Here is a 115,343-nt window from a genome sequence, read left to right as displayed (position 1 = left end):
CGGCTCCGCAACACGGCTCCTCCGGGCGACGGCGGCGAGAACCACCCTTCTGTGCCGGTTTCTCCCGGCCTCCTCCCCCCACGCTGCAACAAGCTGACGGTGGTGCAGCGCGTACGTGACGGTGCATCCTTGATCCCGCTTGCCCCCGGGTGCTCCCCACTCGGGGGAGAGCGCGGCCGACCCGGCCGGACCACGGGGGAGTCCGGCCGGGCAGCAGGCCTGCCTGCCTTGCCCGCCGCGAGGAGCACCCGCGTCGACGGGCCCGCGGACACGGTCCATGGTGCCCGCGAAGAGGGGCGTCGGTCCCGGCGCACGCGTCACGCCCGCCCCGACCGGCCGGAAATCACCGGCGCGCCGCGCATTTCGCCTCCGGCGCGCCGCGTACCCGGTCCCGGCCCGTCGTGCGGGCCGGGCCGGCTCGCAGGAGCTTGCTCAGAGGAGCTTGAGGGCCTGGCAGGCGGCCTTGAACTTGGGCGTGCAGATGTCGGAGACCTTGTAGATGCCGTCGGCGATGACGGTCGACTTGATGTTGTCCTTCGTCAGCGCGACCACGGGCACCAGCTTGGCCGGGATGTTCTTGTCCGTCGGGCTGTCGACCTTGTCACGGGTCAGCGCGTCGAACTGGATGTCACGGCCCTGCACCTTGGCGACGGCGGCCTCGGCGGCGGCCTCGGCCTCACCCGGGTACGGCTTGTAGACGCTCATGAACTGCTCGCCGCTGATGATGCGCTGCACGGCCGCCAGCTCCGCGTCCTGCCCGGTGATCGGGGGCAGCTCGGAGTCGTTGACACCCGCGGCCTTCAGGGCCTTGATGATGCCGCCGGCCATGGCGTCGTTCGCGGAGTAGACACCGGCGATGTTGGACACGCCCAGCGCCTCTATCGCCTTCGACATCTCGGCCTGGGCGACGTCCGGGCTCCACTTGTCGGTGTCGTACGACTTCGCCACCGTGACCCGGCCGTTGAGCTCGGAGAGCGCGCCCGCCTTGAACTGCGCCGCGTTCGGGTCGGTGGGCGAGCCGTTCACCATGACGATCTTGTCGCTGGCCTGGACGTTGGTGATGGCCTCCACCAGGGTGCGGCCCTGCACCTCGCCGACCAGCTCGTTGTCGAAGGAGACGTACCCGTCGATCGGGCCCTGGGCCAGGCGGTCGTACGCGATGACGGGGATGTTGGCGTCCTTGGCCTTCTGCACCATCGCCGCGATCTCCTTCGAGTCGACGGCGTCCAGCAGGATGACGTCGACCTTGTCGTCGATCATCTTCTGCATCTGGGTGTTCTGCGTCTTGGCTTCCCCGCCGGCGTTCGCGTAGTCGGTCGTGCCCTTGTTCTCGGTGAGCTCGGCGACCTTCTTCTTGATGATGGGGTAGTCGAACTCCGCGTACCGGGTGTTGGTCTCCTCCGGCATCAGGACGCCCACCGTGATGTCGTTGCTCCGGGTCGGTGTCGCACTGCTGCTGTTCTCCGAGGCCCCCAGCATCCCGCATCCGGCGAGCGAGAGGGACATCGTGGAGGCGACCACAGCTATGGCGATACGACGCATTCGGGGGCTCACTTCAGGTGCGTTTAGGTGCGATCCGGACATGGGTGCGGCATGTTGGACCCAGGTGTCTGAAAAAGACAACGCGGCGGCGCCCATCGGCGTCAAGCCGTACTACTTAACGAAGTAGCAACATCACCCTCCGCTTAACACGTGAAGACACATGGAGACCGGGCGGAGAGCTTGCGAAGAACCGACGCCCACCCGGCGACGGAACCCGTCCCGGGCGGGCCCGCGGTGAGATGCGAGCGGGCGGAGCGCGGACCGGCGACAGCCGGGTCCGCGGCCGGCTCATGGCCGGGTTCACGGTCGTGTCCCGCCCGGCTCGCGGCCGGGCTCGCGGCCGGGTCGCGGTCGTGGTGTGGTGCTCGGCGATCGGGCTCCGACCAGCGGAATCACCACTTCCGGCGCTGTTGCGAAGTGGTGACGAACCGACGGTTGATCACCTGTGGGAGCCGGGTGAGGATGAGGGCGACGCGAGGCGCCGGGGGAACAGACAGAACCGGCGGCACCGCGTCCTTCTCGCACCTTCGGCGTACCTCCGGCTCGGCCCGGCTCCGCCGCCTCGGCTCACTTCGTCTCACCTCACCGCCGGACGTCCCAGCGGCACTCCGGCCGGGCTGCGCACATCCCGATTCTTCGTACGTCCTTGTCGATTCCTTGGGGGGAACTCACCATGTCCGCTCGTTCCGTCGCCGCCCGCCGTCTGCGTGCCGTGGCCGCGACCTCCGTCGTCACCGCGGTGGCCGGCGCCGCCTTCGTCCCGGCCGCCACCGCCGCCACCGCCGCCGTTGCCGCCGACGAGGCGGGCGGGCACGCGCTGCGAATGACCCTCGGCGCGCCCACCCCCACCGGCCCGCTCGAGCGTGGCGGGGCGACGGAGTCGATGCTGCTGACGGTCGCCAACTCCTCCGACGAGGCACAGGACTTCTCGGCCTGGCTGCCCGGCACACCGGACGGTCCGAGCCCGGTGCTGAAGGACTCCATCGTCTTCGACGTGACCGCGGTCGACGCACCGGCGACCAAGTCGGCCGTCGGGCGCCAGGACGGCTCCTTCCAGGGGCTGTTCTTCCCGGCCACCGGGAACGCGGCCTCCACCTTCTCCATCCCCGCGAAGACCGCGTACACCTGGAAGGTCACCCTCGGCCTCGGCGCCTCCTACCCCACCAACGACGGTGACTTCACCCTCACCGCCGGCCGGCTGATCGGCGACACCGACGACGACCCGTCCCGCAACACCCAGGTCTTCAAGATCGACCCGGCGATCACGCCCGGCAAGCTGAACGTGGCGTGGGAGCAGAAGACGGGCGCCGTCGCCCGCCCGGGTCAGCGAGCCGAGCTGGTGCTGAACGCCACGGCCACCGGCCCCGGCGAGTTCCCCGCCGAGCTCCGGCGCACCGTGTCGGCCCAGCAGTTCCGGGACGGCGCCGGCCACCCCGACTTCGTCCTGGAGGCCGAGGTCGACGGCAAGGTCGTCAAGCTGACGGAGTCCAACGACAGCGAGTGGGAGCTGCCCGCCGTCCCCAAGGGCTTCGGCGCCGCCTCGGGCACCAGGAGCATCAAGCTGTACCTCTCCCTGGGGGCGAAGAGCGACATCCGCAGGGACACCGTCGTCCCGCTGGAGGCCGTGTTCTCCATGGCCGACTCCTGGGGGTTCAACGGCGCCGGCACCCAGGTGAAGGCCGGCCCGGCCCCGGCCACCGGTTCCCCGTCCGCGTCCCCTTCGGCGCCCGCGTCGCCCTCGCCCTCCGGCTCCGCCCCGGTGACCCCGTCGGCGTCCGCGTCCGGCACGGCCGCCACCACGGGCGGTACGACCGGCGGCACGGACGGCGGCACGGTCGCCGGCACCACGGACGGCACGAACGTCACCGGCTCGCTCGCCGCCACCGGTTCGGGCGGCGGCCTCTACGGCGCCCTGGCGGCCGTCCTGCTGGCCGTCGGCGGCGCCGCGACATGGTTCGCGACCCGCCGCCGCCGCACGACGGGCGTCTGACCCCACGGCACCAGGGGCGGGGGCCCGGGGCCGCGGCTCCCGGCCCCCACGGCACGACGAGGGGCCCGGGGGTCGATCCCCCGGGCCCTCGTCGTGTGCCGACCGCGGCCACGGCCGTCAGCGCGCCCCGGGGTCGTACTTCTTCAGCGAGGCCTGGACCTCGGCGGCGTACCCGCCCTCCCACCACGGGACCGTCTCGACCAGGACCGGCTTGGTGCCGGAGGCGAGGACCAGGGCCCGGCCCGGCGGCATCGCGCCGAGATCGGAGACGTGCAGGACGCGTTCACGGCGCGTGGACTCGCTGATCGAGCGGGCGCCGGACCAGCCGCCGAACTCCGACTCACGGCTCGTCTGGTACTCGCGCAGCTCGAAGTCGCCGGCCAGCTCGCTCAGGTCGCCCAGGAAGCGGGTGTCGGACACGCCACCGCCGTAGACGCGGACGTTCGCGGCGGACCACAGCTTCTCCATGCCGCGCTCGCCCCACACCTCGATCCCCTGGGCCCAGGACTGGAGGATCGTCATGAGGATGATGCCGCGCGAGCCGTAGTGCGAGTACAGGTCGGGCAGGGACCGCCAGCGGCACACGTTGGCCGCCTCGTCGAGGACACCGACGAGGGGCAGCGGCAGCCGGCCGCCGCGCTGGGTGGTGGCGTACTCCTCGGCGGCCTCGACGACGGCCACGGTCAGCGCGGTCACGAGCGGCCCCGCGGAGTCGCGGCCCTCCCGGCTCAGCGAGTACAGGGTCCCGCCGCCGCGGACGAACGCGTGCGGGTCGAACTCGCCGGCGTACTCGTCGGCCGGGGGCGTGACCCACCGGTTGACCTCGGGGTTGACCAGGCAGGACGCCATCTGCTGGGCGACGCCGTAGATGCCGCTGCGCTGCTTGTCGGGAGCGTTGATGACACCGGCGAGGCCGTCCGCGGACATCGCGTGCCCGGCGCCGCGCAGGATCCGCTCCGGGGCGTCGTCCTTGGGGTTGGACAGCCAGGTGTAGATCTGGGTGATCGGCGCCTTGGCGCAGGCGGCGGCGAGCAGCAGGTTGGCGAGCAGGTCCTGGCCCGCCGGGTCGAAGAAGGCGTCGGTGGAGGCGCCTGCGTCCCGCGAGCCGCTGGCGAAGTGGTCGGCCATCTTGCGGGCCCGCGCCACGTCGGTGACGTACGACAGCGGGTTCCACCACCAGCTCGGCTCCTCCTGCGCCACCTGCTGCGGGTCGAACACCCAGACCGGTCCGCGCGCGGTCCGCGGGCCCCGGGTGGCGTCGACGATGTCCCGCTTGTTGGAGGTGACGAGGACGGCGCCCGGCCCGTCGAGGATGGCGGGGATGGCCCGCCGGGTCGTCTTGCCGGTCCGCGGACCCCAGATGTCGACGTGCATGTCCTCGTAGGACCCGTACAGCGGCTGGCGCCCCTTGACGGACCGTCCGATGAACACGCCGGGCGTGCGGGCCTGCACGCCGAGCCGCTCGGCGATGGCCGCCGCGCCCTTCATGGTCAGCTTGCCGAGCTCCTCGCCCTTCGCGAGGTGCTGGGCGGCCCCGTCCACCCTGGGCTTCTTCTTGAACCGCTCCCGCACCCGGTAGGCGGCGAGGGCGAGGATCCCGACCACCACCGCCTCCCCGGCCGCGACGGCGCTGGCCGCGGAACCCGGCCAGCCGTAGTCGCCCTTGAGCACGTCGACGAGGAACGTCAGCGGGTTGCCGGCCGGCGCGGGCGCGTCGGAGTACCCGGCCCCGATCTTCGCGGCCAGCCAGGCACCGGCCCCGACGAGCAGCACGACGGCGACCGCGATGACGATCTCGAAGGTCCAGTCGTCCTCGGCGCGGGGCTTCTTCTTCTGTTCTGCGGTCACCCGCGGGTCCGTCCTTTCTGGACGTCGCCGGTCCTGCCCGGCCTCATCTGTGCGTTCATGCCTTCGTTCCGCTGTCCTTGCCGTTGCCCTCGACCGCGTTCGTGCCCGCGGGAATGGGGACCCGGTAGACGCCGGTGATCTTGTCCTGGTAGTCCCACTTGCTGAACTCGACCGACTTGCCCGGACGCGGGGCGTGGAGGATCTTGTGGCCCTTGGGGTCCCAGACCAGGGCCACGTGGCCCGAGTGACCGGCTTCCGGCCGGAAGAAGATCACGTCACCGGGCTGGGCCTCGGACAGCGACACCTCGTACTTCTTGAGGTAGGGCTCCTGCGTGTAGGTCGTCGTACCGATGTTGATCTTCCCGCCGCTGGCCATGTAGTAGGCCCACTGCGTGAAGCTGGAGCAGTCGAAACTGGTCGGGTTCTGCCCCTGGAGACGCGGGGCGCCGAACACGTACGGGACGCCGATCCCGCGCTGCGCCCAGCCCAGGACGGCGCGGATGACCGGGTCGTCGGCGTCCGGGAGGACACCGGAGGCGCCCGCGCCGTCCGGCGCCACCGCGGCGCCGCCGTTCTCCTCGGCGCAGTCGGCGTACTGCGCGTCCCGGCTGCTCTCGTCGGATCCGGGGACGGTGCCGTAGTCGGGGTTGGCGGTGACCTTGCCCTTCATCCACTCGTCGGGGTCGACCATGCCCGGGCCCTGGTCCTGGCCGCCCACGAACGGGTTGTCCACACCCGGAACGAGGACTTCCCAGTGCAGGTGCGGCCCCGTGACGTTGCCCGTCGCGCCGACCGTACCGATCTGCTGACCACGCTTGACGGACTGCCCGACGGACACCTTGATCGAGGTCTGGTGGCCGTAGAGCGTGATGACGCCGCCCGCGTGCTCGATCTTCGTCATGTTGCCGTAGGAGCCGCCGGGGCCTGCGTGGACGACCTTTCCGTCGGCCGGGGCGTAGATCGGGGTACCGCTGGAGGCCACCAGGTCAAGACCTGTGTGGTAACCGAGGCTCCACATGCGGCCGTTCTGGTGGTACGGGGTGCCGATCGTGTAGGTGCCCTGCTTCATCGGCCACTGCCAGTCCTTGCCGGTCGTGGGTTGCTTGGCAAGGGGGAAGGACACGGTCGTCGCGTAGCCGGCGTCGCCGCCGCTGAAGTCGGTGCTGTACGCGGCGAGGGACATCGCGGTGGTGCTGCCGCCACCGGCGTCGTCCAGTGCCGGGGTCGACCAGGAGCGGGCCGGGGTCGCCTTGATACTGAGTGCGGAGCCGGGCTGGGCGTTGTTGCCGACCGGCTCCGGGATGTCCGACTGCTTCCCCAGGGTGGGAAAGCCGGGGTTCTTCTCGATGGTCTCCTTCAGGTGCGCGTACCAGCGCTTGATGAGCGCCTGGTCCCCGGTGAGCGCCCCGCGGTACCGGGCGGCCTGGGTGAGGACGACCCGTGGATAGATCGTGTTGGCGGCCGTGGAGCCGGAGTAGACCTGGAGAGCCTTGAAAGGAGCGGTCTCGGCCTTCTTGGCGTGCAGGAAGTTGGCGGCGGCCCAGGCCGCGTCGTCGATGTTGTACAGGTCCTTCGTGCCGTCGGCGTTGCCGTCGGCGCCGTAGTCCTTCCAAGCCGGCTTGCCGAACTGGAGGATGCCCATGTAGCCGAGGGAGTTCGCGCCGCCGGGCGCGGCCGAGGGGTCCTGGCCGTACTTGGTCTCCTGGTACATCTGCCCGGCGATGAGCGTCCAGTCGAGCCCGTCGTAGCGGGCGGCGGCACGCATCGCGGCGAGGATCATCTTCGGCGGTATCTCGTTGCGCGCCGTCTCGCTCGGCATGTACATCTTGCCGGCCGGCATGACCGGGTTGGTGGCCGCGGCGTCACCGGTGTTGCCGGCGTTGGCGTTGTCGGCGTAGTCACCGCAGGACGCCGCCGCGGCACCCGCTCCCACCCCGCCGATCATGCTTCCGACCAGGATCATGATGAGCGTGCCGACGCCGGCGATGGGCAGGCAGCCGATGCCGCCGACCATCCACATCCACTTGTTGTTCTTGTTGCCGCCGCCCTTGTCGCCGCCGCCCTGGGCAGCCGCCTTCGCCGCCTTCGCGGCCTTGGCGACCTTCGCCGCTTTGCTGGCGGCGGCCAGTACCGCTGGTGCAACCATGCCGGCTCACACCCCCGAGTCGTCGGACGCGCCCACGTCACCGAGGCCGAAGACGTCGAATCCGGAGACGAGCCAGTCGCCCCCGTCCTCCTTGACCGTCACCAGCCACTGGTTGGTCTCGGTCGTGGTCTGCCCGCCCGCCGTATAGGTGGAGGTCACCTCGACCAGGGTGGAGATCGAGCGGCCGCTGTCACGCACCAGGTCGTCCGAGACCAGGGCGTCACGCACCACGACGGCCACCCCCTTGGAGGAGCACTCCTCGGCCTGGCAGGTCGCCCACTCCTTGCCGGTCGGCAGTGAGGTCGCGGCCTTCATCCGGTCGTCGTCCGTGGTGAGCCGGGCCAGCGGGGCACTCCAGGTCGCGGCACTGCTCGAGTGGTCGTACGTGGTGAGCCCGGCCATGTACTGGACCATCACGGCGTGCGCCTTCAGGGCTTCGGAGGCCGAGACGATCGGGGCGACCGCGGTGTTCTGCGTCGCGCCGCCGCCCGTTCCCTCCCCGGCCGAGCCGGTGTCGCTGCCGCCCGAGGTGGCGGTGGGCGTCGCGGAGCCGCCCTTGGCGTCACCGTCGCCCCCGTCGTCTCCGTTGAAGACGGTGAAGGCGGTGAGCACGGCGATCAGGAGAAGCCCGAGCACCCCCAGGGCCAAGAGCCCCGTGCGCTTGTTCTCCGCAGGCAAGTCCACGTTCCCGCGCCTCCCTTGTGCTGAGCCGGTACGGCGGGTGACCGGGACACGGTAGGGGGAGGCGCAAGCGGGGAGTCGGGGGAATTCCCGGCGGGGAAAGCGGCGCGTCGGCGACGGGAAAGCGGGGAACGACGCCGTGCGGGTCTCCTCACCGCGGCGTCGTTCACCGAACGCGTGCCCGGCCGCCCGCCACGGCGGTCACTCCGGACGCGGGTCCACCGGCAGCGGGTCGAACGGGTACGCCGTATGCCCGTCCTTGGGCGAGCAGGCCGCGAACGGGCCCGAGTCGGCGTCCATCAGCACCCGCAGATGCGGATCGGCGTGGTGCAGCCACCACGTGGACATGCCCAGCGCCGGGTCCTGGCGCAGATGCTCCCAGGCCAGCCAGAGCGCCGACAGACGGGCACCGGCCTCGGGGTGCTCCCACCACCTGGGGCACCAGGTCGCCGAACTGCCGTTGACCCGGCGGCGGATCATCTGCGCGAGATAGTCGGAGACGAAGACGAAGACGTCCGCGAAGTAGAACTCCGGCTCCTCGGAGCCCTCTGCGGTGCCGGACATCAAGGCCCCTCATCCGTCGGTCGGTTCGGTCGGTTCGCGGGCGTCGCGTCACCGAGTGGCACCCGGCCGCGCCCGCGCCATCAGGTCAGGACGATACCGAGCAGCAGCAGGACGACCACCACCGCGCCCATCACGATGCGCGCCGTGGGGTCCTCGCGTTCCCACAGGTCGTGGACGACGGCCCAGCCCGTCAGACGCGCGGCCCGGCCGTTGTGGATGTCGGATCCGGACGCCTGCTGCTCCTCCTCCAGGGCCTCCTCGTCCGGTGACGACAGCTCGGGTTCCTCGTCGAACCCGACCGGCATCCCCTGCTGCTCCTGCGCCACCAGGACCATCTGCTCGAGGAGTTCGGGGATCGTGTTCGGCGTGAGGGGATAGGCGAAGGTCCCGTAGGGCGTCTTCACGCACAGGCTGGCCTGCCAGGGGTTACCGGGCTCGTAGCCGTCGATCCAGGCGTGCTCGGCCTGGAAGACCTGCGGGGCCTGGGCCGGCTGCGGTGCCGGTACGGCGGTGGGCGGCGGGGCAGCGGCGGGCGCAGGAGCGGGGACCTGCTGGACCGGTGGAGCCTGGTGGACCTGCGAGGCCTGCGGGGGGATCTCCCAGGGGCGGGGGCCGGGTTGCTCCGGAGGTTGCGGCTGCTGCGGGTACTGCGGCTGCTGCGGGTGCCCGTTGTGGTCGGTCAACTCTCGTCCTTCGCCGGGTCCGTCGGGTCCAGGGGGGTGGTGCCGGGACAGAGGTACCCGGCGACCTCGGGCACACGCGCCCAGCGCATTGTGGGCCCAGGGCGGGTCGGTACGGCACGGCACCTTCCCGCCGTGTCCCTGACAGTTTTCCCGGCCGGTTTCCTCATGGCCACGGCATCGGGAATTCCCGGCGTCCCGGCGAGGAAAACGAGACCGGTCCGGTGACAGGTCTTTGTCACACTGCCAAGCGCACCTGGCCGGGCCAGGGCCCGTCGTGCGGTGCGGTCGTGAACCCGCCCAGGCGGACGGGGAACCGACTCGCTGGAGTAACCGACTCGATGACAGACCACAACAGCCCTGCTGGCGCGGTCGGCGAAGGCCAGCCCTCGGGGCAGCCCGGGCCCTTCGGTCCTTCCCAGCAGCCACCGCAGCACGCGTGGCAGGGGCAGGGGAACCAGGCTCCCGCCCCGCAGCAGCCTTCCGCCCCGCAGCAGCCGCAGCCACTGCCCTCCGACGCGGCCCGCGCCCAGGTCGCCGCCGCATGGGTGCGCAGCACGCCCCGTGCGGGGCAGGCCGCCGTGCCGTCGCTGCCGCCGCGCGAGACGCGGCCCCAGGGCGAGTCGAAGAAGGAGAAGCGCGAGCGCGAGCGGGCTGCGCGCAAGGCGGCGTACGAGCAGAAGAAGGCGGAGAAGGAGCAGCGCAAGCGCGGCGGTGCGGCCAGGCCCGCCGCGGCCACCGCGCCGAGCCCTTCGTCCGCTCCCACCGCCCAGCACGCTCCGGTCTCCCAGCACACTCCCGTCCACGGACACCAGGCCGCCGCACCGGCCCCGTCCGCCGCGTCGCCGGCCCCCGCGCCGGGCGCGGGCTCCACCGCCCCGGCCGGCGGCGGACTCCACCCCGGCCACCCCGGCCACTCCGTCCCGAAGCCCCTCCCCGCGCGCGACTTCGACGTGCCCAAGCCGGGTGGCCGTATCTCCGGAGGCGGACGGCGTACGCACGTCGCCCTCCGTGCCACCCTGCTGATCACGACCTGTGTCTTCGCGCTGGGCTCGTGCGGCGTGATGGGACTGGTGATCGGCAAGTCGTCCGGCACCACCACCGCCGGCCTGGACGCATCGGACGCCAACCGGTACCGCCTCACCGAGTTCCCCACCGAGCAGGCGGCGGCCTTCGCGGAGCAGTACGCGCAGCTCTGCATGACGTTCTCCCCGGACACCTCGTCCGCCCGCCGCACCGACCTGGCCCGCTATGCCTCCGCCGGTGTCGATCCCGACTGCGGCTGGAGCGGCGAGGGCACCAGCAAGGCCGTCTCCGTCACCTGGGACGGCACCGCCGAGAAGCTTCCCGAGTACGGCGACCACGGCCGCTACCTCGGGGTCCAGGTGCGTACCGAGGACGGCACGCTCACCACGCTGACCGTCCCTGTGTACGTACAGAACCTCGCGACGGGCGAGGGCATGCGCGTCTCCGGCGACGTGGGCCAGATGCCGCTGCCGGCCGCCGCGGACGTGCCCGAGGTCGACCAGGGCGACGAGGTCGTGGACGACACCTTGTCCACGCAGCTCCAGAAGGAGGTGCTGCCGGGCTACTTCGAGGCCTGGGGCGCCTCGAACGCCACGGCCATGGCCCGCTTCCTCACTCCGGACGCGACCCTGACGGCCACCACCGGCCTCGCCGGGCGCCTGACGGCCCCGCAGATCGGCACCGTCGTCGCGCTCGTCCCGGCGAGCGCCCAGAACAGCAAGCCGTACACCTACGACTCGGGGCAGGCCGTCCAGGTGCGCGTGGCCGTCGACTGGACCGACTCCAAGGGCGTCGCCGTCCGCCGGGCCTACCGGATGACGATCGTCAACACGGCGCAGGGCTGGTTCGTCAAGGACGTCCGGGGCGGGGTGCTCGACGCCGAAGGCGGCCGGGCCGACAGCGACAGCGACAGCGCGACAGGAACGGCGTCGCCCTCGGCCGGCTCCTCGGGGGCGCCCTCGCCCTCGGCACCGGCCTCGGCACCCGTCCCGTCGTCCCCGGCCAAGCCCGGCAAGTCCTGACCGGCGCGGGCCGTCCCGCCCCGTACCACTCACCGCCGTACCACCACCCGAGAGGAACCACCATGTACCAGGCCGCCGGTACGACCCTGAACGACATGTTCGGGCAGATCGAGGACATCCTGCGCAACGCGGGCACCATGGTCGCCGTCATCGCCCTGCTCATCCTCGGCATCCGCATGCTCCTGTCGATGAAGCGCGGCGACGGCATGCGCGAGGCCTTCCAGGGGTTCGGCATGATCGCGCTGGCCGCCCTGATCATCGGTGGCGCCGGTGGTCTCGCGGGCGTCCTGATCGGCCTCGGCAGCCAGATCGGCGGCGGCAACTGACGGACCGCGCGGGGCCATGCCCCTCGTACCGTCAGCCGCCGTCCCTATAGGGGGAGTTCGCAGTCATGAGCCAGGAGGCACCACCCGAGCCGCTGGTCGCGTACGACCACACCGACCTGGTCAACCGCCCCAAGCGGATCTGGAACTGGGGCAACATCCCGCTGCCGGGCCTGCTGCTGCCCGCGCTGGGCGCCGCCTTCGGCTTCGGACTGGTCTGGCTCGTCACCCTGTTCACCGTGTCGGCGTTCCTGCCCTTCCTCGGCATGTCGATGTGGACGTCGATCCTCTACTTCGGACCGCCGTTCGCCGTCTACTTCGTCTGGGGAAGGCCCCTGCCCTCCGCGCTCACGCTGAGCCAGCAGATCGTGGTGTGGACCGACTGGTGGTTCCAGCCCAAGCGCCTGCAAGGCCTCTCCGCCGACCAGGAGCCGGAACATCTGCACTGGCAGGTCATCCTCTTCACCCCCGGCTCGCCTCGCTGGCAGGCCCGCTACGACGCCGCGCGCCGGGTCGCCGCCGAGCGCGGCAGCGCGTTCGCCGCCGCCAGGCGCTGACCCCGCGCTCACCCCACTTTCCGATGACTACCGCAGGATGAGTCCTCCATGTTCATGTTGATCCTCTTGGGCGGGGCGGCCGCCTTCTTCGTGGTCGCCATGATCATGGCCGCCTCGTCGAGCAAGAAGAACGGCCAGGGCGGTCAGGGCGGCTCGAGGCAGTCGTCCTCCTCCCGGTCCAGGCCGTCCGGCTCGTCGGCCGCCGCCCGCCGCGAGGACCTCCGCCTCCCCTACCGCTACGCCGACGACATGATCTTCGTCCACGGCGACTCGGTGTGGACGGGCCTGGTCCTGCCCAACGCCATCGACGAGTACCTGAACGCCGGCGAGCTCCAGGCGATGGCCGAGGGCCCGGCCCGCGGTCTGCTCAACCTCGCCCGCGGCGACCGCAACGTCGAGTGCCACTACCGCAAGGTCTACCAGCCGATCACGGCCATGACCTGGGCGGAGGAGCTCAACGCGATCGCCTGGGAGCCGACCGAGAACTACAAGGCGTACAACCTGCGCAAGGCCGAGTACCAGGAGCGCATCGGCGCCAAGCGGGAGCGCAACATCCTGCTGGTGAAGCTGGGTTCACTGAAGCGCACCAGCGGCGGCAGCGGTGTGCTCGCCCAGGACGACGAGCCGTACGACGAGCCCGGGCTGCTGCGCGGTGTGCGCGGCGCCGCCGACCAGGCCGCCGCCACCGCGACCGGCGTCACCGACGAGTACCTCTCCCCGCACGTCCTCGCCGAGTGGACGCAGACGGCCGTCGAGGTCCACGAGAGCCTGGAGGGCCTCAAGGGCACCCCGCTCAGCCGCGAGGAGCTCGTCTGGCTGATCCGCAAGCCGCTCCACGGTGACCTCCCGGTCCCGCCGGAGCCGGTGCTCGGCTCGCGCGCGTGGGGCCCGAACCAGTTCGACCTGGTCGTCGACTTCTCCGGCGAGAACCGCAAGACGCACATCGTGCTGAACCAGTACGACGAGGAGACGGGCGAGCAGCAGACCAGCTACACGACCACCCTCGTCGCCGCCAACTGGCCGGCCGAGACCCGCTTCCGCCAGTCGACCGCGTGGGCGCGCTACGCCGCCCAGCACGTGGACTTCCCCGTCGAGATCGACATGCGGTTCACGCTCATCCCGTACCTGAAGTTCAAGGACCGCGCCGACAAGATCCGCGGCAACCTGGTCGACGAGATGAACGACATGGCCAACTCCGGCCGCAGCCCCGACACGAAGCTCGGCACCCAGGTGACCCGCGCCCAGGAGCTCGTCGACGACATCGAAGAGCACAAGATGCCGGGCATGGAGGCGCAGATCCGCTTCACGATCTCGGCGCACGACGTGAAGGAGCTGGAACGCCGCCGCCGTGTCCTGGAGATGCAGTTCAAGCAGGACCTGAAGGTCACGCTGCTGCGTCCGACGCGTCAGCAGTGGCGTCTGCTCCAGTCTCAACTGCCGGGTGACGCACCCAAGTTGCCGATCGCTCCCTATCTGCGGCTCCAGGAGGTGGAGCAGCTCGGCGCCGGACTGCCCACCGCCGGCACGGAGCTGGGCGACAACCCCGAGCAGCGGTCGGGCAAGCGGCTCGGCTGGGTCGGCAACCTGGTCGGCTGGGCGGGCAAGATGCCGGTCCACTACTCGCTGCACGTCGGCCCGGCGCGCAACGACGGCGGCGGACTGGCCATCGTCGGCGCCTCCGGCGGTGGCAAGTCGTCCCTCGCCCTTCAGAAGTTCTACGAGGAGTCGGAGGCCGGCGTCCGCTGCCTCGTCATCGACCCGAAGACCGACTTCGCCCAGATGTGCTACTACCTGGCCTTCGGGGCCCAGGTGAACGACCCCGACTTCGCGGCCGACGCGGAGGGGGGCCTGCTGGGCACCCCGGCCAGCAAGTTCCAGCCGGTCAACACGGAGTTCTGGGCCGAGACCGAGGTCGTCGACCTCCTCAAGGGCCAGGCGGGCGTCCTGGACCCGTGGGTGATCGCCCGGGACGTCCCGGCCGGCCGCCTCCTCGCGGAGTCCATGCTCCGCGGCTTCCTCGGCGACGAGGACTACCAGCGCGTACGGCTCCCCGTCATCGAGGGCATGGCGACCGTCATCGGCCGCTACAACTCCGCGATCCGGCAGGCCGTCGAGCAGGGCCTGTCGGCCCGCGACGCCGAACTGGCCGTCCCGCGGCCCACGTTGTGGCAGGTCGTCGACGAGGTCGTGGCGGCGTACGACCTCGCGGTGGCCAGCGGCGACCGCGAGGCCATCAAGGACCTCAAGCTCGCGCAGATGCTCCTCACCGAGCTGCGCACGCTCCCCTACGCCCGGCTCTCCTTCGCGGAGCGCCCGCAGCCGCTGTCCAGCATGCGCAAGCGCCGCACGGTCATCACCCTGCGCGGCTTCCAGTCGCCCGCGGCCTCCGACCCGCGCAGCTGGAACCCGGCGGAGCGCCTCGCGGCGACCGCGCTGATGGCGGTCGTGGAACTGGGCAGCCAGATGCTCGACGTCGGCTACGAGAAGAACCCGGTGACCGGCGAGATCGGTCTGCGCCCCAAGGCGCTCTTCGTCGACGAGGCGTACGTCGTCACGGCGACCGAGTCCGGTCGCGACCTGATGCGCCGCGCCCTGAAGCAGGGCCGCTCCTACCTGGCGGTCACCGTCCTGATCACCCAGCAGGCCATCGACCTGGTGCAGATCGAGGACTCCGAGGCCCGCAGCGGCGGCGCCAACCAGATCCACACGGTCTTCGCCTTCAAGCAGAAGTCGGCGCAGGAGGCGTCCCTGGTCGCCCCGCTGCTGGGCCGCCCGGAGAACGACCCGAAGGTCATCGCGGCCCTCCAGGAGCTCCGCACGGGTGTCTGCCTCCAGCGCGACGTCGACAAGCGCGTCGGCACGGTCGCCGTCGACCTGGTCTTCAAGGAGATCCTCGCCGCGACGGACACCAACGGCACCACCCGCCCCGCCCGCCAGGGCGTCAACCCACCCCTGAACGTCTGGGACTGGACCTTCCTCCAGGAGGCCGAGGAGGACCCGGCACGGCATGCGAGCCCTGCGCAGGAGACCACGACGGCGACGGTGACGGCATGACACGCCGCACCGGCACCACCGACCCGCACACCCACCGAGGAGTCCGTTCCACCGTGCGCCTGTCCACAAGCCTCGCGACCGGGGCCGCGGCCCTCACTCTGCTCGTCACGCTGAGCGGGTGCGGATCGGACTCGGATTCGGGGTCGGGGGCCAAGACCGGCGCGGACTCCGTCTTCGGCTCGGACGGCAGCGCCGACGGCGGCTCGGTGACCGGTGGGGGCGACTCCAGCGGACAGTCCACGGCCGACGGCCTGCCCAGGGCGTCGGATGCGGCCTCCGTCGCCGAGTACCTGAACCGGTACACCCCCTGCCAGGACGTGGCGACGGGCGACGACTACGACGCTCAGGACGACGGCGAGGCCTGGGGAACGGACGAGGCTGAGGACCCGGCCTGGGGCATCGAGGAGCGCGCCGTGTGCACGGACGGGTCGGGCGGGCCCATCGCGCTGCTCATAGCCCCCGACATGAAGAAGTTCCAGACCGCCGCCAAGTCGAGCGGCGACAAGTTCCTGGTCGGGGAGGACTTCGCGGTCGTTCCGGTCGGTGACGAGGCGATCCGCAGCCTCCAGCCGTCCGGCCTGCGGTTCCTGACCTGTGAGGCGGACCTCGCGGTGCCGAGCGGCTTCGAGAAGGAGCCGGCCCTCGTGGACGGCTGTGTCCTGACCAACTACGTCCCCGAGTAAGGCGAGTACCACCATGCGACTCAGGCGAGCGATCACCGTCGGCGCCCTTCTCCTCATGTCGGCGTCGATGACGGCCTGCGGCGGCGATGACGACAAGGGCAGCGGAAACAGCGACGGCGACGGCAGGACCGGCGCGAGCGCGAGCGGCGGCAAGGGCGGCAGCGGCGGAGCGGCAGGCACGAAGCTGCCCGAGGCCTCGGACATGGCGTCGATCGCGTACTACCTCAACCAGTACGGGTCCTGCCTGGATCTGACACCGGGCGCCGAGTACGACGACTCCTCCCTGGCCGACCACGACCCCGCCTGGGGCGACGAGAACATGACCCGCGACGCCGCCTGGGGCATCAAAGAACGGGCCGTCTGCCGCGACAACTATGACGACTCCAGCACGCTGCTCCTGCTGTCGGACATGAAGAAGTTCCAGACCTCGATGCACGCCAAGAACTACGGATCCATCCTGATCGGCAAGGACTTCGCGGTGGCGCCGGGCGGCACCGAGACGAGCGAGGACCTGAAGGCCTCGGGCCTCGTGGTCCTGTCGTGCGACGCGGAACGCAAGATCCCCAGCGGCTACAAGCAGGAGCCCGCGCAGGTGGACGGATGCGTCCTCACGAACTACTACGCCAACTGATCCCTCCGAAGGGCATCTCATGCTGACCCGCATCCGGCCGCGCTCCGGCCGTCCGGCACGGACCCGGACGAGGCGCTCCCTGCGCGAGAAAGTCATCAGCACCGGCGTCGCCGCGCGGGCCGTGCTGTTCCTGGTGCTGGGGGTGATCGCGCTCTCGTTCTCCGCTCCGCAGCAGGCGCAGGCCCTCTTCGACACCTGCGACTGGGCGCAGCAGAGCATCAACCAGAAGGCCGACATGCCCGGGCCCGCCGCGGAGAACATCTTCCCCTCGGTGAAGCAATGGGACGGCAAGCGCGAACTCGTGGCCGGGGCGACGAAGCTGGAAGGCCCCGCGTCGAACTACACGCTGTACGAACTCAGCGCCATGCGTGGCCTCAACTGGGCCGCGACCCAGCAGAGCCAGCACGACGCGAAGCAGGGCGACCGCGGACAGGCCGCCGATGACGACGAGTGCAGCCTCCAGAACGAGATCTACAACAGCATCGCCCAGGCCATCTTCGACCTGAGCAAGATCATGAGCCGGGCCGCGATCAGCATCAAGGAGATCTCCTCCAACCCCAGCCCGCTGGCCGCCCTCTACGACGGCACGGTCTCGGGCGACGACAGCGTCGTCGACCGGCTGAACAACGGCGTCTTCAAGCTCGCCGTGCCCACCATGATCCTGCTCACCGGCCTCTGGGTGTTCGGCAAATGGCGCAAGGGCGACATGCGTGAGGTCTGGTCGGGTGTCGGCTGGGCCGCGTTCGTCGTCATCGCCGTGTCGGCGTTCCTCGTCAACGGGAACTACGTGGCCGTGGTCGAGACGGCCGACTCGGGAATCGCGCAGGGGAACGCCGCCCTGACCGAGGCCGTGCTGGACGGCGCGATCGACGGCGTCGACCCGCCCTGCGACCTGCCCGACAACGCACCGCAGCGCGGCATGCGCATCTCCAGCTGCGCCATGTACGACACCCTCGCGTTCCGCCCGTGGGCCATCGGCCAGTTCGGTGACCCCGGCAAGGCGCGCATGGAGTACAAGAGCGACCAGAAGTGCGACTTCGGTACGGAGAAGCGCTGCGGCGACCTACGGGTCAAGCAGGTCATCGTCCAGTCGGTGACGAACATCGAGTACTACCAGCACCCCTCACCGGTCGAGATCGAGGAGAACGAAAAGGGCGACATCATCAAGGCGAAGGAGAACCAGTACGGCGAGCTGCGCCACTGGATCGCCGAGCACGAGGATGCCCGCGTCTATGAGCAGTGGTCCGGCGACAAGCCCTCCAACCGCATCAGCATCGGCGTCTACGCACTGGTCGCCTCCCTGATCGTCGGCCTGATGGTGGTCGTGCTCAGCGCTCTGACGCTGCTGTGGCACGCGGTCACGCTCATCATGGTGATCCTGCTGCCCCTGGTCGCGATCATCTCGATCCACCCGACCCAGCAGAAGCTGCTGCGGGGCTGGTGGCAGACCTTCGTGCACAGCTTCGTGCTGCGCGCCGGGTTCGGCGTGATCCTCACGATCCTGCTGCTCTTCTACCAGCTGATCCTGCCGCTCCAGATCCCGCTGGGCATGCAGCTGCTGATGCTGCTGCTCGTCACGATCGCCGTGATCATGCTGCTCAAGAACCTGCTGTCCGGGAAGTTCAGCCCGCAGGTCCAGGGGGCGGACGACGCTCTCGGTGTCGGAGACATGGCCGGCAAGGTGACCGCGATGGCGCCGGGGCTCGCCGCGTCCACTGCCCGTACCAGCGGCCGCGTCGCGAGCACCACGGCCAAGGGCACGGCTCGCACGATCGGCGGCGCGGCGCGAGTGGGGGACAAGGTCGCTTTCGGCGGCAAGTACCGGGACAGGTTGCAGCAGAAGGGCTGGATCGGTCAGTCCAAGCGTGAGCAGCGCCAGACGTCCCACCAGAGCGCGAAGATGACCAAGAAGAACTACGCGGAGAACTTTCCCGAGCCCGAGCCCAAGGAGTCACCGGCTCCGGAGCAGCCCCGCACCCGGGGCCGCCGCGTCAGCGGCTCCAGCAGTGCGCCGGCTCCGCAGTCCACGACGCCGACCGAGTCCCGTCCGGCACCGGCACCCGCACCGGCGCCCGCACCCGCGGCCGCACCGCAGGCGCCGGCCCCGCGCCCCCGGCCCGCCGACCCGCCGGTGGCCCCCGCTCCGGCGCCCCTGCCGCCCCCGAGGGACCCGCGCGGCCCCAGCGGCCGCGTCTAGTCCCGTCCCGCCGTCCTTCCCCCACCGAGGAGCCACCCGATGCCCGCCCTGACCGCCGACCGAACCCCCGACCAACTGGTCGCGGAACTGGAGCGGCTCATCGGCATCGACTGGCCCACGGTGTGGGCGGGGGTCCCGGAGGACACGGAGAAGCGGACGAGATGGTGCGAGGCCTTCGACTGGCGCCCCATGTGGTTCGAGGGCGGCATGCACGTCCGAACCGTAGAGGGCGGACGCCTGTACCTTGCCACGCTCGCTCCCGGCCGACCGGTGACCCGGATAGAGCACACCGGATGGTCCGCCCGTGCCCGAGACACGGACGAGAACCCCCGGGTCGTTGCCCTGGCGGAGGCCCGCTGGACGGCCTACAGCGCCGCGCTGCTCCGCTTCATGGGTACGCCCCGCTGGGAGGGCATGTGGGACACACCGGACATGCCCGACCTGCCCGGACGTTCGTGGGCCGGGAGGGAAGAACGACTGGAGCAACGGGACCCGTATCGAGTAGCGGTGTGGCGATTCCGCACGCCGGAGGCACCCGTCATCGAGATGAAGCTGGCTTTGGGACTGGGCTCACCGAGAGGTCCGGCTCCGGCCGATGCGAGGATCAGCCTCGCCTGCCACGGTCCCTCCGACCCGGAGGACCGCGGTCCGTCCTGGCTCGGATGACCGGAACCAGCAGGAAGACGAGGAGAGCGACGCGCGATGACGACTCTGAAGACCCAGCGATCTCCCGAGCAGTTCACCGACGAACTGAGGGGACTGGAACATGTGGACTGGCCGTCGGTCTGGTCGGGACCGCCTGGCTACGGTCAAGCGCTCGACGACTGGTGCACCCTCATGGGCTGGAAGGCCGTACCGAGCGAGCGGACGCTGAGCATCGAGACCGTCACCGGCCAGCACATGGCGCTGTACCCGGTCATCGGCGGGGGCTGGGCTCCGGTGGCAAGCCTCTCCTGGACAACCTGGCATCTGCGTGCGGACGACCCTGCCGAGAACGAGACCGTACTGGAACGCTCCGCCGACATGTGGACCGCGTACGAGGCGGCTGCACGCTCGGTGCTCGGTGAGCCCCGGTTCTCCGGGGCCTGGGACGACCCGGCATTTCCCGAGCCGCCGTCCGAGGGCCACTGGCTCATGCCTCGTGAGCTGCGGCTGGAGAACCAGAGTCCCTACCGCCTGGCCATCTGGCCGGCGTCCGGCCCGGAGGGGCGCACGACCGTGCTCTGGGTCAATCTCGGCCTCGCTCCGCTGGCTGGGGAGAAGCGAGGCGCCCTGGTCAAAATCGACTGCTATCCGCCGGAGGCCATGTGAACCAGGAGGCGCTGCCCAACGAGGTCATCGACGCCGCGCGGAAGCTTCGGAACGAAGGGGCCCGGCCGCTGAAGCCCGCGGAGGGCCTGGCGATCGCCCAGAGGCTCAGGGCCGGAGCCATGTCCGCCAACAAGGGGCTCACGGAATACCTCGTCGACTTCGTGCACGAAGAACTCGGCCCTCACGTCACGACGCCCGACCCCGACGTCAAGTCCGCCTTCTGGTCTCACGTCGTCGAGAACCATCCCCACCTGGAGGAGAACGAGACACTCAGCAACGAGTACATCGCCGGCGCCTACACCGCGGCCCAGCCGGAGGGAAGCACTCGTTTCCTTGAGGGCACCCGGGGCGGCAGGGAGCTGGCCGCACTCCGCCTCTGGGACAAGGCGGTTCAAGACGGGCTCAGCCTGGACGAGGAAGAGGGCAGGGCCCTCGCCTCAGCGGCTTGGTCCGCCCTCTCCCAGGAGTACGCCATTGCCACCCAGAGCGAGGCCGCCATCTTCGCGGGGAGCCTCGCTCCCTGGTCGGTGGCTTACCAGACGGAGCTGCCCGAACTCCGCACGGGCACCGGCCTCGACAACATCCACTTCATGTACCCCGTCCCGGAAAGGGATCTCGAAGGCCTCCTGCCGGAGACACAGGCCCTGCTGTCCGAGGACCGCGTCCGCGCCCAGATCCACCACATGCGGTACGAGGACCCGGACGCGAAGCGTGCCAGGACTGCGGAGGCCGGCTATGTGGACCTCACGATGCTCAGGTCCCTGACCACCCCCGAGGCCCAGCGCGCCGCCGTCCTCGATGCGTGCGCACGCGTCGCCCAGCTGGACGGACGCACCGCGGACGTCGAACGGCTCACCGCGGAAGTCCTGTCCCTACGTATTGAGCAGGCACGAGAGACCCCGGCGGCGGAGGACGAGGTAGAACGGGAAGCCCCGCCGGCGGAGGAGCAGACGCCGAAGGCCTCCGCCCCCGCCGTCAGCACCCACGGCCAGTACCTCCCCGGCGTCACGGTCAACGCCAGGACCGGCCCCGCCCCGCTCGAATCGCTCACCCTCCCCACGCCGGAGAAGGCCGCCGTGAGCGCCCACGCCTTCCTGCCCGGTGTCGTCCCGCAGGTGAAGCCGATCGCCGCCCCGGCCGTGAACAGCACCCCCACGGCGGCGCCTCCGGCCCCCGAGCAGTCACGTGACGCAGGGATGGGGGTGTGACCCCGCGCATGGCCGATCCCAAACGCACCCGCCCCGCGCGGTCCGGCACCGTCCGTCCGGACACGGCCGGGTCAACCACTCCTTCGCGTCCCCTCCTCCGCCGTTTCCTCCACCAGGAGAAGAACGACACCTGGGCCGTCCGCCTCCTGCCCCGTATCGTCTTCGGCGTCGCCGCGCTCTACACGGTGATCACCCTCGCCTCGCAGAGCGGCTCCAGCTTCGTCGCCGTCGTCACCGTGCTGCTCCTCGGCCTCGCGCTCTGGGTCCTCCGCCACCGCACCCAGCTGCTCCTCGCGCTCGGGATGAGCATCCTCGCCATCGCCTTCACCGGCTACTTCTCCGCGGTCGGCGACGCGGCCCGCACGAGCGAGGACGCGAACGCCACCGTCACCGGCACGGCCGCCTTCGGCTACTGGGCCCTCGCCGGAATGGCGCTCCTCGGCGCCTGGATGGTGAAGGACCACCCGGGCCGGCGAGGCGTCACCGTCGTGCTCGCGGATGTGATCCTCGTCATCGCGTCCGTCGTCGGGATGTTCCTTCCGGAAGCAGGTGTACCGCTCGGTTTCCTGGGCGTGCTCGGGGTACTGGCGGTACGCGGAAGCCGCGCGAAAGCGGTTGCGGGCCGGGCGGGCCGGGTGTTCGGCCGCCTGCGGACACGCAAAGCCAGTGATCCGACGGACAGTTGAGGCCCGTGTGAACGTTTCGTCTCGTCACTGTGCCAAGTCGGCACACGCTTTGCAGATGCGTTGCACCGGGTTGACGGAACGATTTAGGCTCCCCCCCGATCACGTATCACCACGGGGGACTACACACATGCCTATGGCCAGCCATACGGCGCTGCCCGCGCGTCCCGCGCGCGGGCCGGTACGGGGAACGGGGGCGGGAGCGGGGATCCACACTCCCGACGCCGCCCTCCCCTGCCAGCGCCGACCGGACGTCTTCCAGCACCCGCTGCTGGAGGCACCCGCGGACATTCCGTACACCTCGCCCGAACAGCGCCACCAGCACCTGGTCCTGCTCCGCACCGCCCGTGACCTGTGCGCTTCCTGCCCGTTGTGGGCGGAATGCCTCCAGGACGCCGTCGCCCACGCCGAGCCGTACGGCTACGCGGCGGCGACCACGTTCGACGACCGGCGCTGGATCCGCCGCGCCCTGGGCGTCGGCGACGCCGAGGGCGACCTGCCGACCCACCCGGTGGAGAACGCCGGCGCGGGCCCCGGCGCCGCTTCCGCCGAGACGTCCCGCCGGCTGCTGCGGCTGCGCTCGCGCACCACCGACCCGGCGGCCCGGCACGCCGCCGAGCGCGGCCTTCCGCCACTGGAGCGCATCCTCGACGCGTTCGACGCCCGCCAGGACCAACTGGCCAGGTCACGGCGCGAGTTGCCCGCCATGCCGCGGCAGTTGCACGAGCACACCGCCACACAGCGGGCCCACAGCAACGGCCGCGGCGACGGCTCCGACCACGGCCTCGGCGGCGACGGTCACGACCCCGGCCAGGTCCCCGGACCATCCCACCCCCACGCACACCCGCAGAGCAGGAGCGAGGACATGGCAGCGGCCGAGTCCGGGCAGCGGATCGCCTTCTCGTACGAGGATCCCGCCCAGGCCGTACGACAGGCCCTGCTGGCCCCCCTGATCCGCTCGGCGCTGCCCACCCTCGACGGCCTCGAGCAGCTGGTCGCGATGCTGGCCAGCGTGCCCGGCGGCGAGATCGCGCCGGAGCTGCCGGACACCCTGCGCGGCGCGCGCAAGGCCGTCGAGGCGCTGGCTCCCGAAGCGGACCGGGGCGCCGACGGCTCCGCCGAGACCGTGCGGGACAGCACCGCCCCCCTGCGCGCCCTCACCGGTTCGGTCTCCGTCGAACTCGCCACCACCGACCCGGTGGCGGCGCTGCGCCGCGACTTCCTCGAACCGCTGATGCGCGAACTGGCCGCCTCCCTCGCCAACATGGAGAAGGTCGCGACCATGCTGGCCGCGTCCGGCGCCCCGGACGGCGACGGGATCCCGCTGGAGCCGATACGCACCGCGCTCCAGGGCATCCGCGCCTGCCTTCCGCATCCGGCACTCCCGGTCGCCCCGACGGGCCGGACGTCCGCAGGCACGGGCCGGGCCGCGCCCCTCACCGCGTCCGGCGCCCCCAGCATCCGGGCGGCCGTCGAGACGGCCGTGTCGGGCTTCCCCGGCCCCTTCTCCGCCCGTGACGTCCTGCGCGCGCTCCCGCCCGGCGTCTACGGCGACCCGTCGAAGACGATCAGCAACGTGCTGTCCACCCTGGTCAAGTCGGGCCGCCTGCGGCGCCTGGCCCGCGGCACGTACGCTCGCGCCGTCGACGTCACCGCGGACGTCACCACCGACGGCGCCGCGGACGTCCCCGAGCAGGACGAGGCGCAGAGCGCCTGAGCCGGAACTGATCCGGACCGAGCCGGAAGGAACCCAGAGCCCCGATGACCGAACCGACGCCGCCACCCCCCGCCACGGCGGACGCCCAGGTGCACGTCTTCTCCCCCAACGCCGGCCTGATCGACGGCGTCCCGGTCACCGCCCCGCCCTACGGCGACATCCAGGACGTCGTCCTGTCGATCCTCCAGCAGCGCGCGCAGCAACTGGGCGCCCCCACACCGGCGACCATCACCGACAACCGGTACGGCGGCGCCATCCGCCTCCTGATCCACCCGGACGGCACGACGGAACAACTGGGCTGAGCCCGCCCCGGCGCGCTCCCTCAGCCCCGGGAGCCGGTGTCCCCGGGGGGAGGACTGACGGTGTCGATGTCGGTGAGGATCTGCCGCGTGAGACGGAGTTCGATCTCCAGGATGTCGCGGCGGAACTTCCCCGGATCCTTCTCGTAGCGGGCCCTGCCCGCCTCGGAGGTGAACGCCGATGCGGGAACCGCGTCCTGACCGGCGGGAATGAACTTCAGCACCTCCTCGACGGCGGCCACCGCGTAGGCCACCGCGCCGCGCTGCCTGTGGTGCTCGGCTTCCGGCGAGTTGAGCAGCTTGAGTCCGGCGCGGGCGGAGACGTCCGCCGCCACCGCGGCGAACTCACCGGGGTCGATGATCTCGGACGGCGCCGCGCCTCCGAAGGCGGGCGGAGGCGGGGGAATCTCGTCCGCCATCAAGAAGGCGAAATTCCGGTTGCGTCCGCATTCCCGGCAGGCGCCCTCGTAGACGGCGACGATGTCCTCACCGCGCTGTTCGAGCCGGTGCCGGCGGTCGAAGTCCGTGCTCCCGCACTCGCACGGGTGCAGGTCCATGTACAGGTGGGCTTCCAACGAGGAGCGGGCTCTCAACATGACATGATCCTAGGGCTGTTGTGCGAAGCGAACAGGGAGCGGGCCCGGGGAGGGGCATCACATGGACGGTTGGACCGATCCCCGGGCGGCGATGGGCACACTGCCGCAGTACCCACACGCGCACCAGGACGAACTCGTGTCGGCCGCGGGACGCGGAATGGCCCCGGTGGCCGCCGCGGTCCTCGGGGACGGACTGGTCTCCGTCGACGCGGATCGCACCGACGGACGTCAGTTCTTCGTCCTGACCGACAGCCGGGGAGGCACCGCGACCGTCTGGGTCGACGCCGTCCCCCTGGTGAGGGGGACACTCGCCGACACGGCGACGAACACCACGTCGCAGCACTATGTGATCCGGGTCTCCGACCGGCTGCCGACCCGGATGCTTCACCGGGTGCTGGCGCGCGAACTCGGCGAGCTCATGGCCGTGCGCGAGCGTGCCGCCGAGGGACTGGCGCCCGTGCGGGAGGACTCGCTCCGCGAGGGCACCGAACTCCCCTCGGAACAGGCGCTGTCGGTGGCCGACAGGGGGCGGGTGGGCGAGCTCAACTGGCTCGCGGCGCGCAGCTCGGCTCCCGATGTCTCCCCCGAGCAGCAGGCGCAGGCCCGTGCGGAGTTCTCCGCGCTGCTCGATCCGTACGGCATGCGACCGACCGCGGCCATGAGCGACGAGGAGGCGTTCCGTGCCCAGGAGCGGGCGGCACGTGCGCGGTACAGGGTGGCCTTCGGTTCCCTCTCCACGGAAGCCGTCGGTCTTCTCGACACCCTCGCCCACCCCATCGAAGCCCTCCCTCCCGCGGACGCCACCGCGCTCCGGGCGGCGCGGGACGCCGCTGTCCGGGCCGAGCGGCAGGTCGAGGCGTTCATCGGGCGGCGTGAGATCACCATGCCCATGCCCGGCTACGACCAGAACGGCCTCCCTCTCCCCCGTGACCAGCTGGAACCCGCCGCCGAGCGGTGGGCGCAGTACAGGGAGCAGGTCAGCGAACGGACCGTGGGCGCGCTGGAGGGGCAGCTCGCCGCGGGGCAGTTCCCGCTGCGCAAGGTCGTCATCGGCGGCGGTGCGAGTCTCACCGGGCGGGACCCGGAGGCGCTGCTCGTGGACGCCGCCGGCCGTTGGCACCTGGACCCCGGCAACGGGATCGTGCAGTCGGCGGACCAGGACCGTGACCTCGCGCAGTGGATGGGTGTGGACCCGTACGCGGCGGTCGAGGACCCCCGGCACCGGGTGTCGATCCACGCGGTGCGGGTCTGGGAGGACCAGCTCGCCACCCAGGGCGACGTGGTGAACGGCCGGGCCCGGCTGCGCCTGGGCCTCGGCGGCGAACTCCTCGCCGAGATACGGCCCTCGGGACCGGACGGCCAGGAGAGCGACACCCCGCTGTGGGTGGCGTGCGACGGCACACCGAGCATCGCGACCGGCCTCACCCCGGACGCCGTCCCGGGCATGCCCCGCGGCGCGACCGGCGTGGAGAGCCGCAGTGAGGCCGTTCGGCTGATCGGCGACCGGCTGCGGGAGCTGGAGGGACAGGCCGTGCCGGGCGCGCGCGAGCTGCGGGCCTGGCTGACCCTCGCCGAGCGGGGCGGCGCGGACGCCCGGACGGTGCTCGGCGCCCTGGAGTCGTCGGCGCTGAAGGACGCCCTCATGGACGGTCTGGACGAGGAAACCGGCGCCCGCATGGACAACTGCTTCACCGCCCTCGACTCGACGGGGAAGTGGGAGACGGCACGGGAGGCCGCGCCGGGGCGGGCACTGCTGGGCGACGAGGTCGCCGAGAACCGTTTCGACCCGCGTGCCGCTCAGCACTGGATCATCGCCGGGTCCGGCGGCACCGGCGTCGCCAACGCCGAGATCATCCTGCGGGAGAACCCCGACGCGTACGTCACCATCATCGGCAACGCTCCGCCCGACGCGCTCCGGCACCAGGTCCAGTACCCGGAGATGCTGGAGCGCTACACCACGGGCGAGAACCCCCGGCTGACGATCGGCCGGACCGAGGTGGGCGCGGTCGAGACGTATCAGCACGAGAACGGCGAGACGTGGTTCCAGGCGGACTACGTGATCGAGGCCACCGGTGAGCGGAGAACGGCCCGGGCCGCCGGGTACGTGTGCAGTCTCGGCCGCACCAACCCTCTTCCGCCCGCCCTCCAGGTCCTCGCCGACGAGGTGCGCGACCGGGGCGGCGAGATCTCCGGGGACCTCCAGTTCGACCGGGACGACCAGTACATCGGCTACGGGCTCACGTTCGCCGTCGACGGCAGGGAACACCGCGTCGACGTGGACGGCGCCGCCTCCTGGCAGTTGCCGCGCGAGATCTTCGCCCCGAAGACGGGGGTCCAGGCGGCGCTGAACGAGATGGGTCAGCGCGGTCTGCCGTCCGAGACCGGCAACGCGGCCCCCGGCTTCTCCCCGATCGCCCGCCAGAGCGCCCTGCGCGCACGGGCCGTCGCGGAGGCGGCCGCGGGCGACCCGGACGCCGTACGCCGACTGCCCACCGTCCCGGAACGCTGGCAACGCCCGGACCTGACCCGCCCGTCCACGGTCACGTCCACTGCCCCCGCCCCGGCCCCGGCCCCGGTAGCCATGGCAGCCACGGCGCCCACGGCGGTGACCCCGGCAGTGGAGACAGAGACGGAGACGGAGACAGCAGCGGCGCCGGGGACGCAGGCAGACACCCCTGCCGAACCGACCGCTCAGCCCACGGCGCAACCCACGTCGGAGCCGACCGCACAGCCCGCGCCGGAGGCGTCCGCTCAGCACGCGCCGGAGGCGTCCGCGGGCCGTGGTGCCCCCGCCGCCCCCGCCCCGGGCATCTCCGGCTCGCATCTGTGGCAGATGGGCGTGCACAGGGGCGGTGCCGGCCGTCCGAACGCCCCGGACCGGCAGGAACAGCAGCCCCCGCCGCCCGGCCACGAGCCGCCCGAACCGGGCGTCGGCCTGGACGACTGACCGGCGGGCGCACACCACGCGGAAACGGAGCAGCGGGGCAGCGGGCAGCGGAGCAGGCACGCGGAAACGGCGAGGGGCCCGGAGTCGAAGACTCCGGGCCCCTTGTCCTGCTTGCTTCGCCGCCGCGCTCGACCGGCTTCTCAGTCGGCCGACTGCTGCCGCTTGGGCCGCCAGACCACCAACGCGCTGGTCTGCTGCACCTCCTGGTACGGCACCAGGTCGCGCCGGTAGGAGGCGTGCACGGCGGCCTCCCGCTGCTGCATCGCCGCGGCCGCGCCGTCCAGCGCGGCCTCCAGCTCCGCGGCCCTGGCCTGGAGCGCGGCGACCTGGTTCTCCAGTTCGATGATCCGCTTGATGCCGGCCAGGTTGATGCCCTCGTCCTGGGAGAGGGCCTGCACCGTGCGCAGCAGCTCGATGTCGCGGGCCGAGTAGCGACGGCCCCGGCCGGCGGTGCGGTCGGGCGACACCAGGCCCAGACGGTCGTACTGACGCAGGGTCTGCGGGTGCAGGCCGGAGAGCTGGGCCGCCACCGAGATGACGTAGACCGGAGTCTCCTGAGTCAGTTCATACGGGTTACGCCGACGGCCGTCCATCACTCTCAAGCTCCCTTCGCGGCCTCGAACAGCTCCGCCCGCGGGTCCTCGCCCGCGGTCGCCTCGCGATACGCCTCCAGTGCGTCACGAGCCTTCCCCGACAGGTCCTTCGGGACACTCACCTCGACGGTGACCAACAGGTCGCCGCGGGTGCCGTCCTTGCGGACCGCGCCCTTGCCCCGCGCCCGCATGGTACGGCCGTTGGGGGTGCCGGGGGGGAGCTTCAGCGTCAGGGACGGTCCCCCGAGCGTCGGCACCCGGACCTCGCCGCCGAGCGCGGCCTCCGTGAACGTCACGGGGACGGTCACCGTCAGGTTGTCGTCCTTGCGGCCGAACACCGGGTGGGCGCCGACGTGGACGACGACGTACAGGTCGCCCGACGGGCCGCCCCGCTCGCCCGGGGCGCCCTTGCCGCGCAGCCGGATGCGCTGGCCGTCCGTCACCCCGGCGGGGATGCGGACCTGCATGGTCCTGGACGACTTCGCGCGCCCGCTGCCCTTGCAGTCCAGACAGGGGTGTTCGGCGATCAGGCCCCGGCCCTTGCAGTCCGGGCAGGGGTCGGTCAGCGAGAAACCGCCGCCCGAGCCCCGCGCCACCTGGCCGGTGCCCACGCACGTGGGGCAGACCCGCGGGGTGCCGTTCTTGTCGCCGGTCCCCGAACACGCCTTGCAGGGAGCCTGCGAGGACATGCGCAGCGGGACCGTCGCGCCCTCGATGGCCTCCGTGAAGCTCAGGGTGACCTCGGTGTCGATGTCCTGGCCGCGCCGGGGCTGGGTACGGGTCGGGCCGGCGCCGCCGCGGTTGAACAGGCCGCCGAAGACGTCCCCGATACCGCCGCCGAAGCCGCCCTGGGCACCTCCGCCCTGGGCACCGCCTCCGAAGAGGTCTCCCAGGTCGAAGTTGAAGGAGCCGCCCGCGCCCGGGCCCGGGCGGAAGCCGCCGTTGCCGAAGAGGGCGCGCGCGTCGTCGTACTCCTTGCGCTTCTTGGGGTCGCCGAGGACGTCGTTCGCCTCGGAGATCTCCTTGAAGCGCTCCTCCGCCTTGGTGTTGCCCTTGTTGGCGTCCGGGTGGAACTCGCGGGCGAGCTTCCGGTACGCCTTCTTGATCTCGGCCTCGGTGGCGTCCTTGGGGACGCCGAGGACCTTGTAGAAGTCCTTCTCGACGAAGTCCTTGGTGCTCATCCTCGACGTCCCTCCTTCCACCCGCTCATCCGCTCGAGCTCAGCCCTCGTCCGGGCCACCGCTCTCCTTGTCGTCACCCGCCGCCTCGGCCTCGTCGGCCTTCACCGCCTGCGCGCCGGGCTGCGGTTCGGCCACGGCCACCCGCGCGGGGCGGATGGTGCGCTCGCCGATGCGATACCCGGGCTGGAGGATCGCCACGCACGTCGTCTCGGTGACGTCGGGCGCGTAGCTGTGCATCAGGGCTTCGTGGATCGTCGGGTCGAAGGGCTCGCCCTCCTTGCCGAACTGCTGGAGGCCCATCTTCGCCGCGACGGTCTCCAGCGATTCGCCCACCGACTTGAAGCCGCCGACGAACTCGCCGTGTTCCCGCGCGCGGCCGATGTCGTCGAGCACGGGCAGGAGCTCGGTCAGGAGGTTCGCGACGGCGATCTCCTTGACCGCGATCCGGTCGCGCTCGACCCGGCGGCGGTAGTTCTGGTACTCGGCCTGGAGGCGCTGGAGGTCGGCGGTGCGCTCGCCGAGAGCGGTACGCACCTGGTCCAGCTGGGCCACCAGACCTGCGGTCTGGTTCGCGTCCCCTGCCGGGGCCGCCCCCGCCGCCGAGGCGGAGGAGGGGGCGGTCTTCGGCTCGGCGTCTTCAGGGGTGGCGCCGGAGGGGACGTCGGGCTTCTCCTCGAAGCCCGGGGTCTCCTCCGTCACGCGGCACCGTCCTTGCGCTCGTCGTCCACGATCTCGGCGTCCACGACGTCGTCGTCGGCCTTGGGCGCGTCACCCTGGGGGGCGTCGGCGGCCTGACCGGCCTGGGCGTCGGCGTACATGGCCTGGCCGACCTTCTGCGAGACGGCGGCGACCTTCTCGGTGGCCGTGCGGATCTCGGCGGTGTCCTCGCCCTTGAGCGCGGCCTTCAGCTCCTCGACGGCGGCCTCGACCTCGGTCTTGACCTCGCCCGGGACCTTGTCCTCGTTGTCCTTGAGGAACTTCTCCGTCTGGTAGACGAGCTGCTCGCCCTGGTTGCGGGCCTCGGCGGCCTCGCGGCGGCGGTGGTCCTCGTCCGCGTACTGCTCGGCCTCCTGGCGCATGCGGTCGACCTCGTCCTTCGGCAGCGAGGAGCCGCCGGTGACGGTCATCTTCTGCTCCTTGCCCGTGCCCAGGTCCTTCGCGGTCACGTGCATGATGCCGTTGGCGTCGATGTCGAAGGCGACCTCGATCTGCGGGACGCCACGCGGCGCCGGCGGCAGACCGGTCAGCTCGAACATGCCGAGCTTCTTGTTGTAGGCCGCGATCTCGCGCTCACCCTGGTAGACCTGGATCTGCACCGACGGCTGGTTGTCCTCGGCCGTCGTGAAGATCTCCGAACGCTTCGTCGGGATCGTGGTGTTGCGCTCGATGAGCTTGGTCATGATGCCGCCCTTGGTCTCGATGCCGAGGGACAGCGGGGTCACGTCGAGGAGCAGGACGTCCTTGACCTCACCCTTGAGGACACCGGCCTGGAGCGCGGCGCCGATGGCGACGACCTCGTCCGGGTTGACGCCCTTGTTGGCGTCCTGACCGCCGGTCAGCTCCCTGACGAGCTCGGCGACGGCGGGCATCCGGGTCGAACCACCGACGAGAACGACGTGGTCGATCTCGGAGAGGTTGATGCCGGCGTCCTTGATGACGTTGTGGAACGGCGTCTTGCACCGCTCCAGCAGGTCGGCCGTCAGCTGCTGGAACTGGGCGCGCGTGAGCTTTTCGTCCAGGTGCAGCGGGCCCTCGGCGGACGCCGTGATGTAGGGCAGGTTGATCGAGGTCTCGGTGGACGAGGACAGCTCGATCTTCGCCTTCTCGGCGGCCTCGCGCAGACGCTGGAGCGCCATCTTGTCCTTGGCGAGGTCCACGCCGTGGCCGGCCTTGAACTGCTGCACCAGGTAGTCGACGACACGCTGGTCCCAGTCGTCACCACCGAGGTGGTTGTCGCCGTTGGTGGCCTTCACCTCGACGACGCCGTCGCCGATCTCCAGGAGGGACACGTCGAAGGTGCCGCCACCGAGGTCGAAGACGAGGATCGTCTGGTCGTCCTTGTCGAGGCCGTACGCGAGCGCGGCCGCGGTGGGCTCGTTGACGATGCGAAGGACGTTCAGACCGGCGATCTCGCCGGCTTCCTTCGTCGCCTGGCGCTCGGAGTCGTTGAAGTAGGCCGGGACGGTGATGACCGCGTCGGCCACCTTCTCGCCCAGGTAGGCCTCCGCGTCGCGCTTGAGCTTCTGCAGGATGAACGCGCTCATCTGCTGCGGGTTGAAGTTCTTCCCGTCGAGCTCGATCGACCAGTCCGTGCCCATGTGACGCTTCACCGAGCGGATGGTCCGGTCCACGTTCGTGACTGCCTGGCGCTTCGCCACCTCGCCGACGAGCACTTCACCGTTCTTGGCGAAGGCGACGACGGACGGCGTGGTCCTGGCACCCTCGGCGTTGGTGATGACGGTGGGCTCGCCGCCCTCCAGAACGCTTACGACGGAGTTGGTTGTGCCCAGGTCGATGCCGACCGCACGTGCCATGGTGATCTTCCTCCAGCTGACTTGAGTGGAACGGACTCAAGTGTGCACGAGCCGGGCCGTGCGGTCAACAGACCTGAGTCGCACCCACTCAAGTCTTATCCGTTCCTTACGCGCAAGGACGCTTTGACCTGCGAAGATACAGATCTCCCGGCCCGCCGCCCCCCGGGATCAGAGTGATGTGCAGCGTCCTCGGATTGACGTCGCGGCGCATAGACGGGCGCCGGCCCCGCCCCGGGGCGCACCGCCGGGCGGGCCTCATGGGAGCCGTCCGCCACCCGGACCCCGCGGCGGGCACCACGCGCGCGTGACGGGCGCCCGGCCTGCGCGGCACGACGGCCACGCGCGCGTGGCGGCCCGTACACCGCCACCCGCAGCAGACCGAACACCACGACGAGTGCCCCGCCGGCCACCCACCACACCGCCCGCGCGTCCGCCCGTCCCGCGTGCACCAGCACCCCGGCGAGCACCGCCGAGAAGGCGGCCGCGGCGATCAGGACGGTCGCCCCCTGCGCCGTGATCCCGAGCCGCCGCAACCGGTGCGCGAGATGGTCGGGGCCGCCGCGCAGCAGGGGCCGGCCGGCCAGCCGCCGGGACAGCACGACCAGCGCGACATCGGCGCCGGCGACCGCGGTCAGCGCGAAGAGCACCGCCGTCCCGGTGACCGGATCGTGCCCCGCGCGGGTGATCACCGCGGCCGCCGCGAGCAGGAAGCCCGCGAAGAGCGAGCCGCACGCGCCGAGGGCCACGCGCGCGGGAGGCCAGTTGTGCATCAGGAACCCGGTCAGCGCGGCGGCGAACACGCTCAGCAGCACCGCCAGCCCGTCCATCACCTCGACGGCGGCGCAGGCGGCCACCCCGAAGGCCGTGACCACCCCCACGGTTCCGGCCACTCCGTCGGCGTGGTCGAGCGACCGGAAGGCGAGGGCGACGAAGGTGATCCAGCCGACGCCCGCCGCTCCCGCCACCGGGCCCGTGTCCTCGTACGGCACCACGAAGGCGGCCGCGACGGCCGTGCCGACCACCAGGAAGCGCGCGTTCAGTCGCCACACGTCCGCCACCAGTCCCAGCGCGGCGACGGCGCCGCCCGCGACGAGCAGCACCTCGATGCCGTCGCCGAGCGGCGCGATGCCCGTCCAGTCGCCCGCGACGGCGACCAGACAGGTGGCGAGCACCACGGCGGCGCCCCCGAACAGCGGCACACGCCGCTGCCGCTGCCGTCTGTCGTGCAGCCCCAGGCGCAGGGCGGGTCCGCGCAGCAGCGCGGTCAGGACGGCGGCGAGGAACAGGGCGGTGATGGCGGCGACGATCCCGTAGAGCACGGCTATAAATTAGTCATAAATGTACCAATTTGGTACGAATGACTCGACCGATTTTACGGCCGGGCGTCCACCCCTCATCGACCCGCACGCAACTCGAATCGGCCGGATCCTGAGGCAACCCTCAGCGACTGAGATCACTCCACGTCCCGCTACAGTGCGAAGCGGAATACGGGGTACTCTCAGACGGACTGCATAAGTTACCGCTTAGTAATTTCCCTCGCAGGCCCGAGGAGCCCCCGAATGCAACTCGCCGCGATCATCGTGTCGCTGCTTCTGACCGCGGTCGGCGTCGCGCTGATCGCGCGTGCCATCGGCCAGTTCGTCCGGTATTTCAAGCTGGGCCAGCCGCTGCCGGCAGGAGCCCGGACGGACAACCCCTACGCGCGCAGCGTGACCCTGGTGCGGGAGTTCCTCGGCCATACGCGCATGAACCGCTGGGGGATCGTGGGCTTCGCCCACTGGTTCGTGGCGATCGGCTTCCTGACACTGCCACCGACCCTCGCCCAGGCCTTCGGCCAGCTCTTCCAGGCCGACTGGGTGCTGCCGGTCATCGGCGACTTCCTGCCGTTCGAGCTCTACATCGAGTTCATCGGTGTGATGACGATCCTGGGCATCGTCGTCCTGATGGCGATCCGGCTGCTGAACCTGCCCTCGCGCGCGGGCCGCAAGTCGCGCTTCGCCGGCTCCAAGGCCAACCAGGCCTACTTCGTCGAGTACGTCATCCTCACCATCGGCCTCGCCATCTACGTCCTGCGGGGCCTGGAGGGCGCGCTGCACCACGTGGAGCACTACGAGGCCGGCTACTTCGCCTCGTACCCGCTCGTGCTGGCCTTCAAGGGACTGAGCGTCACCACGCTCCAGAACCTGGTCTACCTGGTCGCGATGATCAAGATCGGGACGTCGTTCATCTGGATGATCGTGGTCTCGCTGAACACGAACATGGGCGTGGCCTGGCACCGATTCCTGGCGTTCCCGAACATCTGGTTCAAGCGCAACGCCGACGGTGCGACCGCGCTGGGCGCGCTGGCGCCGATGACGTCGGGCGGCAGGCCGATCGATTTCACCGATCCCGGTGACGACGACGTCTTCGGTGTCTCGCAGGTCGAGCAGTTCTCCTGGAAGGGCCTGCTGGACTTCTCCACCTGCACCGAGTGCGGACGCTGCCAGTCGCAGTGCCCCGCCTGGAACACCGGCAAGCCGCTCTCGCCGAAGCTGCTGATCATGTCGCTGCGCGACCACGCCCACGCCAAGGCCCCCTACCTCCTGGCCGGCGGCGGCAAGACCATGGAGGGCGAGGAGAAGGCCTCCGCCGAACAGCTCGCCTCCGTGCCCGCCGCCGCACTCGCCGAGGCCGCACGCCCCCTGATCGGCACCGCCGAAGAACACGGGGTCATCGACCCGGACGTGCTGTGGTCGTGCACCACCTGCGGCGCCTGCGTCGAGCAGTGCCCCGTCGACATCGAGCACGTCGACCACATCGTCGACATGCGCCGCTACCAGGTCATGATCGAGTCGGCGTTCCCCTCCGAGGCCGGCACGATGCTCAAGAACCTGGAGAAGAAGGGCAACCCCTGGGGCCTGGCCAAGAAGCAGCGCCTGGAATGGCTCAAGGAGGTCGACTTCGACATCCCCGTCGTCGGCCGTGACATCGAGGACCTCACCGAGGTCGAGTACCTGTACTGGGTGGGCTGCGCCGGCTCCCTGGAGGACCGCGCCAAGAAGACCACCAAGGCCTTCGCCGAACTCCTGCACATCGCGGGCGTCCCGTTCGCGATCATGGGCGGCGACGAGAAGTGCACCGGCGACTCCGCCCGCCGCCTGGGCAACGAGCCCCTCTTCCAGGAACTCGGCATGGACAACGTCGCCGCGCTGAACACGGCGTTCGGCGAGGAACTCGACGAGGACGGCAAGGTGACCCCCGAGTCCGCCAGGCCGAAGTCGGCGAAGAAGATCGTCGCGACCTGCCCGCACTGCCTCAACACCCTCGCCAACGAATACCCCCAGCTCGGCGGCGACTACGAGGTCATCCACCACACCCAGCTGCTCCAGCACCTCATCGACGAAGGCAAACTCCTGCCCGTCACCCCGGTCGAGGGCCTCATCACCTACCACGACCCCTGCTACCTCGGCCGCCACAACAAGGTCTACACCCCGCCGCGCGAGATCATCGCCAGCGTCCCCGGCCTGCGCAACGAGGAGATGCACCGCCACAAGGAACGCGGCTTCTGCTGCGGCGCCGGCGGCGCCCGCATGTGGATGGAAGAACGCATCGGCAAGCGCATCAACAACGAACGCGTCGACGAAGCCCTCTCCCTCAACCCCGACATCGTCTCCACCGCCTGCCCGTTCTGCCTGGTCATGCTCACCGACTCCGTCAACGGCAAGAAGAACGACGGCACAGCCAAGGAGTCCATCCAGGTCGTCGACGTCTCCCAGCTCCTGCTGGAATCCGTCAAGACACCCGCCGACGACGAACCCCCCGCCGGCACCACCCAGACCGAGAACGAGCCCGAACCCCAGCCCGTGAAGTAACCCGAACGGCCGTACCCCGTCGTACGGACCCGGACTCCTCGTACGGACCCCGGAGCCCCCGTGTCCCACCGGACACGGGGGCTCCGGCGTGTCCGCCTCCGTCCCCGACGGGACACCCCTGACGAACCATCGGGTCCGGCCCCGTCGCTCCCCTTAGGGGATGTCACAGCTCGGCAGCAAAGCCGTACCCGGACGGCGGGCACGGGTACGTCACTCTCCGGGACCAGGTACGTTCGAAGACGTGGCTGGATTCAGGATCGGACGCGGCGGCCGGGACAACCGTGCCCCGCAAGCGCGACCGCAACACCCTCCGTACGGGCAGCAGGCGGCCCAGGGGCCGTCGAGACCGCCCGGGTCGTCGGGTGCCCAGGGACCGTCGGGGCCGTCCTACGGCTACCCGGCGGGCCGGCAGCCGTACCCCCCGCAGCGGCCGCAGTACGGCGGCCAGGGCGGGGGCGGCGACCAGTGGCCCCAGGCGCACGGCGGCGGCTACGGCGGCCGCAACGGCGAGGAGCCGGAGTACTTCGGCGGCGACGCCCCGTACGGCGCTCAGGGCGGTCCCGGCGGCCCGGGAGGCGCCCCGCACGACCCGTACGCGGCGAACAACCCGGGTCACACCCAGGCCTTCTCGATCGACGACCACCAGCAGTACGACCAGTACGGCCAGGGCGGCACCTACCAGGCCGGCTCGGTCCCGGCGGGGCCGATCGGTCCGCGCCTGCACTGGAAGGAACTGCTCAAGGGCATCGTCCTCACGCCCCAGCAGACCTTCCTCCGGATGCGGGACTACACGATGTGGGGCCCCGCCCTCGTCGTCACGTTCCTCTACGGCCTGCTCGCGGTCTTCGGCTTCGACGGCGCGCGCGAGGACGCGATCAACGCGACGCTCTCCAACGCGATCCCGATCGTCCTGACGACGGCCGTCGCCATGGTGCTGAGCTCGTTCGTCCTGGGCGTGGTGACCCACACCCTGGCCCGCCAGCTGGGCGGCGACGGCGCGTGGCAGCCCACGGTCGGCCTGTCCATGCTGATCATGTCCCTCACGGACACCCCGCGCCTGGTCTTCGCCATGTTCTTCGGCGGCGACGCGTCGTTCGTGCAGCTGCTGGGCTGGGCCACCTGGGTCGCGGCGGGCGCCCTGCTGACCCTGATGGTCGGCCGCTCCCACGACCTGCCGTGGCCCAAGGCGCTGGGCGCGTCGTCGATCCAGCTGATCGCGCTGCTGTCGATCGTGAAGCTGGGCACGTTCTGACCTGCTGACACGCACCGCTGACGCGCACGGCCGACACGGGCGACACGTGAGGTCGGCACCCATCACGAAGGCCCTCGGCGAGGACGACGCCGGGGGCCTTTCGCCTGCCCGCCTCCCGTCGCCGCTCAGCGGCCTCGCTCACCGAGAGCAGTGCGGCGGGCACAGCGAAAAGCGGCAATCCACTCATAAAGGTGTCACATAAGCCGCATGTCGCATCACTGTGACTACATAGAGTCAGATAACCTGGCCGCTCCCTTCCAGCTCCTCCCATAAGGAATACGCGTGAAAGCTCGCCTTGGCGTGAGACGGGGAACGGTGCTCGTGGCGGCCCTGCTGGCCGCCCTCATCGCCGCGATCCTTCCGGGACCGGTGTTCGCCGGCACGGACGACGACCAGCCCCGCTCGGACCACTGGGGCGTGATCCCCCGCACCACCGTCGGCTCCCCCGTCGCCGAACTGCGCAACGGGCCCTTCGGCTCGTACAACGTCACCGGCACCGCCGCGAGGCCGCCGTACGGCCGGGGCAGCCTGGGCATCGAGGCCGTGGGCACGGCGCCGCGCGTGACCCCGTCGCCGATCGAGCGGGTCGACTTCGGCAACGAGGTCGACTTCGTGGGCAAGTCGCTGCTGGGGCTGCGGCGCATCGGCTTCCACGTCTTCCAGACCAGCAGGAACGTCCGCTACGGCGGCCCGCGGAACATGCCGAACATCCGGTTCGAGATCGACCCGAACCTGAACGCCACCAACGACTACGCCACCTTGGTCTGGCTCCCGGGCGCCTCCCCGGTCAGGAACGCCTGGAGCCCCTTCCTCGACGCCACGAGGACCGGCGGCTGGTACCTGACGGGCAACGCCGGCGCCGTGACCCGCTGCACGGCCGCCGCCCCGTGCACCTTCTCCGCCCTGAAGGCCGCGTTCACCTTCCGCAACGCCAGGCCGACGGTCTACACGGTCGCCGTGAGCAAGGTACGGGACGCCATGTGGGTCGGCGCGGTCGACGGCCTCCGCCTCAACGACTGGGTCTACGACTTCGAGCGGGACGGTGTGAAGGTTCGCCGGGTGAGGTGACACAGGGCCGCCGTACGGCCATCCCGTGGGCCGACCGGGCCGACCGGCAGGAGAACCGGTCGGCCCGCTTCACGTCATGCGTGCCGGGGCGCGAGTGCGAAGCACCCGAGGCCCGGGGCCCGGGGACGCCGGGGCCCGGAGACTACATGCCGACGGATTCGCGGATCCACGCGGCGGCCAGGGCCGTCCCGACGGACGTGGCGGCGCCCAGGGCCCACTGGCCGGACCGCCTGAGGTGGGCGCGCACGCCGCTCACGTCACCCGAGGCGGCCGCCGCCGCGGCTCCCTCGAGTTCGCCCAGCTCCTGCGCGTGCTGCCCCGCCTCACCCTGGAGGCGCAACTGCTCGGTGAGGCGCTGGAGTTCGGCCGACAGCTTCTGAAGGTCCTCCGTCTTCCCGGCGACGACCTGGTTGAAGGTGTTTCCCGTCGCCTGGGCTCCGTCCCCCACCGCGCCGGCCTGATTGACGTTGTAGTTGCCACCCATGTCCAGTGTCCCTCCGTTCGGCAGGACGGCCGGTCCGCCCTGCGTGGTCACGAAAATCGTGGGCCAGCCCGGCTGCGGCGGGACGCCGCCGAACGGGGCACCGGCGACCGCGGGCACCGCGCCGACGGCCGGCGGCCGGGGCTTCTCCTCGTTGCGGAACCTGAGCCGGGAGAGGTCCACGCCGTCGAGCGCGCTGGTCGTGGACGACAGACGGATCAGGTCCTGGTCCAGTCCGGTCAGTTCACGGGGGAGCCAGGGGAAGTAGAACGAAACCCGGCCGCCGAACAGTTCGGCGAAGGTGTCCCAGTGCCTGAGCAGGCTCTCCGCCGTCACCTCTTCGGGCGCCATCTCGTGCGCCGCCGCGAACTCCGCGAGCCAGGCGCTCTCCGGCGAGGTCTCGTCGCCGTCGGGCGCGTCTCCCGCCGCGACGCAGGCCACCGCCCGCAGCCAGCCGAGGCCGGTCTCGAGGTTCCGCACGGGGATCGAGCCCATGAGGACGCTCTTCGCCTCGCTCGCCCGGCCGAGGCAGAGCAGGCTGAACGCCCGCTGCGCCTTGAGGGCCAGGTACTCCGGGAACCCGGCCGCGAGGTCGGCGGACTCCTGGAACTTCCGCTCGGTCTGGAGCTTGAGGACCTCGCACAGGCTGACCCATCCGTGCCGCCCCTGAGAGCCCACGACGACCTGCTGGATCTGGCCGAGGAGTGCCGCGTCCCGGGCCGCGAAGGCGAGGAAGGCGCTCTCCTCGACCAGCCGGCCGCTGCGCTCCCGCTGCGGGCCGAGGGTCTCGTAGCCCTTCAGCAGGAACGCGATCGCGTCCTTGTGGCGATCCTGACTGCACAGGATGACGGACGCCGTGTGGTACAGGAGCCACGCGTCCCCGGTCTGGTGGCAGTGCTGCTGAACGTCCTCCAGCAGCCGCAGGGCGTCGGCCGGGTGCCCCATCTGCGTCAGCGCGACGGCCGTGACGCGGACCACCTGGAGCAGGACTCCCGCCGAGAGTCTCTCGCGGGCCTGCGCGATGATCGTGCGGGTGATCGCCGGTTCCTCGAACCGCACCGCCAGCCGGCAGCGCAGGATCCAGACGTCGTGATGGTTGGACTCGCGTGAGGCGATGGTGATCTGACGGTAGGCGACCAGCGCGTCGTCCTGTTCGTCCCGGGCGAGCAGCAGCCGGGCGAAGCAGAAGCGCAGCGACCAGGATCCGCCCTCCTCGCCCTCCAGGGCCGCCCAGAGGGTCGCGAGCAACTCGCGTTGAGCGCTCACGTCCTTGGGGAGGGACTCGATGTTCCGGTACACGAGGAGCAGTTGGGCACGGAAGCCGCGTGCTATCTCGTCGAACTCCTCGCGCTGTCCCAGCCGCAGCAGATGGAAGCGCGCCTCGACGAACTCCGACGCCTTGTCCATCTTGGAGGCGGAATTACGGGCCCGGAAATGCCGCGAGTAGTACTCGGCCGCCCTGGCGTGCGACCGCCGCAGCTTCCGCTCGTCCATGAGGATCCGCGCCCGGGCCAGTTCCCGGGCGATGGGGTTCAGGGTGAACCAGTTCCGCCGGCGTTCCAGGAGGAACCGGCTGCTCAGCTCCCGCCTCGCGTCCTCGACGTCTGCGGAGCCGGCGAGACCGGCGCCGGCGCCCTGGATCGCCTCCTTCGTGAACGTCTTGCGGTACACGCTCAACGACTCGACGAGCGCCAGTGCTTCGGGGGAGATGCGTTGCAGCGTCCGGTCCAGGAAGCGCTCCTCCAGGTGCCGGACGAGTTCCGGTCCGACCACTTCGTCCCGCACTCCCCAGGAGTCCCGGTCGAGCTCGATCAGGTCGTCCAGGGAGTCGTTGCTGAGACACGCGACCAGGGCCTGGATGGCACGCGGGTTGCGTCCGAGCCAGCGGACCACGTCACCGCGCCGCTCGCTCGGGACCTCGTCCTCCAGGTCCTGCTGTGCGAGCAGGGAGGCGAGCAGGCTGACGGCGTGGTCCTCCGCCGGGGGCTCGACCCGGCGGACGTGGGCCTGGTCGAGCCAGCTCTCCTGGGTGACGGCCCTGTTCGTGACCAGCAGCAGCCGCCCGGCCGGGGCCGGACGGGCGGTGCACAGACGGTGGATCAGCGTGCGGAACTCCCGCGGCGGGAGCCCCTGTTCGTCGAGCAGTTCGTGGAAGTCGTCGAGCACGATCAGGATCGGCTCTTCGAGGCTCTTGACGAAGGAGGCGACGAAGTCGCCCCCGAGCAGGTCGGCCATGGTGTTGCTGCCGCAGGCCTCGAGGGATTCGGCCACGTTCAGCGTGATCTCGTCGAGCGTCAGGTTGTCGGAGATCAGATTCTCGAAAGCCCAGGGACGGTTCGATCTCTCGGCGACCTCGTAGGCGATGTCACTCTTGCCCAGTCCGCTGAATCCCGCCAGTACCGCGACGGCAGGGCCGTCGCTCAGCCAGGTCCCGGAGAGCCACGAGCTCAATTCACTTTCCATGCGTGTCATGCCGCCCCCATCGGACTTCGTCGCAGCGATGCACGTCAACTGATCGTTTCGCAGTCAGATGCAGTCTGCCGCGAGCCCCAGACACGACGTCAGGTCCAAATGTATCGACCTTCGTTCGGCGACGCGTGCACTGTGCGAAAGAGCAGTTCGAGCGGGCGTCATCCCGCTGCCTGCCCGCGTCAGAGAGCTTCCTTGGAGGGCGTGACGGCCTCGCCCGACCTGCGCACCACCGGCAGGACGCTCCACGGGAAGTTGATCCAGGCGTCCGTGCGCTTCCAGACGTACTCGCACTTCACGAGGGACTGCGACTTCTCGTAGATGACGGCGCTGCGCACCTCGGCCACGGCGTCCAGGCAGAAGTCGCGGACGAGCTTGAGCGTCTTGCCCGTGTCGGCGACGTCGTCGGTGATCAGGACCTTCTTGTCCGAGAAGTCGACGACGTCGGGGACGGGCGCCAGCATGACCGGCATCTCCAGCGTGGTCCCCACCCCGGTGTAGAACTCCACGTTGACCAGGTGGATGTTCTTGCAGTCGAGGGCGTAGGCCAGCCCGCCGGCGACGAAGACACCGCCGCGGGCGATGCTCAGCACGACGTCGGGTACGTAGCCGTCGTCGGCGATGGTCTGCGCGAGCTCGCGGACGGCCGTCCCGAACTGCTCGTAGGTGAGGTTCTCCCGTACCGCTTCCGCGTCGCCCACGCCGCTCACACCTGGGTCCGGTGGAAGTTGAGGAAGGACCGGGACGCCGTCGGCCCGCGCTGGCCCTGGTACCGGGACCCGTACCGCTCGCTGCCGTACGGCGACTCGGCGGGCGAGGAGAGCCGGAACATGCACAGCTGGCCGATCTTCATGCCGGGCCAGAGCTTGATCGGCAGGGTGGCGAGGTTGGACAGTTCGAGCGTCACGTGCCCGGAGAAGCCGGGGTCGATGAACCCGGCCGTGGAGTGGGTGACCAGCCCGAGCCGGCCCAGGGAACTCTTCCCCTCCAGGCGCGAGGCCAGGTCGTCGGGGAGGGTGATGACCTCGTAGGTGCTCGCGAGCACGAACTCGCCCGGATGGAGGATGAACGGCTCGTCGCCCTCGGGCTCCACCAACCGGGTCAGGTCGGCCTGCTCGACCGAGGGATCGATGTGCGGGTACCTGTGGTTCTCGAACACCCGGAAGTACCGGTCGAGCCGTACGTCGATGCTCGACGGCTGCACCATGGATTCGTCGTAGGGGGCGATCCGTACGCGTCCGGTGTCGATCTCGGCCCGGATGTCCTTGTCTGAGAGAAGCACGTCCCGAGGATACGCAAGGCGCGCGAAGCCCTCATCACCGGACGACTCCGCGCGCCTGACCGCCGGCGCGCGGGGCGCCCCGGGTTCCTTCCGCCGTTACCGCAGCTCCGCGACCGCTACCGCTTCTCGAGAGCCACCGGCACGACGCTCCGCAGCCGGGTGCAGCGGGGGCACCGGACCAGCCGTCCGGGACCGAGCCGCTCGGCCTGCTGCATCGGAAGCGAAGCGGTGCTGAACACGTGCCCGTCGGCACAACGGACGACGGTGCGCTCCATCAAGTCCATGAGTCCCTTCCCCAAGAGCCCTGTCCGGCTGCTGACCACCGGACAACGAAAGCCACATTACGGGACGATCAGGACGACTCGGCAGGCGGCACTCCGACCCCGTCGGGCACCACTCCCACCCCTCCACGGTACGCCCCAACTCCTGCCCCACGCAGCCGGATCCATCCCTCGAAACGCGTGCGGGCCCCACGGCTTCATCGCCTGGGGCCCGGCATGGGGTAGAGTGACGGAGCGTTCCGACACCGGTTCCGACCGGCGTCATACGCGGGTGTAGTTTAATGGTAGAACATCAGCTTCCCAAGCTGAGAGCGCGAGTTCGATTCTCGTCACCCGCTCTCCTTGAAGCCCCAGGTCAGCGACCTGGGGCTTGTTTCATCAGGGGCCGTCAATACGTTTTGCGAGTACTCGTGCACCCCGAAATCGAGCACGGAGACGCCACGTGACGGCCGAGGGTCCCGTGTCGGAGCGGGGGGATCAGGGAAGTACCCGGCAGCTCGGGGGCTGCATGACATGCACCCCTCAATAGGCTCGACCGAGGTGCCCGCCCGGCCGAAACCGTCCGGAGCGCATGACTGCCAGGTCGCTCCACGAGTCACCCGTGGGGTTCGTGGTCCCGGCGATCCTCGCGCTGCCGGCGCGCCCGGTTCTGGCGGCTGTAGCGGCGGTCCCAGCGGCGCTGACGATCCCGACGCTCCCGGTAGTCCCGGTAGTCCCGGTAGTCCCCGGGATCGGGTCCGCCGCCGCGGCTCCGGCCTCCGCGGCGCTCACGGGTGTGCCGGGTCGCGCCGTAGACCACCGCTGCGGCCACCCACCAGATCGGGTGAAGGAAGCCGAGCGCGAACAGGGCGGCGACGAGGATGAGGAGCAGGGCGAACACGATGGGCCTCCCCGGGAGTTGGACACTGTGCCGATGCCGGGGACTGGGGCCTCATACCCGAGCGTAGCCCTGGCCGACGGGTGTGGATACCGTGCGAGGTGAGCGCGTCTGCCCGGCGTGGATGGCCCCTCGAGACCGGTCGGAAAGCCGCTGCGAGGGCCGGTGTGCCACAGCCACCCCTGCCGCTTCGGCGGCGTCCGCTGAAGCGACCGCCCGCGTCGGGGTGATCAGGCCATCAGCCCGGGGAGGGGTTCGGAGTCGTCGATGAAGGCGCGGGCCACATCGGACAGTCGCCGGTTGTGGGCGCGGGCGTAGCCGCGCAGGGCGGTGAAGGCCCGTTCCATGTCGATGCTCTGGCGTTCGGCGAGTTTGCCCTTGGCCTGTTCGATCAGTACGCGGCTGTTCAAGGCGGTCTGCAACTGTTCGTTGAGCGCGGTGCTGCGGTGGGCGGACCGTTGCTGCAGGAGGCTGATGGTGGCGACGTCGGCCAGGGCCTGGGCGACGAGTGTGGCGGACGCGTCGAAGGGGCCGGGCGCGGCGCGGAAGAGGTTCAGGGCGCCCACGGTCTCCGCACGCAAGCGCATCGGCAGGGCCTGGACGGCGCCGAACCCGCTGCGGTGGGCCGCCGTGACGAAGCGCGGCCAGCGGCCGGCCTCCCGCGTCAGGTCGGGGACGATCACGGGTGCGCCGGTACCGAAGCACTCCAGGCAGGGGCCCTCGTCGTTCTGGAGCTGGAAGAGTTCCAGCAGGCGCACCTCTTCGTCGGAGGCGGCCATCACGCGCAGTTTGCCGTCCCGGTCGGCGAGCAGCACCCCGGCGGCGCTCGCATCGAGCATGCTCACGCAACGGTCGGTCAGCAGACGCAGGAAGTCGATGAGGTCGAAGTCGGCCACCAGGTTGTCCGCCAGCTCGACGAAGGTCTTGGCCAAAAGCTGCTGATTCATCGTGACACCCTCGATTGAGACTAGTCCCGCCGGGAGGGGGCGGGAAGCGCAGCACGTTCGTCGGCCTGAGCCGATGGGTCAGTCGCCGTTGCCGGTCCGTTTCGGTTCGCTGTCCGGGGCGAAGCGGAGTCGGTGGGCCACCACGTCGGCGGCAACGTCGGCGAGCCGGCGCCCTCGCGTGTAGGCGTAGGCGCGGAGCCGGACGAAGGCGTCGTCGATTCCGACACCGAGCTGGACCGTGAGGATGCCGGTGGCCTGGTCGATCTCCGCCCGGTATCCGCCCGTGTCCTCGAAGCCGTGGACCGGTGACGGTACGCCGACCTGCGCAGCGGTTTCGTCGATCCGCGCGTCGAGCAGAAGCAGCGTGACGAGATCGGCGAACGCCAGCGCGTCGGCCAGCTCCTCCGCGTCCAGCACGGTCGGCACGTCGGCGTACAGGTCCAGGGTTCCCGAGCTGATCGCCCCGATCTGCAGGGGGAGTGCGAAGACAGCGCGTGCCCCGGCTTCCAAGGCCGCGTCGGCGAACACGGGCCAGCGGTCCTGTAGCCCGCCGGTCAGCAGATCGGGGGACAGGACGGCCGATCCGTGGGTGAAGGCGTCCACGCAGGGGCCCTCGCCCAGGGTGAGCTGGAGCTCCTCCAACTGCTCGCTGATGTCGTCGGTGCTGCACAGCGGATGGCTTGCGGTGTTCCTGGACATCGCCGACACCCCGGCTCCGCCCACCGGCAACGCGGCCACGGCCGCGGTGCACACGTCCACCACACCGACCGGGGCGTCGCGGCGGGCGGCCTGCTCGGCGACCAGCATCTGGATGCGGGCCGACCGGCTGTCGGCCCTCATCCGGGCCACCGCGTCCAGGCATCGCGGGCCAGGCCCGCAAGCCGCGCCGTGGTACAGGCCCCCGGAGGGAATACCAGCACACGGAACAAGGTGGACGACTGGCCCGCATGGGGCTCGTACGGCCGCCCCTGCCTGAGCCGGGCCTTCATCGCGCGTCACCCCGCAGGACGACCGGCACTGGAACACTCCGGTCCGGTGGGGCCGGAACGACCGGGTCGGAAACGTCCCCCGGAGACGGTGGCAGATGCCCGAGCGGAAGGCCGAGAAGCAGGAATCCGCAGCCGGTGAGGGCGAGGATCTGCGCCAGTGTCGGCGGCGGGTTGTGCAGTCGCAGGATCCCGCCGACCTCCCCGGTCCGCTGCGCGGCGTAGAGGAACACATTGAGACCGCTGCAGTCGCAGAAGGTCACGGCAGTGAGGTCGACGTCGACGATGCGGATGCCATCGCTCAGGCATCGTGCCAGCGCTGCGCACACCGGCGGTCCCGATCCCAGGTCGATCTCACCGGCCAGGGTGATCAGTGCCCGATTCCGTCGGTCATGACGATGGACGGCGAGCTGGGAGAGGGGCATGACGCCTCGGTTCGGAAGACCGTCCGGCAGCGAGACGGGGACGCCGGGAGTCCCGGCTCCCCCGGCGCGCTGCCGACGGGGACGTAGATGCGGCGGAGGCGGAAAGACGGCCGGTCCAAGGGCTTGCCCGACAGAACCCACGACTTGCCCGGTTCCTTCCGGGGGAAGCGCAGGCAGACGGACGAGAGGTCCGCTCCGCGCAACCATCTGTGTCGTCGAACGACAAGCCGCCGGGGTCTGGGACGCTCCTGCGTCATGCTAGTCCTGTCCCAGCGGGTCAGACGGTCCGAAGCCGCCCCATCTCAGGATGCGGACAAGCCTGGGGGCGACGACGCGCTCGCACCTGGCGCCCCGCACGGTACTCGGGCCCGTGCCGCAAAGGCCGCTGTGTCACTGATCTTGACGCCGACGGTACCCCCGCAGGTGCGGGCCGAGCCGGAGCGCGCTGCATCCAGGAGCAGGCCGGCGGGCCCGACGCCGGGTGGGGCGCCACGGGGAGCCGGTCGCCAGGTGGAGCAGATCGACGATATGAAACTCATGCGGGCTTCCGCCCCGGCTACCGGATCCGCTGCCGCTCCTCCCCTTCGTCCTCTTCGCCGTCCGGCAGTTTCACGTCGCTGACCATGATGTCGACTTCCACGACGTCCCGACCCGCCATCCGCTCCACGGCGGAGATCACGTTCTCCCGCACCGCGGCGGCCACGTCCGTGATCGAGACGCCGTAGTCGACGACGAGTTCCAGATCGATGGCAGCCTGGAGCTCTCCGACCTCGACACTGACACCGCGCGTCGCGGACTTGCCGCTGCCGGCGCCGGGCATCCGCTCCCGCATGGATCCCATCGAGCGGGCGAATCCACTGCCCAGGGCGTGGACGCCGAGTACGTCCTGGGCCGCTGTTCCGGCAATCTTCTCCACCACCACGTCGGCGATGGTCGTCCGGCCGCGAGAACCGGGCGCAGCGCCGGGCCTGACGCCGGTGTTCTCAGTCATCGGGATATTCCTCCCTCGCAAGGCCGCGGAGATACCACCCCTGGAATTATATTCTTTTTAATACCTTTTGCCCGTCTCCGAATGTGCGACGGCGGTGGGCCGAGGACTCCGCCCCGAAACCTCGCGGTCGCGGTCGGCCCGGGTTCCTCTGTGACAGCGCGCGACCATGACTGCGCAGGCCCTGCCCCCACTGCCACGGTGTGAGAGCCGCCTGGCGGGGAACCCGCATGCGCAGAGGGACGTCGTCCCTGTTCCGCGGTCGCGCGACGCGTTTCCGCAACGGCGAGAGCGCATCGCTGCCCGTGGCCCGGTCTCAGCACCTCCGAGGCGCCCGGCCGTCTGCCTTCCTCGGAGAGAGTGACACCCATATGACCACAGACTCCACGGTCCGCCCCCCGCCTCCGGAGGCCTCGGGCAGTGACTTCGCCCGACTGTCGAGAAGAATCGCCGATGCCGGCCTGCTGGGGCGCAGGCCGGGCTATTACGCAGTGCGGATCACCGCGGTGGCCGCGTTCTACGTCGGCGGGTGGGCCGCCGTCGCGCTCATCGGCCGCAGTTGGTGGACGCTGACGGTCGCCGGACTCCTGGCCGTCGTCTTCGGGCAGGTCGCGCTGATCGCCCATGACGCGGCCCACCGCCAGGTGTTCCGCCGACGCAGGGCCAGCGAGGCATCCGGCCGGATCGCCGGCGCCGGCGTGGGAATGAGCTACGGATGGTGGCAGGACAAGCACACCCGCCACCACGCCAACCCCAACCACGAGGAACTCGACCCCGACCTCGCCCCCGACCTGCTGGTCTGGTCCCAGGACCAGGCCCGGGTCGCCAAGGGGCTCCCCCGGCTGATCGGCCGCCGGCAGGCGTTCCTGTTCTTCCCCCTCCTCACCCTGGAGGGCTTCAACCTGCACGTGTCGAGCGTGCGGGCGCTGGCCAACCGCTCCCTCAAGAACCGGACGCTCGACGGCGCCCTGCTGTTCGGGCACTTCGCGGTCTACCTGGCCGTCCTGCTCTGGCTGCTGCCGCCCGGTATGGCGATCGCGTTCGTCGCCGTCCACCAGGGCCTGTTCGGCGTCTACCTCGGCTCCCTCTTCGCCCCGAACCACAAGGGCATGCCCATCCTGACGGGCGACGACCGCCCGGACTTCCTCCGCCGCCAGGTGCTCACCTCGCGCAACGTGCGCGGCGGCTGGTTCACGGACATCGCGCTGGGCGGGCTGAACCACCAGATCGAGCACCACCTGTTCCCGAGCATGCCCAGCCCCAACCTGCGCGAGGCCAGGCGCGTCGTCCGCCGCTACTGCGAGGAACTGGGCGTGGACTACGCCGAGACCGGGTTGATCGCCTCCTACCGGCAGGCCCTCACCAGCCTTCATCAGGCTGGAGCACCGCTCAGGCACTCCGACGTGGCCGCGTAGGTTCTGGCGGCGGATCAGGTCCGCAGCAGCCCTGACTCCATGAAGAAGGCCCAGGTCATCGACCTGGGCCTCTTACTGCTCGGCCATCACCGGCGCCGTGCCGGATTCATGCCGGAGGGCGCGGTGTCCTCGCGCCCCGTCAGGAGGACGACTCCGTGCTTCGCCCCTGGTCCGCAGACCGGTGCGCCTTGCGCGGGCACGGCTCCGGGGCCCGGCCCCCCTGAGGGCGCCGGACTGCCGTTGTCCGTCCGCCGCAGCGCGCGGCGGCAGAGGCGGGGCAGGAAGCCGTAGAAGCGGTCGGGAAGGAACACTGCGTCCGCGACGATCATCGCGCCGGAGAAGAGGGGCAGCCCCATCAACACGGCGATGCCGATGTGCATGCCCAGCAGCATGGTCAGGACGGGATATTTGAGCCTGCCGAAGAGCACGAACGGAAAGGCCACCTGCAGGAGCACGGTCAGGTAGCCGGCGACGGCGACCACGAGCGTGTGCTCGTCCACGAAGTGGGAGAGGGCGGGCCAGGGCCCGAAGAGTTCGAGGTTCAGCACGTAGTGAAGAGCGGTGCCGCCTCCCCAGGAAGCTCCCTGGACCTTGTACAGGCCGGCCGAACCATAGAGAAAACAGACCTGCGCCGCGATCAGGAACATGCCGCAGTTGTGCACCACCGTGACCAACATGGATCGTCCGTCGCGGAGTTGTGTGGCAAGAGAGCTCCTCGCCGAGGCAGGCGCGTCGGCCTGACGCACCGTCTTCAGCTGGTCCCTGCGAGCGTCCAGGGACCAGCGTCGGCCGCACGCGGTGAGGACAAGGTAGAGGGACATGAGCAGGACCAGGTTGTCACCCCCGTCCGTCATGAAGATCGCCCTGCTGTGGAACGAGGTCACCACGACGGCGAAGAGGACCGACAGGACACGAGTACGCCAGCCCAACAGGAACAGTGCGGCTGTGACCAGCGCCAACGCATAGCAGAGTTCGAAGTAGGCGCGACTGTCGGACAGGACCAGAACGCTGAACCAGCCCGTCTGGTCGAAGAGCTGGCGTGCCAGGGCGGGCGTCCACGGAGAGCCGGGGCCCCAGATCTCGTCACGGTGCGGAAACTCGCGCAGCAGAAAGACCAGGTAGAGCAGCCCGTAGCCGATGCGCAGCACCGCCGCCCCGTACAGGGACAGGGGGCGGCCGGTCAGGAGGTCCCACACACCGGTGATCCGCTCGGCGAGCCAGCGGACGACACCCGCGGACGCGGTCCTCTGTGCCTCACTTTCCATGGCGGATCACCTTCCACCAGGGCAGGAGCCGGTTGTCCACCGGCGTCGGAGGGCTGACGCCGGTGGCCGGACCCGGCGCCGCGATGGGCAGGGTCACGACGCGGAGCTGAATGAAGTCGAAGGTGCCGTCCTGACGTACGGCGGCCCGGTCCGCGGCGATGTTTCTCAGGTACTTCTGCATCATCAGCGCGCGCTCGGTGCGCGCCTTGTCATCTCCTCCGTGCGAGTCGACGTAGCCGGCCCAGGCGCGCCGCAGCATGTTCTGTGCGGTGTGGCTGGGGAACGGATCGCGCTCGACCGCTGAACGGTCCACGACAGTGAGGTCGAACCAGGGACCGACCTGGACCGATCCGTCGGAGCCGGTGTGCGCGGTTCTTGCCAGAATCCGCCGGTTGACGGATTCGGGATCCGGAGCGAAGAGCCGCCAGTTCTGTTCGAAGAAGGGATACACCCACGTATTGATCAGCGGACTGTAGCGTTTCGAGACGGTGTTGGCCGGCGCCACATGGAAGAACACCAGAATCACGTGGATGAAACTCGCCGCCACACACAATGCCACGGCGGTGCACAGCCCTGCTTTCAGTACACGGGCGCTTATCGGCAACTCGGGGGGAGCGGCCATGACATCAGGACACTCCTGGGTGGCCGGACCGGACTCGGACTGCTGGATTTCCTCCGCGTCCGCTGAGTCGATTCCGCTCGACACCGCCTACCTGTCTTTCCCTATCAGCTGTTCGCGCCTGGCTTCCCGCTGACTGCCGCCGGCGGCGCGCGGCGGACTCGACGACCCTTCCGCCGCGCGCCGTCATCCGGTGTGCGGGCTGACCGCCGTGCGCTGCCTAGCCCTCGTAGCCCTTCGGCACCCCGTCGTAGCCGTAGTTCTCGTCGGGCTGCGCGCCGTGCTCGTGCTTGCCGTGGTCCTGCTGACCCTGCCCCTGGTCGTGCTTGCCGTGGTCCTCCTGACCCTGCCCCTGGTCGTGCTTGCCGTGGTCCTCCTGACCCTGCCCCTGGTCGTGCTTGCCGTGGTCCTGCTGACCCTGCCCCTGGTCGTGCTTGCCTGGCCCGCCCTCGTGGTTCGGTCCACCCGGTGCATGACCGTTCCCGCCGGGGCCATGTCCGCCACTGGTGTTCCCGGCGGTGTTGCCGGTGTTCCCGGCGGTGTTGCCCGCCGTGTTGCCGGAAGAGTTACCGGCGGTGTTCCCTGCCGTATTGCCGGCCACATTTCCCGAGGTGCCGCCGGTCCCGACGATCGGTCCGCCCAGAAGGCCACCGCTGACGAGGCCGCCCCCCAGGAGCCCCCCACTGGTGGTCGTTCCCGCAGTGGTACCGGTCGTGGTGCCGGTGGTCGTTCCCGTCGTCGTTCCGCCGGTGGTGGACGTCGCACACCCGCCGAGGAAGATTCGGTTGTTGTCGAGCGTCACGGAGCCGTTACGCGCCAGCGCCCGCCCCTCGATGTTCGTCCCCGTCGTCACGGTGATCGAGGTCAGAGCCATGATGGTGCCCACGAACGTGGACGTGGTGCCGAGGGTGGCGGAACTCCCGATCTGCCAGAACACGTTGCAGGCCGCCGCCCCGTTGGTGAGGAGCACTCGGCTGGAGGTCGCCGTCGTCAGAGCTTCGGGGATCTGGAAGACCCAGACGGCGTTCGGGTTGCCCCCGGCGTCCAGGATCAGGTCACCGGTGAGTCCGACGCCGGAGACGGCGGTGTGGACGCCCGGCAGCAGCGTCTGTCCGTTGCCGATGGCTGCCGGAAGTGCGAAGTCCGTGGCCTGGCCGGCCGCGTTGTTGTACGCCGTGACCAGGTCGGCCTTGGCCTGAAGCGCGACAGCGTCCGCGGCGTGCACGGCGCCGAGTACCTGGCCGGGCGGGAAACCGGAGATGGCCGGGTTCGGGTGCGTGCCGAGGTCGTGGCTGATCAACGAGGGGCCGGTATTGGTGACTCCCTGGCCCGACAGAACGGAGAAGCTCGCGGCCGTGGCCAGCGGCACCGGTGTGGCGATGGCCAGTGCCTGGGTTGGCGTCAGGGCGACCAGCACGGCGGCGATGGTCGCGGCGAGGGCGGAAGCCAGCACGCCGGACAAGGTCCGGCGGTCAGCCGCCTGAGGGATCTTCAGCTTCATCAAAAGGTCATTTCCTGTGGGGGCCGTGGCGTACCGGGCCCTACCGATCACCCGGAATGCCATGTCGCTGCGGCCGCATATTACGCAGCAATATTCTTGCGTCGGCACGAACAGGCAGGGGGAAAGCGCCGCTCATTCAGACAGCGCACAGTGATGTGTAAATGATGAAATTCGCCATTCCGACTGCGCGGCAGCCTCGAACGGACGGCGCCCGGGGGCGAAATGCCCCACGCGAGGCGCCGCGCGACCGGTGTTCCTCAGCAGGGCCGCCGGGTGCGATCCTCGTGGGCGAGCCCGTCCGAGGGGGCGAGCGTACGCGGGCCGTATCGAGGGGGAAGGAGCAGGACTCGTGACACCACGGGCTCCGAAGGCCGCAAGGAGACCGCAGGTCGGACGGCCGACGAACCGGGCCGATCTCCTGCCAGGTCCAGGAGGGGAAGGCGTCGCAGGGACCGGGGTCTCGGTGATCGCGAAGACATGACCGGACGCCGTGAGCCGTCCGACGCTCCGCAGGTGCTGCGGACGCACTCGCTCAGGAACTCGGCCGGCGCCTGCCCCACCTGCGGAGCCGTGGTCAGCTCGATCTCATGACGAGGGTGACCAAGGCCCGGGCATCGGGCTCGTACCGGTAGACGTCCGGTTGTGCGAAGGCCGTGGGCGCCTCCGCCCGGAAGCACGAGGACCTCGACGGGCGTGCGCATCGACGGACGGGACAGGGCTGCGGTCCGGCGAACCGAGTTCCTGAGCGCGGTGCCTGATGGCGGTGCCCGAGCGCGGTGTCGAGCTCGCTGTCCGCGCTCGGTCTCCGGCACCGGCGCAACGCCGCGGTAGCGGGGATACGGGCTCCCTGCTGGTGTCCGCCAGGAACCCGACGAGAATCACGGAGGCTCGCCCTCACTCCCTCCAGGAGTCGCGCTCCCGCCGGTTCACGCGACCCGCACTCAGTGCGGGACCGTCGTGTCGATGTACGTCCTGGCGGTCCCGACGATGAAGTCGCGGCTGCTGTCCGGGGTGAGGGCCCGCGCCTGGAGGTCGTCGTACATCATGCAGTAGCGCAGCACGTCCGACGGCTTCTCCAGGAAGAGGTCGCTGGTGAACCGCTCCAGGTGCACCACTCCTTGCTCCGGACCATCGGCGAACCGCAGGACCGCGAACTGTCCTGACAGGCCCGGGTGAGCGCCGGCCCCGTAGGGAAGGACCTGCACCGTGATGTGCGGCTCGGCGCTGAGGGCGTTCAGGTGCTCCAGTTGTTCACGCATGACGTCGGGACCACCGACGACACGGCGCAGCGCCGATTCGTCGAGGACGGCCCACAGGCGCAGCGGGCGGGCCGGGTCGTAGATCCGGTGCTGCCGGCGGAGCCGCACCTTGAGGCGCGTGGCGACTTGTTCGGCAGTGGGCGGAGGGATCGTCTCCCCGATGACGGCCTGAGCGTACGCGGGGGTCTGGAGCAGCCCGGGGATCACCGTGGGCGCGTAGGCGTGCAGGGAAGCGGCGTCTGTCTCCAAGCCGATGTAGGCGCTGTCGGAGAGACCTGCGTAGGGGTGCCACCAGCCCCGCTGACCGGATTCCCTGGCCATCTCCATCAGGGAGTCGATGAACTGCTGGTCCGTCACCTCGTAGATCGCGCACAGGTCGCGTACGTCGCGGGGGCTGACGGCACGGTTACCGTTCTCCAGATGACTGATCTTCGGCTGGGAGACCATGAGTCGCTCGGCCACTTCTGTGCTCTTCAGCCCACGGGCCATGCGGAGCCGGCGAAGCTCCGCGCCGAGACGGCGTCTCCTGACGGTGGGGTTGCTCTTCGCCGCCACGGGCGGTGTACCTCCGGTCCAAATGGCTGTGTCAGCCCGTAGGTTGCCATGACACAAGGCTGCTGATCACGCGCAATGCCGCCCTGGGCACCGACCGGCGAAACGGACTCTTACGCTGGCAATTGCCCGGAGCGGGACGACGGCGACGGTGGCCGCGGCCTGGCCCGCCGACCACAGGAAAGGTGTACCGAGCAAGGACGTCGGCCACCCGTGTACAGTCCCGACGCCCCGCGCCCCGCGGCGGCTAGGCCCAGCGGCCGGGCTTCACCGCCACCGCTCGACTGCCTCGACACGGTCGCCGCCGCTCGTGTCGAACGCGATCTCGGCCCCCGGCGCGTGCCGCCGGACCAGGTTCACCGAGGACCGGGCTGCTTCGTCCGGCGCGATCGGCGTCATGGAAGCGTCGATGGCGTCCTGGCCGAAGCGGGCCGTTCCTTGTCCAGGACCGCACGCACGGCGTCCCCGTCCATACCGGGCACCGCGTGAGGGTCGAAGCCAAGAACGAGAACGGAAGGCATGCTCTGCGCGACGATCAGCCCGTCGTGCCGGTTCCCGTTGCCCGAAGCTGCCGGCCGGCCCCGCAGACTTCGGCGAAGGCTCCCGCGGGTGCCCGTGCGGGTGGTCGTCCAGGTACGGCGGATCACCCGTCCGGTGCTTTCGGCACCGCCATGCCACAGGCCGCGCCCGGGCAGTAGCCTTTGCCGCAGAGGGGTGCCATGTCCCGTTGGGGGCTCGTGGTGCTCGGTGCGGTGCTCCAGATCCGGGCTGGAGTGTTCGCCAGGGCTCGTCGTGCGGGCGACGCCGAAGAGCTGTGATCGGCCGGACAGGATGAGGCCACTGGTCCACCGCCGGGCCTCGACACCACTTCACCGGGGCAGGTGTGGCAACTGCCGCCAAGGGAGACGGACTTCCCGAGCCGCGAGCGCGGGTTCGATTCGCGTCATCCGCTCCACGAGGAAGGCGCGGGCGGTCGACCGGGACCTCTGCCCCTTCGGCTACCGGACGTCCTGCTGGTCCTCGGACACCGTCAAGGAGCCGTCCGCCTCGAACCGCAGTATCCGGGGGCCGGGACATTTCTGGGCTGTATCCGGTTCAGGGTGAAGTTCTTCGTAGCGCTGGTGGTAGAGATGGATCGCTTCGTCCAGCGGGCATTCCTGGGCGTCACGGATTGTCTTCACCGCGAGGATCGTGCGTCCCTCGAGAATGTGGCGGTCTACGATTTCCGGCAGTTCTGCCATGCGCCCTCCCCGGTCGAGTATCGCAGTGCCGGGGAGCGGCGCCGGGCGTAGCGGGGCGCCTGCGCCCCCGGGGGCTAGTGGTCGTTGACGTAGTAGTGCGTGGTCACGCTGCCGTAGTCCGGGCCGAGCCAGACCGCGACGCTGATCGAGGTGTCCTCGGGGAGGTCGTAGATGCCGCCCATCGAGGCGCGGGCCGAGGCGCACGCGCCCTCTCCGCCCGAGGCGGTGAGGGTGTAGCGGATGTGGTACGCGCCGCTCGGGTACTGGACGGCGATCTGGACCCGGGGGGAGACCCCGTCGGCGTCCGTGTCACAGACCGAGACGATGTCGCCGTACTCGGCGATGTAGGCCGTGCCGCCCGGGTTGGAGTCCGAGGTGGTCCAGGTGTGGTCCCAGCCGCCGCTGGGCGGATCGACGGTCGCCGACGCCGATGTCGCGTTGGCGAGTGCCCCGCCGGCGAGAAGAGCCGTCGCGGCCAGAGCCGCAATCTTATGACGCATCATGTACCCCCAGTTTTGTATCCGCTCGGGCATTCCGGCGGGCCGCAGTGACCTTACGACAGGGGGTCATACATTTCGATTGAATTCTTCGCCGCACCGTCGAGAAGCACCCCCTCGTGCCATTCACCTCGTATTTCTTGCTTTCAAAAACCTTTCATTGTTTCCGTCGGCCATGCGCGCGCTCCGTTGACTCCGATCAGCACACCGCCAGTAGGATCAACCGACTTTGAAGAGGCGGGTGCGACGGCAGGGGAGCCGGTGGCACCGGAGTCGACGGTGCGGGCCCCGCCTCACGTCCCGGGGAGGGATTTCCTTGACTCGTCAGGCTGCTGCACGTCTGCGCCTCGTCGTCGCCTGTGCGGCCGTGTCCTTACCGCTGGCCGTCGGTCCGGCCGCCGGGACCGCGTCGGCGGACCCAGGGGGGTTCGGCGAGACCGTGATCCCCGCGACCCCGCGCGTCGCACCGGGCACGGGCTTCGTCGCGTCCGTCGGACCGTCGGGGTTCCTGCACCTGGCCACGAGCGGTGTCCACGAAATGGAGTGGACGGGCCTCGACGGTACGAGCCGCAGGCTCTCGGGGACGCAGGCGCACGATCCGGTGGAGTACTACGGGGCGGCGTCGGACGTCGTGGCGCTGCCGCCCCGCGCCGGTGCCCGCGACGTCCTGTTGCGGAACATGGTCACGGACGAGACCACGACGGTCACCGTTCCGGCCGGCCAGACGTACAACAGGACGATCGGGACCACGGTCGTGACAAGGGGCGGAATCCGCTCCGACAGCACCTGGACCGAGTTCCATCTGCTGACCGCCGGGAACGGCACCACGGTCGACCGCCCTGTGACGGGCCTTCCGGAGGGGACGTTCATCTCCTTTGCCCTGCGGGCCGGCGCCCACGGGTTCCTCTCGGTCGCGACGGTCCCCGGAGAATCCGCCGGCCAGTACTTCTGGATCGACGTCGACACCGCGCAGGCCACGCTTCTGCCGCTGGGCACGGTGTACGGGAATTCAGCGGTGACCGCCCATCACCTGGTCACACCCCAGGCCGGCGGCGTACGGATCTACGAGCAGGGCCGGTTCGACACGCCCGTGCGGGAGGTGTCGGTCCGCCTGGCGGATTCCAAGGTCATCGGTGTGGTCGGCCAAGCGCTGATCGTCGCCCGCCACGACGCCTCGCTCGGCAGCAAGGTCTACGACGGGGCCCACTACAAGATCGTGGCGGTCCCGTTCGACGGTTCCGCCGAGCGCACCCTGCTCGCGCGCGCGGCGGCGGATCACGTCGCGATCCGGCCGGACGGCGGCGTCCAGCTCCTCGGCGGTCGCGACGCGCAGGACTACGGCTACCAGGCCGTCACCGCAGGGGCGGACGGGATGCCGTACGCGACGCTCGCGGTCCGCATCCCGCCGGTCCCGATGAAGCTCCAGCGGCTGACGGTGGATCAGGGAACGGTCAGGACACTGGAGTACGGCGACCGGGTCACGTCCGCCTACGAGCGCCCGCTCACCGGGGCGGCGCCCGGATACGGCGAGCGCGTACGGACCGGCGGCATGCCTTCCCCGCACGACTCGTGCGGCGTCGACCAGCTGTGCCCCGAGCTGTACGCGACCGGCGACGGGCGGACCGTCTACCGCGGGTCCACGCCCACGGACAACGGCTCGCGGCCCTCGGTGCTGGTCGTCGGCAAGGACGGGTCGTTCCCCGGCACGCCGCTCGACACGGGACTCCAGGACTCCTACGGCGACGGGAATCAGGCGTGGATCGTGGGGGTGTCCGGGAACCTGCTCCTGGTCGACGGCACTCCCGTGGACGGCGGCCCGCGGGAACTGCGCGTCGTCGACATCGACTCGGGCAAGGTCCTGCACCGGGAGCCCTACCGGCCGGGCGCGATCTGGGGGACCACCGTGTGGTCCGCGGGTACGGGCAACACGGTGAGGGCCGAGGACGCGCGCACCGGGACCTCGCTGACGTCCTTCGCCGTCGACACCGGCTGCACCTCCACGGCCGATCTCCAGGCCGTCGGACGATGGGTGTACTGGAGGTGCACCAGCGACGCCGCTCCGTACACCCGAGCGGGCGTCTACGACCTCCGGTCCCGCAGGAGCGTCCCGCTGCCGTCCACCGGGGAGGCGTTCCTCGGCGACGGACGCGTCGCCGTCCGCGGCGAGCGGGGGCTGAGCCTGTACGACCTGGAGACCGGTACGGCCGTCCAGCGGTGGTCGACCGACGCCGCGGGGCTCGTGACGCTCGACCCGCGCAACGGTGACCTCGCCTACTCGACGTCGGACCAGACCGTCCACGTCCTGCGCACAGGCCGGCCCGAGGCGGCCCTGGTCTCGCCCTACCGGAACGTCACCTCGCGGGTGGAGACGGACGCCACCCCGGTCCCCTGGAGCGCGGAGTGGTGGCTGTCCGAGCCGGCGGCCTCCTGGCAGGTGGAGATCCGGCACCGGGCCACGGGCCGCGTGGTGGCCACGCGCACCGGTGGAGCGGCCGAGCACTCGATCGCGACGACGTGGGACGGCCGTGACCCGAACGGCGGACAGCTGCCCAACGGTTCGTACACCTGGACGCTGACGGCCCGGCCGACGGACGGGGCCGGTGCGGTGGTGCCGGTCCAGTCCGGCACGGTCCGGCTGACGGGTGGCACGGCGGTGTGGCGGGACCACGCCGGCGGCTCGTCGCTGCCCGACGGGGTCGGTGATCTCCTGACGGTGGACTCCGCGGGAGTGCTCGCCTTCCAACAGGGTGACGGAGCCGGCAAGTTCGCCGGAACGGTGCCGGGGGGCGGATGGTCCGCGCGGGTCAGGGCGGTGCCCATCGGTGACCTCGACGGCGACCGGTGCAACGACGTCCTCGTCCGGTCGAGCACCGGCTCCCTGCGCCTCTACAAGCCCGGCTGCGGGGCGGCACTGAAGCCGACGACGCCGTACACGACGGTCGGGGCGAGCGGCTTCAACCAGTTCGACGTCCTGACCTCGCCCGGTGACGTGAACAGGGACGGCCGCCCCGACCTGGTCGCCCGCGCCTCCTCCACCGGCAAGGTGTACCTGTACCTGGGCACCGGCACCGGCAGGCTGGCCGCGCCCGTGAAGCTGTACGACAACTGGAAGGCGTACAAGAAGGTCGTCGGCGTCGGTGACCTGAACGGGGACGGGATCGGGGATCTTCTCGCGCAGGACACCTCCGGCAACCTCTACCGCTACATCGGCAAGGGCAACGGCACCTTCTCGGCCCGCGTGAAGCTCTTCGCCGGATGGGGCGGGACCTACGACGCGGTCGTCGGCACCGGGGACATCACCGGTGACGGCAAGGCCGACCTCGTCGCCCGCGACACCGGCGGCAACCTGTACCGGCAGAACGGCACCGGTACCGGCACCTTCGGCGCGCGCGTGAAGATCGGCGCCGGCTGGCAGAAGTACAAGGGCCTCTTCTAGCCGGGTGCCGGGGTGGGGACGGAGGCCGAGGCCGGGCGGGCGGCCGGTGAGGAGGGTGTGGAGGCCCGCGAGGTGGGAAGCGCCGACGGGGTGGCGGCGACCGTGGCCGGGGTCGCGTGGGTGGTCACCGTGATGCTGTCGCCGAGGCGGATGCGGGCGTAGAGCCACTGGGCGTCCTCGGGGTCGAGGGCGATCAGGGCGCCCTGGACGTCGTACTCCCTCCCGGCCTCGATGTCCGGGGCGATCGTGCCGACGTAGAGCGGGGCGCCCTCGCCGGCGCGCAGTTCGACCGCGTGGGTCACGTTCACCACGGCGTACCCCTTGGCGACCACGTCGACGGTCAGCGCCGTGCGGATCTTCTTCGCCACCACCGTCATCGAGGTCCCGTCCGGCAGGCCGGCCGGGAGGTCGACCTTCGACAGGACCGGCATCGCGCGGCCGTCCACCGTGAGGCCGAGGCCGGGCAGGTCGAGCGCGCCGGAGGCCGCCGCCGGGGTGGCCGACGACGGCGGGACGGAACGCGACGAGGCCGCGGCCGGGGTGCGCAGCCCGGCCGGGTCGTCCGGGTCCCCGCCGAGCCGCAGGAAGAGGCCGAAACCCAGCAGCACGAGGGCCGAGGCGCCCGCGCCCAGGGCCGCGCCGGTACGGCGGCGGCGCCTGCGGCGCATCGCCCGGGCGCGGGTCGCGGGGCCGCCGACGACCGGAGCCGTCGCGCTGTCCGCGGCCAACTCGCGCAGTGCGGCGGAAAGTTCATCGGACACGGCGGCTCTCCTTCCGGACCGGCCCGCCGGCCTCCTCGACGCGTCCGTCGTCCTCGTCCCCCACGGCCAGGCGCTTCGCCAGTTCCGCCCGCCCCCGGTACAGCCTCGCCTTGACCGTCCCCACGGGCGCGCCGGTCTCGGAGGCTACCTGCTCCACGGTGAGGTCGCACAAATGGTGCAGGACGATCGCCATCCGCTGAGCCGGCGGCAGCTCGCGCAACGCCGCCACGAGCGCGGTGTGTTCGGGTCCCGGACCCGGGGTGGAGTCGGGCGGCGGAGTGCGTCTGACGAGTTCCAGCCAGCGTCTCGCGCGCCGCCAGCGGCTCACCGCCAGCCGCATCGCCACCGTGCGGATCCATGCCTCGGGCGCGCTCTGCGACAGGAAGTGCTGACGCCGGTCCCAGGCCCGCACGAACGCTTCCTGCACGACGTCCTGGGCCTCGCCGTGATCTCCGGTGAAGGCGTAGAGCTGTCCGGTCAGCCGGGGGAACGCGGCCGCGTAGAAGGCGTCGAACTCGTCCTCGGTCATGCCTCCACCGGAATCTCTGTCCTTTCCCTGCAACCTGCCCACCTCCGCCGTGCGTACAGGTCCCGTAGGTCGCGCGGGTCGCACTCGGCGGAGCGCAACGCGACCGGGAAGACGGCGTACACGGGTTCCGGGCTCCCTCTTCCTGACGGTGTCGGCTCACTGCCCGCTCAACCTACTTGCACGACCGAACGGTTGCCCGACCAGGACGGACGGCCCCATGCGTCCGCCACGACCGAGTTCCCGAGCCGAAGGACCACCCACGTGCCACCCACCCCCGACGCACTCCCCGTACCGCCCGCGCACCCCGCACCCCCCGTCGGCCACGACTTCGCCGCGTACGCCCGGGCCCACTGGCCCCGGCTGGTCGTCACGGCCCGGCTGCTCACCGACGACCCCGACGCCGCGGAGGAACTGGTACGGAGAACGCTGGTGCGGATGTGCGCGCGGTGGCGACGCGTCCCGCGCAACGACGTGGACTTCCACGTACGGCGCTGCCTGGTGCGCATCCATCTGCGCCGGCTGCGCGGACGGCGGGCCGCGCGCAGGCGGACCGTGCTGGTGCTGCGGATCTGGGAGGGCCTGCCGGACGCGGAGATCGCCCAGCTGCTCGGCTGTTCGGTGGGGGCGGTACGCGCCTGCGCCCGGCACGCCGTGAAGAAGTCCGGCTCCGATGCCGTGCGGCTGCGCGAGGTCCTCACCCGCGCCGCCGGGGACGTCCTCCCGTCCGAGGTGCCGCTCGCCCGCCTCCAGGCGGGGGGCCGGGTCCGGCGACGCCGCCGTCTCGCGGTGGCCGCGGCCGTCTGCGCGGCGCTCCTCGCGCCCGTCGCCGTCGTCGCCGCCGACCGGCTGGCGAGCGGCGGTCCGGGGGACGGGGCGTCCGGGGACCGCGCCGGCGCCGGGACCGGCGGTCGGGGGACGACGAGCCCGGTCCGGGTCGTGGCACCCGGCGAGCGGGTCACGGCGGGCGGAGGCGTACGGATGTGGCTGACGGCCGACGGCGGACACTGGTCGGTGCCCGTGCGCCTGCGCGGGGACGACGGCTACCAGCCCTCCGACGAGCCCGGTGTCTCCCTGCGGATGGACAGCGTGCCGGGCGGGTTCTTCCTGTCGGGCCTCTTCCACGGCCTGGACGGTGAGCCGGGCCGCGTCGAGGTGAGTACCGGCGACGGAGGCAGCACCACCGCGAAGGTCCTCGTCCTGGCGGGCGCCCCCGGCTGGGGCATCTGGTACGCGAGCACGCCCCTGCCCGGGAAGAACGTGGAGGCGCTCTTCGCCGAGGACGGCAGCGGGGACGACGGGGACGGTGACAGGGGCGGCGACGGGGGCGGGGCCGGGGACCGCCGGATCGTCACCGTGTACGACGCCTCGGGCAGGGTCGCCGCGCGCTCGGACCGGGAGTGGTGGCGGATATGAGGGGGATCGGGGAGAGCGAATGGAACGGCGTCGGGGGCGGGGGCGGGGGTGCCGGTACCGATGCGGGTGCGGGTGACGGCGGCGGTGCGGGTGGCGGTGCCGCGGTCGGCTCTGGTGACGGTGACGGGGGCGTGACCGGGCACGGGGACGGCCGCGGAATCGGGCCACGAGGGGCGGCGCGTCCCGTGCGAAGGACACGACGGGCGGGAAAGTGGCTGGGGACCGTCTCACGGGCCGGTTCGACGGTCGATTCGGGGGCCGGTTCGACGTCCGACTCACGGGCCGATTCGGCGTCCGACTCGACGGTCGATTCGGAGGCCGGAACGGCGTCTGATCCGGGGTCGGGGACGGTGCCTGATTTGGTGTCAAGGACTTTGGCCGGGCGAGAGTCCGCGGCTAGGCCGGCGCCGGAAGCGGTGCCGGGGTCGGCGTCCGGGCCCGGGCCGGAGACGGGGGCATGGTCGGCGTCCGGACGGAGGTCCGGGTCCGGGTCCGAGTCCGGGCCGGAGACAGGGGCGAGGTCGGCGTCCGGACGGAGGCTGGGGCCGGGGTCAGCGTCCAGGGCGGGGTCGGGGCCAGCATCCGGGGCGGGGTCGAGGTCGGCCGCCGAGACGGAGTCGGGACCGGCCGCCGGAGCGGGGTCGGGGTTGGTCGCCGGAGCGGGGTCGGGGGCGGCCGCTGGGCGCGGGGCGGGGCGCGGGGCGGCTTCGCAGCGGCGGCGCCGTGGGCGCGCGCCGTTGCGGGTCCGGCTCCGGCGCAACCGGGGCCGACGGCTCCGCCGACTGGCCTACGTCTTCCTCACGTTCCTCGTGCTCCTGTGCGCGGCGGCGGTCACGGCGTACCACCTGACGGTCATCCCGAAGCCGCACCCCGAGACCGTCGTGCAGAGCACCGTGTTCCTCGACGCGGACGGCGCCTATCTGGGCCGGCGCGGGCCGGTCGACCGGCAGGACGTCCCGCTGTCCTCGGTCCCCCGGCATGTGCAGGACGCGGTGATCGCGGCGGAGAACCGCTCCTTCCGTACGGACAGCGGGGTCTCGCCGCGCGCCATCGCACGGGCCCTGCTGGCGGCGGCGACCGGCGGTGACCCGCAGGGCGGCTCCACGATCACCCAGCAGTACGTGAAGAACGCGCTGCTGAGTCCCGAGCACTCGCTGTCGCGCAAGGCGCGGGAGGCGCTGATCGCGATCAAGCTGGACCGCACCCGCGGCAAGGACGAGATCCTCGAGGGCTATCTCGACACCGTGTACTTCGGCAGGGGCGCCGCCGGGATCCAGTCCGCCGCGCGCAACTACTTCGGCGTGGACGCGAAGAACCTCACGGTCGCGCAGGGCGCCGCGCTGGCGGCCATCGTCAACATCCCGTCGTACTACGAGAAGGCGGGCTCCGATCCGAAGGTGACCGCGAAGCTGGAGAACCGCTGGGAGTGGGTGCTCGACGCGATGGCCGTGAGCGGGAGCATCACGGCGAAGCAGCGGGCGGCGGCGCGCTTCCCGGCGTTCCGGTTCTATCCGCCGGGTGAGACGGAGGGACAGCGGCAGTATCTGATCGACGTCGCCGCGAAGGAGGCCGCGGACCGGCTCGGCATCACCGAGGACCGGCTCGCGAGCGGCGGCTACAGCGTGACGACGACCTTCGACCTGGCGCTCCAGGACAGTGCCACCCAGCTGGTGCAGGAGCATCCGGGGGGCAAGGGCGTGCGGGTGCACACCGCGGCCGTCGGCCTGGTGCCCGGCGACGGGGCGGTGCGGGTGCTGTACGGCGGCTCGGACTACGCGCGGCAGTCGTTCAACGACGCGGTGAGCGGGGCGGTGGAGGCGGGGACGGCCCTGAATCCGTTCGGCCAAGTGCGGGGTGTGGGAGAGCCGTTGGGCAAGATGCTGAAGACGGCGGCGCCGACGCCGTTGAACCTGGCGTCGGCGTACGCGGCGGTGGCGGCCGGCGGCACGTACGCCACGCCGTACACCGTCGCGCGCATCACGCAGGGGGGCCGTACGGTCTACCGCGCGCGTCCGGACGTGCGGCGGGTCCTGGACGAGAAGGAGGCGCTGGTGGCGGGCGCGCGATCGGGGGCCGGGCCGGCGCCCGTGGCTGCCGGCACCGACGCCGTCCCGGGCACGGTGCCGGTGCCGGAGGCGAAGGGGTTCATCACCGCCGGAGCCGGTGCCGGAAGCGCTCGTCGCACGGTGTGGAGCACCGGGTACGACGGCCGACTCGCCCTGACGGTCGCGCTGTTCGCCGACAAGGCGGGCCCGAAGAAGGGCACGACGGTGCCCGCGCGGCTGCCGAACGAGCCGTCGCCGACGGAGTTCGCGCAGAAGGTGGCGGACGGGATCTGGCGGGCCGCCACGAAGGGCGCGCCGAACTGACGACGGCCCGGGCCGTCACCCTGAAGCGCATCCGGGGCCGGCCCGGGCCCGCGGACCGCCCGGCCCGACCCGGAGCGCGATCACCCGCCGGTACGCCAAGGCCGGAAGCCGCAGGCCCGAGCCGGGGCCGGGCGGCCGGGACCGGAGGGCCGGGGCCAGGGCCATAGGGCTGGGGGCCAGGGACCGGGGACCGGGGGTGGGGCCGGGGGCGGGCCGTCGCTCGGGGGCGGTGGCTGGGGCGAACGGGTGGTCGGTGGGTCCGTTCGGCTCGCTCGTGTTGCTGGGGCGCGGCCGGGCTTCTGTGATGTCCCGGGGGGCTTCCGACGCCCTGAGGGCTCGAATCTTCCGGAGGTACGAGTGGCATTCCGTCGATGGGGTGCGAGTGCGGCCGCGACGGCCGGACTCGCCGGTTCCCTTCTGCTCGGCGCTCCCCCGTCCGTCGCCGCGGACCCGCAGACGTCCGCCGCCGGCGGTTCCGGGACGGCGGCGGTCCCGGCTCCGCCGGCGCCGGCGGTCCGGGCGGCCGACGAGGGCAGGCAGCGGCCGCGGGACACGCGGCCCGGAGCGGACGACGACCGGACGCACTGCCTGGGGCTGGTGCCGTCGCCCTACCCCTACGCGCACACGCAGTTCGTGTGCAACGACTGGCGGTTCGGCCCGGCCAGGCTGCCGCACACCGGGATCCTCGGGAACATCCTCAGGGGCTACGACCGGTTCGGCGCGCTCACCCCGGTGGAGTTCCTCAACAAGTGGTGGGACCCGACCGCCCTCCAGGGGCTCGGCGACTGGAGGTACTCGCTCGTCCCGGACGACGGCTTCGCCCACGACCAGAGCGGCAACGTCATCGCGGCCGAGATCACCCTCAAGCCCGGTCAGATGCTGGACCGCTTCGGCAACGAGTTCGGCAAGTTCCTCGCGCCCGCCGACGCCAAGTACGGTCAGCGCTCGATCCCGCCGTCCAACCTCAACACCCAGGACCCGCGCTACCCCTTCGACTACCGCCTCTACCGGGTGAAGAAGGACACCCTCGTGTGCACCGGGCCGATCGCCCCGGCGTTCGAGCAGCCGGGACTGGGCGTCCAGTACGTCACCTCGGTGCAGACCAACCAGACCCGGTACTGCCCGCACGTGAAGACCGGTGCGACGGTGAGCTCCCTGCTGGCCGCCGGTAACCTGGAGCGGGCCAACTGACCGCCGGGGGACCGGGGCGGCCACGTGAGCGGAACGGGAGCGCGGAACGGGAGCGAGGATGGACCGCCGTCAGCTGTGCGAGGCACTGGACGCGGCCGGGGTCCCGGCGGGCCTGTACGAGATCGCGGGCTGCCCCGGCTCCCCGGACGTGCCCCGGCCGGAGGACCGGCTCTATCTGGAGCGCCAGGCCGGTGAGTGGGTGGTGGGCGTTCGGCAGCGGGGCGCCCGCACGGTGTGGGCGCGGTTCGCCGACGAGGATCAGGCCTGCCGTCGCCTGTACGCCGAGCTGACCGACCCCGGCCCGCACCCCGTGCCGCCCTCTCCCGAGGAGGCCAGGCACATCCTGCGCGCCGGCGACAGCGAGGGCTCGGTCCGGGAACCGGATTGACCGGGCGCCGCAATGCGCTCCGGGGATGTCACGGCGCATACGAGGGGCGGCCGACCGACAACCGGGCCGGGGTGTAGGGGACGTAGGCCGCGCCGTCGAGGCCGAGCGCGGTGGCGGAGCGCTGGAGGGCGCCCGCGGTGGCCGCGTCGTCCCAGCGGCCGGTGCTGACGCGGTGTTCGAGCGCGTGCAGGGCGGCCACGGTCTCGGCGGTGGTGAACGTGCAGTGGCCCTGCCGCTCGACGTAGGCCTGCCGCAGCAGCGCGCCGTCGCCGGCGGCGCGCACCCGCGCGGCGAAGCGGTTCTCCTGCTCCACCGGGACCAGGTCGTCGGCGGTGGTGTGGATGTCGAGCAGCGGCACCTCGAGGCCCTGGCCCGCGGACGACGTGCGCAGCGCGGTGCGGACGGCTGCGGGGTCGGCGGTGATCGTGGCGCCTTCCGTCAGGGTGCGCAGGTCGGCCCGCAGGTCGAGGCCCGCGGTCCGGTAGAGGGCGCGGACCTGCGGCGCGTGCGGCGAGGCGGCGAGCAGGTCCGCGTAGTCGACGCCCTTGTTCCAGGAGTTGTTGCCGCCGACGGACTGCTCGACGGCGTAGCGGCCGCCCTCGACGAAGCTCAGGATGCCCTGGGCGAACCACGCGTACTGCTGCTTCTGCTGTCCGTCCCAGTCGGCCGGGGCGGGCCGGTCCTGCCCCGGCGCCCAGGCGGGCAGGTTGAGGAACGCGGCGGCCAGCGCGATCCTTGCGCGGCCCTGCGGGGTGCCCTGGGCGGCGGTGACCGCCCGCGTGAGGAGGTCGGCGGTGGCGGAGGCCTCGGCGGCGGTGCCGAACCGGACGAGGGGTACGTCCTGCCCCGGCAGGAGCAGGCGGGCGACGGTGTACTCGGCGTCCAGCTGGTAGTTGTCCAGGTCGGTGCCGCCCGCGACGAGTCCGCACTGGCCGAGGGCGCCGTCGATGCGCCCGCCGCCGTCCCGGGCCAGCTGCGCGTTGACGAGGCCGCCCATGGACTGGCCGAGGGCCAGCGTGCGCCGGGGTGCGCCGATCCGCGCGGCGACGGCGTCGAGCGTGGCGAACTGGTCGCGTTCGGCGCTTTCCAGGGCCCACATCGAGCCGTTCGGGTCGTACGACGACCCGGCCATGGCATAACCGCGGGCGAGCAACTCGGTGCGTACGGCGTCCGTGGGGGCGTTGCGGGCGACGGTGGGACCGAAGCCGTGGCTGAACAGCAGGAGGGTGCCGTTCCAGTCCTCGGGGACGTCGGCGATCCAGGTGGCGCCGTCGGAGAGCGTGCCGGTGAGACGACCGGCGACCCGCGGCTCGACCGTGCCGGCGAGGGCGGACGAGGCGGACGAGGCTGAAGGGGCCGAGGGGATCGATGAGGCCGTCCCGGCGGCTTCCGAGGGGAGCGCGGTGAGCGTCGCGGACGCCAGCGCCACCAGCGCGGTCAGCGCGATGCGCAGACGTGCGCGCGATGCGCGGGAAGCGCGGAGCGCTCGGGGCGCTCGGGGCGCGCGAAGGAGGGGCGAAGTGCCGTGCGGACGGCGTGTGTCGGAGCCGAGGGACGGCGTGCGGGGAGTGCGCCGGTGCGTGTCGGCAGGCATGGGGCGGCTCCTTGTGGGGGGCGGGCGGGCGGCGGGGGACGGCCCGGAGCGGGATCGGTGCGCTGACGAAGCGTCCGCGAATGTAGGGCACATTCCTTTCGCCAGTCAATGGAGTGCACAACTTCAGAGGGGACGGTCCCGCTCCCTGTCCACGCCCCGTGCCCGCGTGGCCCGCGTGGCCCGCACCCCGGCGGACCCCCTCCGCGCCCGCGCACTCTACGCAGGGCGGCCCGGCGGTTCGAGGGAGATGTGGGGGGCCAGCGCGCGCAGGAAGTCGGCGGCGTCGAAGATCCTGCCCGCGGACGCGACACCGGTCGTGAGGACGCGGCCCGTGAGGATGCGGTCGACCGCCTCCACCGCGAGCGGCGCGCTGACGGCGTAGATGTCCCGGCCGCTCGCCACGGCACGCCGTTGCGTCCCGCCGCGGCGCACGACGGCTTCGACCACGAAGGTCTGGTCGGACCGGCCGTCCTCGTCGGCGGCGGACGGCGCCGCCGTGTCCGGGGCGGAGAGCTCCTCGGCCGCTTCCCTCGCCATGTGGGTGCGCACCTCGGGCACGTCGAGATGGCTCGGGACGGTGACCACGTCGGCCATCGTGAACTCGCCGACGACCTCCCTGCTGCCCGTCGGCTCGGGAAAGTCCCACTTCAGGAGCGTCGGCGCGTCGTCGTGGTAGGTCAGCCGCCCTCCCGTGAAGCGCACGCGGCGGCCGCCCCGCCGCTCCCGGGAGACGGTCCCGGCGACCCGGGTGCCGGGGGTGGGGCGCCACCCGCTCAGCCCGTAGGCGATGTCCGCCTCGTCGGCCGCCGTCCAGTCCCCCATCGCGGCGGTGACCAGCAGGTCGCCGAGACCGCCGTAGAAGGCCATCGCGGGGACGACCACCGCGCCCAGCGCGCCGGCCCGGTCCGCGAAGTGCGTGAACGTGTCGAGGTTGGCCTCGATCTCGGCCGCCACGTCGACGTACGGCACCCCGGCGCGCAGCGCGGCCTCGATCACCGGAGCGGCGGTGAGGGCGAAGGGGCCGGCACAGTTGATCACGGCGTCGACGCCGTCCAGGGCGCGGTCGAGCGAGGCGGGGTCGTCGACCGACGCCGGCCGTGCCTCGAGTCCCGGGGCGGAGGCCGCCAGTTCCCGCAGCTTGCCTGCGTCCCGGCCGGAGAGGACCGGGACGAACCCGCGGGCCCGCAGCTGCGCCACCACGAAGCGTCCGGTGTGCCCGTACGCGCCGAACACCGTCACCACCCGGCGCCGCGCGTCGCCGCGTCCGTGCCGGTGTGCGTTCGTGTGCTGTTGTCCGTGTCCCATGGCGCTCCCCCGTACCGGTCGGCTTCCTGACGGGGACAGCCTGGCAAGAGCGGGCGCCTCGGCGTGAGTGTCCGGAACGACGTACCCCGTACAGTTCCGGACATGGCTGATGTCGCGCTGGCCCTCACCGAGGGGATGCTGCACTTCGAACTGTCCATGGCGTACGAGGTGTTCGGCGCGGCTCCGGCCGGTGTGACCGTCCCCTGGTACGACGTGGAGATCTGCGGGACGGGGGCCCTGCGGGTCGGCCGGTTCCTGCTGGAGCCCGACCGGGGGCTCGACCGCCTGCGGGAGGCCCGCACCGTGATCGTCCCCGGCTGGGCGGACGTCGACGTGGAACCGCCCGCCCCTCTCGTCGACGCGGTCCGGGCGGCCCACGAGGCGGGGGCGCGGGTGGCCTCGCTGTGCACGGGTGCCTTCGTGCTGGCCGCCGCCGGTCTGCTGGACGGCCGGCGCGCCACCACGCACTGGGCGCACACCGACGTGCTGGCGGCCCGTCACCCGCGGGTGGCGGTGGACCCGGACGTGCTCTACGTGGACGAGGGCCGTGTGCTGACCTCGGCGGGCAAGGCCGCCGCCATGGACCTGTGCCTGCACCTGGTCCGCCTCGACCACGGCTCGTCGGTCGCCAACGCGGTCGCCCGCCGGCTGGTCGTACCGCCGCACCGGGCCGGGGGCCAGGCCCAGTTCGTCGCCGCGCCGGTGCCCGCGCGCGACGACCACCCGCTCGGCGCGCTCCTGCCCTGGGCGATCGAACGCCTCGACCGGCCGCTCACCGTGGAGGACCTGGCCCGGCAGGCCGGGATGAGCTCGCGCCATCTGGGCCGCCACTTCAGGGCGGTGACCGGCACCACTCCGCTGCGCTGGCTGCTGACCCAACGGATCCGGCGGGCGCAGGAGTTGCTGGAGACCACCGACGAAGTGGTGGACGCCGTCGCCGCGGCCACCGGCATGGGCACCGCCACCACCCTGCGCCGGCACTTCAACCGCACGGTCGGCGTGCCGCCGGACACCTACCGCCGGACCTTCCGCTCGGGGACCCCCCGGTAGCGGCGCGCGGACCGCCGTACGGCACCCGCCGTCAGACCGGTGGCGTGCGCAGGGTCCGCCGGGTGGGGAGTTCGACGGTGACGAAGGCGGTGACGGTGACCAGGGCCGCGAGGCCCGGCAGCAGCCAGGCCGGTCCGGCCGGCCAGGGGCGGCCCAGGAAGCCCTGGCCCAGGAGGGCGAGGGGCGGCGCGGAGAGCAGCAGGGCGGTGACGAGCGCGGTGGCGGCCGTCATCGCGGCCTCGCGGCGCATCATCGCGCGGATCTGCCGCGGTGTGGTGCCGTTGAGCCGCAGGGCGGCCAGTTCGGTACGGCGCTGGGCGGTGGCCGCGACGAGCTTGTTGGCGATGCTCAGCAGGAGGTAGACGAGCAGGACGACGATGGTGACCAGGTTGATCCACACCTCGGGCGGGGCGTCGCGCAGACCGCCGGTGGACGGCGGCTCCGCCGGCGCGAGCACCAGGCCCGGACGGGAGGCGGCGAACGCCGCGAGGTGCTGCCCGGCCGCCCTCGTGCCGTCCGTGCGGACGAGGAGGGACTGGTCGAGCCGCGTGGTGGTGTGTCCGGCCGCCAGGTCGCCGGAGAGCACCACCGGGCCGAAGCCGAGGCCGCGTTCGTACACGGCGACGACGGTCGCCTCGGTCCGGGTGCCGTCGCCGAGGACCAGGCTGATCCGGCGGCCCACGCCCGCGGAGCGCGTGCGGGCGGCCTCGTCGCTGACGGCGACGGTGGCGCCGGTGAGCCGGTCCAGCGCGCCGGCCCTGACGTCGAGGTCGAGGACGTCCGAGGCGTCCGGGGTGAGGATCGTCGCGGAGCCCGGCTCGCTCACGGTGTCCCCGAACTGCCGGTACTGCCACACCACGGTGGTCGTGCCGACCGGGGCGGCGGCCGACACACCGGGGGTCCGGCGCACGGCGGCGAGGGTCCCGGTGGGCAGTCCGCCCAGGCCGGGCGCGGTGAGCCGCTGCTCGGCGAGGGTGCCTGCGCGGGTGTCGCGGTCGGTGGCGGCGAGGACGGTGGTCTGGGTGAAGGTGTACGTCAGCACGAACACGACCGCCATGGCGAGGGTGCTGACGATCCCCGCGTTGCGCAGGGCGTAGGCGCGGAGGTTGGCCGTCGCCAGCCAGGTGGGCGCGGAGGAGCCCGACCGCGTCGCCCGCGCCGCCGCGCCGCCGATGCCCCGGACCAGGGCGGGGCCGGCCAACGCCAGGCCGATCGCCCCGACGATGCCCGCGACGGACGTGGCCGTCGCGCCGACGAGCGTGCGGGAGAAGAGCGGGAGAGCCGACATGGCGGTGGCGGCGACGACGACCACGATCCCCGCGCGGGTGCGGGCCCGCGACGGGTCGCGCGGTTCGCTGCGCGATTCCGCGACGGCTTCCGTGGCCGGCATCCGCGAGGTCCGCCAGGCCGAGCAGCGGGCCGACACCTGCACGGTCAGACCCAGCAGGAGGACGGCCGCGAGCGCCGGCAAGGGGCTGAACGTCAGGGGGAGTCCGGGCGGCACCACCCCGCGGTCCGCGAGCAGCCGCCGGAACTGCCCGGCGAGGAGGTAGCCGAGGCCCGCGCCCGGCACCACGGCCACGGCGGCGACGACGGTGGACTGGGCGGCAGCCAGCCGGCGGATCTGTCCGGGGGTGGCGCCGACGGCCCGCATCAGCGCCAGGTCCCGGCGCTGTCCGGCGATCGACACGGCCAGCGCGCTCGCCGTCACGAACCCGGTGATCAGCAGGACGATCCCGGAGAGCGACCCGGCGAGGAGGACCAGCAGAGAGCGGGAGGCTCCCGCGCCGGGTTCGGCCGTGTCGCCGCGATCGGCTCCGGTGACGGTCAGCAGCCCGGTGCCCGCCAGTCTCGCGCGGACCTCGGCGGCGACGCGCCCCTCGGCACCGGGCTCGGTGCGCAGCCCCACCAGGTCCACGGTCCCGGCACGCGCGCCCCCGGCGGAGTCCGCCCCGCCGGAGCCGGGTGCGGCCCCGGAGACATCGGCGCCACCTGCGACTCCGGCGCGGCCGGTGTCGTCGGCGCGGCCGGTGCGGCCGGTGTCGTCGGCGCCGTCGCGGCCGGAGAGCCGGGCGGCCGTCGGGTCGGCGAAGTAGACGCCCCGGGTCGCCCGGTCCTGAGCGCCCGGCGCGCCGATCAGCGCCGAGACGCGGTAGGGGGCGGCGGGGCGTCCGTCGACGACGACCCGCACGCTGTCGCCCTTCGCGATCCCGGCCGCGGCCGCGGTGGCACGGTCCACGGCGACCTCGCCGGCACCGGCCGGTGCGCTGCCGTCGACGTGCGCGCCCGCCGTCCCGGCCAGCCGGGTCGAGGACCAGCCGTGGCCCGCGACCCGCGGGTCCCCGGCCGCTACGACCCGCCCGCGGGAGTCGAGCAGGGCGGCGGGGAAGCTGATGTCGCCGACCGCCGCGGTGACGCCCGGCAGCCCGGCCAGCTCGCCGACCAGCCGGGACGGGATCCGGCGGCGTTCCACCAGGGCCGTCGGCAGTTCACCGGGCGCGCGGAACTCCTGGTCGGCCGCGATCACGACGTCCGCGCCGGCGAGCCGCCCGGCGGGCAGCCGGGAGCGCAGTCCGGACTCGGCGAGCACACCGGTGGCGGTGACCAGCGCCGCACCTCCGAGGACCGCGCAGGCCACGGCGATCAGCGCGGTGATCCGGTGCCCCGCCATCCTTGTCGCAGTACGGAACATGGCTCAGACCCCTCCCAACGCGACGAGACGGCCCGCGAGTTCGGGGGCGGTCGGGGCCTTGAGCGACTCGACCACCCGGCCGTCGGCCATCACCAGCACCTGGTGCGCGCGGGCCGCGGCCGCCGGGTCGTGGGTGACCATGACCACCGTCTGGCGCAGATCGGCGACCAGGTCGCGCAGCAGGTCGAGCACCTCGTGGGCGCTGCGCAGATCGAGCGCGCCGGTCGGCTCGTCCGCGAAGACCACGGCCGGTCTGGCCACCAACGCGCGCACGACGGCCGCTCGTTGCTGCTGACCTCCGGAGAGCTCGGCCGGGCGGTGGGACAGCCGGGCGGTGAGCCCGACCCGCTCCACCAGGGTGCGCATCCAGTCACGGTCCGGGGCGCGTCCCGCCAGCCGCAGCGGCAGCGTGATGTTGTCCTCGACGCTGAGGGAGGGGATCAGGTTGTAGGCCTGGAACACGAAGCCGACGTGCTCACGGCGCAGTTCGGTGCGGCGGGTCTCGTTCAGGCCGGTGATCTCCCGGCCGTCGATGCGGACACGGCCCGACGTGGGGGCGTCCAGCCCGGCGGCACAGTGCATCAGCGTGCTCTTGCCGGAGCCCGAAGGTCCCATCACGGCGAGGAACGTGCCGTGTTCCACGGTCAACGACACGTCGTCGAGGGCGCGTACACCTCCCGGGTACGCCTTGCTGACGCCGTCCAGGGCGATGGCCGGCGCGGCGCCCCGGACGGCGGCGGTGTCCGCGTTCACCGACGGCCCCGCAGGTTGCGCACGACGAGGGTGCCCGCGCCCAGCACGGTGACCGCGCCGCAGACCAGGTGCACCCAGGTGTCGGCACCGCCGAAGGAGGCCGCCATGTTGGCGACCGCGCTGATCACCACCACGGACCACAGGAGCGTGCGGGCGATCTCCCCACGGGTCAGGCGGTCCGGACCGGTGGTCGTCGTGTTCGTCATGGGGGCCCTCTCCCGGTGTCCTGTGGCGTTCTCGCTGTCGTCACCGACGCTAGGGAGCGGCACCCCCCGCCGCCGATCCCGCAGTCCGCCCGGTCCGGGGTACAGCAGGCTGTACTCTCCCGGCCCGCGCATGACGCCGAACAGGCCCGCGTCATAAGGTCGTTCGCGAACCGGCCCACGGCCGCCCCGCCGGTCACCGGCCGTCCGCCACCGGCTCGGCCCGCCGGGGCAACGGCCACGGCGAGCGGGCCGACGCGCGGGACGGCGGACGCACACGCGGGCGGCGGAGAAGGAGGGCGGGATGGGCATCCGGCGGAACACGGCGGCCGACCGCCCGGACAACATCCGCACCGACGGCATCCGGACCGGCGACATCCGGACCGACGGCACCCCGCCGGGCGAGAAGCAGGGCACGGAGCCGGGCGAGAGTGTCGGGGAGGCCGTCGGGCGGGCCCTGGGGGCCGCCGGGTCCGCGATCTCCCAGCTCTCGTCCGGACTCAGGACGGCCCTGCTCGCGCTGCTCCTGCTGCTGTGGCTGGCGGTCACCGCCGTGGCGGGCCTCGCCGGGGTGGGGCTGCTCATGGCACCCCTGCCGCTGCGCGCCCTGCACGCCCTGGCCCGCCGGGAACGCGGGCGGCTCGCCCGCTGGGGTCCCGAGGTGGTCGCGCCGCGGCCCCCGCCCACCGGGCTGCGGACCGCGCTCGTCGATCCGACCACCCGCCGGGAGCTGCGCTGGCTGGTCCGGCACGCCACCCTGGGCCTCCCGCTCGGACTGCTCGGCGTCCTCCTCCCGGTCTTCGCCGTGCGTGACAGCACGTTCCCGCTGTACTGGAAGCTCCTGCCGGACGGCGCGACCGCCACGTCCGTCGCCATCGGCAGCGCGCACTCCTGGCCCGACGCCCTCGCCGTGGCGCTGCTGGGCGTGGGCTGGAGCGCCATCATCGTGGGGCTGGCGCCCGGTATGGCGCGGGCGCAGGCCCGGCCCGGACGCCTGCTCCTCGCGGCCGGACCGGACGCGGACCTGTCGCTGCGGATCGCCGAACTCACCGCCACCCGCGCCGCCGCGCTCGACGCCCACGCGACCGAACTGCGCCGCATCGAACGCTCCCTGCACGACGGCGCCCAGAACCGGCTCGTGTCGGTGACCGTGCTGGTCGGGGCGGCGCGCCGCATGGTGGCCCGGGATCCGGCCGGTGCCGACGAACTCCTCGAACGCGCCCAGTCCGCCGCCGAACAGGCGCTGGCCGAACTGCGCACGGTGGCGCGCGGGATCCTGCCGCCGGTGCTGGCCGACCGGGGACTGGCGGGCGCGCTCTCGGGGCTGGCCGCGGACTGCGCGGTGCCCTGCCGGATCGACGTGGACGTGCCCGGACGCTGTGCCGCGTCGGTCGAGACCACCGCCTACTTCGTCATCGCCGAGGCCCTGACCAACATCGCCAAGCACAGCGGCGCCGGGCAGGCCGTCGTCACGGTCCGCGGTGACGGCCGGCGCCTGCTGCTGAGCGTCGAGGACGACGGCCGGGGCGGTGCCGAGGAGGCCGGCGGCACCGGGCTGTCCGGCATCCGGCGCCGGGTCGCGGCCCACGACGGCAGCCTCACCCTGACCAGCCCGCCCGGCGGCCCGACCGTCCTGAGCGCGGACCTTCCCTGTGGAGCGTGACATGCGGATCGTGATCGCCGAGGACGACCCCCTGCTGCGGGAGGGGCTCGCCCTGCTGCTGCGCGCGGAGGGTCTCGACGTGGTGGCAACGGCGGACACCGCCGACGGGGCGCTGGCGGCCGTCGACGCCCATGAGCCGGACGTCGCCATCCTGGACGTGCGGATGCCGCCGACCCACACCGACGAGGGGATCGTCGCGGCGGTCGAGGCGCGGCGCCGGCGGCCGGACCTGGCCGTGCTCGTGCTGTCGGCGTACGTCGAGCAGAGCTTCGCGACCGAACTGCTCGGCGGCGGGGTGAGCGGGCTCGGGTATCTGCTCAAGGAGCGCGTGGGGCGGGTGGAGGAGTTCCTCGACGCGCTGCACCGGGTGGCGGCGGGCGGCACCGCCGTCGACCCGGAGGTCGTCGCCCAGTTGTTCACCCGCTCGCGTCAGGACACCCGGCTGGAGCGGCTCAGTCCCCGGGAACGCGACGTGCTCGCGCTGATGGCCGAGGGGCTCGGCAACTCCGCCATCGCCGGGCGGCTCGTCGTCACCGACGGCGCCGTCCACAAGCACATCCGCAGCATCTTCGCCAAGCTCGACCTGTCACCGACGGACCAGGTGGACCGGCGGGTCGCGGCGGTGCTGCGCTACCTGGAGGACCTGCGGCGCCTCGCCTGAGGGCGGTCGGCGACGCGGCGCGCACGGTCCGCACGCGCGGGCGCGCCCGGACCTTCGCAGGTCCGGGCGCGCGGTGTGGGTATGCGTCGCTCAGTGGTTGTGGTGGTGGCCGCCACCGTGGTGGCCGCCGCCGTGGTGGTGACGGTTGCGGTCCCAGGACTCGTCGTCGATGAAGCGGCCGCGGTCGTTGCGCAGGGTGGCCGTGTCGGAGCGGTTGTCCCAGACCTCGCGGTTGCGGTCCTGGAAGAGGTCACGACGGGTGTCGCGGCCCTCACCGGTGTGGACGCGGACCGTGGCGCGGCCGTCGAGACGGAAGTGGCGGAAGGTGTAGGTACGGCCGTCCTCGTTGCGGAGGGTCCAGCCGTCGAGGTTGATGCTGCGGCGCGTGGTGTTGGTGAGCTCGACCCACTCCTCGTTCAGCGACCTCCGGGAGCGGTCGTCACGTCCCGGGGCGTCGTACTGGACGTCGCTGATCTTCACCTCGGGACGGCGGTTGTCCGGACGGTGGTCGGCGGCGGACGCCGGCAGGGCCACGGCCCCGACGATGGCGCCGGCCGTGAGGGCGGCGGCGGTCAGGCGGCGGGCGGTGGCGGAAGCGGCAGTGGACAAAGAATTCCCCTGGTGGTGCGAGCACCTTGCCGCGGCGGTTTCGTGCCCGCCGCGGTTCCGGTGCGGTGTGAAGGTGCGGTCGGCTGGCCGCACACACACTTTGTCCACGGAGTGCGGGAGATGAGAGGGAAACATGGCCTGTGTTACTTGTTGTCCATATCTCTGTGACTCTCGGCTGTAACGTCCATTCAAGCGGCAGGTGTCCAGGTTGACGCCTGTTACGTATCTTGAGCCCTTGTGGGAGTTGGGGTGTACGGCCCGGGCGCCACGTCGCGCCACCCCACCGCGCGGCGACCCGTCACCCGAAAGTGGGTAACGAAGGAAGCCGCCTCCGGAGAGCCGCGAAGGGCCGGAGGCGGCTGGAAAGAGCCGGTCGGGGCGGGCCGCCGTGCGGCGGGGCGCCGGGTGCCGCTAGAGGTAGTCCTCGAGGCGCGCGATCGTGTAGCCCTGCTCCTGGACGTGGCGCAGCAGGTTCGCCGTCATCTCGGTCATCGTCGTGCCCTTGAGCTCCGACGGCCCCCGGAAGTGGGCCAGGATGATGTCGCCGGGGTGCAGCTTCCTGTCGCCGCGCTGGTACTGCATGTTCTTGATCTGCATGGACTCGCGCCACAGCACGATCGCCTCGAGCCCGCAGGAGGCGGCGGCGGCCCTGGTGTCCTCGTTCCAGTTGCCGTACGGCGGGCGGAAGAGCCGGGGCGCGGTGCCGTACCGGTCCTTCAGCTTGGTCTGCTGGCCGCAGATCTCCTGCTTCTGGGCGGCCGCGCCCAGGGTGCGGAGGTTGGGATGGGTCAGCGTGTGGTTCTGGACGCCGTCGCCGAAGGCCTGGAGTTTCTTGAAGTAGCCGTAGTCGGAGCTGATGGCCGCGTCCGTCAGGAACATCGTGAAGGGGATCTTCAGCTCCCGCATCATCGTGACGAACTGCGGGTCCTTCTCGGCCCCGTCGTCGAAGGTGAGGAAGACGACCTTCTGCTGCGTGGGTATCTCACTGATCACCGGTATGTGGCCGCCGGTGGCGGAGAGGTCGACCGGCTTGGCGGCGGGCGGGGCGGGCGGGGCGGCCAGCGGCTCGATGCCCCACTTGCGGTAGGCGGCGGCGAGGTCGGCCCGCGCGCCCGCGTCACCGCGGACCGTCCGTGCCGGGGACGCCGAGGGGGACGGCTCGCCGGCACCGCGGGAGTCGCCGTCGGACCCGGACCCGGTCCCGCAGCCCGTCGCGAAGCCCGCCACGAGAAGTGCGCAGGCCAGCGCAGCTCCCCTGATCCGCCTGTCCATCGCGCCCCACCCCATGTCGTCCGGCCCCTCGGCCTGTCACCTGGTTGATGTCGAACGGGCGTCCGAGGTTCCGCTCCGGATTGGACCATGACCCATGTCTCGCCCCGGCGGCCGGGGCGCGGGGCGCGGGATGATGGCTCGTATGCGCATCCGCATCGACGCCGTCGACCTGCCCGGCCCCGTCCGGCCCGCCTCCGCCGAGACCCGGGCGTCCGCCCGCGGCGACCTGCACGTCGCCGTGCAGCGGCGGGACCGGCCGGCCGAACTCCTCGACCCGCAGCGCGGCGACGCGCCGTCCGCGACCTGGACGCTGGAATGCACCGCGACCACCACACCGGCCGGCACCGAGGTGACGGGGCCCTATGTCCAGGACCGGCTGGGCCGGCGGTTCGTCTACCTGTCGTGGGGCACGGTCGACGAGTCGGGCGTCTTCACGATGTTCCGCCGCGCCAAGCTCATGCTGGACGCCGTCCCCGCCGAGGTGCTCGCGACCGCCGCCCGCGAGGGCCTGTTGGTCGCACGTCTCGGGCTGACCGACGCGCAGGGCGGCCCGCTGTGCGCACGCGTCGAGCCCCCGCTGGTCACCTGGACCGCGGAGCACGCGGAGTAGACCCCGGCCGCCACCCGGACCCGGCGCCGCGACCGGCACCCGGGCCGGACCCGCGCCCCCGGCCGGACGGGACGGGATGCCCGGGGCTTGGCTAGGCTTGGCGACAAGTGCCTTTTTCGGGGCAAAAACGGACAGACGTCCAAGTGTCCTAAGGAACCGAAGATGGGTCTCGGTGCCGCCACTCCGGCCGTGAAGCGCAGGGCCCTCACCCGTGCGGCCCTGGCCGTCACGATCGCCGCCGGCCTGGCCCTGACCGGGGCCTGCGGCACGGGAGGGGGCGGCGGCGGGGACGGCGACCTGACGGTCGGGGTGCTGCTCCCCGGCGGCGGGGCCTCACGGTTCGGGCGGTTCGACCGGCCGCTGCTCGAGAAGCAGCTGGAACGGCAGTGCCCGGCCTGCCCGGCGCCGACGATCGCCGCCACCTCCGACCCGGCGGTCCAGCGGCAGCAGCTCGAGTCCCTGATCACCCGGCAGGTCGACGTGCTCATCCTCGCCGCCGTCGACCCCCAGCTGCTGCGCCCGTCCGTCGAGGCCGCGCACCGGGCCGGCATCCCCGTCGTCGCCTACGACCGGCTCGCCCAGGGCCCGATATCCGGTTACGTCACCTTCGACGGCGCGACGGTCGGCAGGCTCCAGGGCGAGGCGCTCCTGAAGGCCCTCGGCACGAAGGCCGCCGGCGCCCGGATCGTCATGATGAACGGCGCGACCACCGACCCCAACGCGGGCTGGTTCAAGCGGGGCGCGCTCTCCGTGCTCGACGGCAAGGTGCGCATCGGCAAGTCCTACGACACCGTCGGCTGGCGGCCCGAGAACGCCTTCGCCGACATGACCCGCGCCATCGCCGCCCTGGGCGCGGACCACATCGACGGCGTGCTGGCCGCCAACGACAGCCTCGCCGGGGCCGTGGTCGCGGCCCTCAAGGCCGCCGGGGCCGGACCGCCGCCCCCGATCACCGGCCAGGACGCCGACCTCCCGGCCGTGCGGCGCATCGTCAAGGGCGACCAGTACATGACCGTCTACAAGCCGTTCGAACCCGCGGCCGCCGCCGCCGCGAAGATGGCCATCGCGCTGGGCCGCGGCGAGACGGCCGGCTCCCTGGCCACCCGCACCGTCGGCAACGGGACCACCGAGGACATCCCGGCCGTCCTGCTCCCGTCCGTCCCGGTGACCGTCGGCGACATCAAGGGCACCCTGGTGAAGGACGGTATGTACACCATCGGCCAGATATGCACCCCTGCGCTCAGGTCCGCCTGTGCCGAGGCCGGACTCACCGGATGAGGAGGTGGAGCCGTGCCGGTTCAGCCCCTGCTGGCGCTGCGCGGAGTCTCCAAGCGGTTCGCCGCCGTACAGGCGCTCGCGGACGTCGAGCTGGAGATCAGGGCGGGAGAGGTGGTCGCCCTGATGGGTGACAACGCCGCCGGTAAATCCACCCTGGTCAAGGTGATCTCGGGAGTCGGCCCCGCGGACCGGGGCGTCATCGAGTGGCAGGGCCGGGCCGTGCAGATCCGGCGCCCCCAGGACGCCCAGGCCCTGGGGATATCGACGGTCTACCAGGACCTCGCGATGTGCGGGAACCTCGACGTCGTGGGCAATCTCTTCCTCGGCCGGGAGATCCACCGCTTCGGCATCCTCGACGAGGTGGAGATGGAGCGCCGGACCCGCGAGCTGCTCACGACCCTGTCCATCCGCATCCCGGACGTGCGGGTGCCGCTCGCCACGCTGTCCGGCGGGCAGCGGCAGGTCGTCGCGATCACCCGCTCGTTCCTCGGCGCGCCCCGGCTGGTGCTGCTCGACGAGCCCACCGCCTCGCTGGGCATCGAGCAGACCAGCCAGCTGCTCGACCTCATCGAGGAACTGCGCGACCAGGGCCTCGGTGTGCTGCTCATCAGCCACAACATGGGTGACATCAAGGCCGTCGCCGACCGGGTCGCCGTCCTGCGGCTGGGCCGCAACAACGGCGTCTTCGACGTGCCGACCACATCGCAGGAGCAGATCATCTCCTCCATCACGGGCGCGTCGGACAACGCGGTGGCGCACCGGACGACCCGCCCGGAGGAAGCATGGCCCTGAGGGGGAGGAGGAACCGGTCCCGTCCGACCGACGCCGCTCCCGGCGCCGGTCGCGCACACCGTGCCGACGACACGGCCGGCCGGGGCGGGAAGCCGGGCGCCGGCCCGGACGACGAGGAGGGCGCCGCGGCGGACGTCGGCCCGGACGGCACCCGGGGCGACGCGCCGGGCGACGCGCCGGGCCGTGACGGGGGGCGCCGGGGCGCCGGACGGCTCGGCGGATACCCGGGCGCGGTGCGCCGCAGGCTGCGCGAGGACGGGCTCGGACCGGCCCCGGTGCTGCTCGCCCTCGCCGTGACCTGGATCGTGTTCCAGGCCCTGAACGACAACTTCCTCTCGCCGCGCAACCTGTCCGTCCTCAGCGTGGACATCGTCGGGACCGGCATGATCGCCGTCGGCATCGTCTTCGTCCTGCTGATCGGCGAGATCGACCTGTCGGTGGGCTCCCTGGCCGGCCTCGCGGGCGCCCTGTTCGCCGCCCTGAACGTGAACCTGGGGATGCCGGAATGGCTCGCGGTGATCATCGCGGTGCTGGCCGGCGCGAGCGCGGGCGCCGTCCAGGGGTTCTCCTTCGCCAGGATCGGCGTGCCCGCGTTCGTCGTCACCCTCGCGGGGCTGCTGGTCTGGAACGGCGTCATGCTCTACCTGCTGGGACCCGACAGCTCCGTCAACTTCAGCGAGGACGGGCTGGTCGCGACGCTGACCAGCCGGTACTTCGGCTCCGCCGTCGTCGCCTACGGACTGGCGGGGCTCTGCACGGCCGCGTACCTCCTCGTCTCCCACCACGACCGCAGGCGGCGCGCAGCGGCCGGGATGCCGTGCCGGGCGCGGAGCGGGATCTGGGCGCGCACGGCCCTGCTCGCGGCGGTCGCGTTCACGGCCGTGCACGTGCTGGGCCGGTTCGAGGGGCTGCCGCTGGCGCTGCTGATCTTCCTCGGGGTCCTGACGGCCGCGGACCTCCTCCTGCGCCGCACGCCCTACGGGCGGCAGGTCCTCGCCCTGGGCGGCGGCGCGGAGGCCGCCCGCAGGTCGGGCGTCGACGTGGTGCGCGTACGGATCTCGGTGTTCGTGGTGTCGGGCACCCTGGCCTCGGTCGGCGGCCTGTTCATCTCCTCGCGGCTCACCGCGGCGAGCCAGATCTCGGGCTCCGGGGTGCTGCTGATCAACGCCATCGCCGCGGCCGTCATCGGCGGCACCAGCCTGTTCGGCGGACGGGGTTCGGCCTGGTCCGCGCTGCTGGGGGTGCTGGTCATCCAGTCGGTCGGCTCGGGCATGGCGCTGCTGGGGGTCGAGCCCCCGGTGCAGTTCATGATCACCGGCGGGGTGCTGTTCATCGCGGTCGTCTTCGACTCGCTGGCGCGCCGCTCCGCGGAGGCGCGCGGACGCATCTGAGGGGCGACCCGCCGGGCGCCCGGAAAGACCGCCTGAATCACGAAACATTCGAGAACCTACGGTCGGCTCATTGATCTTGCATTTACCGATCTTGCCGAGCAGAACTGACCGGATCGCGCCCGCACATCCATTGAACTGCGAAAAGGGAAAGCGTCGGCCTCTTTCTTCGCTTCGAATGTTTCGTAACAGATACCGAAAGGATTGACAGTTGTCGTGCGCAGGCCAACACTGACGCCGTCATCGGCCCCCGCGGACGAGGAGGAGACACACCCATGAATTCCGCACCCGCACGGCGGCTCAGGCTGCTCATCAGCGGTGTCTGCACCATGCTGCTGGTCGCCCTGGCGGCGCTCACCCTGCCGGGCACCGCGCACGCCGACACCGTCGTCACCACGAACCAGACCGGCACCGACAACGGCTACTACTACTCGTTCTGGACCGACTCCCAGGGCACGGTCTCCATGAACCTGGGCAGCGGCGGCACCTACGGCACCTCGTGGAGCAACACCGGGAACTTCGTCGCCGGCAAGGGCTGGAGCAACGGCGGGCGCCGGAGCGTGACCTACTCGGGCACCTTCAACCCGTCCGGCAACGCCTACCTGGCCCTCTACGGATGGACCTCGAACCCGCTCGTCGAGTACTACATCGTCGACAACTGGGGCACCTACCGGCCCACGGGCACGTTCAAGGGGACCGTCACCAGCGACGGCGGCACCTACGACATCTACAAGACGACCCGGTACAACGCGCCCTCCGTCGAAGGCACCCGCACCTTCGACCAGTACTGGAGCGTCAGGCAGTCGAAGCGGACGGGCGGCACCATCACCACCGGCAACCACTTCGACGCGTGGGCCCGCGCCGGGATGCCCCTGGGGAGCTTCAACTACTACATGATCCTCGCCACCGAGGGTTACCAGAGCAGCGGCAACTCCCGCATCACGGTGGACGGCGCCGGTTCGGGCGGCGGCGGAGGAGGTGGCGGAGGCACCGGTTCCTGCGCCGCCGCGCTCTCCGCCGGACAGCAGTGGAGCGACCGCTACAACCTCAACGTCACCGTCACCGGCTCCAGCAACTGGACGGTGACCATGAACGTGCCCTCCCCGGCCAAGATCCTCTCCACCTGGAACACCAACGCCACCTACCCCAGCGCCCAGGTACTCACCGCCAAACCCAACGGCAGCGGCAACACCTTCGGCGTCACCGTCCAGCCCAACGGCAACTGGACCTGGCCCACCGTCTCCTGCACCGCCGGCTGAGCCCGCACCCCCACCCCGCACCAGGCAGGAGGACCACTCCCCATGCACAGCGGACCACGCATCCCCTTACGCGCCCTGACCGCCGGGCTGCTCGTCGTCGCGACGGCAGCCGCAGGCACCCTCACCGCCCGCGCCGCCACCCCGGCACCGGCCGCCACCTGCAACGGGTACGTCGGACTCACCTTCGACGACGGCCCGTCCGGCAGCACGACGGCCCTGCTCGACGCCCTCACCCGCAACGGGCTGCGCGCCACGATGTTCAACCAGGGCCAGTACGCCGCCGCCAACCCCTCCCTGGTCCGGGCCCAGGTGAACGCCGGCATGTGGGTCGGCAACCACAGCTACACCCACCCGCACCTGACCCAGCTCGGCCAGGCGCAGATCGACTCGGAGATCTCCCGGACCCAGGCGGCCGTCTCCGGCGCGGGCGGCGGGACCCCGGTGCTGTTCCGGCCGCCGTACGGCGAGACCAACGCGACCGTGAAGAGCGTCGAGGCCAAGTACGGCCTGACCGAGATCATCTGGGACGTCGACTCGCAGGACTGGAACAACGCGAGCACCGACGCGATCGTCCAGGCCGCCTCGCGGCTCGGCAACGGCCAGGTCATCCTCATGCACGACTGGCCCGCCAACACACTCGCGGCGATCCCGCGCATCGCCCAGGGGCTGGCCGCCCGGGGTCTGTGCGCCGGCCGGATCTCCCCGCAGACCGGCCGGGCCGTGGCCCCCGACGGCACCGGTGGCGGCGGTGGCGGAGGCACCGGTTCCTGCGCCGCCGCGCTCTCCGCCGGACAGCAGTGGAGCGACCGCTACAACCTCAACGTCACCGTCACCGGCTCCAGCAACTGGACGGTGACCATGAACGTGCCCTCCCCGGCCAAGATCCTCTCCACCTGGAACACCAACGCCACCTACCCCAGCGCCCAGGTACTCACCGCCAAACCCAACGGCAGCGGCAACACCTTCGGCGTCACCGTCCAGCCCAACGGCAACTGGACCTGGCCCACCGTCTCCTGCACCGCCGGCTGACAGGAGAACCGCGCCTCCGAGGGAGTGAAATCTACTCTCGCCAAGGTAGACATTGACCTTGGAACTGGGTAGCGTTTCTTGTGTACGCACGACCAGGTAAGTGATCCGTCCGAAGGAAGGAAGGAAACACAGACGCCATCAGGATCGCCCGGCCCGAGGAGTTCACCAGGTCGGGTACCGCAAGGCCATGGATTGGAAGGTGGTCCCCGGTCACGCAGCCGCGATCCACGCGCCCCCACCCGTTCGCCGGGTCCGGGTAGCGAAGCAGCGGGTCGGCACAGCAGCAGAGCCGGCCGATGGTGTTGAATTTCCCTTCGGGGCCCTGGTGCCGCACGGCACCGGGGCCCCTCGACGCGTTGCACACACGAGAGGTGACATGACGGCAGACATCCCGCTCGGCGATCGTCTGGACGACGACGACTACCCCGCCTACACGATGGGCCGGGCCGCAGCGATGCTCGGTACGACCCCGGGCTTCCTGCGCGCCATCGGGGAGGCCAAGCTGATCACTCCCCTGCGCTCGGAGGGCGGCCACCGCCGGTACTCCCGCTACCAGCTGCGGATCGCCGCCCGGGCCCGGGAGCTCGTCGACCAGGGCACCCCCATCGAGGCCGCCTGCCGCATCGTCATCCTCGAGGACCAGCTCGAGGAGGCCCAGCGCATCAACGCCGAGTACCGCCGTGCCGCGGACGAGGCGTCCGACAGGTCCGCCTCGCACCCGGCGCCCCCCTCCGCCTAGCGCGTCGGGGAACAACTTCTCCCCTCCCCTGTAAGAAGTCGCGGCTCCCGGCCATTGCCAGGTGAGAGAGCCGAGATGAGGAGAGGGTGCGTGAGCGACGTCCAACGTTTCCGTGACGTGTACGAGGAGTGCCAGCCACGGGTGCTCGCCTATGCCTCGAGCCTGGTGGGCCGGCAGGTCGGTGAGGACATCACCAGCGAGACCTTCACGATCGCCTGGCGCAGGATGCGGGACGTGCCCGCGCCGCCGCTGCCGTGGCTGCTGCGGGTCGCCCGCAACCTGACGCGTGAACTGCGGCGCCGTGACGGCAGACAGTACGCGCTGGCCGTCGAGGAGGCACAGCGCCTCGTCACCTCGGGGGCCCGGGTGGACGACGTGGCCTCGGACGTGACCGAGCGGGCGGCGGCGCTCCAGGCGCTGGCCGGACTGTCGGCCGCCGATCGCGAACTGCTGACCCTGGTGGCCTGGAACGGCCTCGGCCCGAAGCAGGCCGCGCACGTCCTCGGATGCTCCACCGCCACCTTCTCGGTCCGGTTGCACCGGGCCAGACGACGGCTGGAACGTGCCGTCGACGCGGTGGCGGCCGGGCTCTCTCACGACACCCGTCCGACAGTGACCGCGACTGTGAAGGAGCACTGACATGGCACGCAAGCGGCCCGATGTCATGGAGACCCTGGCCAAGGCACGACCCGAGGAGCTGGACCCGGCCCGGCTGGCCGGTTCCGACCGAGCCCGCGACGACCTGCTCACCATCATGTCCGGGCCCCGTGAGACCCGCGGGACCCGCGCGGCCTCCGGTCCGCCGGTGTTCGGCCGGCGCTGGGTGCTGCCCGTCGCGGCGACGGCGGTGGCGGCGGCGGTCGTCGTCGGCACGCTGGCCGAGGGCACCTCGGGCTCCGAGGGGACCCGGACGAGCGCCGGGCCCTCGGCCACCGGAGCCCCCGCCGGGACCCCGGCGGACGGGCGCCTCGCGCTGCTGACCGTCGCGGCCCGGCTCGACCGCACGGCGAACGCAGGCGCGTACTGGCAGGTCACCACGCGATCGGCCTCGGTCGGGGTGATCGCCGAGCCCGTCCCGGGCATCTCGGTCGTCACGGCCGAGACACAGCGGTACTCCTACGGCGTGAAGTCCGGCGCGCGGAGCGTGTGGGTCTCCGGTATCGACGCCTCCACCCAGCCCCGCACCGCGCGTGACCGGCAGCGCTGGGAGGCGGCCGGATCCCCGAAGGAACTGACACTCGCCACGGGCCCGTCGGGCGGACGGCTCGGCGTGCGCATCGAGACGGCGCGCGAGAACACGCCGACGACGGCCACGATCAGCAGCGGCGACCGGATCGCCGCCCTCGGCGCCCGCAACGTCACCTACGCGGACCTGCGCGAACTCCCGGGCGATCCCGCGAAGTTGAAGCGCGTCCTGGCGGACCTCCACGCGCAGGACCGCGACGGCGAGACCTCCGACCGCACCGAGTGGACCTGGCAGCAGGCGGCGAACCTGATCCGCCTGCCGGTCGGGGACGACGTCCGGGCCGCCGCCTACCGCGTCATCGCGGACCTGCCGGGCATCGTCTCGCTGGGTGAGGTCACCGACCCGACGGGCCGCAAGGGCGCCGGGTTCGCACTGCCCGCGACCGGCACGCCCGACTACGGGTCCGTCCGCCCCGAGCTGATCGTCGACCCCGGCACCGGCGCCCTGCTGGCCGAGCGGCGCACGGTGGTGAAGCCGTCCGCGGCCGCCGCGGCGGCGGGCATCACGGCGGGGACGCCGGTCGACTACACCGTCACCGTCGAGGCGAAGTGGACCGACGACCAGCCGACCGGGCAGCCGACCGGGCAGCCGACCGGGCAGCCGACCGGCGCACGGTAGCCGCCCGGCCGGCCGGGTCGCCGGGCGGACCCGGGGCGCGGACCCGTTCCGCCCCCGGGCAGGGCCGCCGGGCAAACGCCCCGGGGCGGGTCAGCCGGACTGCGACGGGGTCTGCTTGATGCCGTCGACGATCGCGCGCTTCAGGATCGCGTTGGTGTAGGTGACCGTGCCCGGCTTGATCAGGCCGTCCGTCCCGCTCAGCCGCTCGACCTGCACCGAGCGCTCGCCGAGGAAGACATGGGTCCTGGAGTCGAAGATCCACTCCTCGCGCTGACCGCTGGTCTCGTCCAGCCGGGCCACCGCCACGCCGTGCCGGCCGACCGCGTCCACGGCGTCGTCGACGACCACGACGCCCGGGATCTTCGCCGCGGTCCGGAACAGCGCCGAGTACAGCTCCGCCGGCGGGTAGCTCTCGGTGAGCAGGTCACCGATGGTGGTGAAGGCCTGCTGGTCCGGGGTGTTCCCCTGCCCCGCGGTCTCCTTGTAGATCTTGGCGAGCAGCTGGTCGGGGTCGGTGGGCAGCTTGGTCAGGTAGTCGTACGACGGGGCGCCGAGGTGCGCCTTCGGCGTGTTGCCCAGCTCGTCGGGAAGGCTCAGCGTCTCGCCCTCGGGGCTGTCGTTGACGGCGGGGTCGATCAGCCAGCCCTTGGTGCCGTCCGCGGAGTTCCACACCTGACGGGTGTGCAGGGCGTGGCCGGCCAGGCTGGTCTTGTCGCCGACGGTCTTCAGGAAGGTGTCGGCCGCCTTGGACTCGATGTACACGTACTGGCCGGGTCCGACGGCCGGGTGGGTCACCGAGGCGGCCGCCAGCGAGATCTGGTCGAGCAACTGCGGCACCCCCTTGGTGGTGGCCGCGCCGAGCGTCGTGGTCAGGGCCGGTCCGGTGGCGACACCGCCGTCCTCGACCCCGCCGCCGCCGGACGTGGACACCACGGCGACGACCACTCCGGCGAGGGCGGCGGCCAGCGCGGGCAGGGCGACCGCCGGGCGGGGCAGCCGCGGCCACGCCCGCCGGGTCCTGCCGGGGGCGGCGGCCGCCGTGCGCTCTTCCTGTCGGGCTGCGTGGATCTGGGCCATCAGACGCTCCTTGTGGAACTGGTGACGACCCGTCGGCAGGTCACGCGCCGTCCGGGCGAAGAGCTGTGCGCTCTCCTCGCCCTCGGCCGGACTCTGCCGGGACATGTTCGCGTTCATCGGTTTCCTCCCTGCGCGGGCCGGACCACGTGTGTGTGATCACCTCTTGTCTGTCGGCCGGTGCGGCCGCCTTCCCGGTTTCCGCGAACTTTTCCGGAAACGGGTCCGGCGGCCGGGTCCGGCGCCGGGCCGGACGCCGGGCGGCGGGCTTCCTCGGCCCCGGCGAGCGTGCGCAGTTTCCTGCGCGCCCGGGACAGCCGGGAGGCGACGGTGCCGACCGGGACACCGAGGGCCTCGGCGGCTGACTCGTAGTCCAGCCCCTCTCCCAGACAGAGCGCCACGACCTCGCGTTCGGGTCTGCGCAGGGTGGCGAGGGCGGTGAGGGCGCTCGCGAGCCGCCGCCGGCCGTCGACCCGGTCGGCGACCTCGTCGGCGTGGTCGGGCACGGACAGCTCGGCCGCGGCCGCGGCGCCCGCCGCCGCCCGGTAGCGCCGGTTGCTGCGGTACTGGTTGCGGGCGGTGTTGGTCGCGATGCCCAGCAGCCAGGGCCGCAGGGAGCCGCCTTCGGGGTCGACCCGGTCGCGCAGCCGCCAGGCCTCCATGAAGGTGGCGGCCATGACGTCCTCGGCGGTCGACCAGTCGGCGGTCAGCCGGAAGGCGTGGTTGTAGACGGCGCGGGAGTGGTCGTCGAACAACTCCGCGAACGCGCTCGACTCCCCGGCCCTTACCCGGGAACGGATATGTGTGCTCACGTCGATGAGCTGTCCGGCACCCCGCACCGACTTCCCGTGACCTGCGCCACACTCGCCCCACCGGCCCCGGTCGAGGCCCGGCAGGCAGGTTCGCACGTGGCTCCGGTCGTCGGTCACGGGTCACGGGTGGAGGACGACCTTGCCGGCGACCGTTCCCGACTCGGCGAGGCGCAGGGCCTCGGCGACCTGCGCCAACGGGAGCCGGGCGGCGATGCGCGCAGTCACGTCACCGCGCTGGAGGGCCGCGAACAGCTGGGTGAGGTCCGCCCGCAGGCGGGACCGGAAGCGGTTCCTGGCGAAGGCGCGGCCGGCCCAGACGTTGAAGAAGTAGGCGCGGCGGCGGTTGGGCAGCGCGTTCCACAGCCACAGCCGGCCGAGCAGCTTCAGCACCGGCCACTGCTTGGACCCCTCGTCGTCGCGGGTGGAGGCGGTGCCGTACGAGACGAGCGTGCCGCCGGGGGCGAGCAGACGCCAGGAGTCGACGATGCCCCGGCCGCCGACGTGGTCGAAGACGGCGTCCGCTCCGCCGGGGACGAGCGCGCGGAGCCGGGCGGCCAGGTCGCCGGTGCGGTAGTCGACGGGGACGACCCCCTGCTCCCGCAGGGCGTCGTGGTGACGGGCGGACGCCGTGCCGATCACCCGCATGCCCGCCGCCCGCGCCAGCTGGACCAGGACCGAGCCGACCCCGCCGTTGGCGCCGTGCACGACGACGGTCCCGCCCGCGCGGACCCGTGCCTTGCGGTGCAGCATCTGCCAGGCGGTGATGCCGTTGACCACGAGGGTCTCCGCCTCCGCCGCATCGACCCCGGCGGGCACGGGCACCACGTCGGCTGCGTCCACGAGCACATGGCTGGCCCAGCCGCCGGTCTTCACCAGGGCGGCCACCCGGGTGCCGGCCAGGCCCTGTCCGACGCCCTCGCCGGTGGTCAGGACGGTGCCGACCAGGTCGTAACCGGGCACGAAGGGGAACGGCGGCTGGTCGTAGTAGCGGCCGCGGCGCATCTGCTGCTCGGCGAAGGAGACCCCGGTCGCCTCCATGCGGACCAGCACCTGCCCGGGGCCGGGGGCCGGGACGGTTCCGTGCCGGAACCGGAGCCCCTCGGGCTCGACCTTGCCCGGCAGGACGACCTCGACGAGTCCTTCGGCGTTCATGACGACCTCCAGTGAGCGTTATCGGCGTTCGCCTTCGTTAGAAGTTGTAACGCAACACGAAAGGAAGTGTCAATAGCGTTCGTGATAGCCTCTAACCAAAGCGATGGAGAGGTGGCGGCAGGCCATGGCGGACACGGGCACCACGACCCCGCGCGAGCGCTACCGCGCCCAGGTACGCGCCGAGGTGAAGGAACGCGCGTGGGAGCAGATCGCCACGGCGGGGGCCTCCGCGCTCTCCCTCAACGCGATCGCCAAGCAGATGGGGATGAGCGGCCCCGCGCTGTACCGGTACTTCGCCGGCCGCGACGAACTGATCACCGAGCTCGTCCGGGACGGGTACCGGAGCCTGGCCGACGCCTTCCGCGCCGCGGCGGACGCCGGCGCGGGCCTGTCCGGACTGGCGCACGTCCTGCGCGACTGGGCCCTCGAGGACCCCCAGCGGTACTTCCTCGTCTACGGCACGCCCGTCCCCGGCTACCACGCGCCCGACGACATCACCGCGATCGCGTCCGAGATCATGACGGCGCTGCTCGACACCTGCGCCGGTCCGCCCTCCGGGGGGCCGGACACCCCGCTCGCCGCCCACCTCGAAGGCCTCGGCGAGCGGTGGACGGACGGCCGCCCCGCGTCACCCGCCGCCCTCGGGCGCGCCCTCACCTGCTGGACCCGGCTGCACGGGGTCCTGTCCCTCGAACTCGCGGGCCACTTCACCGGCATGGGCTTCGACCCCGCGCGGCTCTTCGCGGCGGAACTGGAGTCCCTGACCGGTACCGCGGACGCCTGAGGGAAATACCTTCCGGGCCAAGGGAGTTGCCCAGATCATGACGTCACGCCCCACACCCCGCACGCTGTCCGACGAAGCCCTGTCCGAGCTGCTCGGCCGACAGCGGTTCGGCACCCTCGCCACGGTCAGGAGCACGGGCCACCCGCACCTGACCACCATGGCCTACAGCTGGGACGCCGGCGCCCGCGTCGTGCGGTTCTCCACGACGGCCGACCGCATCAAGGTCCGTCAGCTGCGACGCGACCCGCACGCTGCCCTGCACGTACCGGGCGGCGACGTGTGGTCGTTCGCCGTCGCCGAGGGCGAGGCCGAGATCTCCGAGGTCACGACGGTTCCCGGTGACGCCGTCGGGCGCGAGCTGCTCGGGATGATCCCGGCGGACGCACGGCCGCGGGACGAGGCGGAGTTCCTGGAACAGCTGGTCGCCGAGCGCCGGGTGGTCGTCCGGCTGAAGGTGGACCGGCTGTACGGGACGGCGCTCGACATCGACGGCTGACCCGCCCCCGCACAACGGCCTCACGGGTACGGGAGCGAGACCCCCGTACCCGTACCGTGCGGGCCGCTACAGCGTCACGCGGCTGCCGCCCAGCGTCACCACCAGCTGGCCGTTCGGGGCGAAGGACCAGGCGAGCGCGCCGCCGTAGGAGGAGGCGCAGCGCGAACCGTTGGCGCCGGTCCAGAACTGGTTGCTGCTGTCGGCGTCACCGACGGTCTTGTCGTTGGAGCCGCTGACGCCGTACCGGCAGGACGTGTTGGTGCGGAACACCGACGTCCCCGCGTCCCACGAGTAGTTGCGCTCGGCGTTGTCGATGCTGAGGTTGTTCGACACGGCCATGGAGCCCGGGTTGCTGTTGTACGTGAACCCGTGATGACCGTTGCGGTAGGCGATGCTGCGCCGTACGACGTGGTTGACGGCGATGTCGTCGCCGCCGAGCTTGTAGCCGTTGCGGTCGCCGTTGGAGTTCACGGTGCCGTCGGAGAGGGTGCCGTTGCCGTAGGAGAGGGAGTCCTCGATGGTCACCGGGCCGATGGCGCCGGTGTCCGTCTTGGTGTAGAGGTCCCAGCCGTCGTCGATGTTGTTGTGCGAGACGGCGTAGCGGAAGACGTTCCCGGTTCCGGTGGTGAGCTTCGCGGCGAAGCCGTCGGCGTCCTCGCCGTCGGAGTCGGCGTTGTCGTGCGACTCCGCGCTCAGGATGAGGTTGCGGGCCGGCCACTGGGCGGCGGGGGTGGTGGAGGCGATCCGCCCGAGCTGGAGCCCGGTGTCACGGTTGTAGCGGGTGACGGTCCGCTCGACGACGTTGTCGCTGCCGCCGACGTAGATCCCGTTGTCCCCCGCGTGCTCCACGACGAGGCCGTACACGTGCCAGTACGAGGCGAACAGCTGGAGCCCCCGGTTCGAGGAACTCTCGCTCTGCGCCGAGAAGTTGAGCACGGGGGTCTCGCCCGGATAGGCGGACAGGGTGGTGAGCGCGGACGCCGTGCCGCTCGCGGTCGCGGGGACGGTGACCGTCGAGGAGGGGGTGTACGTCCCGCCGCGCAGATAGATCGTGCCGCCCGCGGTGACACGGCTGATCGCAGAGGTGAGGGTGGTCGGGGCGGACTGCGTCCCGGCCGCCGCGTCGGTGCCGCCCGGTGCCACGTAGATCGCGCCGCCCGACGGAGGCGTGGTGCCGTCGGCCGTGGTCGCCTCCAGGTAGTCGACGTTGGGCAGACCCACGGCGCCGGTGGGGTTGAGCCGGACGGTGTTGGCGCCCGCGTTCAGCGTGACGGTGAGGGCCTTGGTCACCCAGGTCGACCAGGCGCCCGTGGCCTCGAAGGACGGCGTCTGCACCGTCGTGCCGTTGACGACGAGCGAGGCCGCGCGGGCGGCGGCGGTGCCGTTGGCGAAGCGCACGTTCAGCGTGGCCGTCCCCGCCGTGGCCGCGTTCACGGTGAACTGGGCATAGCCGCCGGTGGAGTTGGTGCCGTTGCAGAATCCGCTGCCGGAGTAGCCCGTCCAGTCGGAGTCGATGGTGCCGGTGCAGACCGCGGGGGAGGATTCGGCCTCGTAGCGGGTGGTCGTGGCGGCCTGCGCCGTGGGGCCGGACAGGGCGACGAGGGCGCCGGCCACCAGGCTGACGCAGGCCGTGACGGATCTGAGCTGCATGGGTCATCTCCAGGAACGGAACGGGACGAGTGCGGGTCGGCCGAACCAGAGAGCGCCGACGCACACGGTGCGAGAAAGCGCTTTCTCCCGGAAGCTAGGGGTGTGGCCTGAGCACGTCAAGAGTCGCGTACGTGTTTTCTGTTCATATCCATGGACGGGTGGGCGGGCTGCGGCGCGCGCGGCCCGTCGCGGTCGACCCCGCCCCGGCGGCCCCGGGCGGCGCGGCCCCGCCCGGTCCGCAGCCGTGTGCGCCATCCCCTCAAGGGATCCGCGCAGGAGCGTCACACAGACTGCACACAGTCTTTCGAACGAGTCGTTAGCGTTGCCGGCCATCGGATCCCCCGCGCAGGAAGACGCCAGATGGACTACTGCTCCACGTGTCGCCGGCATCTGAACGGCGCCCTGGTGTGCCCTGGATGCGGCGCCTACGCCCCGGACATCGCGCCGGTCAGGGTCGAACGCGGCATCACCGCGGCCCCGATCGCGCGGTCGGCCTCCATGCCGACGGCCGCCATGCCGACGCCACCGGCCTCGACGGCCCGCACGCTCCCCCCGGCCGGGGTTGTGGCCCAGTCACCGGCCCCCGCCTACAGCGGCATCGCGCCCGTCGCCGCCCCCGCGGCCGACGTCGAGGACGTGCCGTCCGGGTCTGCGGCCCCCTACGCCCCGCCCGGACGGGCGGCGCGGCGGCGGCAGCTGGCCCGCTGGAAGAAGAACCAGCGCCGGGCCGTGGTCGCGACGGCCGTCGCGCTCGTCGGCGGCGGGCTGACCTTCGCCGCGCTGGACCGGCAGACCGGTGACCAGGCACAGGCGGCCACGACACCGGAGCTCCCGCCCACGGCGGGCGGCAAGGACCCGGCGTCGGAGCGGACCCGCCCGACGGTGAGCCGGTCCGACGGCCACCGGACGGCGCCCTCCGCCGGGCGCACGGCCGACACCCGCACCGACTCGCTGCCCTCGGCCCCCGCGACGCCGGTGGTTCCCCGGCAGCGGTCCGGTCCCGCGTCCCACGAGGCGGCGGGCACCACCGGCACGGGCGGGAGCGGCGGCGCGGGCACCTCGTACGCGAGCGGCACCACCGGCGCGACCGGCGCGAGCGGTGCGACGGGCTCCGCGGGGCAGCAGCAGCCGGCCGGCTCCGCCGCGGGTGACGGCACCGGCTCCTCGACCTCGGACGCGTCGGGCACGTCGGGCGCGTCGGGCACGTCGGGCGCGTCGTCCTCGTCTTCGGGGTCGTCGTCGGGCTCGACGGGCTCGTCGTCGACCGGAGCTCCGTCCTCCTCGACGGGCACCGCGCCCGCGGGGACCTCGCCGTCGGACGTCTGCCTGCTGGGCCTGATCTGCCTCGGCTGACCGGATCCGGTCAGGACCCGGGCCGCCGGAACTAATCGGGGCGGCCGTCAGTTTCTACGGTGTTGTAGATGTGGTGGTGGCCGCAGCGACAGGCTCGGCCGCCACCGGACTGACCCCGCCCCGATCTTCTGGAGTTCTCATGGCCCTGTGGGACCGCGTCAAGGAATCCGCGTCGACGATGCAGACCCAGCTCCTGTCGAAGAAGAACGACCTCAAGAGCGGCGCCTTCCGCGACGCGAGCATGGCGATGTGCGCCCTGGTCGCGGCGGCGGACGGCACCGTCGACCCCGCCGAGCGGCGCCGGGTGGCGCAGCTGATCGCCACCAACGAGGTACTCCAGAACTTCGACGCCACGGACCTCCAGCGGCGCTTCGACGACAACCTCGCCAAGCTGACCGCCGACTTCGACTTCGGCAAGGTCAGCGTGCTCCAGGAGATCGCCAAGGCGAAGAAGAAGCCGGCCGAGGCACGGGCGGTCGTCCAGATCGGCATCGTCATCGGCGGCGCCGACGGGGACTTCGACAAGACCGAGCAGGGTGTCGTGCGCGAGGCGTGCTTCGCCCTCGACCTGCCGCCGCACGAGTTCGACCTCTGAGCCTGCGGGCCTCTGAGTCTGCGGGCCCCTGAGTTTCTGAGTCCTCGCGCCGCGCGTCCCGTCCGGCCGCGCGACCCGTCCGGCCGGGCGTCCCGTCCGGACGGTCCGGGCCGGGGCGCCGGGGTCCTGCGTGGCCGTACGGCCGGGGCCGGGGCGGGAGTCAGGCCAGGGCGGTCGCCAAGCCGTCGTCGTCCCAGCGGACTTCCAGGACCCGGGTCACGGCGTCGCGGTCGATGGGGCCGAACACGTGCGGGAACAGGGTGCCTTCGGCGACCCCCGGCGGCGGGGCCGGCGCGGCCGCCTCCCACGCGCAGCGCGCCGTGAGCCGCCGTTCGTCCAGGACGAGGGCCAGCAGCGGTCTGCGGGCCGTCCGGTAGAACGCGTTGACGACGCGGAGGGTGGTCGCCTCGTCGGGGGAGCAGTGCACGAACCCGTCCTCCGCGAGCGAGGCCGGTGCGTAGGGCCGGTCCGGATCGGCGCTCCACTCGTCCAGCGGCACGACGTGATAAATCATGATCCGGTTATACAACAGGCGCTCACTGCCCCTCGGGGAGCGTGACGATGTCGCCGTTCTCGTCGAGGGTGCGGGTGCTCCAGTAGACGTCCCACTTGTCGCCGACCTTCTCGGGGACCTTGCCCTCGGGATAGCGGGCCCAGCCGTCCGCCGGCTCCTCGCCGTCCGGCACGCAGTCGCTGCCGCTGCTGTTCACGGCGAGCACCGGGTACTCGCCGCCGCCGCAGCTCGCCTCCTCGATCTGGAGGGAGCAGCCGGTGAGCAGCGCGAGGGCCGACACGGCCACGGCGAGCGCCGCCACCGCCCCGGCCGGCCTACGGCCCGCGCCCGTCCGGCCCCTGGTCATGCTGCTGCTGCGCACGGTCTGCTCCTCTGCACGGACGGACGGCCGCGCCGTCCCGCCCTGGTCCGCGCCGGCACCGCGCCGGCTGTGCGCCCAGCCTGGCGGGCGGCAGGAGTGTTCCTCTTGAGTACGGGTACTCATCCCTCACGGGCGGCGTACCCGGGTGCCGCGTGGCGCCGTCCGGCTCCCGGGCCCCGCATCCGGACCTGTGCTACCGTGATAAAAGTGGCAGTTTCGGTTACCAGAGGCTTTTGAGTGCTCTTCGACCTTCCGTCGACGGGCACTCTTTTTGTTTTTGGGGCTTTTCCTGATCCTGCGACACCGGATCCGCAAGGTGCGGACCCCGGGCATTGCCCCATAGGGAGATTCAACATGGCATCTGGCACCGTGAAGTGGTTCAACTCGGAAAAGGGCTTCGGCTTCATCGAGCAGGACGGTGGCGGCGCAGACGTGTTCGCCCACTACTCGAACATCGCCACGTCCGGCTTCCGTGAGCTTCAGGAAGGCCAGAAGGTTACCTTCGACGTCACCCAGGGCCAGAAGGGCCCGCAGGCGGAGAACATCCTGCCCGCCTGAACCGCCTGACGCCGCCTGACGCTGACGCTGACGCGATCGGCCGCGCATCACGCGGACCAAGTGGCCGGGGCCCGTACTCCCTGAGTGCGGGCCCCGGCCCATGGCATTTTCTCTTTCGAGGAAGGTATCGGATGAACCGCAACAGCTCCGTCCGCTCCCGTACGGACAGGCGCCAGGGCGCCCCCTCCCGTTCGGCCAAGCCGGGGCGGAGCGGACGCGGGAGTCGTCCCGCCGCGTCCGGCGGTGAATTCGCCGTACCCGTCACTCTCACCCCGGGATTGCCTGCGGTCGAGGCTTTCACCGAACTCGACATGCCCGAGCGGCTGTTGAGTGCTCTCGAAGCCGAGGGTGTGACCACCCCGTTCCCCATCCAGGCCGCGACGCTGCCGAACTCGCTGGCCGGCCGGGACGTCCTGGGCCGTGGCCGCACCGGTTCCGGCAAGACCCTCGCCTTCGGTCTCGCCCTGCTCGCCCGCACCGCCGGGCAGCGGGCCGAACCCCGGCAGCCGCTGGCCCTGGTGCTCGTCCCCACCCGGGAACTGGCCCAGCAGGTCACCGACGCCCTCACCCCCTACGCCCGCGCGCTGCGGCTGCGGCTCGCCACGGTGGTCGGCGGTCTGTCGATCGGCCGGCAGGCGAGCGCCCTGCGGGGCGGCGCCGAGGTCGTCGTGGCCACGCCCGGCCGGCTCAAGGACCTCATCGACCGGGCCGACTGCCGCCTGGACCAGGTCGCCATCACCGTCCTCGACGAGGCCGACCAGATGGCCGACATGGGCTTCATGCCGCAGGTCACCGCCCTGCTCGACCAGGTGCGTCCCGACGGTCAGCGCATGCTGTTCTCGGCGACCCTGGACCGTAACGTCGACCGGCTGGTGCGCAACTACCTGCACGATCCCGTCGTCCACTCGGTCGACCCGTCGGCGGGCGCCGTCACCACGATGGAGCACCACCTGCTTCACGTGGAGGACGAGGACAAGCACGCCACGACGACGGAGATCGCCGCCCGCGACGGGCGCGTGATCATGTTCCTGGACACCAAGCACGCGGCGGACCGGCTGGCCAAGAAGCTGCTGGCGGTCGGGGTGCGCGCGGCCTCGCTGCACGGCGGCAAGTCGCAGAACCAGCGGACCCGGACCCTGGCCCAGTTCAAGGACGGCCATGTCACGGTGCTGGTGGCGACCAACGTCGCGGCCCGCGGCATCCACGTCGACAACCTCGACCTGGTCGTCAACGTCGATCCGCCCGCCGACCACAAGGACTACCTGCACCGCGGTGGCCGTACGGCCCGCGCGGGCGAGTCGGGCACCGTCGTCACCCTGGTGCTGCCCAACCAGCGCCGGGAGATGACGCGTCTGATGGCCGACGCCGGCATCACCCCGCAGACCACCCGGGTCCGCTCGGGCGGCAGCGAGCTGAGCCGCATCACGGGTGCTCAGGCGCCCTCCGGTGTGCCCGTCGTGCTCGCCCCGCCGGTCACCGAGAACCGTCCCGTGCGCGCGGCCGCCACCTCACGCTCCCGCAGCCGCCGCCCGGCGGCGCAGAGCGGTGGCCGCCCGGCGGCCCAGGGCGGTGGCCGTGCCGGGGGCCAGGGCGGCGGCCGTCCGTCGGCGCAGAGCGGTGGCCGTGCCGCGGCCCAGGGCGGCGGGCGTTCCGCGGCCCAGGGCGGGCGGGCCGGCTCGCAGGGCGGCCGTCGCCGCTCCTCGGGCAGCGGCAGCGGCAACCCCGCGGGCGGCCGCTGAGTCCGGGCCGGGTCCCGGCCCGGCTCACGCGCCGGCGTCCTGCGCCCGCGTGTGGGCGACGAGGGCGCCCGCGTGGCCGTGGCCCAGGCCGTGCTCGGTCTTCAGCCAGGCCACGAGTTCCATGTGCCGGGTGAGCGGCGAGGCCCGGATCAGGGTCTGCCACTCGGCGATGGGACGTCCGTACTTCTTCTCGATCGACGGGAAGTAACTCGCGGGGCCCTTCACAGGTTCGGTCATGCGGGTAAGACCGTCGGCGCCGGGCGAAGTGACCGGTGTGGACGAGTGAGCCGCGTCACCTTCCCGGCGGGCGGGCCCGGCCCACCCGCCGTTCACGCACAGGCGACGAACACCGCGTAGGGCAGCAGGATCGCGGGGAGCGTCAGCAGCCGGGGCCGCAGCGAGCGGGCCGTGCCGCGGGGGCGCGGGCCGTCGAAGAGCACCAGCACCAGCGTGACGAACGCGGCGAGCACGACGAGGGCGGTCAGCACGAAGCCGCTGCTCTCGATCTGGTCGTACGTGCACTGGTCCAGGTCGCGCCGGCCGAGGTCGTCGTACGTGCAGTGGCCGTGGGCGAGGTACCAGCGCGCGCACAGCAGGGCGGCGGCCGTCGGCAGACCGATCAGCAGGTGCGCCAGGAACGGCGGCAGCCAGCGGCGCAGGGCGCGCAGTGCGGTACGCATCCGGTCACCCCATCAGGGGGCGGTCCGGGTGGGCTGTGGCGGAAGCCACTCCTCCGGTCACAGGCCTGTCACAGCGGGGCGCCGCCCGCGCCTTCGGCCTCCTCGGCCCGCCGCGCGTCCTCAGCCCGCGCGGTGTCGCGGCACGTCGTCCTCCAGCACGCCCCGCAGTTCGCCCCGGCGTCGGATTCCCAGTTTGCGGTAGGCGCTGGTCAGGTGGGTCTCCACGGTGCGCCGGGCCACGTGCAGGAGCTTGGCTATCTCGGTGTTGGTGCGGCCTTCCGCCGCGAGTTCCGCGATACGGCGTTCGCTGCCGGTGAGCGCCCCCGAGCCGGTGTGGGCGGGGGTGGTACGGCGGCCGCCGGCGCTGCGCAGGGCGTGCTCGGCGTAGGTCAGGAGACGCACGCTGCCCAGCCGTTCGGCGCGTTCGGCGCCCTCCCGCAGATGGTCGCGTCCCCGGCCGCGTTCGCCGACGGCGGTCAGCTGCACGCCGTGGGCGAGGAGCGAGGACACGAGTTCCGCCTCGGCCGGCGAGTCCCGCAGCACGGCGACCGCCTCCTCGCCCAGTTCCAGGCCCCGCCTGCCCCGGGTCGCCCGGCCCAGCACGCGCAGCGCCCGTCCCATGGTGCGCGGGGTGTTCCACACGCGGGCCAGCCGCAGTTCCTCCGTCGCGAGGGCCAGCGCCTCCTGGGGATTGCCCAGCACCAGCCGGCATTCGGCGGCCGCCGAACGCCACGGCGTGACGACCGGGCTGAGGACGGCCCGCGCGGACTGGCGGCGGCCGCACTCCAGGAAGTCGTGCAGGGCGCCCGCCACATCCCCTTCGGTGAACCGGAGCACCCCCCGCGCGTAGAGGAAGCGGTTCAGTTCCCAGGAGTCGGGGGTGTCACGCAGGTCGAAGGTGTCGGCGAGGCGGCGGGCCTCCGCCGTCCTGCCGGTCTCGACCAGGGCGAGCAGGGTGTGCGCGTCCGCGTTGGCGGGCCCGTTGCCGGTGCGCCGGGCCGCCTCCGGGCGCTCGGCGAGCACGGTCGCGTAGGCGCCGCGCGCCGCCGCTATGTCCCACCTGGTGTCCAGCAGGGCCTGTTCCATCGGGTGCAGCAGCGACGGATGCTGTCCCGCCAGCCCGCGTTCCACCAGCCGTTCCGCCTCGTCGAGTTCGTCGGCCCACTGGGCCACCGCCGCGGCCGTGCCCAGCAGGAACGGCTCGGCGAGCGGATCGGCGGGTTCCGTCAGCAGCGTGCGCAGCCGCCGCATCGCCTCGCGCGCCGGGAGGTCGCCCGCCGTCGCCGCGTACCGCACGAGCAGGGCCTGACCGGAGGCGCCGACGAGTTCCGGGGAGCGTTCGGCGGTGTCGGTGAGCCAGCGGTAGGCCTCCCGGCGGACCGTCTGGTCCTGGTCGGACAGGAGCGCGGACGCCGTCTGGAGGGCGCGCGCGAGATCGGGGTGGGCGGCCAGCCGGGCCTCCAGCCCGCGCAGCACCTCCACCGCCGTACGGACCTCCCCGCGGCCCACGAGCGCCGTGCCGAGCGCGATGGCGGTGCGGACCTGGTCGCGGGGCTGGGCGGGCAGGTCGAGCGCCTCGGCCAGCCGGGGAATGCCCGCCGGGGTGTCGGCGGAGGCGTACTCCAGGGAGCCCAGTTCGGTCAGCAGGCGCTGGCGCAGGTCGTCGGGCAGCGGCTCCTGGAGGGCCCGGCGCAGGTAGCGGACGGCGTCCTCGGGGCGGGACTCGCGCGCGGCCACGCTGCCGGCGTCGCGCAGCACCCGCAGCGCCCAGGGCAGTCCGGCGGGGGCGCTGCCCAGCAACTGCCGTGCCACGGCGTCGAGGTGGTCGCCCCGGCGCAGCATCGCCTGGGCGACCGCGCGGTGGGCGTCCTGGCGGCGGGCGGGGGCCCAGCCGCTGAGGACGGCGTCGCGCAGGAGGGGGTGCGCGTAGCGGGGGCGGCCGTCGGCGTCCGGGCGCAGCACCCCGAGCCGCGTCATCGCGGTGAACCAGCCGGACACGCGCGCCGGGTCGGCGCCGGAGGCGTCGGCGACCAGGGCGGCGAGGGCCTCGGTGGCGGAGGCGTCGGTGCCCGTGAGGCCGGTGGCCATGGCGTCGAGGGACGTGACTTCGAGGGACGTCGGGTCGAGGACCGTGGCGTCGGGGCCGGTGGGGCCGGGGTTGGTGGGGTCGGGGTTGGTGGGGTCGGGGTTGGTGGGGTCGGGGGCCTCGGGGGCGGAGGCGGTGGGATCGGAGGTCGTGGGGGCGGAGAGCGTGGGGGCGGTGGTCCGGCCGGTGGTGGGACCGCTCCCGGGGCCCGTGCCGGAGGCGGTCTCCAGGGCGGCGAGGGTGCGGGCCACCTCCGCCGTCGCCGGGCCCGCGCTGTCCAGCCACCAGGAGACGGCCGCCGGGTAGGAACCCGGGTACAGCGCGGCGCACGTCCTCGGCACGGCGGTCGGCGGCGGTGCACCGTCGAGATCGTCGAGGAGGGCGCGCAGAAGCAGCGGGCTGCCCGCACCGGCCCGTACGCAGTCCGCCGTCCACCGGTCGGAGGCGGTGGGGAAGGCGGCCCGCACCAGCCGGGCCGAGGCCGGGCCGGTGAGCGGGGCGAGGGTGTGCGTGCGGACCGCGGACGGGGACAGCGCGTGGCTGAGACCGGTGGGCCGCGGATCGATGTCGTACTGACTGCGTTCCGTGGCCACCAGGAGTACCGGTAATCGGTCGACCCGGCGGGCGGCCTCGACGAACCAGCGGCGCGAGGCCTCGTCGGCGAGGTGGACGTCGTCCACGGCCACCATGAGCGGGCCCTCGTCCGCGTAGGACCGCAGCACGCGCCACAGCCGCGCCGCGCTCCCCCGGTCGTCGCCGCCCGGCCCGAAGTCCGCGAACTCCGGCACGGAGCCGAGGAGATGCAGCACGGAGGAGAACGGCAGCGCGGTGTCCTCGGGCGAGCAGCGGGTACGCAGGACGCGCAGGCCCAGCCGGGCGGCGTGCGCGGCGGCGGCCTCCAGGAGGGCGGACCTGCCCGTGCCGCTCGCGCCGCGCAGCAGGACGAGCCGGCCCGCTCCGGCGCGGGCGCGTTCGGCCTCCGCCGCGAGCAGCGCGTGCGCGTCCTCGCGTTCCCGCAAAGGTCCGTTCATCCCTGCCTCCTGCTGTCGGGCACATCGGATTTGTCCGTGTACAGGTAGAGGTGGTGCGGTGCGGTGCGGGTTCGCGTTGTGGCGAGGCTCACGACGGCTCGCCGATCGGTCGTGGTGACGGTTCTGACCTGCGGTGATGCGGGAGAACCGTGGTGCTGCGCGGCTTGCTCTCGTGGTCCGCCTCGTGGTGCTCCACGATTGCGCGCGCCCCGCAGGCCGCAGAAGGCTGGACGGGACCCACCCGTCACCGGTCCCCGCCGGAGGGCGGGCTCGTGAACATGGGGGATTCGGTTGCTCAGCACACCACGGACACCAGAGACCGGCGCCGCGGGTATCGCGGCGGCGGGTACCGCGGCCCCGGGCCCCGCGGCCTTCGGCACGACCGTCGGCAGCGGCCTCGGTGCCGGCACCGGCGCCGGCACCCGGCGGCGGATCCCGGTGGCCGTCCAGGCGCCGGACCCGATCTCCCGCGAGGGCGCCGTCAGCCAGTTGCGCGGCCGTCCCGAGGTGGAGGTCCGCGAGGAGGTCTCCGCGGCCCCGGGCACGGTGGCCCTGCTGATCGAGGACACCCTCGACGAAGCGGCGCTGGCCCGGCTGCGGCGGATCGTGCGCAGCGAGGGCGCGCGGGCCGTGCTCGTCGTGGGCACGATCCGCGAGACCGAACTGCTCGACGTCATCGAGTGCGGGGTCGGCGCCATCGTCTGGCGCCGCGAGGCCACCGCGCACCGGCTGGTGCAGGCGGTGCTGGCCGCCCACCGGGGCGACGGCGACCTGCCCGCGGACCTGCTCGGCAGGCTCATCAGCCAGGTGGGCACACTGCACCGCGGTGCGGCGGGCCGGCCCGGCGCCCCCTCCCTGGGACTCGCGCCCCGGGAGGTGGACGTCCTGCGGCTGGTCGCCGAGGGCCTGGACACCGGAGAGATCGCCAGCAAGCTGTCCTACTCCGAACGAACCGTCAAGAACGTCATGCACGGGCTCACGACCCGGTTGCATCTGCGCAATCGGGCACACGCGGTGGCATATGCCCTCCGGGAAGGCTACATCTGACCGAACGGGCAATCGAAGGCGGACACGCGGGCAGGACGTCCTGCCCGGCCACCGGCCCCGGCGTGCTCGCGGACCGGGGGCCGCGCGCGACAGGATCGTCGGACAGTGGGTGCAGCACGGCAAGTTGAGGAGCACGACGGTGATCCACGAGGTGGACGAGGTCCTCAAGGAGCTGCTCGCGGGGGGCGCGCTCGCCGGTTCCGGCATCGAGGTCTCCTTCGAGGCACCCACCCGTGACTGGGCGGCCCGGCGCAACGCCCCCGTCATCAACACCTACTTGTACGACATCCGCGAGGACGTGACCCGACGTCAGCGTGGCCAGATGGCGGTGCGGGACGACCGGGACGTCGTCGTCAAGCGCCGCCAACCGCCGCGCTGGTTCCGGCTCTCCTACCTCGTGACCGCCTGGACCCGGACCCCGCAGGACGAACACCGACTGTTGTCGGCGGTGTTGGCGACCCTGCTGCCGCGCGAGATGCTCCCGGCCGACGAACTGCCCGGCTCACTGCGCTCCCTGGGCCTGGCGATGCCGGTGACGGTGGCCGGCATCCAGACCGAGTCGCGTTCGCTCGCCGAGATCTGGTCCGCGCTCGGCGGTGAACTCAAGCCGTCCCTGGACCTGGTGGTGACGGCGCCCTTCCCGGCGTACCCCGAGTACGACGCCGGGCCGCCGGTCACGGAGGGCGCGGCGGTCCGCCTGCGCGGTATCGACGGCGATCCGCCGGAGTCCGGCGAACGCGCCCACCGCCCGCACCAGGTGGCCGCGGCCCGCGCCGCCCGTGAGGACGCCCGCCGCCCGGACCCGCGATGACCGACGCGTACACCGAGGCCCCGGCGGCCGCACCCGCATCCCCCGCTGCCGCCACCGGACCTTCCGCCGCCGCCCCCGTCCCGTCCGCGACCGGCGCCGCCGCGGACGGGGCCGGATCGCTGCTCGTGCGGCTCGGTGCCCTGCGGGACCGGGTCGGCGCCCTGGTCGACCGGCGCGCGGCCGCCGACCCGACCGCCGCCGACCCGCTGCGCGGCCTGTACCTCTCCGAGGAGGCGGTACGCCACCTGCTCGAGGCCCACCCGGCCCCCGACGCCCTCGACGACGCCACCGCCCCACCGCAGGACTCCGCCGACTCCCTCACCGCCCTTGCCGCCCGGCTGGGCCTGACCGGACTCGACGCGGCGATCCTCCTCGTCGCGCTCGCCCCCGATCTGGACCGCGACTTCGAGCCGCTGTACGGGTACCTCAACGACGACGTGAGCAGGCGGCGCGCCACCGTGGGGCTCGCCCTCGAACTGTGCGGGGCGCCCGCGCACGCGGCCGGGGCCCGGTCCCGCTTCCACACCTCCGCGCCGCTGCGCGCCTACGGCCTGCTCGACGTCGAGGAGCCCGAACGGCCCTTCCTCTCCCGTACGTTGCGCGTCCCGGACCGGCTGCTCGCGCACCTGCTCGGCGACGGCACGCCCGACGAGACCCTGCGCGGGCACCTGCACCCGCTGCCCCCCGCGCTGCCCGCCGAGGACGAGGAGTTCGTGCGCCTGCTGGCGCCGCGGCTGCGGGACGGCGGACCGCTCGTCGGCTATCTGCGCGAACACCGCGAGGGCGACGGCCTGGCGGCGATCGCCTCGGCCCTGCGCGCCGCCGGACTCGACGCCCTGCGCTTCACCGGGCCCGACGACCGGATACCCGCGCTGCTGCGCGAGGCCCGGCTGGGCGGCCGGGCGATCGTGCTGTCCGGACTGCCCGAGCGGCCCGAGCCGCTGTTCGAGGCACTGGCGGGGGCGACGGACGTCACGGTCCTCCTCACCGACCCCCGCCCCTACGACCCGCACTGGTGCGCCGACGACCCGCTCGTGCTGGAGGCGCCACGGCGCCGGGCGGGCGGGACGGCCGCCTGGGCCGCGGCCCTCGACTCCGCCGGCGCCCCCGCCACCGCCCCCGGCTTCGACCTCGCCACCGTCGTCGCCCCCTACCGCCTCGGCGGTGAGCGGGTCGCCCGTGCCGCGCGGGCCGCCTCCGCCCTGGCCGCCTTCGAGGGCGGACCGCTGACCGCCGACCATGTGCGGCTGGCGGCCCGGCAGCAGTCGGCCTCCGGCCTCGAACAGCACGCGCGGCGGATCCGCCCGGACGTCGGCTGGCAGGACCTCGTGCTGCCCGAGCGGCCGCTGACCCAGCTGCACGAACTCGCCCTGCGGGCCCGGCACCGCGACCGGGTCCTGGGCGACTGGCGGCTCAGCGCCGGCGGCGGGCGCGGCCGGGGCGTCCTCGGGCTGTTCGCGGGCGAGTCGGGCACCGGCAAGACGCTGTCCGCCGAGGTCGTCGCCGCCGAACTCGGCCTCGACCTCTACGTCGTCCAGCTGTCCTCGGTCGTCGACAAGTACGTCGGTGAGACCGAGAAGAACCTGGAGCGCATCTTCTCCGAGGCCGACCGCACCGACGCCGTGCTGCTCTTCGACGAGGCCGACGCCGTCTTCGGCAAGCGGTCGGAGGTGAAGGACGCGCACGACAAGTACGCCAACATGGAGAGCGCCTACCTGCTCCAGCGGCTGGAGTCCTTCGACGGCATCGCGCTGCTCACCACCAACCTGCGCGCCAACATCGACGAGGCGTTCACCCGGCGCCTGGACCTGGTGGTCGACTTCCCCTTCCCCGACGCCGGACAGCGGCTCGCGCTGTGGCGGCACGGGCTGAGCCACGTGCCCTGCGCCGACGGCGTCGATCCCGCCCCGCTGGCGCGGGACTTCGAGCTGGCCGGCGGTTCGATCCGCAGCGCGGTCGTCACCGCCGCCTACCTCGCGGCCGGACGCGACGAGCCGGTCGGTGACGGCGATCTGCTCGAAGGGGCCCGCCGCGAGTACCGCAAGGCGGGCCGCCTGGTGCCGGGCGAAGCCAACTGGTGACCCGTACCCGACGGACCTACTGAGCGCGCCACTTCTGGCCGGATGTGCCCGAGCAGGTCCACAGCTGGAGCTTCGTACCGTTGCCGGTGCCGTTGTCCTTGGCGTCGATGCACTTGTCGGCCTGCGGGTTGACCAGGTCGCCGTACTGGCTCAGCACCCACTGCTGGGCGGGGTTCCCGGAGCAGTTGGCCACCTGGATGACCGCGCCGTCCTCCTTCGAACCCCAGGCGACATCCATGCACAGGCCCAGCGAGCGCACGGTGCCGTCGCTCTTGAACACCCACTTCTGGTTGGCCGACCCGGCGCAGTCCCACAGCTGGAGCGGGGTGCCGTCCTTGCCCTCGCCGTCCTGGGCGTCGGTGATGTCGACGCACCGCTTCGAACCCTGGCCGATGATGATCGCGCCGGGTACCGGTGCCGCCGTCTGCGTGTCGCCGGAACCACCGGACGTGCTCCCGCCGCCCCCGCCGCCCGACGAGGAGGAACCGCCGGACGTGGAACCGCCGGTGCCGTCCTGCGGCGCCTGCGCGGAGGGCGTCTGCGGCTCGGGCAGCGGCGCGGCCGAGGCGTCCGCCTTCGGAGCGGACGGCACGGACACCGCGGGGGAGGGCAGCGCCGTACTGCCCGTCTCCGCGAGCTTCTCGCTCGCGCTGGTGGTGACCCGCGGTTTGTACGTCAGCCAGATCATCACGAACGCGATGGCGAGGGCCAGCGTGAGACTGAGGGCGGTGGCCAGCCAGCGCGGCAGGAACCCGCGCTGCACGAACGTGCCGTCCACCGACAGCGGCACGGCGCCCGAGCGCTGCACGTTCACCGCGTACGGCCGCTGTTCCTTCGAGCCGAACCAGATGATCTGCCGGGGACGCAGGGTCGTGTCGACGAACACCGCCCGCCCCGGCTCGACCTGCACATTGCCCGGCCGGAACTCGTAGCCGAGGTGGTCGCCCATGTCGGAGCCGGCCACGGACGCCGTCACCCGGGTGTTGCCCAGGTTGTCGATCGCCAGCCGCGGCCGCCCGCGGAACCGCCCCTTCACGGTCGGCGGGACCAGCTCCGCCCGCACCTCGGTGAACGGCGTGATCGTCAGGTTCCCCTCGGGGACCGTGACGGCGTCGGGGTGTTCGGTGGGCGTGATGCGCACGGCGTAGGGATTGGGGCCGGCCGTCGCGTCCGGGGTGCGCGGCGGCGCGAAGACCAGCTCGACGGTGCCCGTCGTGCCCGGGTACAACCGCAGGGTCGGCGGCTCCACCGTCGTCCAGGGCGCGATCGCGCCGACCGGCTCGAAGCGGTACTCGTCGACCACGTCACCGGTGTTGCGCACCCGCAGCCGTACGGTCGTGGTGCCGCCGGGGTCCACGGTCGCGGAGGCCGGCTCCAGAGAAGTCCACAGAGTCACCTGTGGACGCTATGCCGCGCGGCGCCCGGCCGTCAGGAGGCCGCGGGGCACCACCGCTGCCCGAAAGGGACGAACGGCCGTGCCCCCGCGCCCTCCCGGCGCCGGCGCCTCACACGGTGAAGCGGACCGCCTCCAGCTGGAGCTTCTGCTCCATGGGGCTGCCGCCGTAGATCCAGTCGCCGGGCTTGGTGCAGCCGTTGCCCAGCCAGCCCCGGTCCTTGATGTGCGGGTTCTGGCAGACGGAGCCCTCCATGGTCTTGATGGTGAAGCCCTCCATCACCGAGACCGCCGGCTTGCTCGAACCCATGTACATGTCGACGCCGTCGGACGCCTTCGACCACTTGTCCCCGGTCAGCCAGCCGCCGTCCACGTGCGCGGCGTTGCCCGCGACCCCGCCCGTCCTCGCCGTGGCGATGTTGAGGGCCTTGATGCCCAGGTCCTTGCCGGTCGTACCGGCGATCGCACCGTCGCAGACCGGGTCCTGCCAGCCCTTGTCCTCCACGTAGGCGCGGTAGCAGATGTGCCGTCCGTCGCTGCGCGCCGCCAGCTTGTTCACGGCGACCGCCGCCGTCTCCTGCTTGGGCTTGGGCGGCGCCGACGACGCGCCCCCGCCGCCACCGCCGCCGCCCCCACCGCCGCCACCGCCGGCCGGGGCCTGGCTGGTGACGGGGGCCTCGACCACCACGGGGGCCGTCGGGGTGGGCACCAGGGCCGGGGCGCTGGGCGTCGCCGAGGGGCTCGGGGCCAGCGTGCTGACACCGGCCTCCGCCAGCTTCTCGTTGGCGCTGGTGGTGACCCGCGGCTTGTACGCCAGCCAGATCATCACGAACGCGATGGTCAGGGCCAGCATGAGGCTGAGGGCGGTGGCCAGCCAGCGCGGCAGGAAGCCGCGCTGCACGAACGTGCCCTCCACCTCCAGCGGATGGGCGCCCGAGCGGCGCACCGCCAGGCTGTAGCGCTGCTCCTCCTTGGAGCCGAACCAGATGATCTGGCGCGGGCGCAGGGTCGTGTTCACGAACGCCGCCCGCCCCGGTTCGATCTGGACGTTGGCGGGCTGGAGTTCGTACGACAGCCGGTCGCCGGTGTCGCTGCCGCTCAGCGAGGCGGTGACCTTGGTGTTGCCGAGGTTGTCGACGGCCAGCCGCGGCCGGCCGCGGAACCGCCCCTTCACGGTCGGCGGGACCAGCTCCGCCCGCACCTCGGTGAACGGCGTGATCGTCAGGTTCCCCTCGGGGACGGTCACCGCCTCCGGATGCTCGGTGGGCGTGATGCGCACGGCGTAGGGGTTGGGGCCGGCCGTCGCGTCCGGGGTGCGCGGCGGCGCGAAGGCCAGCTCGACGGTGCCCGTCGTGCCCGGGTACAACCGCAGGGTCGGCGGCTCCACCGTCGTCCAGGGCGCGGTCGGGCCGACCGGCTCGAAGCGGTACTCGTCGACCACGTCACCGGTGTTGCGCACCCGCAGCCGTACGGTCGCCCGGCTGCCGGGGTCGACGGTGACGGACGCCGGTTCAAGAGAAGTCCACAGGCTCACGCACCGACGCTACGGGGAGTCCGGCGGGCGGGGTCAGAGGCGAGGGGGCAGGATCCGTGCCCCGGCGGGCCGCGATCGGCTGCCCGAGGGGACCTCGGGACGCCACGGCCGCCTCGCGAACGGGCCCCCGCCGCGCCACGGACCCCTCCTCGCCGGCCCCGGCGGGCAGTGCGGCACCGGCGGGCGCGGCGCACGGACGCGGGCCTCGCCCCCCGGCGGGCGCGGCGCGGCGGTCCCGGCGGCGGCGCCCTCGCGGGCCCGGGTGCCCGCGAGGGCAACAGAGATGCCCCGGACCCTGCACCGGAAGCCGTTTCGACGGACGCGCTTCGCGCGTGACGGTGAAAGACGTCCTGACGCGTACCCCGAGGAGAGCACAGCATGCCGTCCTACCTGTCGCCCGGCGTATACGTCGAGGAGGTGGCCAGCGGCTCCCGCCCGATCGAGGGGGTGGGCACCTCGGTGGCTGCCTTCGTCGGGCTCGCCCCGTCCGGCCCCCTCAACGAGCCGACCCTGGTGACCAACTGGACCCAGTACGTGGCGGCGTTCGGTGACTTCACCGACGGCTACTACCTGGCGCACTCGGTCTACGGCTTCTTCAACAACGGCGGCTCGGCGGCCTACGTCGTCCGCGTCGGCGGTTCCGCCGCGGGCGCCGCGGGAGACGCGCAGTCGCCCGCCGCGGTCACCGGTTCCGGCGCCGCGCCCGCCGCCCTGCCGGCCGGTGAGCCCAAGCAGCTCGGCACGTTCACGGTCACGGCCGTGGCGCCGGGCGACAGCGGCGGCCCGCTGAGCGTCGAGGTCGCGGACGCGGACGGCGAAGGTCCCGCCGAGCGCTTCAAGCTGATCGTCAAGGACGGCGACAAGGCCGTCGAGACGTTCGACGTGTCGGCGAAGAAGGGCAACCGCTCCTACGTCGTCACCCAGGTCAAGGAGCGCTCCAAGCTCATCACCGTGGCCGAGGCCGCGCCCGCCGCGCAGCTCGTCCGCCCCGACAACCAGACGGTCGCGCTGGCCGCGCCGCCCGCCGGTTCGCCGGCCGGTGCCACCGGCACCGAAGAGGCCGCGCAGCCCGTCGGCCCCGCCCAGTACCTGGGCGACAGCTCGGACCGCACCGGCTTCGGCGGCCTGGAGGCCGTCGACGAGGTGTCCATGGTCGCGGTGCCCGACCTGATGGCCGCCTACCAGCGCGGCGCGATCGACCTGGAATCGGTCAAGGCCGTCCAGCTCGGTCTGATCGCGCACTGCGAGCTGATGGGCGACCGGGTCGCCATCATCGACCCGCCCCCCGGCCTGAACGCCCGTCAGATCCGGGTGTGGCGGCAGGAGACGGCCGGCTACGACTCCAAGTACGCGGCGCTGTACTACCCGTGGATCAAGTCCTTCGACCCGGCCGCCGGCAAGGCGCGGCTGATCCCGCCGAGCGGCCACGTGGCCGGCGTGTGGGCCCGCAACGACTCCGAGCGCGGTGTGCACAAGGCGCCCGCGAACGAGGTCGTGCGCGGCGCGGTGGACCTGGAGATCCAGATCACCCGCGGTGAGCAGGACCTGCTCAACCCGATCGGCGTGAACTGCATCCGCGCGTTCCCCGGGCGGGGCATCCGCATCTGGGGCGCCCGCACCCTCTCCTCGGACCCGGCCTGGCGCTACCTGAACGTCCGCCGGTACTTCAACTACCTGGAGGAGTCGATCCTGATCGGCACCCAGTGGGTGGTGTTCGAGCCGAACGACCACGCCCTGTGGGCCCGGATCCGGCGCAACGTCTCGGCGTTCCTCGTCAACGAGTGGCGCGGCGGCGCCCTGTTCGGCGGCCGCCCCGAGGAGGCGTTCTACGTCAAGTGTGACGAGGAGTCCAACCCGCCGGAGTCGGTCGACCTCGGCCGTGTGATCTGCGAGATCGGCATCGCGCCGGTCAAGCCCGCCGAGTTCGTGATCTTCCGGCTGGCCCAGTTCTCCAGCGGCAACGGCGAGCTGGAGGAGTAGGCCCGCAGCAGGCCCCCGCGCTCCGCCCCCGTACCGCCCTCCGCACCACACCTAGAAGGAAAGCCAGATGAGTCTCCAGCCGGGTGACGCCCTTACTTCACATAATTTCGGCCTCCAGATCGACGGCGTGATGGTCGAGTACCTCGCCGAGGTCAGCGGTCTCAGCCTCGAACAGGACGTCATCGAGTACCAGCAGGTCTCCGCGCAGGGCAAGCCCGTCACCAAGAAGCTGCCCGGTGTGAAGAAGGCGGGCACCTGCACGGTCGTGCGCGGTATGACCCAGTCCGCGGCGTTCAACCAGTGGATCACCGAGTCGATCAACGGCGTGATGGGCACCGCCCGCAAGAACGCCACGATCATGGTGATGGACTACCAGAACAACCCGGTCAAGCGGTACAACATGCGCAACGCCTGGTGCAGCAAGATCGACACCAGCTCGGTGAAGGCCGGTGAGGCCTCCGCGCTGACCGAGACCGTCACGATCACGTTCGAAGAACTGGTCATCGAGTAATGCGGCGCACGGCTGTCCGGGCAGCGGCGGCGGGCGGGGAGCCGCAGGAGGCGCTCCCGGCCACCGCCGTGCCCGCGTCCCCTCCCGGCGCCGACGGCCCCGGGTCCGGGTCGGCGTCCGCGTTCGCCGCGCCGGGTGCGGCCACCGCCCCGGCTCCGGCACCGGCGCCGTACCGGCTCCAGACGGAGTTCCCCTTCGAGCTGCCGCGCGGGTACGTCGACGACGCGGGCACCGTCCACCGCGACGGTGTGATGCGGCTGGCGACGGCACGGGACGAGCTCGTCCCGCTCCGCGACATCCGTGTGCAGGAGAACCCCGCGTACCTGTCGGTGGTGCTGCTGGGCCGGGTCATCACCCGGCTCGGCAGCCTGCCGCTGGTCCACGACGGCGTCGTGGAGAACATGTTCGCCTCCGACCTGGCGTTCCTCCAGGACTTCTACCGCCAGGTAAACGCCGAGGGGCACACCCGCGCCTCGGTGCAGTGCCCCCACTGCTCGGAGCCCTTCGAGGTGGAACTCGGCGGGAGCCGCCTGGGGGAATCGTGACGTACGCGACCGACCGGCTGCACGAGGAGATCGCGTACGTCGCCTACCACTTCCACTGGGGCCAGGACGAGATCCTGGACCTGGAACACCACGACCGGCGCCGGTACGCCGACCAGATCGCTTCCCTGGTGACCCGGGGCGGGGCGGAGGGCTGAGGCATGGGGTTCCTGGAACGGTTGCGCGGCAGGCGCGGGGACGAGGCCGGCCGCGGTCCCGGCCCCACGCCGCCCGCGGGCACCGGCGGCCCGGCCGCGGCGGCGGCTCCGGCAGGTGCTTCGTCTTCGGCAGGTGCTTCGTCTTCGGCGGGTGCGTCCTCCGAGGCGGCTTCGGCCGCGGTCGGTGACGGCGGTGCGGCGCCCCGGGTCGTCGCGGCCGCCTGGCCGACGCTGCCGCCCATCCAGCGTGCCGCGCACCGAGGGCCGTCGGGTGTCGCCGACGCCGGGTTCGGCGGACGGCTGGCCACCTGGCAGAACCCCTCCTTCACCGGCACGGGCTTCCGCGCGGTGCTGGACGCGGCCCCGGGCGGCTCGATGAGCAGCCTGCGGGCGGCACCGGCGGCCGCGGAACCCGAGCGGGTGGCCCTCCCTCCCCGGCCGACGCCCCTGCAACGGGCCGTGTCGACGTCCCCGGCGCCCGGAGCGGCCCTGCCGGGAACGGCGGCCCAGGGTGCGGGGACGCAGCCGTCATGGCCCGCCACCGCCGCGCATCCGACGGCGTCCGCGGTACCGCCGCCGTCCGCGGCTCCCGCTCCGGCTGCCGCGCCCGTGGTGCCGTCCCGGCCGGCGCAGCCGTCCGCCCCCGTCGGTGGGCGACCGTCACGGGGTATCCGTGTCTCGCCCGCGAGCCCGGTCCCGGCGGCGGGTCCGGCACCGCTGACGAGGTCCGTGACGGCGCCGGTGCAGCGGCGCAGCCTGCCGTCCCGTCCGGCGTCCCCCGCCACCGCCCCGACCGCGCCCGCCGCCGCACCGACGGCGTCGGCCTCGCCGTCCGCGGGCGGGGCAGCGGCCCCGGGCGCCGACGGCTCGGGTCCGGCGGCCGGCAAGGAACCGGCTCCCGGCCCGCTGAGCGCTTCGACCGCCTCCCCGGCGTTGCCCCGCACGACGTCCTCCTCACCCGTCCCGGCCGCCCCGGTCGTCCCGTCCGCCCCGGCCGTCGGCGCCGGACGAGGGGCGCACCGGCACGAGAGCCCGGCGGGCGACGGCCCGGTCCGGGTGCAGCGCGCCCTGCCCGGCACGGGTGCCACCGGTACGGCCTCCGGCCCGGCCCCCGTGAACGGTCCGGCGTCCGCAGCCCGGACCGCACCGGGCCCGGCGTCCGCCGCCAAGTCACCGACGGTCCCGGGGGGTTCGGCACCCATGGGCGCCCAGGTACAGCGTGCCGTCACGGCCCGTACGGCGCCGTCGGCCCCGTCCGCCGGGACAGCGGGGGGCAGCGGTCCGGCCGTTCCCCGGCCGGGCGCGGGGCAGGGGCGGACCGGCTCCACGGCGAGCGGCCCCGCACCGGCGGCCCCGCCGGGGACCGCGCCGGTACTCGTGAGCAGAAACCTCGCCTCCGGTACGAGCTCCCCCACCAGCGCCGACAGCCCTACCGGGCGGTCGGCCGATCGCGGTTCCGGCTCCGGCTCCGATGTGGGTTCCGTTTCTTCTTCCGGTTCTGGTTCGGGACGCGTCCCGCCGAGTGTGCAGCGGGCGGCGGCGACACCGGCTTCGGCCGTGCCCCCCGGCCCCCGCACCGCACCCGGCGCGGGCTCGCGCTCGGTCTCGGGCTCGGGCTCCAGCGCGGGTTCCGGCTCCTCCCCGGGCGCCGCCGACCGTACGCCGGCCTCCGCCGTGCAGCGAGCGGCGACGACACGGCCTCCGGGGTCGAGTCCCGCTCCCGTTTCCGGCTCCGTTCCCACTTCCGCTTCCGCCTCGGGTTCCGCTTCCGGGGCTGGTGCGGCGGTTCCCACCGCTCCCGGTGCCGTTGTTCCAGGTCCCGTCGCTCCAGGTCCCGGTCCCGTCCGGGGGCCGGGGTCCTCCGGAGGCGCGGCTCGTGCCGACGGCGCCCCCGCGTCGGCCCTCCCGGTCCAGCGATCCGCGGCGGCACCTTCCTCGGCCCCCGTGCCCGGCACCGGCCCGTCGTCCGCCGCGGGTGGCTCTGTCCCCGCTGCCGCCGTCCCGCCCCCGCCGGCCGCACGCGCCACCGGCCCCGGTCCGGCTCCGACCGGGGCCCCGACCCCGGCATCCGCTCCCGGCCCGGTCCCGGCCGCGCGGCCGATCGCGCCCACCGGTGCAGGTACCGGAGCCGGCACGCCGTCCACCGGCGTGCAGCGCAGGGCGGTCGCCCCGTCGGCCGGCGCCTCCGGCGCCCCGGCCCACGGGTCCGGTCCGACGCCCCCGCACGGCCCCACGGCCTCACCCGCCTCCGGCGCCGCCGCCGCTCCCGCTGCTTCCGCTGCTTCCGCTGCTTCCGCTGCTTCCGCTGCTTCCGCACCGAGCGTCCAGCGGGCCGCGTCCGCTGCCGCCGCCCCGCGCCGAGTGGGCCTCGGCGCTCCCACGAGGAGCCCTGGGGGACAGCCGACCCCGGCGGCACCGTCGCAGGCGCGCTCGCAGGCACCCTCGGTGACGCCGCCGGTCCCGGCGCCCGGCGCCACCACCTCACCGTCCTTCACGGCACCGGCCCCGACCCCGGCCCCGGCCCCCGCAGCAACGGCCTCCGCCGGACCCGCCTCCGCGGTCCCCGCGACGCCCACCCCCGCCAGTACGCCCTCCGCAGCCGCGTCCGGCCACGGCACCCCGGGCGGACCGAACGGAACGCCGCCCGCGCCGCGGCGCCACACCCCGCTGGGGGCACCGGTCCAGCGTGCGGCCCTGCCGGTCGCCGCCGGGCAGCCCGGACGCCCCGCTGCCGCACGCCCCGCGCTGGGCGCCCCCCTGTCGTCCCGGCCCGCCGCCACCGCACCCGTCGGCCCGGCGGACGCCGGTCCTCCCGCGCCTCGGAGTCACGCCTCCCGTACGGCGCCCGGGCCCGGAGCCACGGCCGTCCCCGCGGCGGGCGGCTCCCCGCTCCTGCCTCCCGTCGTGCAACGCAGTGCCACGGCGGCCGGTGCGCCCGGACTCCCGGTCGCCAGGCCGTTCCCGGCGCCGGTCTCCGCACCGGCGTCCGCACCCGCGTCCGCACCCGCGTCCGGCCTCGGGCCGGACGGCGGCGCCGGTCTGCCCACACCCCGTCCGGCGGTCCCGCCCCGGTCCGCCGCCACCGGCGCCACCGCGACCACCGACGCTCCCGCGGCCCCCGGCGCGCTCCCGCCCACGGTCCGCCCGACGGCGGCGGGCGGACCCGCCTTCCCCTCGCTGCCCGCCTCCCCCGTCTCCCTCGTCTCCCCCCTTTCCCTCCCGGGCCGTACCCCGGTGGCCGGGTCCGCGGGGAGCGTCCCGGCGGCCGTGCAGCGCAGTGCGGTCAAGGCGCCCGTGCCGTTGCGCCGTACCGCCCCCGTCCCGCCCGGTACGCCCGGCGCGGCCGCAGGCCGACCCGTGGCGCGCCCGTACCCGACGCCCGCCCCGGGCCCCGGCCCCGCCCCCGCGACCGGTGCCGCACCCGTACCCGCACCCGTACCCGCACCCGGGTCGGCGACGGCAGCGAGCGGGCCGGCCTCCCCGGCCTGGCCGGCCGCGGGCGCACCGAGCACGACCGCACCGCCCGCCGTCCAGCGGCGGTCGGCGGCGGCACCGGTCCCGGTGGCCATGGCCCCCGTGCGTCCCGCCGTCCCGGCGGCCCCGGCGGCCCCGGCACCGAGCGCCCCGGCGCCGTTCCCGACGGTCGCCGCACCACCGCCGTCCGCGCCGAACGCCCCCGTGGTCCAGCGGCGCAGCGTCCCGCCACCTCCCGCGCCGCCCACGCCTCCCGCGCCGCCGCGTGCCGACGCCGGGCCGCCCACCCGGACTCCCCCCGGCCCCGAGCAGACCGAGGCGGCCCCGCACCCGGTGCCGGCGCGACCGGGCTTCGATCCGCGCACGCTCACCGATTTCCAGCTCGACGAGCTGACGCACCGTCTGACCGGCCGCATCACCCGCCTGCTACGCACCGAACTCCGGCTGGACCGGGAGCGCATCGGCAGACTCCGCGACCCCCGCCACTGACCCGTCGACCGTGACCCGATGACTCCCGAACGCTGACCGGCGGCCCCGGCGCCCGCCGCACCGGCCCGCTCCACGCCCCCGCCGTCCCTCTCCCAGAAAGGCCAGGCTCCCGATGCCGTCCGATCTCGACCCGGGCTCCACCATCTTCTTCACCCTGACCATCGACGGCGAGAGCCTCGGCTACTTCAACGGGTGCGAGGGCCTCTCGTCGCAGGTGGAGATCGAGCACCGGCAGGAGGGCGGCAACAACGGCTTCGTCTGGCAACTGCCCTCCCGGGTCACCTTCTCGACGATCCGGCTGACCCGTCCGCTCACCCCGGA

99 protein-coding genes and 1 tRNA gene (1 of these 100 only partly in view) are annotated in these 115,343 nt (G+C 72.4%); 52 read left to right on the top strand and 48 right to left on the bottom strand.

All coding sequences use genetic code 11. The annotated features are described in order from the left end of the window. Nucleotides 1-432: 432 nt before the first annotated feature. Complete coding sequence (locus Saso_RS19830; RefSeq protein WP_189927078.1) at nt 433-1,542, bottom strand: sugar ABC transporter substrate-binding protein; 1,110 nt, start codon at nt 1,540-1,542, stop codon at nt 433-435. Nucleotides 1,543-2,215: 673 nt separating this feature from the next. On the opposite strand from Saso_RS19830, the gene Saso_RS19825 reads away from it, so the two are divergent. Continuing rightward, nucleotides 2,216-3,532 (top strand): hypothetical protein, encoded by a 1,317-nt coding sequence (locus Saso_RS19825; RefSeq protein ID WP_189927079.1) that lies wholly within the window; start codon nt 2,216-2,218, stop codon nt 3,530-3,532. 117 nt (nt 3,533-3,649) lie between these two features. Here Saso_RS19825 and Saso_RS19820 read toward each other — a convergent pair whose 3' ends face one another. The 5 genes from Saso_RS19820 to Saso_RS19800 form a co-directional block, all read right to left on the bottom strand. After that, nucleotides 3,650-5,380 (bottom strand): type IV secretory system conjugative DNA transfer family protein, encoded by a 1,731-nt coding sequence (locus Saso_RS19820; RefSeq protein WP_189927080.1) that lies wholly within the window; start codon nt 5,378-5,380, stop codon nt 3,650-3,652. A 55-nt stretch (nt 5,381-5,435) separates the two neighbouring features. After that, the gene (locus Saso_RS19815) at nt 5,436-7,526 is read right to left on the bottom strand and encodes a peptidoglycan DD-metalloendopeptidase family protein (RefSeq protein WP_189927081.1); all 2,091 of its coding nucleotides are present in this window, start codon (nt 7,524-7,526) and stop codon (nt 5,436-5,438) included. A gap of 6 nt (nt 7,527-7,532) precedes the next feature. Continuing rightward, the gene (locus Saso_RS19810) at nt 7,533-8,210 is read right to left on the bottom strand and encodes a hypothetical protein (RefSeq protein WP_189927082.1); all 678 of its coding nucleotides are present in this window, start codon (nt 8,208-8,210) and stop codon (nt 7,533-7,535) included. A 198-nt stretch (nt 8,211-8,408) separates the two neighbouring features. Next, a complete protein-coding gene (locus Saso_RS19805) occupies nt 8,409-8,771 on the bottom strand; it encodes a DUF4913 domain-containing protein (protein WP_189927083.1) in 363 nt (120 codons plus the stop codon). Nucleotides 8,772-8,851: 80 nt separating this feature from the next. Beyond that, nucleotides 8,852-9,454 (bottom strand): hypothetical protein, encoded by a 603-nt coding sequence (locus Saso_RS19800; protein ID WP_229901492.1) that lies wholly within the window; start codon nt 9,452-9,454, stop codon nt 8,852-8,854. A gap of 338 nt (nt 9,455-9,792) precedes the next feature. Between Saso_RS19800 and Saso_RS19795 the strand changes: the two genes are divergently transcribed. The 13 genes from Saso_RS19795 (at nt 9,793) to Saso_RS19735 (ending at nt 24,165) form a co-directional block, all read left to right on the top strand. Next, nucleotides 9,793-11,499, top strand: a complete 1,707-nt coding sequence (locus tag Saso_RS19795) for a conjugal transfer protein (RefSeq protein ID WP_189927084.1) — start codon at nt 9,793-9,795, stop codon at nt 11,497-11,499. 62 nt (nt 11,500-11,561) lie between these two features. Next, the gene (locus Saso_RS19790) at nt 11,562-11,825 is read left to right on the top strand and encodes a TrbC/VirB2 family protein (RefSeq protein ID WP_189927085.1); all 264 of its coding nucleotides are present in this window, start codon (nt 11,562-11,564) and stop codon (nt 11,823-11,825) included. A gap of 65 nt (nt 11,826-11,890) precedes the next feature. Further along, nucleotides 11,891-12,379: a hypothetical protein gene (locus Saso_RS19785; RefSeq protein WP_189927086.1), complete on the top strand. Its 489-nt coding sequence runs from the start codon at nt 11,891-11,893 to the stop codon at nt 12,377-12,379. 48 nt (nt 12,380-12,427) lie between these two features. Further along, nucleotides 12,428-15,433 (top strand): ATP-binding protein, encoded by a 3,006-nt coding sequence (locus Saso_RS19780; RefSeq protein ID WP_189927087.1) that lies wholly within the window; start codon nt 12,428-12,430, stop codon nt 15,431-15,433. Beyond that, the gene (locus tag Saso_RS38320; RefSeq protein WP_229901493.1) at nt 15,430-16,116 is read left to right on the top strand and encodes a hypothetical protein; all 687 of its coding nucleotides are present in this window, start codon (nt 15,430-15,432) and stop codon (nt 16,114-16,116) included. The genes Saso_RS19780 and Saso_RS38320 overlap by 4 nt, the downstream gene beginning before the upstream one ends. Before the next feature lie 13 nt (nt 16,117-16,129). Continuing rightward, the gene (locus tag Saso_RS19770) at nt 16,130-16,747 is read left to right on the top strand and encodes a hypothetical protein (protein ID WP_189927088.1); all 618 of its coding nucleotides are present in this window, start codon (nt 16,130-16,132) and stop codon (nt 16,745-16,747) included. A 19-nt stretch (nt 16,748-16,766) separates the two neighbouring features. Further along, nucleotides 16,767-18,944 carry a hypothetical protein gene (locus tag Saso_RS19765; protein WP_189927089.1) on the top strand — a complete coding sequence of 726 codons (2,178 nt, stop codon included), beginning with the start codon at nt 16,767-16,769 and terminating at the stop codon, nt 18,942-18,944. A 39-nt stretch (nt 18,945-18,983) separates the two neighbouring features. Beyond that, nucleotides 18,984-19,610 (top strand): hypothetical protein, encoded by a 627-nt coding sequence (locus tag Saso_RS19760; RefSeq protein WP_189927090.1) that lies wholly within the window; start codon nt 18,984-18,986, stop codon nt 19,608-19,610. 36 nt (nt 19,611-19,646) lie between these two features. Continuing rightward, complete coding sequence (locus Saso_RS19755; RefSeq protein WP_189927091.1) at nt 19,647-20,255, top strand: hypothetical protein; 609 nt, start codon at nt 19,647-19,649, stop codon at nt 20,253-20,255. Continuing rightward, complete coding sequence (locus Saso_RS19750; protein WP_229901494.1) at nt 20,252-21,463, top strand: hypothetical protein; 1,212 nt, start codon at nt 20,252-20,254, stop codon at nt 21,461-21,463. Before Saso_RS19755 ends, Saso_RS19750 begins: the two co-directional genes overlap by 4 nt. Nucleotides 21,464-21,471: 8 nt before the next feature. Beyond that, nucleotides 21,472-22,149, top strand: coding sequence for a hypothetical protein (locus Saso_RS19745; protein WP_229901495.1), 678 nt, complete (start codon nt 21,472-21,474; stop codon nt 22,147-22,149). Between the two features lie 133 nt (nt 22,150-22,282). Then, complete coding sequence (locus Saso_RS19740; protein ID WP_189927092.1) at nt 22,283-23,863, top strand: WhiB family transcriptional regulator; 1,581 nt, start codon at nt 22,283-22,285, stop codon at nt 23,861-23,863. Nucleotides 23,864-23,907: 44 nt separating this feature from the next. Further along, a complete protein-coding gene (locus tag Saso_RS19735) occupies nt 23,908-24,165 on the top strand; it encodes a hypothetical protein (RefSeq protein WP_189927093.1) in 258 nt (85 codons plus the stop codon). A 20-nt stretch (nt 24,166-24,185) separates the two neighbouring features. Here Saso_RS19735 and Saso_RS19730 read toward each other — a convergent pair whose 3' ends face one another. After that, nucleotides 24,186-24,758 (bottom strand): hypothetical protein, encoded by a 573-nt coding sequence (locus tag Saso_RS19730; protein WP_189927094.1) that lies wholly within the window; start codon nt 24,756-24,758, stop codon nt 24,186-24,188. A gap of 61 nt (nt 24,759-24,819) precedes the next feature. On the opposite strand from Saso_RS19730, the gene Saso_RS19725 reads away from it, so the two are divergent. Beyond that, a complete protein-coding gene (locus tag Saso_RS19725; protein WP_189927095.1) occupies nt 24,820-27,705 on the top strand; it encodes a PT domain-containing protein in 2,886 nt (961 codons plus the stop codon). A 140-nt stretch (nt 27,706-27,845) separates the two neighbouring features. On the opposite strand, the gene Saso_RS19720 is transcribed toward Saso_RS19725, so the two are convergent. The 5 genes from Saso_RS19720 to Saso_RS19700 all read right to left on the bottom strand — a co-directional run bounded on the left by Saso_RS19720 (nt 27,846) and on the right by Saso_RS19700 (nt 33,332). Beyond that, on the bottom strand, nt 27,846-28,298 hold the full coding sequence (locus Saso_RS19720) for a heat shock protein transcriptional repressor HspR (RefSeq protein WP_189927096.1): 453 nt from the start codon (nt 28,296-28,298) through the stop codon (nt 27,846-27,848). Between the two features lie 5 nt (nt 28,299-28,303). After that, on the bottom strand, nt 28,304-29,479 hold the full coding sequence (gene dnaJ, locus Saso_RS19715) for a molecular chaperone DnaJ (RefSeq protein ID WP_189927097.1): 1,176 nt from the start codon (nt 29,477-29,479) through the stop codon (nt 28,304-28,306). A gap of 39 nt (nt 29,480-29,518) precedes the next feature. Further along, nucleotides 29,519-30,178, bottom strand: a complete 660-nt coding sequence (gene grpE, locus Saso_RS19710; RefSeq protein WP_189927098.1) for a nucleotide exchange factor GrpE — start codon at nt 30,176-30,178, stop codon at nt 29,519-29,521. After that, entirely contained in the window at nt 30,175-32,013 is a 1,839-nt protein-coding gene (gene dnaK / locus Saso_RS19705) for a molecular chaperone DnaK (RefSeq protein WP_189927099.1), read from the bottom strand. Before dnaK ends, grpE begins: the two co-directional genes overlap by 4 nt. A 95-nt stretch (nt 32,014-32,108) precedes the next feature. Then, complete coding sequence (locus Saso_RS19700) at nt 32,109-33,332, bottom strand: MraY family glycosyltransferase (RefSeq protein WP_189927100.1); 1,224 nt, start codon at nt 33,330-33,332, stop codon at nt 32,109-32,111. Nucleotides 33,333-33,572: 240 nt separating this feature from the next. On the opposite strand from Saso_RS19700, the gene Saso_RS19695 reads away from it, so the two are divergent. The 3 genes from Saso_RS19695 to Saso_RS19685 all read left to right on the top strand — a co-directional run bounded on the left by Saso_RS19695 (nt 33,573) and on the right by Saso_RS19685 (nt 38,184). Continuing rightward, entirely contained in the window at nt 33,573-35,864 is a 2,292-nt protein-coding gene (locus Saso_RS19695; RefSeq protein WP_203833535.1) for a heterodisulfide reductase-related iron-sulfur binding cluster, read from the top strand. A gap of 160 nt (nt 35,865-36,024) precedes the next feature. Beyond that, nucleotides 36,025-37,116: a YIP1 family protein gene (locus tag Saso_RS19690; RefSeq protein WP_189928490.1), complete on the top strand. Its 1,092-nt coding sequence runs from the start codon at nt 36,025-36,027 to the stop codon at nt 37,114-37,116. A gap of 282 nt (nt 37,117-37,398) precedes the next feature. After that, nucleotides 37,399-38,184 (top strand): hypothetical protein, encoded by a 786-nt coding sequence (locus tag Saso_RS19685; protein WP_229901612.1) that lies wholly within the window; start codon nt 37,399-37,401, stop codon nt 38,182-38,184. Between the two features lie 142 nt (nt 38,185-38,326). On the opposite strand, the gene Saso_RS19680 is transcribed toward Saso_RS19685, so the two are convergent. From Saso_RS19680 to Saso_RS19665, 4 genes are all read right to left on the bottom strand, one after another. After that, entirely contained in the window at nt 38,327-41,137 is a 2,811-nt protein-coding gene (locus tag Saso_RS19680; RefSeq protein WP_189928492.1) for an ATP-binding protein, read from the bottom strand. A 179-nt stretch (nt 41,138-41,316) separates the two neighbouring features. Then, complete coding sequence (locus tag Saso_RS19675) at nt 41,317-41,835, bottom strand: phosphoribosyltransferase (RefSeq protein WP_189928494.1); 519 nt, start codon at nt 41,833-41,835, stop codon at nt 41,317-41,319. A 5-nt stretch (nt 41,836-41,840) separates the two neighbouring features. After that, a complete protein-coding gene (gene dcd / locus Saso_RS19670) occupies nt 41,841-42,416 on the bottom strand; it encodes a dCTP deaminase (RefSeq protein ID WP_189928496.1) in 576 nt (191 codons plus the stop codon). Nucleotides 42,417-42,532: 116 nt separating this feature from the next. Then, nucleotides 42,533-42,700 (bottom strand): hypothetical protein, encoded by a 168-nt coding sequence (locus tag Saso_RS19665; protein WP_189928497.1) that lies wholly within the window; start codon nt 42,698-42,700, stop codon nt 42,533-42,535. Between the two features lie 264 nt (nt 42,701-42,964). Between Saso_RS19665 and Saso_RS19660 the strand changes: the two genes are divergently transcribed. After that, nucleotides 42,965-43,035: transfer RNA gene (locus Saso_RS19660), tRNA-Gly, on the top strand. A 257-nt stretch (nt 43,036-43,292) separates the two neighbouring features. Here Saso_RS19660 and Saso_RS19655 read toward each other — a convergent pair. The 5 genes from Saso_RS19655 to Saso_RS19635 all read right to left on the bottom strand — a co-directional run bounded on the left by Saso_RS19655 (nt 43,293) and on the right by Saso_RS19635 (nt 46,923). After that, entirely contained in the window at nt 43,293-43,577 is a 285-nt protein-coding gene (locus Saso_RS19655; protein ID WP_189928499.1) for a hypothetical protein, read from the bottom strand. 227 nt (nt 43,578-43,804) lie between these two features. Continuing rightward, nucleotides 43,805-44,521, bottom strand: coding sequence for a GAF and ANTAR domain-containing protein (locus Saso_RS19650; protein WP_189928501.1), 717 nt, complete (start codon nt 44,519-44,521; stop codon nt 43,805-43,807). Nucleotides 44,522-44,599: 78 nt separating this feature from the next. Beyond that, nucleotides 44,600-45,361 (bottom strand): ANTAR domain-containing protein, encoded by a 762-nt coding sequence (locus Saso_RS19645; protein WP_189928503.1) that lies wholly within the window; start codon nt 45,359-45,361, stop codon nt 44,600-44,602. 145 nt (nt 45,362-45,506) lie between these two features. Then, nucleotides 45,507-45,932: an STAS domain-containing protein gene (locus Saso_RS19640; RefSeq protein WP_189928505.1), complete on the bottom strand. Its 426-nt coding sequence runs from the start codon at nt 45,930-45,932 to the stop codon at nt 45,507-45,509. 556 nt (nt 45,933-46,488) lie between these two features. Beyond that, nucleotides 46,489-46,923: an Asp23/Gls24 family envelope stress response protein gene (locus tag Saso_RS19635; RefSeq protein WP_189928507.1), complete on the bottom strand. Its 435-nt coding sequence runs from the start codon at nt 46,921-46,923 to the stop codon at nt 46,489-46,491. A gap of 368 nt (nt 46,924-47,291) precedes the next feature. On the opposite strand from Saso_RS19635, the gene Saso_RS19630 reads away from it, so the two are divergent. Continuing rightward, the gene (locus tag Saso_RS19630; RefSeq protein ID WP_189928509.1) at nt 47,292-48,335 is read left to right on the top strand and encodes a fatty acid desaturase family protein; all 1,044 of its coding nucleotides are present in this window, start codon (nt 47,292-47,294) and stop codon (nt 48,333-48,335) included. Nucleotides 48,336-48,421: 86 nt separating this feature from the next. Here Saso_RS19630 and Saso_RS19625 read toward each other — a convergent pair whose 3' ends face one another. The 7 genes from Saso_RS19625 to Saso_RS19595 all read right to left on the bottom strand — a co-directional run bounded on the left by Saso_RS19625 (nt 48,422) and on the right by Saso_RS19595 (nt 55,275). Next, nucleotides 48,422-49,600, bottom strand: a complete 1,179-nt coding sequence (locus tag Saso_RS19625) for an HTTM domain-containing protein (protein WP_189928511.1) — start codon at nt 49,598-49,600, stop codon at nt 48,422-48,424. Next, the gene (locus Saso_RS19620; RefSeq protein WP_229901613.1) at nt 49,590-50,222 is read right to left on the bottom strand and encodes a DUF5819 family protein; all 633 of its coding nucleotides are present in this window, start codon (nt 50,220-50,222) and stop codon (nt 49,590-49,592) included. Before Saso_RS19620 ends, Saso_RS19625 begins: the two co-directional genes overlap by 11 nt. A 217-nt stretch (nt 50,223-50,439) precedes the next feature. Continuing rightward, a complete protein-coding gene (locus Saso_RS19615; RefSeq protein WP_189928513.1) occupies nt 50,440-51,720 on the bottom strand; it encodes an ice-binding family protein in 1,281 nt (426 codons plus the stop codon). A gap of 941 nt (nt 51,721-52,661) precedes the next feature. Beyond that, nucleotides 52,662-53,534: a helix-turn-helix domain-containing protein gene (locus tag Saso_RS19610; RefSeq protein WP_189928514.1), complete on the bottom strand. Its 873-nt coding sequence runs from the start codon at nt 53,532-53,534 to the stop codon at nt 52,662-52,664. A 264-nt stretch (nt 53,535-53,798) separates the two neighbouring features. After that, nucleotides 53,799-53,930, bottom strand: a complete 132-nt coding sequence (locus tag Saso_RS38940; RefSeq protein ID WP_307822237.1) for a hypothetical protein — start codon at nt 53,928-53,930, stop codon at nt 53,799-53,801. A gap of 599 nt (nt 53,931-54,529) precedes the next feature. Further along, complete coding sequence (locus Saso_RS19600; RefSeq protein WP_189928516.1) at nt 54,530-54,772, bottom strand: hypothetical protein; 243 nt, start codon at nt 54,770-54,772, stop codon at nt 54,530-54,532. Nucleotides 54,773-54,846: 74 nt separating this feature from the next. Next, the gene (locus Saso_RS19595; protein WP_229901614.1) at nt 54,847-55,275 is read right to left on the bottom strand and encodes a hypothetical protein; all 429 of its coding nucleotides are present in this window, start codon (nt 55,273-55,275) and stop codon (nt 54,847-54,849) included. Nucleotides 55,276-55,585: 310 nt separating this feature from the next. Here Saso_RS19595 and Saso_RS19590 point away from each other — a divergent pair, with 310 nt between their 5' ends. Further along, nucleotides 55,586-58,705 (top strand): FG-GAP-like repeat-containing protein, encoded by a 3,120-nt coding sequence (locus Saso_RS19590; RefSeq protein WP_189928518.1) that lies wholly within the window; start codon nt 55,586-55,588, stop codon nt 58,703-58,705. On the opposite strand, the gene Saso_RS19585 is transcribed toward Saso_RS19590, so the two are convergent. Continuing rightward, a complete protein-coding gene (locus Saso_RS19585; RefSeq protein ID WP_189928520.1) occupies nt 58,702-59,466 on the bottom strand; it encodes a hypothetical protein in 765 nt (254 codons plus the stop codon). The two genes, Saso_RS19590 and Saso_RS19585, sit on opposite strands and share 4 nt — an antisense overlap. Next, complete coding sequence (locus tag Saso_RS19580; RefSeq protein WP_189928522.1) at nt 59,456-59,995, bottom strand: SigE family RNA polymerase sigma factor; 540 nt, start codon at nt 59,993-59,995, stop codon at nt 59,456-59,458. The genes Saso_RS19585 and Saso_RS19580 overlap by 11 nt, the downstream gene beginning before the upstream one ends. A gap of 261 nt (nt 59,996-60,256) precedes the next feature. Between Saso_RS19580 and Saso_RS19575 the strand changes: the two genes are divergently transcribed. The 4 genes from Saso_RS19575 to Saso_RS19560 all read left to right on the top strand — a co-directional run bounded on the left by Saso_RS19575 (nt 60,257) and on the right by Saso_RS19560 (nt 65,356). Further along, nucleotides 60,257-61,408 (top strand): sigma factor-like helix-turn-helix DNA-binding protein, encoded by a 1,152-nt coding sequence (locus tag Saso_RS19575; RefSeq protein ID WP_189928524.1) that lies wholly within the window; start codon nt 60,257-60,259, stop codon nt 61,406-61,408. Between the two features lie 737 nt (nt 61,409-62,145). Then, nucleotides 62,146-63,777, top strand: coding sequence for a transglycosylase domain-containing protein (locus tag Saso_RS19570; RefSeq protein ID WP_229901615.1), 1,632 nt, complete (start codon nt 62,146-62,148; stop codon nt 63,775-63,777). Between the two features lie 357 nt (nt 63,778-64,134). Continuing rightward, nucleotides 64,135-64,968 carry a TNT domain-containing protein gene (locus Saso_RS19565; protein WP_189928528.1) on the top strand — a complete coding sequence of 278 codons (834 nt, stop codon included), beginning with the start codon at nt 64,135-64,137 and terminating at the stop codon, nt 64,966-64,968. 58 nt (nt 64,969-65,026) lie between these two features. Beyond that, complete coding sequence (locus Saso_RS19560; RefSeq protein WP_189928530.1) at nt 65,027-65,356, top strand: hypothetical protein; 330 nt, start codon at nt 65,027-65,029, stop codon at nt 65,354-65,356. Nucleotides 65,357-65,384: 28 nt separating this feature from the next. On the opposite strand, the gene Saso_RS19555 is transcribed toward Saso_RS19560, so the two are convergent. Next, on the bottom strand, nt 65,385-66,950 hold the full coding sequence (locus Saso_RS19555) for an alpha/beta fold hydrolase (RefSeq protein ID WP_229901616.1): 1,566 nt from the start codon (nt 66,948-66,950) through the stop codon (nt 65,385-65,387). Nucleotides 66,951-67,166: 216 nt separating this feature from the next. Then, nucleotides 67,167-68,255 carry a saccharopine dehydrogenase family protein gene (locus tag Saso_RS19550; RefSeq protein ID WP_189928532.1) on the bottom strand — a complete coding sequence of 363 codons (1,089 nt, stop codon included), beginning with the start codon at nt 68,253-68,255 and terminating at the stop codon, nt 67,167-67,169. A 102-nt stretch (nt 68,256-68,357) separates the two neighbouring features. Here Saso_RS19550 and Saso_RS19545 point away from each other — a divergent pair, with 102 nt between their 5' ends. Beyond that, entirely contained in the window at nt 68,358-69,305 is a 948-nt protein-coding gene (locus Saso_RS19545) for a helix-turn-helix domain-containing protein (protein ID WP_189928534.1), read from the top strand. A 31-nt stretch (nt 69,306-69,336) separates the two neighbouring features. On the opposite strand, the gene Saso_RS19540 is transcribed toward Saso_RS19545, so the two are convergent. From Saso_RS19540 to Saso_RS19530, 3 genes are read right to left on the bottom strand one after another with little or no spacing between them, the layout of a single operon-like run. Further along, nucleotides 69,337-71,997, bottom strand: a complete 2,661-nt coding sequence (locus Saso_RS19540) for an FtsX-like permease family protein (protein ID WP_189928536.1) — start codon at nt 71,995-71,997, stop codon at nt 69,337-69,339. Between the two features lie 3 nt (nt 71,998-72,000). Then, nucleotides 72,001-72,750, bottom strand: coding sequence for an ABC transporter ATP-binding protein (locus Saso_RS19535; protein WP_189928538.1), 750 nt, complete (start codon nt 72,748-72,750; stop codon nt 72,001-72,003). Continuing rightward, a complete protein-coding gene (locus Saso_RS19530; RefSeq protein WP_189928540.1) occupies nt 72,747-72,956 on the bottom strand; it encodes a hypothetical protein in 210 nt (69 codons plus the stop codon). Before Saso_RS19530 ends, Saso_RS19535 begins: the two co-directional genes overlap by 4 nt. A gap of 301 nt (nt 72,957-73,257) precedes the next feature. On the opposite strand from Saso_RS19530, the gene Saso_RS19525 reads away from it, so the two are divergent. Beyond that, nucleotides 73,258-74,616, top strand: a complete 1,359-nt coding sequence (locus tag Saso_RS19525) for a sensor histidine kinase (protein ID WP_189928542.1) — start codon at nt 73,258-73,260, stop codon at nt 74,614-74,616. A 1-nt stretch (nt 74,617) separates the two neighbouring features. After that, nucleotides 74,618-75,277 (top strand): response regulator transcription factor, encoded by a 660-nt coding sequence (locus Saso_RS19520; protein ID WP_189928544.1) that lies wholly within the window; start codon nt 74,618-74,620, stop codon nt 75,275-75,277. Between the two features lie 90 nt (nt 75,278-75,367). Here the strand turns inward: Saso_RS19520 and Saso_RS19515 are convergent, their stop codons facing one another. Together Saso_RS19515 and Saso_RS19510 are read right to left on the bottom strand one after the other, a co-directional pair. Next, complete coding sequence (locus tag Saso_RS19515) at nt 75,368-75,886, bottom strand: lamin tail domain-containing protein (RefSeq protein ID WP_189928546.1); 519 nt, start codon at nt 75,884-75,886, stop codon at nt 75,368-75,370. Between the two features lie 411 nt (nt 75,887-76,297). Further along, nucleotides 76,298-77,158, bottom strand: coding sequence for a polysaccharide deacetylase family protein (locus tag Saso_RS19510; RefSeq protein WP_189928548.1), 861 nt, complete (start codon nt 77,156-77,158; stop codon nt 76,298-76,300). A gap of 142 nt (nt 77,159-77,300) precedes the next feature. Between Saso_RS19510 and Saso_RS19505 the strand changes: the two genes are divergently transcribed. The 9 genes from Saso_RS19505 (at nt 77,301) to Saso_RS19465 (ending at nt 86,117) form a co-directional block, all read left to right on the top strand. Continuing rightward, complete coding sequence (locus Saso_RS19505; protein ID WP_229901617.1) at nt 77,301-77,768, top strand: DUF5990 family protein; 468 nt, start codon at nt 77,301-77,303, stop codon at nt 77,766-77,768. Between the two features lie 162 nt (nt 77,769-77,930). After that, a complete protein-coding gene (locus tag Saso_RS19500; RefSeq protein WP_189928552.1) occupies nt 77,931-79,046 on the top strand; it encodes a sugar ABC transporter substrate-binding protein in 1,116 nt (371 codons plus the stop codon). Between the two features lie 12 nt (nt 79,047-79,058). After that, a complete protein-coding gene (locus Saso_RS19495; RefSeq protein ID WP_189928554.1) occupies nt 79,059-79,838 on the top strand; it encodes an ATP-binding cassette domain-containing protein in 780 nt (259 codons plus the stop codon). Further along, on the top strand, nt 79,829-81,229 hold the full coding sequence (locus Saso_RS19490) for a sugar ABC transporter permease (RefSeq protein WP_229901618.1): 1,401 nt from the start codon (nt 79,829-79,831) through the stop codon (nt 81,227-81,229). Before Saso_RS19495 ends, Saso_RS19490 begins: the two co-directional genes overlap by 10 nt. Nucleotides 81,230-81,501: 272 nt before the next feature. Continuing rightward, nucleotides 81,502-82,485: a glycoside hydrolase family 11 protein gene (locus tag Saso_RS19485; protein WP_203833534.1), complete on the top strand. Its 984-nt coding sequence runs from the start codon at nt 81,502-81,504 to the stop codon at nt 82,483-82,485. 42 nt (nt 82,486-82,527) lie between these two features. Beyond that, nucleotides 82,528-83,514: a polysaccharide deacetylase family protein gene (locus Saso_RS19480; protein WP_203833533.1), complete on the top strand. Its 987-nt coding sequence runs from the start codon at nt 82,528-82,530 to the stop codon at nt 83,512-83,514. A gap of 376 nt (nt 83,515-83,890) precedes the next feature. Further along, nucleotides 83,891-84,253 (top strand): helix-turn-helix domain-containing protein, encoded by a 363-nt coding sequence (locus Saso_RS19475; RefSeq protein WP_189923424.1) that lies wholly within the window; start codon nt 83,891-83,893, stop codon nt 84,251-84,253. 90 nt (nt 84,254-84,343) lie between these two features. Continuing rightward, nucleotides 84,344-84,892, top strand: a complete 549-nt coding sequence (locus Saso_RS19470) for an RNA polymerase sigma factor (protein WP_189923425.1) — start codon at nt 84,344-84,346, stop codon at nt 84,890-84,892. A 1-nt stretch (nt 84,893) separates the two neighbouring features. Then, a complete protein-coding gene (locus Saso_RS19465) occupies nt 84,894-86,117 on the top strand; it encodes a CU044_5270 family protein (protein WP_189923427.1) in 1,224 nt (407 codons plus the stop codon). Nucleotides 86,118-86,207: 90 nt separating this feature from the next. Here the strand turns inward: Saso_RS19465 and Saso_RS19460 are convergent, their stop codons facing one another. From Saso_RS19460 to Saso_RS19450, 3 genes are all read right to left on the bottom strand, one after another. After that, complete coding sequence (locus tag Saso_RS19460) at nt 86,208-87,311, bottom strand: CU044_5270 family protein (protein ID WP_189923429.1); 1,104 nt, start codon at nt 87,309-87,311, stop codon at nt 86,208-86,210. Then, the gene (locus tag Saso_RS19455) at nt 87,308-88,003 is read right to left on the bottom strand and encodes an RNA polymerase sigma factor (RefSeq protein WP_229901340.1); all 696 of its coding nucleotides are present in this window, start codon (nt 88,001-88,003) and stop codon (nt 87,308-87,310) included. Before Saso_RS19455 ends, Saso_RS19460 begins: the two co-directional genes overlap by 4 nt. A 120-nt stretch (nt 88,004-88,123) precedes the next feature. After that, on the bottom strand, nt 88,124-89,155 hold the full coding sequence (locus Saso_RS19450; RefSeq protein ID WP_189923431.1) for a medium chain dehydrogenase/reductase family protein: 1,032 nt from the start codon (nt 89,153-89,155) through the stop codon (nt 88,124-88,126). Between the two features lie 124 nt (nt 89,156-89,279). Between Saso_RS19450 and Saso_RS19445 the strand changes: the two genes are divergently transcribed. Together Saso_RS19445 and Saso_RS19440 are read left to right on the top strand one after the other, a co-directional pair. Then, the gene (locus Saso_RS19445; RefSeq protein WP_189923433.1) at nt 89,280-89,939 is read left to right on the top strand and encodes a TetR/AcrR family transcriptional regulator; all 660 of its coding nucleotides are present in this window, start codon (nt 89,280-89,282) and stop codon (nt 89,937-89,939) included. A 37-nt stretch (nt 89,940-89,976) separates the two neighbouring features. Beyond that, nucleotides 89,977-90,435, top strand: a complete 459-nt coding sequence (locus tag Saso_RS19440; protein ID WP_189923435.1) for a pyridoxamine 5'-phosphate oxidase family protein — start codon at nt 89,977-89,979, stop codon at nt 90,433-90,435. Between the two features lie 66 nt (nt 90,436-90,501). On the opposite strand, the gene Saso_RS19435 is transcribed toward Saso_RS19440, so the two are convergent. Beyond that, nucleotides 90,502-92,085 (bottom strand): carbohydrate-binding protein, encoded by a 1,584-nt coding sequence (locus tag Saso_RS19435; protein ID WP_189923437.1) that lies wholly within the window; start codon nt 92,083-92,085, stop codon nt 90,502-90,504. A 360-nt stretch (nt 92,086-92,445) separates the two neighbouring features. Between Saso_RS19435 and Saso_RS19430 the strand changes: the two genes are divergently transcribed. Together Saso_RS19430 and Saso_RS19425 are read left to right on the top strand one after the other, a co-directional pair. After that, nucleotides 92,446-93,438 (top strand): SCO2400 family protein, encoded by a 993-nt coding sequence (locus tag Saso_RS19430; RefSeq protein WP_189923439.1) that lies wholly within the window; start codon nt 92,446-92,448, stop codon nt 93,436-93,438. A gap of 139 nt (nt 93,439-93,577) precedes the next feature. Next, nucleotides 93,578-94,033: a tellurite resistance TerB family protein gene (locus Saso_RS19425; protein ID WP_189923441.1), complete on the top strand. Its 456-nt coding sequence runs from the start codon at nt 93,578-93,580 to the stop codon at nt 94,031-94,033. A 160-nt stretch (nt 94,034-94,193) separates the two neighbouring features. Here the strand turns inward: Saso_RS19425 and Saso_RS19420 are convergent, their stop codons facing one another. Both Saso_RS19420 and Saso_RS19415 read right to left on the bottom strand, forming a co-directional pair. After that, complete coding sequence (locus Saso_RS19420) at nt 94,194-94,547, bottom strand: DUF952 domain-containing protein (protein ID WP_189923443.1); 354 nt, start codon at nt 94,545-94,547, stop codon at nt 94,194-94,196. A gap of 22 nt (nt 94,548-94,569) precedes the next feature. Then, a complete protein-coding gene (locus Saso_RS19415; RefSeq protein ID WP_189923948.1) occupies nt 94,570-94,893 on the bottom strand; it encodes an SCO0607 family lipoprotein in 324 nt (107 codons plus the stop codon). Between the two features lie 369 nt (nt 94,894-95,262). On the opposite strand from Saso_RS19415, the gene Saso_RS19410 reads away from it, so the two are divergent. Continuing rightward, nucleotides 95,263-95,466, top strand: coding sequence for a cold-shock protein (locus Saso_RS19410; protein WP_115906956.1), 204 nt, complete (start codon nt 95,263-95,265; stop codon nt 95,464-95,466). A gap of 131 nt (nt 95,467-95,597) precedes the next feature. Next, entirely contained in the window at nt 95,598-97,205 is a 1,608-nt protein-coding gene (locus Saso_RS19405; protein WP_189923445.1) for a DEAD/DEAH box helicase, read from the top strand. A gap of 24 nt (nt 97,206-97,229) precedes the next feature. On the opposite strand, the gene Saso_RS19400 is transcribed toward Saso_RS19405, so the two are convergent. The 3 genes from Saso_RS19400 to Saso_RS19390 all read right to left on the bottom strand — a co-directional run bounded on the left by Saso_RS19400 (nt 97,230) and on the right by Saso_RS19390 (nt 101,002). Continuing rightward, on the bottom strand, nt 97,230-97,442 hold the full coding sequence (locus tag Saso_RS19400; protein WP_189923447.1) for a DUF4287 domain-containing protein: 213 nt from the start codon (nt 97,440-97,442) through the stop codon (nt 97,230-97,232). Between the two features lie 92 nt (nt 97,443-97,534). After that, nucleotides 97,535-97,885 carry a hypothetical protein gene (locus Saso_RS19395; protein ID WP_189923449.1) on the bottom strand — a complete coding sequence of 117 codons (351 nt, stop codon included), beginning with the start codon at nt 97,883-97,885 and terminating at the stop codon, nt 97,535-97,537. A 120-nt stretch (nt 97,886-98,005) separates the two neighbouring features. Then, a complete protein-coding gene (locus Saso_RS19390) occupies nt 98,006-101,002 on the bottom strand; it encodes an AAA family ATPase (RefSeq protein ID WP_189923451.1) in 2,997 nt (998 codons plus the stop codon). 291 nt (nt 101,003-101,293) lie between these two features. Between Saso_RS19390 and Saso_RS19385 the strand changes: the two genes are divergently transcribed. From Saso_RS19385 to Saso_RS19375, 3 genes are all read left to right on the top strand, one after another. Then, a complete protein-coding gene (locus Saso_RS19385) occupies nt 101,294-102,049 on the top strand; it encodes a helix-turn-helix transcriptional regulator (RefSeq protein ID WP_234486381.1) in 756 nt (251 codons plus the stop codon). Between the two features lie 139 nt (nt 102,050-102,188). Then, nucleotides 102,189-102,860 carry a Pvc16 family protein gene (locus Saso_RS19380; protein WP_189923453.1) on the top strand — a complete coding sequence of 224 codons (672 nt, stop codon included), beginning with the start codon at nt 102,189-102,191 and terminating at the stop codon, nt 102,858-102,860. Continuing rightward, nucleotides 102,857-104,941 (top strand): ATP-binding protein, encoded by a 2,085-nt coding sequence (locus tag Saso_RS19375; RefSeq protein ID WP_189923455.1) that lies wholly within the window; start codon nt 102,857-102,859, stop codon nt 104,939-104,941. Before Saso_RS19380 ends, Saso_RS19375 begins: the two co-directional genes overlap by 4 nt. A 16-nt stretch (nt 104,942-104,957) precedes the next feature. On the opposite strand, the gene Saso_RS19370 is transcribed toward Saso_RS19375, so the two are convergent. Beyond that, complete coding sequence (locus tag Saso_RS19370; protein WP_189923457.1) at nt 104,958-106,337, bottom strand: ricin-type beta-trefoil lectin domain protein; 1,380 nt, start codon at nt 106,335-106,337, stop codon at nt 104,958-104,960. 109 nt (nt 106,338-106,446) lie between these two features. Beyond that, a complete protein-coding gene (locus Saso_RS19365; protein WP_189923458.1) occupies nt 106,447-107,868 on the bottom strand; it encodes a hydrolase in 1,422 nt (473 codons plus the stop codon). Nucleotides 107,869-108,246: 378 nt separating this feature from the next. Here Saso_RS19365 and Saso_RS19360 point away from each other — a divergent pair, with 378 nt between their 5' ends. From Saso_RS19360 to Saso_RS19335, 6 genes are all read left to right on the top strand, one after another. Beyond that, complete coding sequence (locus Saso_RS19360; protein WP_189923460.1) at nt 108,247-109,848, top strand: phage tail sheath subtilisin-like domain-containing protein; 1,602 nt, start codon at nt 108,247-108,249, stop codon at nt 109,846-109,848. A gap of 67 nt (nt 109,849-109,915) precedes the next feature. Then, the gene (locus Saso_RS19355) at nt 109,916-110,359 is read left to right on the top strand and encodes a phage tail protein (protein WP_020132887.1); all 444 of its coding nucleotides are present in this window, start codon (nt 109,916-109,918) and stop codon (nt 110,357-110,359) included. Further along, a complete protein-coding gene (locus tag Saso_RS19350) occupies nt 110,359-110,904 on the top strand; it encodes a hypothetical protein (RefSeq protein ID WP_189923462.1) in 546 nt (181 codons plus the stop codon). Before Saso_RS19355 ends, Saso_RS19350 begins: the two co-directional genes overlap by 1 nt. Then, the gene (locus Saso_RS19345; RefSeq protein ID WP_020132885.1) at nt 110,901-111,059 is read left to right on the top strand and encodes a DUF6760 family protein; all 159 of its coding nucleotides are present in this window, start codon (nt 110,901-110,903) and stop codon (nt 111,057-111,059) included. Before Saso_RS19350 ends, Saso_RS19345 begins: the two co-directional genes overlap by 4 nt. A 2,904-nt stretch (nt 111,060-113,963) precedes the next feature. Beyond that, a complete protein-coding gene (locus tag Saso_RS38790) occupies nt 113,964-115,022 on the top strand; it encodes a hypothetical protein (RefSeq protein WP_189923464.1) in 1,059 nt (352 codons plus the stop codon). 112 nt (nt 115,023-115,134) lie between these two features. Beyond that, a protein-coding gene (locus Saso_RS19335) for a phage tail protein (protein WP_093780725.1) crosses the window boundary here: on the top strand, nt 115,135-115,343 show its start. The gene runs 217 nt beyond the window's last position; 209 of the gene's 426 nt are visible here — the first part of the coding sequence; the start codon lies at nt 115,135-115,137; its stop codon lies beyond the right edge, outside the window.

Origin of the sequence: Streptomyces asoensis (assembly GCF_016860545.1) — a bacterium.
GTDB lineage: Bacteria > Actinomycetota > Actinomycetes > Streptomycetales > Streptomycetaceae > Streptomyces > Streptomyces asoensis.
The sequence above is the reverse complement of the archived record's forward strand: the minus strand, read 5'-3'. Positions and strand labels throughout refer to the sequence as shown.

Coding starts and splice junctions, on each gene's coding strand:
- Saso_RS19440 (WP_189923435.1), top strand. CDS start 89,977: ATGACGTCACGCCCCACACCCCGCACGCTGTCCGACGAAGCCCTGTCC.
- Saso_RS19460 (WP_189923429.1), bottom strand. CDS start 87,311: ATGAACGCGAACATGTCCCGGCAGAGTCCGGCCGAGGGCGAGGAGAGC.
- Saso_RS19680 (WP_189928492.1), bottom strand. CDS start 41,137: ATGACACGCATGGAAAGTGAATTGAGCTCGTGGCTCTCCGGGACCTGG.
- Saso_RS19350 (WP_189923462.1), top strand. CDS start 110,359: ATGCGGCGCACGGCTGTCCGGGCAGCGGCGGCGGGCGGGGAGCCGCAG.
- Saso_RS19785 (WP_189927086.1), top strand. CDS start 11,891: ATGAGCCAGGAGGCACCACCCGAGCCGCTGGTCGCGTACGACCACACC.
- Saso_RS19400 (WP_189923447.1), bottom strand. CDS start 97,442: ATGACCGAACCTGTGAAGGGCCCCGCGAGTTACTTCCCGTCGATCGAG.
- Saso_RS19360 (WP_189923460.1), top strand. CDS start 108,247: ATGCCGTCCTACCTGTCGCCCGGCGTATACGTCGAGGAGGTGGCCAGC.
- Saso_RS19760 (WP_189927090.1), top strand. CDS start 18,984: ATGCCCGCCCTGACCGCCGACCGAACCCCCGACCAACTGGTCGCGGAA.
- Saso_RS19540 (WP_189928536.1), bottom strand. CDS start 71,997: ATGTTCCGTACTGCGACAAGGATGGCGGGGCACCGGATCACCGCGCTG.
- Saso_RS19615 (WP_189928513.1), bottom strand. CDS start 51,720: ATGAAGCTGAAGATCCCTCAGGCGGCTGACCGCCGGACCTTGTCCGGC.
- Saso_RS19745 (WP_229901495.1), top strand. CDS start 21,472: ATGGCCGATCCCAAACGCACCCGCCCCGCGCGGTCCGGCACCGTCCGT.
- Saso_RS19735 (WP_189927093.1), top strand. CDS start 23,908: ATGACCGAACCGACGCCGCCACCCCCCGCCACGGCGGACGCCCAGGTG.
- Saso_RS19695 (WP_203833535.1), top strand. CDS start 33,573: ATGCAACTCGCCGCGATCATCGTGTCGCTGCTTCTGACCGCGGTCGGC.
- Saso_RS19445 (WP_189923433.1), top strand. CDS start 89,280: ATGGCGGACACGGGCACCACGACCCCGCGCGAGCGCTACCGCGCCCAG.
- Saso_RS19390 (WP_189923451.1), bottom strand. CDS start 101,002: ATGAACGGACCTTTGCGGGAACGCGAGGACGCGCACGCGCTGCTCGCG.
- Saso_RS19740 (WP_189927092.1), top strand. CDS start 22,283: ATGGCCAGCCATACGGCGCTGCCCGCGCGTCCCGCGCGCGGGCCGGTA.
- Saso_RS19640 (WP_189928505.1), bottom strand. CDS start 45,932: ATGCCCCTCTCCCAGCTCGCCGTCCATCGTCATGACCGACGGAATCGG.
- Saso_RS19355 (WP_020132887.1), top strand. CDS start 109,916: ATGAGTCTCCAGCCGGGTGACGCCCTTACTTCACATAATTTCGGCCTC.
- Saso_RS19425 (WP_189923441.1), top strand. CDS start 93,578: ATGGCCCTGTGGGACCGCGTCAAGGAATCCGCGTCGACGATGCAGACC.
- Saso_RS19650 (WP_189928501.1), bottom strand. CDS start 44,521: ATGAATCAGCAGCTTTTGGCCAAGACCTTCGTCGAGCTGGCGGACAAC.
- Saso_RS19480 (WP_203833533.1), top strand. CDS start 82,528: ATGCACAGCGGACCACGCATCCCCTTACGCGCCCTGACCGCCGGGCTG.
- Saso_RS19725 (WP_189927095.1), top strand. CDS start 24,820: ATGGACGGTTGGACCGATCCCCGGGCGGCGATGGGCACACTGCCGCAG.
- Saso_RS19690 (WP_189928490.1), top strand. CDS start 36,025: ATGTCACAGCTCGGCAGCAAAGCCGTACCCGGACGGCGGGCACGGGTA.
- Saso_RS19465 (WP_189923427.1), top strand. CDS start 84,894: ATGGCACGCAAGCGGCCCGATGTCATGGAGACCCTGGCCAAGGCACGA.
- Saso_RS19560 (WP_189928530.1), top strand. CDS start 65,027: ATGGACCGCCGTCAGCTGTGCGAGGCACTGGACGCGGCCGGGGTCCCG.
- Saso_RS19550 (WP_189928532.1), bottom strand. CDS start 68,255: ATGGGACACGGACAACAGCACACGAACGCACACCGGCACGGACGCGGC.
- Saso_RS19630 (WP_189928509.1), top strand. CDS start 47,292: ATGACCACAGACTCCACGGTCCGCCCCCCGCCTCCGGAGGCCTCGGGC.
- Saso_RS19530 (WP_189928540.1), bottom strand. CDS start 72,956: ATGACGAACACGACGACCACCGGTCCGGACCGCCTGACCCGTGGGGAG.
- Saso_RS19795 (WP_189927084.1), top strand. CDS start 9,793: ATGACAGACCACAACAGCCCTGCTGGCGCGGTCGGCGAAGGCCAGCCC.
- Saso_RS19770 (WP_189927088.1), top strand. CDS start 16,130: ATGCGACTCAGGCGAGCGATCACCGTCGGCGCCCTTCTCCTCATGTCG.
- Saso_RS19665 (WP_189928497.1), bottom strand. CDS start 42,700: ATGGACTTGATGGAGCGCACCGTCGTCCGTTGTGCCGACGGGCACGTG.
- Saso_RS19450 (WP_189923431.1), bottom strand. CDS start 89,155: ATGAACGCCGAAGGACTCGTCGAGGTCGTCCTGCCGGGCAAGGTCGAG.
- Saso_RS19520 (WP_189928544.1), top strand. CDS start 74,618: ATGCGGATCGTGATCGCCGAGGACGACCCCCTGCTGCGGGAGGGGCTC.
- Saso_RS19600 (WP_189928516.1), bottom strand. CDS start 54,772: ATGGCAGAACTGCCGGAAATCGTAGACCGCCACATTCTCGAGGGACGC.
- Saso_RS19420 (WP_189923443.1), bottom strand. CDS start 94,547: ATGATTTATCACGTCGTGCCGCTGGACGAGTGGAGCGCCGATCCGGAC.
- Saso_RS19645 (WP_189928503.1), bottom strand. CDS start 45,361: ATGAGGGCCGACAGCCGGTCGGCCCGCATCCAGATGCTGGTCGCCGAG.
- Saso_RS19825 (WP_189927079.1), top strand. CDS start 2,216: ATGTCCGCTCGTTCCGTCGCCGCCCGCCGTCTGCGTGCCGTGGCCGCG.
- Saso_RS19815 (WP_189927081.1), bottom strand. CDS start 7,526: ATGGTTGCACCAGCGGTACTGGCCGCCGCCAGCAAAGCGGCGAAGGTC.
- Saso_RS19375 (WP_189923455.1), top strand. CDS start 102,857: ATGACCGACGCGTACACCGAGGCCCCGGCGGCCGCACCCGCATCCCCC.
- Saso_RS19415 (WP_189923948.1), bottom strand. CDS start 94,893: ATGACCAGGGGCCGGACGGGCGCGGGCCGTAGGCCGGCCGGGGCGGTG.
- Saso_RS19435 (WP_189923437.1), bottom strand. CDS start 92,085: ATGCAGCTCAGATCCGTCACGGCCTGCGTCAGCCTGGTGGCCGGCGCC.
- Saso_RS19510 (WP_189928548.1), bottom strand. CDS start 77,158: ATGGACAGGCGGATCAGGGGAGCTGCGCTGGCCTGCGCACTTCTCGTG.
- Saso_RS19485 (WP_203833534.1), top strand. CDS start 81,502: ATGAATTCCGCACCCGCACGGCGGCTCAGGCTGCTCATCAGCGGTGTC.
- Saso_RS19780 (WP_189927087.1), top strand. CDS start 12,428: ATGTTCATGTTGATCCTCTTGGGCGGGGCGGCCGCCTTCTTCGTGGTC.
- Saso_RS19475 (WP_189923424.1), top strand. CDS start 83,891: ATGACGGCAGACATCCCGCTCGGCGATCGTCTGGACGACGACGACTAC.
- Saso_RS19720 (WP_189927096.1), bottom strand. CDS start 28,298: ATGGACGGCCGTCGGCGTAACCCGTATGAACTGACTCAGGAGACTCCG.
- Saso_RS19500 (WP_189928552.1), top strand. CDS start 77,931: ATGGGTCTCGGTGCCGCCACTCCGGCCGTGAAGCGCAGGGCCCTCACC.
- Saso_RS19395 (WP_189923449.1), bottom strand. CDS start 97,885: ATGCGTACCGCACTGCGCGCCCTGCGCCGCTGGCTGCCGCCGTTCCTG.
- Saso_RS38940 (WP_307822237.1), bottom strand. CDS start 53,930: ATGACGCCGATCGCGCCGGACGAAGCAGCCCGGTCCTCGGTGAACCTG.
- Saso_RS19555 (WP_229901616.1), bottom strand. CDS start 66,950: ATGCCTGCCGACACGCACCGGCGCACTCCCCGCACGCCGTCCCTCGGC.
- Saso_RS19525 (WP_189928542.1), top strand. CDS start 73,258: ATGGGCATCCGGCGGAACACGGCGGCCGACCGCCCGGACAACATCCGC.
- Saso_RS19595 (WP_229901614.1), bottom strand. CDS start 55,275: ATGATGCGTCATAAGATTGCGGCTCTGGCCGCGACGGCTCTTCTCGCC.
- Saso_RS19625 (WP_189928511.1), bottom strand. CDS start 49,600: ATGGAAAGTGAGGCACAGAGGACCGCGTCCGCGGGTGTCGTCCGCTGG.
- Saso_RS19410 (WP_115906956.1), top strand. CDS start 95,263: ATGGCATCTGGCACCGTGAAGTGGTTCAACTCGGAAAAGGGCTTCGGC.
- dnaK (WP_189927099.1), bottom strand. CDS start 32,013: ATGGCACGTGCGGTCGGCATCGACCTGGGCACAACCAACTCCGTCGTA.
- Saso_RS19805 (WP_189927083.1), bottom strand. CDS start 8,771: ATGTCCGGCACCGCAGAGGGCTCCGAGGAGCCGGAGTTCTACTTCGCG.
- Saso_RS19490 (WP_229901618.1), top strand. CDS start 79,829: ATGGCCCTGAGGGGGAGGAGGAACCGGTCCCGTCCGACCGACGCCGCT.
- Saso_RS19635 (WP_189928507.1), bottom strand. CDS start 46,923: ATGACTGAGAACACCGGCGTCAGGCCCGGCGCTGCGCCCGGTTCTCGC.
- Saso_RS19765 (WP_189927089.1), top strand. CDS start 16,767: ATGCTGACCCGCATCCGGCCGCGCTCCGGCCGTCCGGCACGGACCCGG.
- Saso_RS19830 (WP_189927078.1), bottom strand. CDS start 1,542: ATGCGTCGTATCGCCATAGCTGTGGTCGCCTCCACGATGTCCCTCTCG.
- Saso_RS19405 (WP_189923445.1), top strand. CDS start 95,598: ATGAACCGCAACAGCTCCGTCCGCTCCCGTACGGACAGGCGCCAGGGC.
- Saso_RS19580 (WP_189928522.1), bottom strand. CDS start 59,995: ATGACCGAGGACGAGTTCGACGCCTTCTACGCGGCCGCGTTCCCCCGG.
- Saso_RS19545 (WP_189928534.1), top strand. CDS start 68,358: ATGGCTGATGTCGCGCTGGCCCTCACCGAGGGGATGCTGCACTTCGAA.
- Saso_RS19790 (WP_189927085.1), top strand. CDS start 11,562: ATGTACCAGGCCGCCGGTACGACCCTGAACGACATGTTCGGGCAGATC.
- Saso_RS38320 (WP_229901493.1), top strand. CDS start 15,430: ATGACACGCCGCACCGGCACCACCGACCCGCACACCCACCGAGGAGTC.
- Saso_RS19755 (WP_189927091.1), top strand. CDS start 19,647: ATGACGACTCTGAAGACCCAGCGATCTCCCGAGCAGTTCACCGACGAA.
- Saso_RS19505 (WP_229901617.1), top strand. CDS start 77,301: ATGCGCATCCGCATCGACGCCGTCGACCTGCCCGGCCCCGTCCGGCCC.
- dnaJ (WP_189927097.1), bottom strand. CDS start 29,479: ATGAGCACCAAGGACTTCGTCGAGAAGGACTTCTACAAGGTCCTCGGC.
- Saso_RS19730 (WP_189927094.1), bottom strand. CDS start 24,758: ATGTTGAGAGCCCGCTCCTCGTTGGAAGCCCACCTGTACATGGACCTG.
- Saso_RS19430 (WP_189923439.1), top strand. CDS start 92,446: ATGGACTACTGCTCCACGTGTCGCCGGCATCTGAACGGCGCCCTGGTG.
- Saso_RS19620 (WP_229901613.1), bottom strand. CDS start 50,222: ATGGCCGCTCCCCCCGAGTTGCCGATAAGCGCCCGTGTACTGAAAGCA.